Annotated in this window: 65 protein-coding genes and 3 tRNA genes (1 of these 68 running past the window's edge); 35 read left to right on the top strand and 33 right to left on the bottom strand. The window is 62.6% G+C overall.

Annotation, left to right across the window (positions count from 1 at the left end; translation table 11 throughout):
• Positions 1 to 23 precede the first annotated feature (23 nt).
• Both FFS35_RS06105 and FFS35_RS06100 read left to right on the top strand, forming a co-directional pair.
• Entirely contained in the window at positions 24 to 530 is a 507-nt protein-coding gene (locus FFS35_RS06105) for a DUF2141 domain-containing protein (RefSeq protein WP_249341485.1), read from the top strand.
• A 2-nt stretch (positions 531 to 532) separates the two neighbouring features.
• A complete protein-coding gene (locus FFS35_RS06100; RefSeq protein ID WP_137786225.1) occupies positions 533 to 3,127 on the top strand; it encodes an MMPL family transporter in 2,595 nt (864 codons plus the stop codon).
• 41 nt (positions 3,128 to 3,168) lie between these two features.
• Here the strand turns inward: FFS35_RS06100 and FFS35_RS06095 are convergent, their stop codons facing one another.
• Together FFS35_RS06095 and FFS35_RS06090 are read right to left on the bottom strand one after the other, a co-directional pair.
• Positions 3,169 to 4,470 carry an outer membrane protein transport protein gene (locus FFS35_RS06095; protein WP_137786224.1) on the bottom strand — a complete coding sequence of 434 codons (1,302 nt, stop codon included), beginning with the start codon at positions 4,468 to 4,470 and terminating at the stop codon, positions 3,169 to 3,171.
• Positions 4,471 to 4,516: 46 nt separating this feature from the next.
• Positions 4,517 to 4,897 (bottom strand): DUF2147 domain-containing protein, encoded by a 381-nt coding sequence (locus FFS35_RS06090; protein WP_137786256.1) that lies wholly within the window; start codon positions 4,895 to 4,897, stop codon positions 4,517 to 4,519.
• Between the two features lie 182 nt (positions 4,898 to 5,079).
• Between FFS35_RS06090 and FFS35_RS06085 the strand changes: the two genes are divergently transcribed.
• The 3 genes from FFS35_RS06085 to FFS35_RS06075 all read left to right on the top strand — a co-directional run bounded on the left by FFS35_RS06085 (position 5,080) and on the right by FFS35_RS06075 (position 8,323).
• Complete coding sequence (locus FFS35_RS06085) at positions 5,080 to 6,771, top strand: long-chain fatty acid--CoA ligase (protein WP_137786223.1); 1,692 nt, start codon at positions 5,080 to 5,082, stop codon at positions 6,769 to 6,771.
• Entirely contained in the window at positions 6,755 to 7,165 is a 411-nt protein-coding gene (locus FFS35_RS06080; protein ID WP_137786222.1) for a MerR family DNA-binding transcriptional regulator, read from the top strand. The genes FFS35_RS06085 and FFS35_RS06080 overlap by 17 nt, the downstream gene beginning before the upstream one ends.
• Before the next feature lie 93 nt (positions 7,166 to 7,258).
• Complete coding sequence (locus FFS35_RS06075; protein ID WP_137786221.1) at positions 7,259 to 8,323, top strand: hypothetical protein; 1,065 nt, start codon at positions 7,259 to 7,261, stop codon at positions 8,321 to 8,323.
• Positions 8,324 to 8,330: 7 nt separating this feature from the next.
• Here FFS35_RS06075 and FFS35_RS06070 read toward each other — a convergent pair.
• The 5 genes from FFS35_RS06070 to moaA form a co-directional block, all read right to left on the bottom strand.
• A tRNA-Gln gene (locus FFS35_RS06070) sits at positions 8,331 to 8,405 on the bottom strand.
• A gap of 94 nt (positions 8,406 to 8,499) precedes the next feature.
• Complete coding sequence (locus FFS35_RS06065) at positions 8,500 to 10,563, bottom strand: S9 family peptidase (RefSeq protein WP_137786220.1); 2,064 nt, start codon at positions 10,561 to 10,563, stop codon at positions 8,500 to 8,502.
• A 114-nt stretch (positions 10,564 to 10,677) separates the two neighbouring features.
• Positions 10,678 to 10,752, bottom strand: a tRNA-Asn gene (locus FFS35_RS06060).
• A 66-nt stretch (positions 10,753 to 10,818) separates the two neighbouring features.
• Positions 10,819 to 11,598: an NAD kinase gene (locus tag FFS35_RS06055; RefSeq protein WP_137786219.1), complete on the bottom strand. Its 780-nt coding sequence runs from the start codon at positions 11,596 to 11,598 to the stop codon at positions 10,819 to 10,821.
• A complete protein-coding gene (moaA, locus tag FFS35_RS06050; protein ID WP_137786218.1) occupies positions 11,595 to 12,608 on the bottom strand; it encodes a GTP 3',8-cyclase MoaA in 1,014 nt (337 codons plus the stop codon). The genes FFS35_RS06055 and moaA overlap by 4 nt, the downstream gene beginning before the upstream one ends.
• Before the next feature lie 194 nt (positions 12,609 to 12,802).
• On the opposite strand from moaA, the gene FFS35_RS06045 reads away from it, so the two are divergent.
• Complete coding sequence (locus FFS35_RS06045; protein ID WP_171007528.1) at positions 12,803 to 14,368, top strand: EAL domain-containing protein; 1,566 nt, start codon at positions 12,803 to 12,805, stop codon at positions 14,366 to 14,368.
• On the opposite strand, the gene mfd is transcribed toward FFS35_RS06045, so the two are convergent.
• Positions 14,319 to 17,774 (bottom strand): transcription-repair coupling factor, encoded by a 3,456-nt coding sequence (gene mfd / locus FFS35_RS06040; protein WP_137786255.1) that lies wholly within the window; start codon positions 17,772 to 17,774, stop codon positions 14,319 to 14,321. The two genes, FFS35_RS06045 and mfd, sit on opposite strands and share 50 nt — an antisense overlap.
• Before the next feature lie 82 nt (positions 17,775 to 17,856).
• Entirely contained in the window at positions 17,857 to 18,123 is a 267-nt protein-coding gene (locus tag FFS35_RS06035; protein ID WP_137786216.1) for a succinate dehydrogenase assembly factor 2, read from the bottom strand.
• 71 nt (positions 18,124 to 18,194) lie between these two features.
• On the opposite strand from FFS35_RS06035, the gene recG reads away from it, so the two are divergent.
• Entirely contained in the window at positions 18,195 to 20,246 is a 2,052-nt protein-coding gene (recG, locus tag FFS35_RS06030) for an ATP-dependent DNA helicase RecG (RefSeq protein WP_137786215.1), read from the top strand.
• Between the two features lie 4 nt (positions 20,247 to 20,250).
• Here the strand turns inward: recG and FFS35_RS06025 are convergent, their stop codons facing one another.
• Positions 20,251 to 21,573 (bottom strand): dicarboxylate/amino acid:cation symporter, encoded by a 1,323-nt coding sequence (locus tag FFS35_RS06025; RefSeq protein WP_137786214.1) that lies wholly within the window; start codon positions 21,571 to 21,573, stop codon positions 20,251 to 20,253.
• Between the two features lie 76 nt (positions 21,574 to 21,649).
• On the opposite strand from FFS35_RS06025, the gene FFS35_RS06020 reads away from it, so the two are divergent.
• Positions 21,650 to 22,915, top strand: a complete 1,266-nt coding sequence (locus FFS35_RS06020; RefSeq protein WP_137786254.1) for a Xaa-Pro peptidase family protein — start codon at positions 21,650 to 21,652, stop codon at positions 22,913 to 22,915.
• 33 nt (positions 22,916 to 22,948) lie between these two features.
• Entirely contained in the window at positions 22,949 to 24,325 is a 1,377-nt protein-coding gene (gene rmuC, locus FFS35_RS06015) for a DNA recombination protein RmuC (RefSeq protein ID WP_137786213.1), read from the top strand.
• Positions 24,326 to 24,343: 18 nt separating this feature from the next.
• On the opposite strand, the gene FFS35_RS06010 is transcribed toward rmuC, so the two are convergent.
• From FFS35_RS06010 to FFS35_RS19915, 3 genes are all read right to left on the bottom strand, one after another.
• Entirely contained in the window at positions 24,344 to 25,006 is a 663-nt protein-coding gene (locus FFS35_RS06010; RefSeq protein ID WP_137786212.1) for a hypothetical protein, read from the bottom strand.
• Between the two features lie 91 nt (positions 25,007 to 25,097).
• Entirely contained in the window at positions 25,098 to 25,988 is an 891-nt protein-coding gene (locus tag FFS35_RS06005; protein ID WP_137786211.1) for a hypothetical protein, read from the bottom strand.
• Between the two features lie 85 nt (positions 25,989 to 26,073).
• A complete protein-coding gene (locus FFS35_RS19915; RefSeq protein ID WP_171007527.1) occupies positions 26,074 to 26,232 on the bottom strand; it encodes a hypothetical protein in 159 nt (52 codons plus the stop codon).
• A 144-nt stretch (positions 26,233 to 26,376) separates the two neighbouring features.
• On the opposite strand from FFS35_RS19915, the gene FFS35_RS06000 reads away from it, so the two are divergent.
• Entirely contained in the window at positions 26,377 to 27,408 is a 1,032-nt protein-coding gene (locus FFS35_RS06000; protein WP_137786210.1) for a YadA-like family protein, read from the top strand.
• Between the two features lie 42 nt (positions 27,409 to 27,450).
• Here FFS35_RS06000 and rpoD read toward each other — a convergent pair whose 3' ends face one another.
• The 3 genes from rpoD to FFS35_RS05985 are packed head-to-tail and all read right to left on the bottom strand — an operon-like array spanning position 27,451 to position 31,869.
• A complete protein-coding gene (gene rpoD / locus FFS35_RS05995; protein WP_137786209.1) occupies positions 27,451 to 29,475 on the bottom strand; it encodes an RNA polymerase sigma factor RpoD in 2,025 nt (674 codons plus the stop codon).
• Positions 29,475 to 31,361 carry a DNA primase gene (gene dnaG, locus FFS35_RS05990; protein ID WP_137786208.1) on the bottom strand — a complete coding sequence of 629 codons (1,887 nt, stop codon included), beginning with the start codon at positions 31,359 to 31,361 and terminating at the stop codon, positions 29,475 to 29,477. Before dnaG ends, rpoD begins: the two co-directional genes overlap by 1 nt.
• Positions 31,362 to 31,416: 55 nt before the next feature.
• Positions 31,417 to 31,869, bottom strand: a complete 453-nt coding sequence (locus FFS35_RS05985; RefSeq protein ID WP_137786207.1) for a GatB/YqeY domain-containing protein — start codon at positions 31,867 to 31,869, stop codon at positions 31,417 to 31,419.
• A 120-nt stretch (positions 31,870 to 31,989) separates the two neighbouring features.
• Between FFS35_RS05985 and carA the strand changes: the two genes are divergently transcribed.
• From carA to FFS35_RS05960, 5 genes are all read left to right on the top strand, one after another.
• Positions 31,990 to 33,162, top strand: coding sequence for a glutamine-hydrolyzing carbamoyl-phosphate synthase small subunit (carA, locus tag FFS35_RS05980; protein WP_137786206.1), 1,173 nt, complete (start codon positions 31,990 to 31,992; stop codon positions 33,160 to 33,162).
• Complete coding sequence (locus tag FFS35_RS05975; protein ID WP_137786205.1) at positions 33,159 to 33,527, top strand: hypothetical protein; 369 nt, start codon at positions 33,159 to 33,161, stop codon at positions 33,525 to 33,527. The genes carA and FFS35_RS05975 overlap by 4 nt, the downstream gene beginning before the upstream one ends.
• The gene (gene carB / locus FFS35_RS05970) at positions 33,527 to 36,859 is read left to right on the top strand and encodes a carbamoyl-phosphate synthase large subunit (RefSeq protein ID WP_137786204.1); all 3,333 of its coding nucleotides are present in this window, start codon (positions 33,527 to 33,529) and stop codon (positions 36,857 to 36,859) included. The genes FFS35_RS05975 and carB overlap by 1 nt, the downstream gene beginning before the upstream one ends.
• 78 nt (positions 36,860 to 36,937) lie before the next feature.
• Entirely contained in the window at positions 36,938 to 37,414 is a 477-nt protein-coding gene (gene greA / locus FFS35_RS05965) for a transcription elongation factor GreA (RefSeq protein WP_137786203.1), read from the top strand.
• Complete coding sequence (locus FFS35_RS05960) at positions 37,411 to 38,205, top strand: APH(3') family aminoglycoside O-phosphotransferase (protein ID WP_137786202.1); 795 nt, start codon at positions 37,411 to 37,413, stop codon at positions 38,203 to 38,205. Before greA ends, FFS35_RS05960 begins: the two co-directional genes overlap by 4 nt.
• 4 nt (positions 38,206 to 38,209) lie before the next feature.
• On the opposite strand, the gene FFS35_RS05955 is transcribed toward FFS35_RS05960, so the two are convergent.
• The 4 genes from FFS35_RS05955 to FFS35_RS05935 form a co-directional block, all read right to left on the bottom strand.
• Complete coding sequence (locus tag FFS35_RS05955; protein ID WP_137786201.1) at positions 38,210 to 38,437, bottom strand: DUF4170 domain-containing protein; 228 nt, start codon at positions 38,435 to 38,437, stop codon at positions 38,210 to 38,212.
• Between the two features lie 40 nt (positions 38,438 to 38,477).
• On the bottom strand, positions 38,478 to 38,954 hold the full coding sequence (locus FFS35_RS05950) for a hypothetical protein (protein WP_137786200.1): 477 nt from the start codon (positions 38,952 to 38,954) through the stop codon (positions 38,478 to 38,480).
• 345 nt (positions 38,955 to 39,299) lie between these two features.
• A complete protein-coding gene (locus tag FFS35_RS05940; RefSeq protein WP_137786198.1) occupies positions 39,300 to 39,644 on the bottom strand; it encodes a phage holin family protein in 345 nt (114 codons plus the stop codon).
• Between the two features lie 3 nt (positions 39,645 to 39,647).
• The gene (locus FFS35_RS05935) at positions 39,648 to 40,127 is read right to left on the bottom strand and encodes a hypothetical protein (RefSeq protein WP_137786197.1); all 480 of its coding nucleotides are present in this window, start codon (positions 40,125 to 40,127) and stop codon (positions 39,648 to 39,650) included.
• A gap of 135 nt (positions 40,128 to 40,262) precedes the next feature.
• Between FFS35_RS05935 and eno the strand changes: the two genes are divergently transcribed.
• On the top strand, positions 40,263 to 41,543 hold the full coding sequence (gene eno / locus FFS35_RS05930; protein WP_137786196.1) for a phosphopyruvate hydratase: 1,281 nt from the start codon (positions 40,263 to 40,265) through the stop codon (positions 41,541 to 41,543).
• Between the two features lie 54 nt (positions 41,544 to 41,597).
• Positions 41,598 to 41,912 (top strand): septum formation initiator family protein, encoded by a 315-nt coding sequence (locus FFS35_RS05925; protein WP_137786253.1) that lies wholly within the window; start codon positions 41,598 to 41,600, stop codon positions 41,910 to 41,912.
• Between the two features lie 8 nt (positions 41,913 to 41,920).
• Here FFS35_RS05925 and FFS35_RS05920 read toward each other — a convergent pair whose 3' ends face one another.
• The gene (locus FFS35_RS05920) at positions 41,921 to 43,318 is read right to left on the bottom strand and encodes an MFS transporter (RefSeq protein WP_137786195.1); all 1,398 of its coding nucleotides are present in this window, start codon (positions 43,316 to 43,318) and stop codon (positions 41,921 to 41,923) included.
• Between the two features lie 74 nt (positions 43,319 to 43,392).
• Between FFS35_RS05920 and FFS35_RS05915 the strand changes: the two genes are divergently transcribed.
• Complete coding sequence (locus FFS35_RS05915) at positions 43,393 to 45,495, top strand: prolyl oligopeptidase family serine peptidase (RefSeq protein ID WP_137786194.1); 2,103 nt, start codon at positions 43,393 to 43,395, stop codon at positions 45,493 to 45,495.
• A gap of 47 nt (positions 45,496 to 45,542) precedes the next feature.
• Positions 45,543 to 45,887 (top strand): WYL domain-containing protein, encoded by a 345-nt coding sequence (locus FFS35_RS05910; RefSeq protein WP_249341476.1) that lies wholly within the window; start codon positions 45,543 to 45,545, stop codon positions 45,885 to 45,887.
• A gap of 56 nt (positions 45,888 to 45,943) precedes the next feature.
• On the opposite strand, the gene FFS35_RS05905 is transcribed toward FFS35_RS05910, so the two are convergent.
• Together FFS35_RS05905 and FFS35_RS05900 are read right to left on the bottom strand one after the other, a co-directional pair.
• Positions 45,944 to 46,474, bottom strand: a complete 531-nt coding sequence (locus FFS35_RS05905) for a glycine zipper 2TM domain-containing protein (protein WP_137786193.1) — start codon at positions 46,472 to 46,474, stop codon at positions 45,944 to 45,946.
• 89 nt (positions 46,475 to 46,563) lie between these two features.
• Positions 46,564 to 48,879 carry a UvrD-helicase domain-containing protein gene (locus FFS35_RS05900; RefSeq protein WP_137786251.1) on the bottom strand — a complete coding sequence of 772 codons (2,316 nt, stop codon included), beginning with the start codon at positions 48,877 to 48,879 and terminating at the stop codon, positions 46,564 to 46,566.
• A gap of 137 nt (positions 48,880 to 49,016) precedes the next feature.
• Here FFS35_RS05900 and FFS35_RS05895 point away from each other — a divergent pair, with 137 nt between their 5' ends.
• Positions 49,017 to 49,418: a GFA family protein gene (locus FFS35_RS05895; protein ID WP_137786192.1), complete on the top strand. Its 402-nt coding sequence runs from the start codon at positions 49,017 to 49,019 to the stop codon at positions 49,416 to 49,418.
• A gap of 34 nt (positions 49,419 to 49,452) precedes the next feature.
• Here the strand turns inward: FFS35_RS05895 and FFS35_RS05890 are convergent, their stop codons facing one another.
• Positions 49,453 to 52,155 (bottom strand): DUF3857 domain-containing protein, encoded by a 2,703-nt coding sequence (locus FFS35_RS05890; protein WP_249341475.1) that lies wholly within the window; start codon positions 52,153 to 52,155, stop codon positions 49,453 to 49,455.
• Between the two features lie 673 nt (positions 52,156 to 52,828).
• Between FFS35_RS05890 and FFS35_RS05885 the strand changes: the two genes are divergently transcribed.
• The 6 genes from FFS35_RS05885 to FFS35_RS05855 all read left to right on the top strand — a co-directional run bounded on the left by FFS35_RS05885 (position 52,829) and on the right by FFS35_RS05855 (position 65,353).
• Positions 52,829 to 55,234 carry a TonB-dependent receptor gene (locus tag FFS35_RS05885; RefSeq protein WP_137786190.1) on the top strand — a complete coding sequence of 802 codons (2,406 nt, stop codon included), beginning with the start codon at positions 52,829 to 52,831 and terminating at the stop codon, positions 55,232 to 55,234.
• 13 nt (positions 55,235 to 55,247) lie between these two features.
• Positions 55,248 to 56,648 carry an MFS transporter gene (locus FFS35_RS05880; protein ID WP_137786189.1) on the top strand — a complete coding sequence of 467 codons (1,401 nt, stop codon included), beginning with the start codon at positions 55,248 to 55,250 and terminating at the stop codon, positions 56,646 to 56,648.
• Positions 56,649 to 56,688: 40 nt separating this feature from the next.
• Entirely contained in the window at positions 56,689 to 57,630 is a 942-nt protein-coding gene (locus FFS35_RS05875) for a TauD/TfdA family dioxygenase (RefSeq protein WP_137786188.1), read from the top strand.
• Between the two features lie 200 nt (positions 57,631 to 57,830).
• On the top strand, positions 57,831 to 59,447 hold the full coding sequence (locus FFS35_RS05870) for an arylsulfatase (protein ID WP_249341482.1): 1,617 nt from the start codon (positions 57,831 to 57,833) through the stop codon (positions 59,445 to 59,447).
• A gap of 2,677 nt (positions 59,448 to 62,124) precedes the next feature.
• Positions 62,125 to 63,735: a toll/interleukin-1 receptor domain-containing protein gene (locus FFS35_RS05860; protein WP_137786185.1), complete on the top strand. Its 1,611-nt coding sequence runs from the start codon at positions 62,125 to 62,127 to the stop codon at positions 63,733 to 63,735.
• 1 nt (position 63,736) lies between these two features.
• On the top strand, positions 63,737 to 65,353 hold the full coding sequence (locus FFS35_RS05855; protein ID WP_137786184.1) for a hypothetical protein: 1,617 nt from the start codon (positions 63,737 to 63,739) through the stop codon (positions 65,351 to 65,353).
• On the opposite strand, the gene FFS35_RS05850 is transcribed toward FFS35_RS05855, so the two are convergent.
• Positions 65,346 to 66,008, bottom strand: coding sequence for a Crp/Fnr family transcriptional regulator (locus FFS35_RS05850; protein WP_137786183.1), 663 nt, complete (start codon positions 66,006 to 66,008; stop codon positions 65,346 to 65,348). The genes FFS35_RS05855 and FFS35_RS05850 overlap by 8 nt on opposite strands.
• Before the next feature lie 227 nt (positions 66,009 to 66,235).
• On the opposite strand from FFS35_RS05850, the gene FFS35_RS05845 reads away from it, so the two are divergent.
• The 3 genes from FFS35_RS05845 (at position 66,236) to FFS35_RS05835 (ending at position 68,560) form a co-directional block, all read left to right on the top strand.
• On the top strand, positions 66,236 to 66,823 hold the full coding sequence (locus tag FFS35_RS05845; protein ID WP_137786182.1) for a site-specific integrase: 588 nt from the start codon (positions 66,236 to 66,238) through the stop codon (positions 66,821 to 66,823).
• 103 nt (positions 66,824 to 66,926) lie between these two features.
• Positions 66,927 to 67,847, top strand: a complete 921-nt coding sequence (locus tag FFS35_RS05840) for a lysozyme inhibitor LprI family protein (RefSeq protein WP_137786181.1) — start codon at positions 66,927 to 66,929, stop codon at positions 67,845 to 67,847.
• Positions 67,848 to 67,885: 38 nt separating this feature from the next.
• Positions 67,886 to 68,560, top strand: coding sequence for a PEP-CTERM sorting domain-containing protein (locus FFS35_RS05835; protein ID WP_137786180.1), 675 nt, complete (start codon positions 67,886 to 67,888; stop codon positions 68,558 to 68,560).
• A 75-nt stretch (positions 68,561 to 68,635) separates the two neighbouring features.
• Here FFS35_RS05835 and FFS35_RS05830 read toward each other — a convergent pair whose 3' ends face one another.
• The 5 genes from FFS35_RS05830 to dnaK all read right to left on the bottom strand — a co-directional run bounded on the left by FFS35_RS05830 (position 68,636) and on the right by dnaK (position 73,697).
• Positions 68,636 to 69,892, bottom strand: coding sequence for a site-specific integrase (locus FFS35_RS05830; RefSeq protein WP_137786179.1), 1,257 nt, complete (start codon positions 69,890 to 69,892; stop codon positions 68,636 to 68,638).
• Positions 69,893 to 70,031: 139 nt separating this feature from the next.
• Positions 70,032 to 70,108: transfer RNA gene (locus FFS35_RS05825), tRNA-Arg, on the bottom strand.
• Between the two features lie 45 nt (positions 70,109 to 70,153).
• Positions 70,154 to 70,531, bottom strand: a complete 378-nt coding sequence (locus FFS35_RS05820; RefSeq protein WP_137786178.1) for a hypothetical protein — start codon at positions 70,529 to 70,531, stop codon at positions 70,154 to 70,156.
• Positions 70,532 to 70,548: 17 nt separating this feature from the next.
• Positions 70,549 to 71,661, bottom strand: coding sequence for a molecular chaperone DnaJ (gene dnaJ / locus FFS35_RS05815; protein WP_137786177.1), 1,113 nt, complete (start codon positions 71,659 to 71,661; stop codon positions 70,549 to 70,551).
• Positions 71,662 to 71,780: 119 nt separating this feature from the next.
• Complete coding sequence (dnaK, locus tag FFS35_RS05810) at positions 71,781 to 73,697, bottom strand: molecular chaperone DnaK (RefSeq protein ID WP_137786176.1); 1,917 nt, start codon at positions 73,695 to 73,697, stop codon at positions 71,781 to 71,783.
• A gap of 159 nt (positions 73,698 to 73,856) precedes the next feature.
• On the opposite strand from dnaK, the gene FFS35_RS05805 reads away from it, so the two are divergent.
• A complete protein-coding gene (locus FFS35_RS05805; protein ID WP_137786175.1) occupies positions 73,857 to 74,300 on the top strand; it encodes a copper chaperone PCu(A)C in 444 nt (147 codons plus the stop codon).
• Entirely contained in the window at positions 74,263 to 74,769 is a 507-nt protein-coding gene (locus tag FFS35_RS05800) for a vgr related protein (RefSeq protein ID WP_137786174.1), read from the top strand. The genes FFS35_RS05805 and FFS35_RS05800 overlap by 38 nt, the downstream gene beginning before the upstream one ends.
• On the opposite strand, the gene purB is transcribed toward FFS35_RS05800, so the two are convergent.
• Positions 74,766 to 76,076, bottom strand: coding sequence for an adenylosuccinate lyase (gene purB, locus FFS35_RS05795; protein WP_137786173.1), 1,311 nt, complete (start codon positions 76,074 to 76,076; stop codon positions 74,766 to 74,768). The genes FFS35_RS05800 and purB overlap by 4 nt on opposite strands.
• A gap of 169 nt (positions 76,077 to 76,245) precedes the next feature.
• Between purB and FFS35_RS05790 the strand changes: the two genes are divergently transcribed.
• The gene (locus FFS35_RS05790; protein ID WP_137786172.1) at positions 76,246 to 77,682 is read left to right on the top strand and encodes an NAD-dependent succinate-semialdehyde dehydrogenase; all 1,437 of its coding nucleotides are present in this window, start codon (positions 76,246 to 76,248) and stop codon (positions 77,680 to 77,682) included.
• 28 nt (positions 77,683 to 77,710) lie between these two features.
• Here the strand turns inward: FFS35_RS05790 and FFS35_RS05785 are convergent, their stop codons facing one another.
• Positions 77,711 to 78,862, bottom strand: a complete 1,152-nt coding sequence (locus FFS35_RS05785) for an acyl-CoA dehydrogenase family protein (RefSeq protein WP_137786171.1) — start codon at positions 78,860 to 78,862, stop codon at positions 77,711 to 77,713.
• The gene (locus tag FFS35_RS05780; protein ID WP_137786170.1) at positions 78,859 to 79,836 is read right to left on the bottom strand and encodes an acyl-CoA dehydrogenase family protein; all 978 of its coding nucleotides are present in this window, start codon (positions 79,834 to 79,836) and stop codon (positions 78,859 to 78,861) included. The genes FFS35_RS05785 and FFS35_RS05780 overlap by 4 nt, the downstream gene beginning before the upstream one ends.
• Before the next feature lie 79 nt (positions 79,837 to 79,915).
• On the opposite strand from FFS35_RS05780, the gene FFS35_RS05775 reads away from it, so the two are divergent.
• The 3 genes in view from FFS35_RS05775 to ileS are tightly spaced (at most 59 nt apart) and all read left to right on the top strand, a layout consistent with a single transcriptional unit that may run on beyond the window.
• Complete coding sequence (locus tag FFS35_RS05775; protein ID WP_249341473.1) at positions 79,916 to 80,701, top strand: metallophosphoesterase; 786 nt, start codon at positions 79,916 to 79,918, stop codon at positions 80,699 to 80,701.
• A 44-nt stretch (positions 80,702 to 80,745) separates the two neighbouring features.
• Entirely contained in the window at positions 80,746 to 81,672 is a 927-nt protein-coding gene (locus FFS35_RS05770) for a bifunctional riboflavin kinase/FAD synthetase (RefSeq protein ID WP_137786169.1), read from the top strand.
• A gap of 59 nt (positions 81,673 to 81,731) precedes the next feature.
• Positions 81,732 to 82,598, top strand: partial view of an isoleucine--tRNA ligase gene (ileS, locus tag FFS35_RS05765; RefSeq protein WP_137786168.1) — the start only. It continues 2,010 nt past the right edge of the window; the window shows 867 of its 2,877 coding nt (coding positions 1-867); the start codon lies at positions 81,732 to 81,734; the stop codon falls past the right edge of the window.

Genomic DNA, 82,598 nt, shown 5'->3' with positions numbered 1-82,598 from the left:
AAGACCGTCCTCACCGCACTCCGATGGAACGAGGCCGACACCGTCGGCGCCACAGCGTGACCGGCTGGTCAAAGGTCATCCTCGCCACCGCACTGATGACCATCGCACTGGCCCCGGCCGCGGCGTCGGCCCCGGAAGGCCATGGCACGTTGACCGTCGATATCGGCAACGTCCGCGTCGCCAGGGGCATCGTCCATGTCGATGTCTGCCCGGAGGCGACGTTTCTGAAGGAGGATTGCCCCTGGTCCGGCGATGCGGCCGCGCGCCTCGGCGAAACACGGGTAAGTGTACGCAATCTGCCGGCCGGTCGATACGCCGTGCAAGTGTTTCTCGACGAGAATGGCAATCGCAAGGTAGATCGCGGGCTGTTCGGCATTCCGAAGGAGGGGATCGGATTTTCGAACGATGCCAGGATAAGGTTCGGGCCGCCGAAATTCGCCGAGGCGGCGTTCACCTTTGACGGCACCAGCAAGGTGATCCGGCTCAACCTGCGGTATTTCACCGGGCCTTCCGGCCCGCCGTCGCGCTGAGCATGGCAAATCCCGTTGTGCGCGTTGTTTCGGCGAGCATTCGCCGGCCGTGGCTGACGATCATTGCCGGACTGCTCCTGTCCGCGCTGGCGCTGATGATCGTGGTGGACCGGTTCGCGATGACGACCGATACGGCGGCGCTTATATCCCCTGACGTGCCCTGGCGGCAGCAGGAACGCGCGATGGAAGCCGCGTTTCCGCAACTCCGCGACGCGATGCTCGTGATGATCGACGGCGCGACGCCTGAACTTGCCGAAGACGCCACGAAACGGCTCGCGACGCGACTGGCGGGCGACAACAAGCATTTCCGGCGGGTGTCGCGCCCCGACGGCGGCGATTTTTTTGCGCGCGAAGGCCTGCTGTTCGGTTCCGAGCAGGAGGTGCGCGAGGCGACGACGGCACTGATCGAGGCGCAGCCGATGCTGGGCCCGCTCGCCGCCGATCCGAGCTTGCGGGGAGTGGCTGGCGCGGTATCTGCGATGGCCGACGGGATCGCCACCGGGCAGGTTGCAGCAGAGCGGATCGACAGGCCGGTCCGTGCGCTGGCCGATGCGGTTGATGGTGCCCTGAATGGCAGGCCACAGCCTTTTTCGTGGCAGAAGCTGTTCGCTGCCGAAAAGGCTGGGCTTGCGCCGCCGACGCGCAGACTGATCCTCGCGCAGCCATTGCTCGATCACGCCGCGCTGATGCCCGGCGCGGCGGCGAGCGATGCCGTGAGGCAGGCGGCCGCCACACTTGGGCTGGATGCCGCGCACGGCGTGCGCGTGCAGCTTACCGGCGAGGTTCCGCTTGCTGACGAGGAGTTCGCCACGCTCCAGGAGAATATCGGGTTCGTCGGGTTCGTGATGCTCGCCGCGATGCTGATGACGCTATGGCTGGCGACCCGATCGGCACGGCTGGTCGCGGCGATCATGACGACGATCGTTCTTGGCCTCGTCGTCACCATGGCGATAGGGCTGCTTGCGGTGGGGCGGTTCAACCTGATCTCCGTGGCTTTCATCCCGCTGTTCGTGGGCCTGGGGGTGGATTTCGGCATCCAGATTTGCGTGCGCTACAATGCCGAGCGGGATGCGGGCGCCGTGCCTGAGACAGCGCTGCGCCAGTCCGCGATCGCCTTGGGCGCGCCGCTGACGCTCGCGGCGGGCTCGATCTTTCTGGGTTTCGGCGCGTTCCTGCCGACGGACTATATCGGGATCGCCGAGCTTGGCATCATCGCCGGCCTGGGCATGGTGGTGGCGCTGATACTGAGCGTTACGCTGCTGCCGGCGCTGGTGATTGCCTTCCGGCCCGGCAAGCCGCGCGGCGATATGGGCTTCGCCGCGCTGGCACCGGTCGATCGGTTGCTGGAGCGCAGGCGGCGGACAGTGCTGTGGGCGTTCGTGGTTGCGCTCGCCGCCAGCATCGCACTGCTCCCGTGGGTGACGTTCGATTTCAACCCACTTCATCTGCGCGACACACAAGCACCGGCGATGCGAGCGCTGGCCGACCTGACGCGAGACCCCGATCGGACACCCAATGTGATCGACGTGCTGGCGGCCGATACAGCCGACGCGGCGGCATTGTCAGCCAGGCTTGCCCGGCTACCGCAGGTTTCCCACGTCGTTTCGGTGGATAGCTTCGTGCCGAGCGATCAACCGGCCAAGCTGGCGCTGATCCAGGACGCCGCGCTGCTGCTCGACGTAACGGTCAATCCGCTCGATATCGCCAGCCCGCCGGGCGATGCCGATTCCATCACCGCGCTGTCCGAAGCGGCGGCGAAGTTGCGTACAGCCGCGAATGGGAAAGTCGGGCCGGAGATGTTGCGGCTGGCCGCAGCGTTCGATCGGCTCGCCCACAGCACGCCCGCCAGGCGCGGGGCGGTCAATGCATTGCTGACCCAGCCACTTGTCGTGATGCTCGATCAAATACGCCTCTCGCTACAGGCGACGGCCGTAACGCGCAGTGACCTGCCGGGCGCGATCGTCCGGGACTGGGTTTCCCCCGATGGCAGGCTGCGGCTTCAGGTGTTTCCGTCCGGCGACAGCAATGACAATCAGGTCATCCGTCGCTTTCGCACCGCCGTAGCGGGGATTACTCCGGCCATTTCCGGTCTGCCTGTCGCGACGCAGGCGGCGGCAAGCACGGTCGCGACGGCGTTCGTTCAGGCTGGCGTGATTGCATTCCTGCTGGTCAGCGCGCTGCTGCTGATCGTGCTGCGCAACGTGCGGGAAGTGGCGTTCACATTGGCGCCGGTTGTCTTGTCGATCTTTCTGACGCTCGGCACGTGCGTCCTCATCGGTCAGCCGATCAACTTCGCCAATATCATCGCCTTCCCGTTGTTGTTCGGGGTCGGCGTCGCTTTTCACATCTATTTCGTGATGGCGTGGCGCGCTGGCGCGATCAATCTGCTGCAATCGAGCCTGGCGCGCGCCGTGCTGTTCAGCGCCCTGGCGACGGGAACAGCGTTTGGCAGCCTGTGGCTATCGCATCATCCGGGCACCGCCAGCATGGGTGAGATACTGATGATCTCGTTGATCTGGACGCTGGTTTGCGCGCTGATCTTCGAACCGGCGCTGCTCGGGCCTGCCACAAACCGGATGGAGCAGCATCGGGCGTGATGGGTAAAACGGCCCGGATGTCGCCATCCGGGCCGAGACGATTACAGGGTCAGGCGGCCGCCCAGCGACAACACTATCGCGTGCGCCTTCTGCAATTCGCCGTTGACGAGCACCGGCGTCTGCGCCGGCGTACCGGCATAAGCGGCGGTTATCCGGTCGATCGAGGCGTTGGCGAAATCGACATAGTTCGCCGCGGCGTCCACCGAGAAGCGCCTGCTCACGTTGAAGCTTGCACCAGCGCCATAATTCCACCGATTGGAATCCGGCACGCGCGCGTCGCGCTCGCCATCCTGCGTCGGCGTGATCGCTCGTTGTACACCGGCGCGAACCGTAAGGCGTGGCGAGACGGCGTAATCGACACCGCCCGCAAGGCTCCAGCTATCACGATAGTTTTCCGGGATTGCCGCATTGATCGGCGCGCCAAGCTGGATCGTATCGAATTTGCTCCAGGTATAGCGTACCGCCTGGGCGTTCAGCGTCAGCTTGCTCGTTGCGCGGAACCGACCGCCGACGATGATCTGCGCCGGCGTGTAGAAGGTCGCGTGAACCCCGGACAGGGAAGCATTCGACGTCGCGAGCGGGCCAAGCAGCCCGGATATGACCAGATCACCTTTCAGATCGTGCTTGATCGCAGATTTGTACGCGACGCCGACTGTAGCGAAATCGTTGTGCATCTGCATGCCCGCGGTCCATCCGAGATCCCATCCGTTGCCGGAAAGGGTCTGCTCACCATCTGGAAGCGCGGCGGACAGATTGGGCAGTTTGTTGCTGAGGGACGCGTCGGTATATTCGACATTCACGCCGCCGCCGACACGCAGCCAGTCCGTCAGCGCAATCGCCAGCGAGGGCTGGATATCGACGGTGCGCAGCCGCGTACGATCCGCCGAATAGCGTGCCCAGCTGGCATCGCTATAATCGGTCGTGAAGCTGTATGGCGACGTTACCGCGAGGCCAAAGGCGATGCCGCGTCCCAGGGGGGCGACAAACGCTCCGGACGGCAGCACGCCATTGTTGATCGGATTACGCGAAACCGCGCTGCCGCCCACCGGCGCGGGCGTCTGCGCCGGCCGCACGATCACGGTGCCACGATCCACGACTTCGCCACGCGGCAGGATCGCCGACGCATTGAGCGTCACTTCCACACTGTCCGAATCGGCGATCGCGGCCGGATTCCACCACAAGGATGCGGCGCCCGTATCGGCTACCTCGCCGGAGAAGGCGCGGCCCGCGCCGCGCGCCGATTGCTCCTGAAGATAGAAAGCCTGCGCATGGGCCTGCCCAACGAATGCGAATGCGGAAACAAATGCGCCGGCGACGACCGAAGCCTTCATACTGGGGGACATGGTTACTCCTTTACTCTTACTCTAACTACATACGAAATCGGGATAATCAGTTCACACGCGTCCAGGTTTGCGTCTTGCACAGCGGCACGAAAACGCAGCCGCGGACCGAAAGTGAGTCACGGCCAAGCGGCGTGATCTTCGCGCCATACGTACGGCCGTCATCGGCGTTGTAGATCTTGCCGCCGCTCCACGCACCGCCAGACTGGGTAAAACCGTTCAGGATCATCAGTCCCTTGAGCGGGCGATCACGCAATTTGGCGTCGCTGTTATTGGCATCTTTCAGCGCGGGGTCGGTACGCAATTTGTCAGAACTTATGAGGCGGCCGCAGATGGATGCGCCGCATCGCTGGATTTCGACGATGCCGTTTCTGGTTTCGGTGCGCCACCGCCCGATTGCGGTGTCAGCGGATGCGCCATCTTTAGCCATCGCCGCCAGGGCCAGCAGGGTTATACCTATCAAAATTCGTTCCTCTCCCACGACAGTGTGAGTGTCGACTGACCTTTCGGTCTCTTGTCTCACCTATAGGGAAGGCCGCATAAGCAACAGCGTGTCGAGCGACAACAGGATTTCGCCAGGCCGTGATAGAAGGCGTCAAGGAGAGAGAGCGAATGGTGGGAACGCAGGCGATTGCCAGGGGAGCCAGGCTGAACACCGTGCCGCGCCCGATCACCGATCTGTTCGATGCCACCGTCGCCGCGCATCCCGATTGGCCTGCGATCGACTTCATGGGCAGCGTCACCACCTATGCGGAGCTTGCCGCGCAGGTGCGCCTTGCGGCGGGCGGATTGCAGGAACTAGGTGTCGGCCAGGGGACGCGGGTCGCCTTGTGCATGCCCAACATGCCGCATTATCCGATCCTGTTTCTCGCCACGCTCCGGCTCGGTGGTGTCGTCGTCAACGTGAATCCGCTGTATGTGGAGCGCGAACTGCGGCATCTGCTGGAGGATTCCGGGGCGGACGTCATCGCCACCTGCGATCTGACCGAGGTTCACGCCCGCGTTTCGACGGTCGCTGCCGAACTCGGCGTGCGTCACGTGATTACATGCCCGATCGCCGATGGACTTCCGGTGCTGAAGCGCATCGCCTATCGCCTGTTCAAGCAAGGAGACATCGCGCCGGCGCGGCATGATGCGCGGCATATCACCTATCGTGAGATGATCGCGAAGCGGCGAGAGCCGGCGCCGGTAGCCGTATCGCCCCAGTCCGTAGCGGTTCTTCAATATACGGGGGGCACCACGGGATTGCCCAAAGCGGCGATGCTGACCCACGCCAATCTTGTCGCCAATGCTGACGCGATGGTAGTTCACGTCGGTGGTGAAAGCCCGACCCAGGATCGCGTGCTGGGCGTGTTGCCGCTGTTTCACGTCTTCGCGTTGACAACCGTGCTCAGTTTTTCGATCCGCGTCGGCGCGCAGATGATCCTGATGCCGCGCTTCCGGCTGCAGGATGCGCTGAAGACGATCGCCCGGACACGGCCGACCTTCTTCCCTGCCGTGCCGACGATATTCGGCGCGATCGCCGGCGTGGCCGCGACGCGGACGATCGACCTTTCCGGTATTCGTGCGTGTATATCGGGAGGCGCGCCCTTGCCCGCGGAGGTTCATGACGCCTTCACCAGCACCACCGGGGCGCGTCTGGTAGAAGGATATGGTCTGTCGGAAGCGTCGCCGATCATAACCTGCAACCCGATCGATGCCGCGACGAAGCCGGGCTCCGCGGGTATTCCATTCCCCGGCACGACGATCGAAATTCACGATCTGGACGATCCGGCGGCAATCTGCCCTGAGGGCGAACGCGGCGAGATTTGCGCACGTGGGCCACAGGTGATGAAGGGGTATTGGGGCCGCGATGAAGAGACTCGCGCCGTTTTCGTCGATGGCGCGCTGCGCACCGGCGATGTCGGGTATCTTGATGCCGACGGCTATCTCTTCATCGTGGATCGCATCAAGGATGTCATCATCAGCAGCGGGTACAATGTCTATCCTCGCGTGATCGAGGACGCGCTGTATGAGCATCCTGCCGTAGCCGAAGCGGTGGTGATCGGCGTGCCCGATCGCTATCGCGGCCAATCGCCCAAAGGCTTCGTCACGCTCAAACCCGGAACAAGCGCTACGGCCGAGGATTTGCGCGCGTTCCTTGCCGACAAGGTAAGCAAAATAGAGCTTCCGCATGATATCGAGATCCGGGACAATCTGCCCAAAACGTTGATCGGCAAGCTCTCGAAGAAGGAGCTGGTCGCGGAAAGCAGGGAAGCGAACAAGCATGCCGGGGGAGAGCGAGCAAATGTCGGATCCGCATGACGATCTTCGCGGCATACAGGATGTAGCGACGAGCCTGGGCATCACGCCGCGCGCTATGCGCCTTTATGAGGATCGCGGACTGATCGAGCCGTGTCGCGTGGGCAATGCGCGCATCTACACCCGACGTGAGACGGCGCGAATGAAGCTGATTCTGCGCGGCAAACGGCTGGGTTTCACATTGCGCGATATCAAGGAATTCCTCGATCTGTACGATGCCGACCCGCAGCATATCGAACAGATGGCGACGCTCGCGGAACGCTGCCGTGCGCGAATCGACGCGCTCCTGGCGCAGCGGGATGCGCTGACAATGACACTGCTAGAATTGGAGACGATCGAAAAGCAGGCGCTCGCGGCGATTGCCGAGCGGCAGTCGGGGCAGAGCGCGGTCGGCTGATCACGCTGGTGCCGGCCACCACAAGCGGGCGCTAGAGATAGCGTTAACCAGGACGGTTTAGACTCCGATGCGGCGTTTATCGGAGCACGAGCCTTGGCAACACAATATTCGTCGTCTTTCGAGGCGGTTCCATCAGCTGCGCTGTCCGATCCTGCGCATGCGATACTGGGGCCTCGCCGCGATGCGTTCTTCTTCTGGGGTGCGCCATTGGTGGCGTTCCTCCTGATCCAGGCGTGGTTGCGCGGTTCGGACCGATTGGCGCCTCAGGCTGCGACCGGCCCCATGGTGATCGGCCTGTTCGGCGTCATTTCAGTGCTTACCTGGGCGCATCTGATCGCGGTGGTGCCGCGCGCCTATCTGAACCGCGAGGTATTCGATGCCTATCGCACACGGCTGACGCTGGTTCCGCTCGTATTGATCACATCGCTTCTGCTGTCGCCCACCGCGCTCGTCATTGCGGCGGTTATCGCTGTTTTCTGGGACGTCCATCATTCGGCGATGCAAAACTTCGGTTTCGCGCGAATCTATGACCTGAAAGCCGGAAACTCGCCGCAGCAGCTCCGCGCGACCGATCTCAGGCTCAACTGGGCACTCTACGTCGGCCCAATCGCGGCCGGGGCGGCGCTGGCTACCCATCTGAGCCACTTCCAGCGCCTTGACGGGACGATGCTTCACGCGCTGACCGCCTTGCCCGGCGTGCTGGCAGCCGAAAACCACGGCATCCGGCTCGCCGCCATATCGCTTTACACGATCGTGCTCGGCTGGACTGCCGTCGACTATTACCGCGCCTCGCAACGTGGATACCGTCCACCCGCGCATAAACTGGCGACGATGATAGTCACCGGCGCGGTTTCGATACTTGCATGGGGCTTCCCTCCGCCGCTGGTGGCGCTGGCGACGGTGAATCTCTATCATGCCATCCAGTATTTCGCGCTCGTGTGGGCGAAGGAGGGCGGCCGAATGACCGACAAGCTCGGGCGCGGCAGCCGCAAGCGGGCGGCGCTGCTATTCTTCGCTGGCAGCGGTATATTCGGACTTGGCTACGCTGCGGCGGCCTCGGGACATTTGAAGTGGTACGTCGCGCCCTTCATCGCCTGCTCGCTGCTTCACTTCTGGTACGACGGCTTCGTCTGGTCGGTGCGCAAGCGCCAGGTGTGACGCGCGCTGGCTGGGGCGGCAGGATTCGAACCTGCGAATGGCGGCATCAAAAGCCGCTGCCTTACCGCTTGGCGACGCCCCAGCATCGTTGCGGACGCGCCCATTAGCGCGGGTTGATCCCGACCGCAATCGCATTGCCGGGCGCGACCGTCATTGGCTGCGCCCGGCAATGCGATCTACTTGCCCTTCGCGGCGCTCGCCTTGTTCCGATAGCGATCGAACCATGCAACAATCGCCGAGGCCTTCGCCGCGCTTTGCGACGGCCGCCCGGCGAGCCCGCCGTGGCTGGCGCCCGGCACCTTCACCAGCGCCGTTGGCACGCCCTGTATCTGCAGCGCGGCATAATATTGCTCGCTCTCGCTCACGGGCGTTCGATAATCCTCAGCGCCGACCACGACGAGGGTGGGTGTCTTTACGTTGCCGACAAGGCTGAGCGGCGAGCGTTTCCAATATGCCATGGGATCCTCCCACGGCAGCTTGCTGAACCAGTAACGCGATGTGAACAGCGTGGCGTCCATCGTCAGCGCCTCGCTCGTCCAGTTGATGACGGGCTTCTGCGTGGCGGCCGCCTTGAACCGATCAGTCTTGCCGACGATCCACGCGGTCAGCACGCCTCCGCCCGATCCGCCCGTGACGAACAGATTGTCAGGGTCAGCAGTGCCAGCCGCGATCGCTGCATCGACGGAAGCCATCAGATCGTCGTAATCCTGGCTCGGATAATTCTTGTCGATGAGGTTCGCGAATTCCGCGCCATAGGAAGTGGAGCCGCGCGGGTTGGTCCACAGCACGGCGTAGCCGGCAGCGGCATAAAGCTGCACGTCACTCGAGAAGCTTGGCCCATAAGCGCTGTTCGGGCCGCCGTGGATCTCCAGGATCAGCGGCGCTCGTTGCCCAGCCTGCAGACCTGGTGGGGTCGCAATCCAGGCGTCTATGGCGCGGCCGTCGGGCGCGGTCACGGCGATCTTGCGCACCGGCGCCATCGCCTTTGCTTCCAGCAGGTTGGCATTGAGATTGGTCAGTCGCCGTGCTTTTCCGCCGGACCATACCCACACATCCGCCGGCGCGTTCGCCTCGCCGCCGGTAAAGGCGACGAGGCCGCCGCGCGAAACCGAAAAGTCGCCGCCGGTATAAGGCCGGTCGATCCCGCCGCCGGCGATATTGTCGGCGATGGGCGAGAGGCGCCCGTCGAGCGCGACGCGGGCGATCTTGCGGTGGCCGTGGTCATCGTAGCTGACATAGATCGTCTTGTCGTCCGCTGCCCATACGGCGTCCTCGATCGCGCGATCGAGCGTCCCGGTGATCGAGCGCGGGGCGCCTGCCAGGCGATCGCCGACATAGAGTTGCGTATTTTCATAGCTGCGACGATGATCGTCAAAGCCGAGCCATGCGATGCGCGAGCCATCGTGAGAGAAGATCGGTGCGTTGTCCGGCCCGTCCCGGCTGGTCAGGGTGCGAAGTTCGCCGCTTGCAGTATCGACCGCGATCACCTCGCTGTTCATCACCTGCCGCTCCGCATCCGGGGAACGGATCGCGGAGAACAGGATAGTGCGGCCATCAGGGCTCCAGGAGAGCGGGCCGTTATCATCAAACTTGCCAAATGTGAGTTGTCGGGCACCACCGCCATCGGCTGAAACGACGAAGACATGATCGTGGCCGGGTTTGATATAGCCGCCGCCGTCCGCGCGATATGTGATGCGATCGATCACTTCCAGCGGCTCGGCCCATTTCGCACCCTCCGGCTTCGCGGGTGACTTTCCCAAGGTGGTCGGCTCGCCCGCGACAGTCGCGATATAGGCGAGGCGGCGACCGTCGGGCGACCAGGCGAGCGCGTTCGGATCGTCCGGCAGCGTGGTCACCCGCGTCGCGGCGCCATTGCCTACCCATCGCACGAACAATTGCGGGTTCGCGCCATCCGCTGCGACATAGGCGATACGCGTGCCGTCAGGCGACCAGCGTGGGCTGGAGCCGCTCGCGGCGAACGGCGTCTGCCGGCCGCTGGCCACGTCGATCAGCCACAGGGATGACTGCATGCGATCGGTCATGATGTCGGCCGAGCGACGTACATAGACGATCGCGCGGCCATCCGGGCTGATCTGGGGATCGGCGGCGATCGACAGCTGGAACAGATCACTACCGGTAAAGCTGCGCGTGGTGGCGTCACCTGGGCTCGCGTTTGGCAGTGTTTCCGCTGATGCAGGCAGGGCTGCGGTGGCCAGCAGCAGGACAGCCATTAAGCGCATCGTGATTCTCCCCCATGCTTTTGATGGGAAAGGGATGCTGCGCCCCGCGCGCGCTGGCAAGCGCCCATATCAGCAGGGCGGATCGATATCAGCAATGTGGCGGATTCCGCACGGTGGCTCCCTGAGTAGGATTCGAACCTACGGCCGCTCGATTAACAGTCGAGAGCTCTACCGCTGAGCTATCAGGGAATGCCGTGCGGGAGGCGCGTCTATAGCCGCCCAAATTTTTGATGCAACCCCGTTTCGCGATCAACCTTATGCAATGAACTGCTCCATTGTAATCCGGTCGTCCAGCGCGTGTTCGGGATCGAAAAGCAGGGTGAGCTCACGCGCCCGATCCATCGCTATGTCGACTTGCGCGACATCGCGAATTTCGCGCTGGTCGGCCACGGCCGAGACGGGGCGCTTGCCGGGATCCAGGATACGCAGCGACACGCGCGCGCGATCGGGCAGGATCGCCCCGCGCCAGCGGCGGGGGCGAAAGGCGCTGATCGGGGTCAACGCCAGCATGTTCGAACCCAGCGGCAGTATCGGCCCGTGCGCGGAGAGGTTGTAGGCGGTGGAGCCGGCCGGCGTTGCGACGAGAATACCGTCGCAGGCCAGTTCCTCCAGCACGATGCGATCGTTAACCGTCACTTCGATCTTCGCCGTCTGGCGCGTTTCGCGCAGTAACGACACCTCGTTGATCGCGGGCAGCGTATGGATGCGGCCGTCGATCGTTGTTGCGGTCATCAGCAGCGGCGTAACCTTGAAGGCGCGCGCGCGGATCAGCCGCTCGTCAAGGCCATGTTGTCGCCACTCGTTCATCATGAAACCGACCGTGCCGAGATTCATTCCAAAAACCGGGGGAGGGGGGCGTCGCGCCTCCAGCAGACCATGTAGTGTCTGGAGCAGGAAACCGTCGCCCCCTAGCGCGAGCACCAGATCAGCCTCGTCGACCGGGCACCAATCCCATGCGTCGAAAAGTTCTGCGCGCGCAGCCTGCGCCTGGGCGGTGGGCGACGCGACAAGCGCGCGCCGGGGATAATCGGTCATCCGCCAGTGACGCTCATGTGGCGGGATACCGCCGGCGCCGCGCCATGTGCGATCTGGAAGTCGTGGCGGGACGGCTTGGAGATCAGCGCGTCGTCGATTGCGGTATCGAGCGCGGCAACCCCGCCGTCACGAAAGGCGCGCTTTAGATCGACGCGATCTTCGTGGCCCAAGCAGGAATATAGCTTCCCGTCGGTCGTCAGGCGCACACGATTGCAGCCGTCGCAAAAATTAGCCGTAAGCGGAGAAATCAGGCCCAGCCTGGAACGGCTGCTGCCGACGCGCCAGTATCTTGCGGGCCCGCCTGATCCCGCATGATCGCGCACCAGCTCGTGGCTGGCGGAAAGCCGCTCGAACACGGCGGTGAGGGGGAGGAAACGGTCAGTACGATCCTCGTCGATCGCGCCAAGCGGCATCGTTTCGATCAGGGTCAGATCCAGACCCTGTGCAACGCACCAATCGAGCATCGGGCCGATCTCATCCTCGTTGAGCCCCTTGAGTGCGACCATGTTGATCTTCACCCGAAGCCCCGCCGTGCGCGCCGCATCGATGCCGCGCATCACCTGCGCCACGTCGCCATGCCGCGTGATGAAGCGGAACCGCTCCGGATCCCGGCTGTCGAGGCTGATATTGATGCGGCGCATGCCGGCGTCGAACAACGCGTCGGCATGCTCGGCCAGGCGGGTGCCATTGCTCGTCATCACCAGTTCGTCGAGGCTTGTCCCGACATGCCGGCCCAGCCGACGCACCAAATCGACGACATCACGCCTCACCAGCGGTTCGCCACCCGACAGGCGGACTTTGCGCACGCCGCGAGCGATAAACCGCTCGGTAATCACCGCGATTTCTTCCAGTGTCATCACCTGGTCGCGCGGCAGGAAGGTCATCCGCTCCGACATGCAATAGCGGCAACGAAGATCGCAATGATCGGTGACCGAAATCCGCAGATAGCTGATCGAGCGGCCAAAACCGTCCATGAGCGTGCGGGACGCGCCAGATTCTGAAGACGTCATCGTACGCAAGAGCTAGGGGCTAAGGTCCATCGCGGCAAGCCTGCGGCAATTATTGTGTTGGTTCGATCGCGAATTGATTGGCGCGGACGCCCCGGGCGGCTAACAAAACTTTAATGATCGGGTCGCAACCATTTTCGAAGCCGACAACCACGGTTGCCATCGCCCCCGATGCCGCCCGCGATGCACTGGAGCCAATGATCGCGCCTGCCGGGTGGATTACCTCTGACGTGGCGCCGCTCGTGCGGCTTGTCGATGCGCGGAACGGGCTGGCGGCGCTGGCGGCGCTGGCGCCTGTGGCGTTTGAGCAGCAGGCCGCGCTGCTCGCGATCGTCGATAGCGAACGATCGATCGCGGCGGCGTATGATGCTGGAGCGACCCACGCCGTCGTCGGTGATCAGCCAACTGCCTTGCTCGCGATGCTGCGCTTTGCTGCACGGCATGCGAGACGGGTACGTCGGCAGGCTTTCATGCGTCGGGGCGGTGAGACCACACCAGGCGAAATCGCGCGCTTCCTTGCCACGCATGGCGAAGGTGGCGACCCCCTCGCGATGCTGGCGATAAGCCTGACGCGGTTCGACATCGTCAATGCCGCGTTCGGCCGTTCCATCGGAGATTCATTACTCGCGGCGGCATTTGCGCGGATCGTGGACGCCGTGCAGTTCGTCGCGGCTGGCAACCGCCAGATCGCGCGCGGCGACGGTGCCGCGTTTGAGATAGCGCTTGCGACCGAGGAGGAAACCGTCACGAAGGTGGTCAGCGCGATCGAGACGTCGCTCGCGCGGCCTTTCGATACGGGCGATGCGATGGTCAACCTGGGCGCCCGGATCGGCGTGGCGCGCGGTGTTGCCGCGGCGGAGTTGCAGGCGCGCGCGCGTGATGCGCTGGACGCCGCCCGCGCCAGTGACAGTGCGACCGTGCACCAATCGACGCGAAGTTATGCGGCGCCGCTCGTGCGCCTGGCGGCCGATCTGCATCGCGCCATCGACCGGGACGAGATTGCGATCCTGTTCCAGCCGCAGGTGATGCTCGCGTCCGGCGATATCACCGGCGTCGAGGCGCTGGCTCGGTGGGATCACCCCACGCTTGGCACCCTCGGCGCGGAAACGCTGTTCGCCGCCGCCGATCGCGCCGATCTGGGCGCAGCGTTGTCCGAACACATATTGGTGCGCTCGCTTTATGCCGCCTCGCGCTGGCCGGACGTGCTCAAGCGGTTGCGGCTCGCGGTGAACGTGACGGCGGCGGACGTGGCGCGGCCGGATTTCGTTCAGCGCTTCATCGGTCATGTCGAGGAGAGCGGGATCGCGCGCGCGCGAATGACCGCCGAGATCACGGAAACGGGCCTGATCGGCGATCTGGAGGTGGCCGCCGTGGCGCTCGGGGCGCTGCGCGAACAGGGATTGCGCGTCGCGATCGACGATTTCGGCACGGGTTATTCGAGCCTCGCCTATCTCAAGGCGCTCCCGCTCGATTACCTGAAGATCGACCGCAGCCTCACGCGCGATATCGCCGGATCGGCACGTGACCGGATCATCGTGCGCGGGGTGATCGCGATGGCGCATGCGCTGGGGCTCGCAACGATCGCCGAGGGCGTGGAAACGGCCACCGAGCGCGACATGCTCGCCGGCGAGGGCTGTGATCTCTATCAGGGCTATCTGTGCGCCGGGCCGCTCGATTCCGACGGGCTGGCGGCGCTGGTGGCAGGCTGGTCGCTCAACCCGCGGCCTTCGCCAACCCCTTCGACAATTGCAGCGCACCGTTAAGCCGCGCATCCGCATCCGGCCATGACCGTGTAAGTGCGAATTTCGAATCCGGCCTGAGCTTCGCGATGGCGCCGAGCCGCTGAACATAGGCGAGCAACCCTTCGACGTTCGGCGGCCGATCATCGTGGAAAGTCACGAGCGCGCCCTTCGGCCCGATATCCATTTTCGCCACGCACGCCTTCTTGGCGTTCATCTTGATCTCGATCACGCGGATCAGGTTCTCGGTAGCTTCAGGAAGCTTGCCGAACCGGTCGATCATCTCAGCGGCGAAGGATTCCAGCGCCTGCTTGTCATCCAGCTCGTTGAGCCGACGGTAAAGCCCCATGCGCAGATCGAGGTCCGGCACATATTCCTCGGGGATAAGGATCGGCGCGTCGACTGTGATCTGAGGAGAGAAATCGCGCCGCCGCTGGGCAAGGCCGCCCGCCTTGGCCTCCAGGATCGCCTCCTCCAGCATCGACTGGTACAGTTCGTAGCCGACTTCCCTGATGTGGCCGGACTGTTCGTCGCCAAGCAGGTTGCCCGCGCCGCGGATGTCGAGATCGTGGCTGGCGAGCTGGAAGCCGGCCCCCAGGGAATCGAGATCGGAAAGCACCTTCAGCCGCTTTTCGGCGGTATCGGTCATCTGCCGCTCCGGCGGCGTGACGAGATAGGCATAGGCACGCGTCTTCGAGCGGCCGACACGCCCGCGAAGCTGATATAGCTGCGCGAGGCCGAACCGATCGGCGCGGTTGACGATCATCGTGTTGGCGGACGGGATATCGATCCCGCTCTCGATGATCGAGGTGGAGACAAGCACCTCGAACTTCTTGTCGTAGAAGGCGCTCATCCGCTCTTCCACCTCGCTGGGGGCCATCTGGCCGTGTGCGATGACGTAACGGATTTCCGGCACCTCGCTGCGCAGATATTCCTCGATATCCGGCAGATCGGCAATGCGCGGGGTGACAAGGAAGCTTTGCCCACCGCGATAATGCTCGCGCAGGAGCGCCTCTCGCAGCACAACCGGATCCCATGGCATCACATAGGTGCGCACCGCGAGCCGATCGACGGGCGGGGTCTGGATCACCGAAAGTTCGCGCAGGCCCGACATTGCCATCTGTAAGGTGCGCGGGATCGGCGTGGCGGTGAGGGTGAGGACGTGGACGTCCGCCTTCAGCGCCTTCAGCCGTTCCTTGTGGGTGACGCCGAAGCGCTGCTCTTCGTCAACGATGACAAGGCCGAGCCGCTTGAATTCCACGCTCTTCGCCAGGATTGCGTGTGTGCCCACCACGATATCGATATCGCCCGAGGCGATGCGCTCGCGCGTGGCCTTCGCCTCGCCGGCCGTGACGAGGCGGGAGAGGCGACCGATGTTCAGCGGAAAACCTTCAAAGCGAGCGACGAAATTCTGGAAATGCTGCCGCGCGAGCAGGGTGGTGGGGCAGACCACCGCCACCTGCATCCCGGCCATCGCCGCGACGAACGCAGCGCGCAACGCCACCTCCGTCTTGCCGAAGCCGACATCGCCGACGACCAGCCGGTCCATCGGCTTGCCGGCGGAAAGATCGCCGAGCACATCCTCGATCGCGCGATCCTGATCGTCGGTTTCCTCATACGGGAAGCGATCGACGAAGGTGGGATAGCCATTGGAGTCCGGCTCAGCGACCTCGCCCGAGCGCAACGCACGCTCGGCGGCAACCGCGATCAGCTCTCCCGCGATCTCGCGGATGCGCTCCTTCATCTTGGATTTGCGGCGCTGCCACGCTTCGCCGCCTAGCCTGTCGAGCGCCGCGCCCTCTTCACTGGAGCCATAGCGCGATAGCACCTCTAGATTCTCGACCGGCACGTAGAGCTTGTCGCCGCCCGCGTAAGTGAGCGCGACGCAATCATGCGGGGCCTTGCCGACCGGGATCGATGTCAGCCCCTCATACCGCCCGATGCCGTGATCGACGTGCACCACCAGATCGCCGGGCGTGAGCGTCGCCAGTTCGGCAAGAAATGCATCGGCGGACTTGCGGCGCCTGTGCCGTCGGATCAGCCGGTCTCCCAGCATGTCCTGCTCGGTCAGTACCGCGACGCCCGGCGCGGTGAAGCCGTGATCGAGCGGCAGGACGATCAGCGCGACCTGCGTCTCGCCGATGCCCAGCGCCTGCTGCCATGTATCGACCGGCTTTGCGCCGCTCAGGCCGTGATCCTTCAGCAGGCTGGCCAGCCGCTCGCGTGCGCCACCGGAGTAGCTTGCCAGCACCGGCGTGCGGCCTTCCCTGCGCAACTTGGCGAGGTGCGCGACTACCGCCTCATAGACGTTGACGCCGGACGCGCGCTCCGCACCGAAATCGCGCGCACCATCGACGCCGAAGTCGACCACCCCAGCTGATTCTGGCTCGTGGAAAGGGGTGGCGGTATGGACGGTGGCAGCCTGGAGCGCCGCGCGCCATTCGGCGTCGTCCAGGTACAGCGTCCGAGCTGGCAGCGCGCGATAGCTGCCGGGCTGGGCCGCCTCGGCGCGCTTGCGATTCTCGTAATAGTCGGCGATCGCCTCCAGCCGTCCCTCGGCGGCGGCGATTACGCCGTTGTCGCGCACCACGAGCGCATCGTCGCCGATGTGATCGAAGAAAGTTGCGAGCTTTTCCTCGAACAGCGGCAGCCAATGTTCCATCCCTGCCAGCCGCCGTCCCTCGCTCACGGCCTGGTACAGCGGATCACCGGTGGCGGTGGCGCCGAAGGTTTCGCGATAGCGGCTGCGGAAGCGCCTTACGCTATCCTCGTCGAGCAGCGCCTCCGAGGCTGGAAGCAGCGTGAAGCCGTCGACCCGCCCGGTGGTGCGCTGGTCGTCGGGATCGAAGGTGCGGACGCTCTCGATCTCGTCCCCGAAAAAATCGAGCCGCAGCGCCTGCGATTCGCCGCTTGGGAAGAGATCGACGATGCCGCCGCGAATCGCATATTCGCCGGCGTCATGCACCGTGTCGGTGCGGACATATCCATTGGCTTGAAGCAGTGCGGCGAGCCGATCCAGGCCGATCCGCTCGCCCGGCTTCAGGTTTGCGACAAGCTGGCGGATGCGGAACGGGGTAAGCGTGCGCTGCGTGGCGGCGTTCGCCGTAGTAAGCACGAGCTGCGGGCCGCGTCGCTTCTGCTGCAGGCGATGCACCGCCCCGATCCGTTCCGCCATCACGCGCAGCGTGGGGGAGGCGCGATCATAAGGCAGGCAGTCCCACGCCGGAAAGTCGATGATCTCCAGTTCCGGCGCGAAGAAATGGGCGGTCGCCGCGATCGCCCGCATCGCCGCCTCGTCAGGCGCGATGAACACCGCGCGCCGGGTGGCCGCGCGCGCCAGGTCCGCCAGCAACGAGGGCAGGAAGCCCGCCGGCACGCCCGCCAGGGTGATTGGCTTTGTGGCGGCAAGTATCTGGTTGAGTTCGGGCATGTTCTTCTTTTTCAGGTCGTCACCACGGCGGAAACCGGGGCCTTGCGCGTATGACATGCGAGCGTGCTGGCATGTCGCCTGCCTATTTCGGCACCTGCACATAATTCAGGCCGCGCATCGCCTGCATCATCGCGCCGTCCCATTCGGGCGGGCATGGGATGGAGCCGATCGCCCAACCCATTATATCGACGTCCTGCTCCTCGAGCAGCGCCTCGAACCAGTCAAGCTCCTCAGCGCTCCAATCGAGGTGGTGCGCGTCGAAGAAGCCGCCGATCATCAGGTCGGCCTCGCGCACGCCGCGATGCCAGGCGCGGAACTTCAGGCGTTTCAGGCGTATTGCGTGGTCCATCGGTCCTCAACGTCAATTGCCCGGCGGGCGCTGGCGGCGCGCGTCGGGTGCGGGTAATGCGCCATGTAGTCATGAGACCCGATATCCTCAATCCGCTGTTCGCCGAGATCACCGCGCTGAAGGGCGTCGGGCCGGCGCTGGCGAAACCGCTCGACCGGCTGGGAATCGCGCGCGTGATCGATCTGCTGTTCCACCTGCCGAGCGGCTGGATCGATCGCTGGCCGCGCGAGACGCTGGCGGCGAGCGATGCGGGGCGGATAATCGCGATCACGCTTACCCCGAAGGATATACGAAGCAGTGGCGGGGCGCGTGCGCCGACGCGGGTGAGTGCGGTGGATGTTGCGGGGAACCACGTCAGCCTCGTCTATTTCGGCGGATCGTCGGGTTGGGTGCGCAAGCTCTATCCGATTGGCGACGCGGTGCGCATCTCTGGTAAGCTCGAAAGCTATGGTCAGGAACTACAGATCGTTCATCCTGACATCGAGGGGGACGACGGGTTTCGCGAGCGTGAACCGATCTATCCGCTGTCCGAGGGGATAACCTCGCGCCGGCTCGGCGGGCTGATCCAGCAGGCGCTCGAGCGCGCGCCCGATCTCCCGGAATGGATCGAGCCGAGCCTCAAGGCAAAGCGCAACTGGGTGGGCTGGCGCGAGGCGATAACACGAATTCATGCCGATCCCTCGGATGCGGTGGCCCGCGCGCGACTGGCCTATGACGAGGTGTTCGCCAATCAGCTCGCGCTCACGTTGGTGCGTGCGGACACGCGACGGCGGCGCGGACGGGCGCTGCGTGGCGACGGGCGGCTGCGCGACATGCTGAAGCTGCCCTATGCGTTGACCGGCGCACAATCCAGGACCGGGCGGGAGATTGAGGGCGATCTGGCGCAGGAGGCGCCGATGTTGCGGCTGCTGCAAGGCGACGTCGGCTCTGGTAAAACGCTGGTGGCGACGATGGCGCTGCTGATCGCGGTTGAGGCAGGCGCGCAGGGAGCGATGCTCGCGCCGACGGAGATACTGGCGCGCCAGCATTACGAAACGCTGCGGCGCACGCTTTATGGTATGCCGGTGGAGGTGGCGGTGCTCACCGGCCGTGACAAAGGCCGTGTGCGGGAAGCAACGCTGATGGGGCTGGCGGACGGCTCGATCGATATTCTCGTCGGCACCCATGCGATCTTTCAGGAGGCGGTCGGTTATCGCGATCTCGGTCTGGTGGTTGTGGACGAGCAGCATCGCTTCGGCGTGGCGGAACGGATGGCGCTAACGGCGAAGGGGCGGACGACGCCGCACGTGCTGGCGATGACCGCTACCCCGATCCCGCGCACGCTGACGCTCGCGCAATATGGCGAGATGGATCAGAGTCATCTCGACGAAATGCCGCCCGGCCGCGAGCCGATCGAGACGCGCGTCATCAGCGAGGAGCGGCTCGGCGAGGTGGTCGAGGCGCTCGGCCGGCATCTCGCTGAGGGTAAGCAGGCTTATTGGGTCTGCCCGCTGGTAGAGGAAAGCGAGAAGAGCGATCTTGCTGCGGCAGAAGCTCGCGCGGCTGCACTGGCGGGGCGCTTCGGCGACCGCGTGGGATTGATCCACGGACGGATGAAGGGGCCGGAGAAAGACGCGGTAATGGCAGCCTTCGCCGCCGGTCGGCACGGCGTACTGGTGGCGACGACGGTGATCGAGGTGGGCGTGGACGTGCCCAACGCCACGCTGATCGTGATCGAGCATGCCGACCGCTTCGGGCTGGCGCAGCTTCACCAGCTTCGCGGACGTGTCGGGCGTGGTGGGGGGCATTCGGTATGCCTGCTGCTGCGAGGTCGTGCACTGTCCGAAACCTCGCGTGCACGGCTGGCGCTTATGCGCGACACCAATGACGGCTTCCGTATCGCGGAGGAGGATCTGCGGCTGCGCGGGGGGGGCGAACTGCTCGGCACACGCCAATCCGGCGAGGCCGTGTTCCGCATCGCGACCGCCGAGCAGCTCGGTGAGTTGCTGCCGCCCGCGACCGACGATGCCAGGCTGCTGATCGATCGCGACGGTGGCCTTTCGGGTGAGCGCGGGCAGGCGGCCCGAACCGCGCTCTATCTGTTTGAGCGGGAGGCAGGCGTGGCACTGTTACGGTCCGGCTGACCGATCAGATCTCGCGGAAGCTTTCCACCTCGCGCGCCGGGCCATGCCCGCTGGGCGCGTGGGGCGGTTCGATCGAGACAGGCTCGGCGCGGTCGAATCCACCCTCCCATTTCGCGATTACCGCGCTGGCGACGGCGTTGCCCACCACGTTCGTGGCGCTGCGACCCATGTCCAGAAAGTGATCCACCGCAAGGATCAACAGCAGGCCCGCCTCGGGGATATTGAACATCGGCATCGTCGCCGCGATCACCACGAGGCTGGCGCGCGGGACACCGGCGATGCCCTTCGATGTCACCATCAGCACCAGCAGCATCGTGATCTGGGTCGCCAGTGGCAGATGAATGCCATAGGCCTGTGCCACGAACAAAGTCGCGAACCCCATGTAGATCATCGAGCCGTCGAGGTTGAACGAATAGCCCAGCGGGAGCACGAAACTGGCGACGCGCGGCGGCACGCCGAAGCGATCCAGTGCCTCCAGCATGCGCGGATAAGCAGCTTCCGACGAGGCGGTGGAGAAGGCCACCAGCAAAGGCTCGCGCACATAGCGGACCAGCTCGATAATGCGGCGCCCGATAAACAGCGCGCCGATCGCCAGGAGCACCAGCCACAGGATGAACATCGACAGATAGAAGGTGCCCATGAAATAGGCGAGTTGGCCGATCACCTTTGGCCCGCGCTCCGTGAGCGTGCCGGCGACCGCCGCGAATACCGCGAACGGGGCGAAGCGCATCACATAATCGGTGATCTGCAACATCACATGGACGAGCGCGTCAATCGCTCGCACCAGCGGAGCGGCTTTCTCTCCAACGGCGGTGATCGCCACGCCGACGAAGATGGAGAAGATCACGATCTGCAGGATTTCGTTCTTCGCCATCGCATCCACCATCGAGCTGGGGAAGATGTGGGCGATGAAGTCCTTGAGGTTGAAAGCGGCGGTCTCCACCCCGCTGGCGGCGCTCGCTGCGGGGAGCGCAAGATGAACGCCAACACCGGGCTGGAACAGGTTGACGAGCGCCAGCCCCAGCCCCAGCGACAATAGGCTGGCCGATATGAACCAGGCCAGGCTCCGCGCGCCGATCCGGCCGAGTGCCTTGGTGTCCCCCATCTGCGCGATGCCGGAAACAAGCGTGGCAAAAACGAGCGGCGCGATTATCATCTTGATCAGGCGCAGAAACACCGTGGTGACGATCGAGAAATAACCGGCCAGCGATTCCAGCCGCGCCTGCGATGCGCTGCTTCCGTCCGCCAGCGACATGTTCAGCGCCAGTCCGCAGACGAGTCCAAGGACCAGCGCGATCATGATATAGGTGGTGAGCCGCTTGCTCATGAAAACTCCCGGAGAAACCGGTGCGAACGCAAAGGGGATTGCGGTCGCGCGGTCAAGCACCGTATCGGTTCGCACCATGCTGATCGATCGCTATCTGCCGACGCGCCGGAACCTGCTCGGTGCCGCCGCGCTGTTGCCGCTCGCTAATCTCGCCGGCGTGGTCCGCGCCGCGGAGCCGGATCTGGCAGAGTTGAAGAACATCACCCTCGCTTTGAAGCCGATCGACATCACCGAGCGGGCCGCCCGGCTCCGTCGCGCCCAGGCGCTGATGCGGGAGCATGGCATCGGTGCGATCGTGATCGAGCCGGGATCGAGCATGATATACTTCACCGGCGTCGTCTGGTGGCGCAGCGAGCGTCTGACTGCCGCGATCATCCCGGTTGAGGGCGAGCCGTGCATCGTGACGCCCTTCTTCGAGGAGCCTTCCGTACGCGAAACGCTCGCGGTCCCGGCGGAGGTGCGCGTGTGGCAGGAGGATCAGAACCCGCTGGCGGTGGCCGCCGGCTTCCTGCGCGATCGCAAGCTCGCCGGGCGAGCGATCGGCATCGAGGAGACTACGCGCTTCTTCGCCTCCGATGGGTTGGCGAGAGTGCTGCCCGAAGCAAAGCTGGTTTCCGCAAATCCGATCGTGCGCGGATGCCGCATGATAAAGACACCAGCGGAACTGGCCTTGATGCAGGCCGCTACCGACGTCACCATTGCAGCCTATCGCTGGGTTCATCCGCGCATCGAGAACGGCATGACGGGCGAGCAGGTCGGCGCGCTGATGACCGCGGCGACACGGCGCCTTGGCGGCAATACGGAATTCTCGATGGCGCTGATCGGCGAGGCGTCGGCCTATCCGCATGGCAGCCGCGAAGTTCATCGTGTTTCCGCTGGGCAGATGATCCTGATGGATTGCGGGTGTACGGTGCAAGGCTATCAGTCCGACGTGTCGCGTACCTGGGTTCACGGCGGCGCGAGTGCCGCGCAGCGCAGATTGTGGGGGCAGGTTGCCGAGGGGCAACACATCGCGCTCGCCGCGGCGAAGATCGGCGCGGCGGCGGGGTCGGTCGATGACGCGGTGCGCGCGGCCTACACGAAGTGGGGATATGGGCCCGGCTACAAGCTGCCCGGCCTCTCTCATCGAACCGGCCACGGCATCGGCCTGGATGGCCACGAACCGGTGAACCTGGTCCACGGCGAAATGACGCCGCTCGCCGCCGGCATGTGTTTCTCGAACGAGCCGGGCATATACATTCCCGGGCAATATGGCGTGCGGCTGGAGGATTGCTTCCACATGACACCGGATGGCCCGCGCTGGTTCAGCACGCCGCCGCGCTCGATCGACGCACCGGTATAGACACGGCACTGTCGTTCCGATTATGTTCCGGTGATGGTTGAAGCTGCTGCTGTTGCTCTGGCGGGCATTGTTTTAGGGCTCGCACTGGGCTGGATGATCGGCCGGCGCGATGTCGCGGGCCTTCGAGCCGAGCGGGATCAGCGCGCCGAGGAGTTCAAGCAGGCGATCGTCGATCTGGCGGGCGCGTCCGAGCGCGCAAAGGCGGCGGATGCACTGCGCACCGAACTCGATGCGATCCGAACCGAGCGCGACCATGCCCGCACCGAGCTGGCCCGCCGCGAAACCGAGGCGGCGGCGTTCGAGGCGCGGATCACCGAATTCAAGGCGGCCAAGGACGATATGGCGGGGCGCTTCCGCGAGGTTGCGGGCAATCTGCTTGGCGAGGCGCAGAAGGCATTTCTCGAACGCGCCGACGAACGTTTCCGTCAGTCCGAGGAGACGGCGGGGCAGGGGCTGAAGGCGTTGCTTCAGCCCGTCACGGAGCGGCTCCAGCGTTATGAGGAGGGCGTCGCCAAAGTCGAAGCGGAGCGGCGCGATGCGTTCGGATCGCTTTATGGCCAGATCGAGGCGATGCGTATCGGTCAGGAATCGGTACGATCAGAGGCGCAGAAGCTGGTCAATGCGCTACGAGCCGCGCCCAAGGCGCGCGGGCGCTGGGGCGAGCAGCAGTTGCGTAACGTTCTGGAAACGTGCGGACTTTCCGAACACGCCGATTTCGCCATGGAAGTCAGCGTCACCGGCGACGATGGCGAGCGACTGCGTCCCGATGCCGTGGTGCGTGTGCCCGGCGGCAAATCGCTCGTGATCGACGCCAAGGTGTCGCTCAACGCCTATCAGGATGCCTTCGCGGCGGTCGATGAGAAAGACCGGCAGATTGGCCTCACCGCGCACGCCAATGCGATGCGAGCGCACGTCAATACGCTGGGTGCGAAGGCTTATTGGAACCAGTTTCCCGATGCGCCGGATTACGTCATCATGTTCGTCCCCGGCGAACATTTCCTCTCCGCCGCTCTGGAACACGACCCCACCTTGTGGGATGCGGCGTTCGAGAAGCGCGTGTTGCTGGCGACGCCAACCAATCTGATCGCGATCGCGCGCACGGTATCCGCCGTGTGGCGGCAGGAAAAGCTGGCGGGCGAGGCGCGGCAGATCGGAGCACTCGGCAAGGAATTGTACGACCGGCTGGCCAAGGCAGTTGGCGATCTTCGGGTGGTGGGTAGTGGGCTCAACACTGCGGTCAAGAACTACAACACGTTCGTCAACAGCTTTGAATCCCGCGCGCTGGTTAGCGCGCGTAAGTTGCGCGATCTCAATATCGAACCGGGTGCGCGCGAGATCGAGGCGATCGTTCCGGTCGAACTGCTTGCCGGCCATGTCGAGGAAGACGCGGATCGACTCGCGGTTGAATAAGCGCGGGTGGCGTTTGCCTTAGTGCGCGCGACGTGCCGAGGCGCGAGCATCCAGCAGCTGCCACAGCCCGCGGTGCTGAGCGAGTAATTGCTGCGCGCCGAACGTAACCGCGCGTCGCATCGCCATGCCGCCGCCCAGATCGTCGAGCAACGCCCGTGTTTCGCGGTCGGTGGGCAACGGACTGCGCTCGGGCAAGATGCCGACGCGCTCGCCCGCAATGACGAGAATACTGCGTATCGAGATCCAGTCGAGCAGGAAGGCCGTCGCGGCGCCGATCGCGCAACCGACGCGATTCGATTCGGCGAGCATCGTCAGCGCATGGCGCTGCGCGACGATCGCCGCTTCGGTTTGTGCCTGACCTGGCGTGGAGGGCTGCGGCCCGACCGCCGCGGTCAACGCCGCCAGCATAGCGCGTTCCGCATCGAACATGGACGCGCTGGACATCAGCCATTCACGCATCTGGCCCGAAGAGCCAGGTGCGACGCTCGCTTGCTCGATAATGCTGGGAGCCATCCCGTGCAGCGCGCAAACCGCATGCACGGCATCCGCAAGATCACGCAGCGGCGTTGCCGGATGCGCGAGCGCGATCGGCCAGCTCGCGCTGGCTGTCCCGTCCGCATCGATCAATGCGGTGACGGCATCGCCCAACCGGGGGGCTGCGGAAATCAACACTGTTTGCACGGTCGTCCCTTACACGGCACGTCTCATCGCTGGGTAAAGCGATCAACGATCATCAGCGGCCGTTCTTAGCGGAACGATGTAAAGACGGGGTTTATGCGCAGGTGCGCACGATCGTCACGGCCAGCTCCTCGATACGGGCAGAGATCGCTGTTCCAGCGAGACCGATCGTGACGGGGAGGGGCGAGGCACCGTGGACCAGCAATTCCGCATCCACCCTTCTTGGACCCTCGCCGCTGGCCACAGCCTCGATTGCCTCACCGGCCTCAACGCGGCTGGCGACCGTGAGCAGCGATACGAAACGCGCGTTTGCAAGCGCTTCGGGCGAAATGCCGGTCAGTTGCGACAGCGCCGGCGTGGGCGCGACAATATAGCCGCGAGGGCTGAGGCGAACGCAGACAGCCCCCGCCGCTGCGTTCGACAGGGTCGACGCGAGCAGCATCGCGCGTGCGACCAGCAGTTCCTGCTCGGTCGTCTGATCTATCGCGCGCAAAAGGCAACCGTTCGGGAAGGGAGACAGCTCGCATCGGAAGCGTCGCGTGCGAAAGGCGTCGGGGATGATCTCGATCGTCTCGGCGATACCGCCGTGAGCGACACGCAATATCGCATCCTCTATCATCTGACCCGCGGCTACCGCCAGCCCGGTTGCGCGCGTGCCGGGCCGTGTGGCCTCGCCGAACCGCGCCCTTGCCGCACGACTGGCGATAGAAACGCGCCCATTTCGATCAAAAATTATATTGATCGCTTCGTCGCCGTCGAGGAGCGCGGCCAGAGCAGTGTTGTCGTCGGAAGTTGTCGCTGCCAGCGGGGCGCACAGCGCCTCGATCACGTCGATCGAGGTTAGCACAAAACGTGGGCGGCCGCGATGCAGGACATAGACGGGCTCGCGCGCCGCGCGCTCCTGCCAAAGGCCGAAGTGGCGAACAAGCTGCGATGCGGTGACGCACTGCTGCTCACCCCGGCGGATCGGTTCGATATCGCTCATAGGGGCGAGTTGATCGCCGATGCGACCCGCCGGCAAGCGAGCATCTCCGTTTCGGATTGGTCGGGATCGGCAGATTGCGTCGCTTTCAGCCGAAACGGAGGCAATTGGTGAAAACCTTCCTGTGCTGTGGTGCGCGCAACGCCGAACGTTGTTCGTGTTTCACGCAGCAACGTCGGTTGGCGCGATCGACCGTAATGTAATCGCGGCCGCCTAGAAGAATGATGCCGGCGATCGAGATGTCCACCTTCATCTCCGGCAAGAAGGCGCTTCCGGGCACGGTCCCTCGTCCGACGCCTTCCACTTCGTCACATCGCCCTGTCCAGGGGCGTGCGTGTCATCCCGGCGGCGGCTTCGTCCACCGCCGCCGGGGCTTTTCCGGGAGATTGAGATGCCTCGTTCGTTGATTCTGCTGCTGGGATTCTCTTCCGCCATGGTGCCCGTGCCGGCGACCGCGCAGACCCTGCTCGACGTGATCGGCTCGCTCGCGTCGCTCGATACTCGCGTTACCCTGCAGGCTGGATCGATCACCGTGATCGATGGCCGGGTGACGACCAATACGCAGGCGATCACGCAACTGGAGGTGGATCGCGCGAATTTGCTCGATCGGCTCGCGGCAATCGATGCTGCGGCGGGCACGGTCGCGAGCAGTTTGCAGGCGCAGCAACAGCTATTGGCCGGCCTGACCGGTCAGTTGCAGGCATCGGCCGGTGTCGCCGACGCGCTCAGCCTGAACCTCCAGGCCCAGGGATCTGCTGTGGGCGCGCTCGACACGCGATTGAATGCTGCCGTCGATCTCGTGACCCAGCAGGGCGCGCGGATCGAGATCGTCAATCAGGTCGCGCTGGCAGCGCAGGACGCGGTGGTGACGCTGCGCGGCGATGTGGATGCGGGCCGGGCAGGACTGGTCCGTCAGGCCGATCGCGACGCACCCGTCACGATCGCTTCGCAGAGTGGCGGTACATCGGTATCTTTCGCGGGTTTGTCGGGCGATCGCCGGCTGACGGGCGTCGCAGATGGTGTTGCTGCGAACGATGCTGCAACCGTGGGGCAACTCAACGCTTCAAGCGCGACGACGCTGGCGACAGCGAACGATTATACCGATCGTGCGGTAGCCGAGACGCTTGACCGCGCCACCGTGGCCAGCCGTCAGATGATCGCGGCGAACAATGCCGAGTTGCGGCGGGACATGAGTGCGCTCGCTGCCGGTTCGAATGCCTTGTCGGCATTGCCGCAGGCGTTCATTCCAGGACGGGGGATGGTCGGCGCAGCCATCGGTGGCAGCCGCGGGCAAACCGCATTCGCGATGGGCCTGTCGAAAGCCTTCGTCGGCGAAAACGCGCCGGTGATCCGCGCGGGCGCTGCCGTTGACACACGGCGCGGCGATCTCAGTTACAACGCCTCGGTCGGCATTCACTTCTAAGCCGAAAAAGGAAGGGCGGCTCGCTGGCCGCCCCTCGCGCGATTACTGATCCAGGAACGAGCGCATCTTGCGGCTGCGGCTGGGGTGCTTGAGCTTGCGCAGCGCCTTCGCCTCGATCTGCCGGATGCGTTCGCGCGTCACGCTAAACTGCTGGCCGACCTCTTCCAGCGTGTGATCCGTGTTCATCCCGATGCCGAAACGCATGCGCAACACACGCTCCTCACGCGGGGTCAGGCTGGCAAGCACCCGGGTGACGGTTTCCTTCAGGTTCGCCTGGATAGCGGCATCTACCGGGATGACGGCGTTCTTGTCCTCGATGAAATCTCCGAGATGCGAATCCTCCTCGTCACCGATCGGCGTTTCAAGGGAGATCGGCTCCTTGGCGATCTTCATCACCTTGCGCACTTTTTCCAGCGGCATGGAAAGGCGCTCCGCCATTTCCTCCGGCGTCGGCTCGCGGCCCTGCTCATGGAGGAACTGGCGGCTGGTGCGCACCAGCTTGTTGATCGTCTCGATCATGTGAACCGGGATGCGGATCGTGCGCGCCTGATCGGCGATCGATCGGGTGATCGCCTGCCTGATCCACCAGGTGGCATAGGTGCTGAACTTGTAGCCGCGACGATACTCGAACTTGTCCACGGCCTTCATCAGGCCGATGTTGCCCTCCTGAATAAGATCAAGGAATTGCAGCCCGCGATTGGTGTATTTCTTCGCGATCGAGATGACCAGGCGCAGGTTGGCCTCGACCATCTCCTTCTTGGCGATCCGCGCCTCGCGCTCGCCCTTCTGCACCATATTGACGATGCGGCGAAACTCGCCGAGCGCCATGCCGGTCTGCTGCGAGATTTCCGCGATCTCGGCCCGGATGCGCTCGACCGTTCCCGCCTCGTTGGTGGCGAAGGCGGTCCATTTCTTATCGAGACCGTTCACCGTCTGGAGAAACGTGTCGTCGAGTTCATGGCCCATGTAGCGATCAAGGAAATCCTTGCGGTTGACCTTGTGGCGCTCGGCAAGGCGCAGCATCTGCCCGCCCAGCGCCGTCAGGCGCCGGTTGAAGCTGTAGAGCTGATCGACAAGATATTCGATCTTCGCATTGTGAAACTGAACGCTCTCCACCTCGGCGGTCAGATCCTCGCGCAGCTTCTGGTATTTCCGCTCCTCAGCGGCCGAAAGTTCGCCGCCGGCGCCCATCGCGTCCAGCCGCTGCTCCTGCATGCGCGAAAATTTCTTGTAGATCGCGGTGATATTGGCAAATTTCTCAAGCGCCTGCGGCTTAAGCGTTTCCTCCATCTGCGCGAGCGACAGGGTGTTGTCCTCGTCCTCGTCATCGGCCGGGCGACGCGCGCGGCGCTCGGTCATGTCATCGTCATCGTCAGCGGCGACTTCTTCCTCGGGCTCTTCTTCTTCCTTGAAGCTGGCGCCCGCGGTCTTCTCACTGATCTCCCCGCTGTCGTCCTCCTCGGCGCCCTCGACCTGTTCCGCCGAAGGCCCCTTCGATAGCATCGCATCGAGATCGAGGATCTCGCGTAGCTGCATCGTGCCTTCGTTGAGCGCGGTGGACCAGTCGATGATCGCGTTAAACGTGATCGGCGATTCGCACAGACCGAGGATCATGGTGTCGCGGCCGGCCTCGATCCGCTTGGCGATCGCGATTTCGCCCTCGCGGCTGAGAAGCTCGACCGCGCCCATCTCGCGCAGGTACATGCGGACGGGATCGTCGGTGCGATCGACCGTCTCCTTCTTCTTTTCGATGACCGGCGCATTTTCCTGGTCGGAGTCGACGGCATCGACCTCCTCCTCGGCTTCCTGCTCCTCGCCGTCCTCGCCCTGCTCTTCATTCTCGACGATGTTCACGCCCATTTCGTTGAGCGCGGACATGATGTCCTCAAGCTGATCCGAGGACATCTGGTCCTGCGGCAGCGCCTCATTGAGCTGGTCATAGGTGATGTATCCGCGCTTTTTTGCGCGGGCGATCAGCTTCTTGACGTTCGCATCGTTCAAATCGATCAGCGGGGCATCGGCCACGTCCGTCGTGTCGTCACCACCGCTACCGTTCACCTTCGCCATCAATTATCCTCGGCACCAAGAGCGCGGGCGTCTTCGTTCGACTGAACGAGATTTGCAAGCCGAAGCTCCAACGCCTGCTTTTCCTTCACTAACGCCACCTGCCGCTGAAACGCATCGTCGGTAAAGCGCGCCTGCATCGCGGAAGTTGCATCCGCAAGCGCCGCATTCACCTCGGGACCGGCAACCAGAATCGCGATTGCCTCGTCGAGGTCGGCGCGCGCCTGGCTTTCATCCCCTGTTCGCTGCGTAAAGCTGTATGGCATCGTATCGGCCCGAAGCAGGTCAGAAGCGACCGTATCGAAACCGGACTTTGCTAATATGGTCACAAGGCGCCGGGTATCAAGCGCGCGATCCTCAAGAGCGAGATCGACAACCGCCTCGAACAGCCGGCCGAGTGCGCCATCGACCATGCGCATGCCGCCAAGCACTTCCATATGGCGCGCGATCTCGGCGGGATGGCGGATCAGCCCCGCGAGAACTGCCTTGGCGAGCAACCGGTCGATACCGCCAGCGGCGCGCACCGCCTTCGCATCCTCGGTGATCGGCGGCGACGGTGGGGTCCAGCGCTGTCCGGGCCGACGATCCGCGCGTTGCATGAAGCCGCTACGCGATGTGAAATTTGGCCGCGCGCGCGAGAAGGCATCGTCGAAGCGATTGCGGAATTCGCTTTGATATTCGCTGCGCACCGATGGATCGGCGATCGATTGCGCGAGCTCGTTGAGGCGGCGGCGCAGGCCGGCGCGCTGTTCCGGAGTGGCGAGCGGCTCGGCGGCGAATTCGTGCTTCCACAGGCGATCGGCCAACGGCTCAGCCTCACGCACGAGAGTCTCGAACGCCGCAGGCCCCTTCGCCTTGACGAGATCGTCCGGGTCCTGACCATCCGGCAGGTTGAGGAAGGCGAGGCTGCGACCCGGCGCCAGCATTGGAAGCGCGCGATGCGCGGCGCGGATCGCCGCCTTCTGCCCGGCGTTGTCGCCATCGAAGCACAGGACCGGCACATCGACCATCCGCCACAGTCGATCAAGCTGATGCTCGGTCAACGCGGTGCCGAGGGGAGCAACGACTTCCGCGATACCCGCCTGCGCCAGCGCGATCACGTCCATATACCCCTCGACCACGAACACTCGGCCGGCTTTGCGCGCCGCGGGCGCGGCGCGATCGAGATTATAGAGCGTGCGCCCCTTGTCGAAGAGCGGCGTATCGGGGGAATTCAGATATTTCGGCTCGCCATCGCCGATCACACGGCCGCCGAACGCAATGACCCGGCTGCGCTGATCGCGGATCGGGATCATCAGCCGGCCGCGAAAGCGATCATACGGCTCTTTGCCCTCGACGCTGATGAGCAGCCCCGCATCGATCAGCGCGGTATCGCCATATTCCTTGAGCGCCGTGCGCAGCTTGCCGCGCGCGTCCGGCGCGAAACCGATGCCGAAATCCCGCAACGTTTCCGCTGCAAGCCCGCGCCGCTCGGCCAGCGCGCGCGCCTCGCCGCCGCCGATGCCTGCGAACTGGCTGACGAACCATGTCTGAGCCTCGGCCATCGCGTCATGCAGGCCGTTCTGCCGTTCGGCTTGCTTGGCGGCACGGGAATCGGGGGCCGGAAGATCCAGCCCGGCGCTGGCGGCGAGTTCCCTCACCGCGTCCATGAATGGCAGCCCGCGCTGGTCGGTCATCCAGCGAATAGCATCGCCGTGCGCCGAGCAGCCGAAGCAGTGATAGAAGCCTTTGTCGTCGTTAACGTAGAAGCTGGGTGTCTTCTCGTTGTGGAACGGGCAACAGCCTTTGTGCTCGCGGCCCGCCTTGGTGAGCTTGACCGTCTTGCCGATTAACGCGGACAGCGATGTTCGCGCGCGTAGCTCGTCAAGAAAGGCGGGGGAGAGACTCACACGCGCATTATAACCTATGCGCAGGAAGCCCCACCCACCGCAAACATTAAATTTTTCAGCTAAGTGCGGCCTTCACCAGTCCGCTTGCCTTGGACATGTCCAGCACGCTGGCGTGACGCGCTTTCAGTTCGGCCATCACACGTCCCATGTCCTTCATGCCGGCCGCGCCAAGATCTGCCTTGATCGCCTCGATCGCGGCCGATGTCTCGGCCGCGCTCATCTGCTGCGGAAGGAAGCGCTCGATCACCGCGACCTCGCGCTCCTCTGCGGCCGCCAGTTCTTCCCGGTCGCCCTTGCGATACATCTCGATCGATTCGCGGCGTTGCTTCACCATTTTCTGAAGCACTTCCACGACGAGTGCGTCGTCATCCGCCGGCGCGCCGCCGGTGCGCGCCTCGATATCGCGGTTTTTGATTGCCGCCTGGATCAGGCTGATCGCGGCGCGGGATTCCTTGTCGCCGGCCTTCATGGCGGCGATCTGGGCTTGCTTGATATCGTCTCGAATCATGAACGGTGAATAGCGCCCCGCGCTGCGTGAGGCGAGGGCGGTTGACGCGAGGGGGGCAAGGGCTTAGCGGGCGGGGCTTAGCGACATCGTAGATTTTAACGAACGGAGTGCCCGCCGATCATGGCCGACGCCAAGCCCTTTGACGTGCCCGAAGGCGCCACTGGCGTCCTCGTTCTGGCTTCCGGTGACGTCGCTTGGGGCCGAGGCTTTGGCGCGGAAGGCGAAGTGGTGGGGGAAGTGTGCTTTCACACCGCCATGACCGGCTATCAGGAGATCATGACCGATCCGTCGTTCGCCGGCCAGATCATCAACTTCACCTTCCCGCACATCGGCAATGTCGGCGCGAATCCTGATGATGTGGAGGCGGACGAGCCGCATGCGCTGGGCATGATCGTGCGCCAGGACGTGACCGCCCCATCCAGCTTCCGCAGCGTCGAGCGGCTGGACGGCTGGATGAAGCGGCACGCGCGCGTCGGCCTTTCCGGCATCGACACGCGCGCGCTGACCCGTCGCATCCGCACTGGCGGGGCACCCAACGGCGTGATCGCGCACTCCGCCAGCGGCAAGTTCGACGTACCGCTGTTGCTGGAAATGGCACGCGGCTGGCCGGGGCTGGAGGGCATGGACCTCGCCAAGGCAGTGACGACGCAAGCGCATTATGGCTGGGGCGACAATCGCGATGGAGGCGTGTGGCGCCTCGGCTTCGGCTATGCCGGGATCGACGGCAACGCGCGTCCGCATGTCGTCGCGGTGGATTACGGCAGCAAGCACAATATCTTCCGCAATCTGGTGGCCGCGGGAGCGAAGGTTTCGGTCGTGCCCGCCACCGCGAGTTTCGACGAGATCATGTCGCTCGGCCCGGACGGAATCTTCTTGTCGAACGGCCCCGGCGATCCGGCAGCGACGGGCGACTATGCCGTGCCGGTAATCCAGAAGCTGCTGGAGACAGGCAAGCCGCTGTTCGGCATCTGCCTGGGCCACCAGCTTCTCGGGCTGGCGGTGGGCGCGAAGACCACCAAGATGTTCCAGGGCCATCGCGGCGCGAACCATCCGGTGAAGCGGCTCAGCGACGGCGCGGTCGAGATCACCAGCATGAACCACGGCTTCGCGGTCGAGCGCGAGACGCTGCCCGCGAACGCGCGCGAGACGCATGTGTCGCTGTTCGACGGCAGCAATGCGGGGCTGGAACTGACCGACCGGCCCGCGTTCAGCGTGCAGTACCACCCGGAGGCCAGCCCTGGGCCGCAGGATAGTTTCTATCTGTTCGAGCGGTTTGTGGGGATGATGGGGTGACCACTCACAACTACAGCCGATACGTTGACGATGTGCTGCTCGCGGTAGCCGACAAGCAAATCGGTCCGAACTTGTTGCCGGTCAACGTGGACGAGTTGCACCATGAGTTGTTCTCAGATCGGCCAACGGAATGGGTTCAAGCTATTATCGGAGACTTGGAGGGCCGTGGCTACGGAAAGGACCGGGACATCCAAAATTCGAGAGTATTTTTGATAAATGGTAAAGGCCTCGCTCGAGTTGCCGAAATTCGAGAAGAGCGAAGGCCAAGAAATATTTTAGATTATTTGCGCGGCTTCTCTCGAAGTGATTGGATTGCCCTCGCAGCATTCGTTGTTTCCGTAATTGCATTGATCAAAGGCAAGTGATGCCAAAACGCACCGACATCTCCTCCATCCTCGTCATTGGCGCGGGGCCGATCGTCATCGGTCAGGCGTGCGAGTTCGATTATTCGGGCACGCAGGCGATCAAGGCGCTCAAGGAGGAGGGCTATCGCATCGTCCTGGTCAATTCGAACCCGGCGACGATCATGACCGATCCCGAGCTGGCCGACGCGACCTATGTCGAGCCGATCACGCCGGAGGTGGTCGCGAAGATCATCGAGAAGGAGCGGCCCGATGCGGTGCTCCCCACGATGGGCGGGCAGACCGCGCTCAACACCGCGCTCGCGCTGTTCCGCGACGGCACGCTGGAGAAGTTCGGCGTCACGATGATCGGCGCCGATGCCGAGGCGATCGACAAGGCCGAGGATCGGCTCAAGTTCCGCGACGCGATGGACAAGATCGGGCTGGAATCCGCGCGCAGCCACATCGCGCACAACGAGGCGGAAGCGCTGGCGGGGCTGGACAAGGTGGGCCTGCCGGCGATCATTCGCCCGTCGTTCACGCTGGGCGGCACCGGCGGCGGCGTGGCCTATAACCGCGAGGAATTCATCGAGATCGTCCGCAAGGGCCTCGATGCATCGCCCACCACCGAGGTGCTGATCGAGGAATCGCTGCTCGGCTGGAAGGAATATGAGATGGAGGTGGTCCGCGATCGGGCGGACAATTGCATCATCATCTGCTCGATCGAGAATGTCGATCCGATGGGCGTCCATACGGGCGATTCGATCACCGTCGCGCCGGCGCTGACGCTGACCGACAAGGAATATCAGATCATGCGCAACGCGAGCATCGCGGTGCTGCGTGAAATCGGCGTGGAAACAGGGGGTTCCAACGTACAGTTCGCAGTCAATCCGAAGGATGGCCGGCTGATCGTGATCGAGATGAACCCGCGCGTCAGCCGCTCCTCGGCGCTCGCATCCAAGGCCACCGGCTTCCCGATCGCGAAGGTCGCGGCCAAGCTTGCGGTGGGCTATACGCTCGACGAGATCGAGAACGACATTACCGGCGCGACGCCGGCGTCGTTCGAGCCGACGATCGATTATGTCGTCACCAAGATCCCGCGCTTCGCGTTCGAGAAGTTCAAGGGCGCGGAGGCCGTGCTGGGCACGGCGATGAAATCGGTCGGCGAGGTGATGGCGATCGGCCGCAACATTCACGAATCGATGCAGAAGGCACTGCGCGGGCTCGAGACGGGGTTGTCCGGCTTCAATCAGGTCGATCGTCTCGTTGGCGCGCCACGCGCGGAGATCGAGGCGGCGCTGGCCAGCCCTACGCCGGATCGGCTCCTGGTCGCGGCGCAGGCGCTGCGCGAGGGCTTCACCGTCGCCGAGGTGAACGCCATCGCCAAATACGATCCGTGGTTCCTGGAGCGGATCGCGGAGATCGTCGCGGCAGAGGATCAGGTTTGCCGCGAAGGTCTGCCGATCGAGGCTGGCGGGATGCGGCGGCTGAAGGCGATGGGTTTCTCGGACAAGAGGCTGGCGTGGCTGGCGCTGCAATCAGCGAACCTGCGCGGAATGGAGCGCGGCATCGCGCGCGGCTCCGGGCTGATTCACGAGGCGGTGGTCGCGATGACCGGGGGCGTGACCGAGGAAGAGGTTCGCGCGCTGCGCCACCGGCTGGGCGTGCGCCCGGTGTTCAAGCGAATCGACACCTGTGCCGCCGAGTTCGACGCCAAGACGCCATATATGTATTCGACCTACGAGGCCCCGAGCTTCTGCGAGCCGGAGAATGAGGCGCTGCCCTCAGAGCGACGCAAGATCGTCATCCTGGGGGGCGGCCCCAATCGCATCGGGCAGGGGATCGAATTCGATTATTGCTGCTGCCACGCGTGCTTCGCGCTGGCAGATGCCGGGTTCGAGACGATCATGGTCAATTGCAACCCGGAAACGGTGTCGACCGATTATGACACGTCCGATCGCCTCTATTTCGAGCCGCTGACCGCAGAGGACGTGCTTGAGATATTGCATGTCGAGCAGACGGTGGGTGAGTTGGTTGGCGTGATCGTGCAGTTCGGCGGGCAGACCCCGCTCAATCTGGCGCGAGCGCTGGAAAAGGCGGGTATCCCGATCCTCGGCACTTCGCCCGACGCAATCGATCTGGCGGAGGACCGCGAGCGCTTCGCGGCGCTGGTGAGCCGCTTGAAGCTGCTCCAGCCTTCAAACGGCATTGCGCGCAGCCGCGAGGAAGCGCTGATCGTCGCCGAGCGGATCGGTTATCCCGTGCTGATGCGCCCGAGCTATGTGCTCGGCGGGCGTGCGATGGAGATTGTCGATGGCCCGATGCAGCTCGAAGATTACATTCAGACCGCCGTGCAAGTGTCTGGCGATGCCCCGGTTCTGATCGATCAGTATCTCCGCGACGCGATCGAGGTTGACGTCGATGCGATCTGCGATGGCGACGATGTCGTGGTTGCTGGCGTGCTTCAGCATATCGAGGAGGCCGGGGTTCATTCCGGCGACAGCGCATGCTCGATCCCGCCTTATTCGCTGTCGAGCGAGATCGTCGCCGAAATCGAGCGGCAGACCGAGGCGCTGGCGCGCGGGCTCGAGGTGCGTGGGCTGATGAACATCCAGTTCGCGGTAAAGGATGGCAACGTCTATCTGATCGAGGTCAACCCACGCGCCAGCCGCACGGTGCCGTTCGTCGCCAAGGCTATCGGCGCGCCGATCGCGAAGATCGCCAGCCGCGTGATGGCCGGAGAGAAACTACGTGATCTGCCAAAGATTGACCGCAGGATTGACTATTTCGCGGTGAAGGAGGCGGTCTTCCCGTTCAACCGTTTTCCAGGCATCGATCCGGTTCTGTCGCCCGAGATGAAGTCCACAGGTGAAGTAATGGGGATCGCACGCGATTTTACCACGGCTTTCGCCAAGTCGCAGCTTGGTGCGGGGATGGTGCTGCCGACATCCGGTGCGGTATTCGTCAGTGTAAAGGATGGTGACAAGGCGCATATCGTGCCGGCTGTGCGCGATCTGGTCGGTGCGGGTTTCTCGATCGTTGCGACTGGCGGAACGGCGGACCATCTCGAAGCTGCCGGTTTGCCAGTGGAACGCGTCAACAAGGTGGCGCAGGGGCGCCCGCATATCGTTGACCGTATCAAGGATGGCGGCATCGATCTGATCTTCAACACCACCGAGGGATGGCAGAGCCTGAAAGACTCTCAGCCGATCCGCGCCGCAGCGCTAGGGCAGAAAATTCCGTATTTCACCACCGCCCCGGCATCGGTAGAAACCGCGAAGGCAATTGCGACTTCCGCGCTGCGCGACCTTGAAGTCAGGCCATTGCAGTCTTATTATTCGCAGGCGCACAATTGATCCCAGACATTGCAGGATAGTGCGAGGCAGCGGGTACGACAGCCGCTGCCCAAGGGGTTTTACGGAAGGGGTTGCGTGATGGCGACGGTCGAGAAGATGCCGATGCTTCAGGAGGGCTACGAGAAGCTCAATGCTGATCTGAAGCGCCTGAAAGCTGAGCGTCCGCAGATTGTTGACGCGATCGAGGAGGCTCGGGCGCACGGCGATCTTTCGGAAAACGCGGAATATCATGCCGCGAAGGAGCGTCAGGGCCAGATCGAGGCGTCAATCGCCGACATCGAGGATAAGTTGAGCCGGGCGCAAATCATCGACCCGAAAGAACTTTCAGGTGACAAGGTGGTGTTCGGGGCGACCGTCACGCTGATCGGTGAGGATGACAAGCCGATCCGCTATCAGATCGTCGGCCAGACCGAGGCAGATGCCAAGACCGGAAGGATCAGTTACAATTCGCCGCTCGGCCGCGCGCTGATCGGTCGCAACGTCGACGACGAGGTCGAGGTCTCGGTGCCGGCCGGCGACCGCTATTACGTCGTCTCCAAGGTCGAGTTCATCTGAACCCACACCGCGCCCTTCTTCCGGCCACGCTGGCCGATCTGATCGGCCAGCGCGAATGGAAACGTCACGTAGGCGGTGAGTCAGGCGCGGACGTTTTTTGCCTGGGCGGATCTGAGGGCGACGATCTCTATCTGAAATACGGGACGGATGACGTCGCCGATGCCATAGTCGATGAGGCCGTGCGCCTGCGCTGGCTATCCAAACGTCTGCCGTGCCCCGATACGATCGCGCTAGTGACGCAGGGTAACGAAGCTTGGCTTCTCACGACGGCGCTGTCCGGCAAAACCGGCGATGCGTGGCTTGAACAAAACCCCGCTATGTTGCCGTGCGTCATCAACGCATTCGCGCGATTTCTGCGCCAGCTACATGGCTTACCTGTTGAGGATTGCCCGTTCGATGCGGGTAGCGCCGTGCGACTGGCGGCGGCGCGGCGTGCCGTGGCGGCCGGCCTGGTCGATATCGGTGATTTCGGCGACGATCACGCCGGGTTGAGCGCAACGGAAATGCTTGAAAAGACCGAGGCGCTGGCCGTATTTGACGCCAGCCTTGCGGTGACGCACGGCGATTTCTCGCTCGGTAATCTGTTGCTTGATGAACATGGCGAGGTAATCGGCGCGATTGATCTAGGTCGGCTTGGAGTTGCAGATCGTTATCAGGATATCGCGATCTTCTGGCAGAATTTGGCCGACTATGGCTCGCGGGCGCAGGCCCAATTCCTTGCCGCGATTGGCGTAACCGATGTTGACGAGCAGCGGTTGAAATTTCACCGCTGTCTCGACGAATTGTTCTGAGCGATCACACCGCCGGCTTCAGTGAATCAGGCTCGAGTAGGCGGTGAAGGTGGACAATCACGTACTTCATCTCAGCATCGTCGACCGTTCGCTGCGCGGCAGCACGCCACGCCTTCTCTGCGCTGGCATAGTCGGGAAAAACCCCGACTATGTCGATCGATGATAGATCCTTGAAGTCCAGGGTGCGCGGGTCCGCGACACGCCCGCCGAAAACGAGATGTAGCTTGCTCATGCGCGCGCCCTAGCCCCGAGAAGGCGTAAAAGGGAAGGGGTCAATGCGCCCCGGACCCTCCTTTACCCGCTTTTGTAGCAGCGGTTCCGGCCGACGTAGCCGCCTTCAACAGACCATCTAGAAGCGATTTGGCCTGACCGCGCGCGGCGTCTCGGTTGATCCCTAGCGAATTCAACTCCGCCGTGCCCGCCTCTTTCGCGGCGGCGACGGCTGCCGCTGCGGTGCTGCCCACCCGCTTACCTATCGGAGCGAGCAGTTCCTTTTCGCGCTTGCCACGCGGTATCACGGCGGCAGCGATTGCGCCTAGCGCCAGGCCGCCGACGATAACCCCGATCGGGTTGGTTTCGATTGCGTCAGCGGTACGTAACGCCGCTCCGCGCGCGCGGTCGCGTGAGACCTCTAGAGCCTCGCTCGCCCGGGCCCGGGCGGTTTCGAGAGTCGATGAGGCCTTTTCGCGCGCTGCATCGACACCTTCACGTAATTTGCCATTGGAAGTTTCGGTGGAAGCGTCTGTCATTTTACTAGCCTTTCCGCGCGGGGCACCCATTTGCATAATCTAACGCTGACCGCACGCTTCGGTTTCTTTCGGAGACTGGCACGAAAGAAGTTTAGCGCGCCTCCAATGTGTCGGTGACCAAGGGCTGCTGCAAGAAGCGCGACACCGCCGGCGATCTTGCCGGGATGCCGCCTAGCGGCGCTAACGCTTGCTTCAACGGCCCGAGCGCCGGTCTCGCTGATTTGCCCGATGGCCTCCCTCGCGACGTTTTTTGGCGCGAGGCGAACCTGTAAAGCCCCAAGCGTAGCATTCATCCGGGCGCGAGCTTCTGCGGCGCGCGCCTCAGCGCGATAAAGTTCGCTAATATCAGTCATTTCTGATTCCTCGCTTGAGGCGGCCCCGGCCGATGAGCGCAAGTGTTGCAGCGATCAGCAAGGTGACGCCGCAAACAACGAGCGTCGCGATGCCCGGGCCGGTATAAGGAGTAAGCGTCAAGATTACCCCGACCAATATTGCGATCAACGCGGCCAGCGCGAAAACAAGCGCGCCGCCGAACATAATCGCCGCGTCGCGAAATCGGGTCACACTTGTCGCGACGCGCGCTTTTACAAGCCCTATTTCCGCGCTCGCCACTTCGCGCGCGTCGCCCGCAAGTTGGTTGACAAGCGTTGCAATGCCATCATCGATGGAAAAGCGATCCCCCTCCGTCACGGTTCAGGACCGCTCGCGGTGATCCAGCCCCGCGGTAAGTAGCCGCGCTACGACGAAACCAACGGCCGCTGCAGCGCCAATAGCGACGGCCGGGCTTTTGCGCACGAGATCACGCGCATCGGTGATAAGATCATCAACGCTCTTGTCATCGAGCTGTGACGAGAACCCCTGTACTTTTTCCGACGCGTTGCGAGCATACTGGCCATAATGTTCGCCCAGCTTTTCGTCGACCTGTCCCGCGGCGTCACTGAGCAATTGCGAAAGTTGGCTGAGTACCGTGGAAGCACGGGCCTTTCCATCTTGGGCCAATTCACGCGCTCTGTCGCCAGCCTGTTCGCGCAGCTTGCCAGTATTGTCTGAAAGCGCTTGCTTAACGTCAGAAAAGCGGCTGCCGTCCCCGTTCTTGAGCGGCTCAGCGGTCTGCGCCGCCGCATCGGCCTTCACGTCGCTATCGGTCATGGGCTGGAACGGGGTATCGGACATCGTCGAAATCCTTCGTTGATCGCGAATAAAACCCCGTCCCATATGCGGAGGTTCCATCGCCAATTGCGGCCAGGCGGCCTCACGGTTAGAGGCTGCGCGACCCGCCACCTACCACCATCTTAGAAGGATCGTTTCGTGACAGCAATCATCGACGTCCATGGCCGCCAGATACTCGATAGTCGGGGCAATCCCACGGTGGAGGTGGATATCTTGCTGGAGGACGGCAGCTTTGGCCGCGCCGCCGTCCCGTCGGGCGCTTCGACCGGGGCGCATGAAGCGGTGGAGAAGCGCGATGGCGACAACACTCGCTGGCTGGGCAAGGGCGTCGACCAAGCTGTCGATAACGTCAACGGCGAGATTGCCGAAGTGTTAGTCGGACTGGACGCCGAGGACCAGATGGAACTGGACCAGGCGATGATCGAGCTGGACGGCACGGAGAACAAAGGGCGGCTTGGCGCCAACGCGATCCTCGGGGTCAGTCTGGCCGCGGCCAAAGCCGCCGCCGATGCGAGTGGCCTGCCGCTCTATCGCTATGTCGGCGGCGCGGCGGCGCATCTCTTGCCGGTGCCGATGATGAATATCATCAACGGTGGCGAACATGCTGACAACCCGATAGACTTCCAGGAATTCATGATCATGCCGGTCGGCGTGGATAGCTTTGCCGAGGCGGCGCGCTGCGGGGCCGAGATTTTCCACACGCTGAAAAAGGGCCTCCATGAAAAGGGTCTCGCAACGTCTGTGGGCGACGAGGGCGGTTTTGCGCCAAATCTGGCGAGCACAACTGACGCGCTGGATTTCATCATGACCTCGATCGAGCGCGCTGGTTACAAGCCGGGCGACGACGTGATGCTGGCGCTAGATTGTGCGGCGACCGAGTTCTTCAAGGACGGAAAATACGTAATTTCAGGCGAAAACAAGATCCTGGAACCTGGCGCGATGGCAGAATATCTGGCGGATCTCGTTGCGCGCTATCCAATTCTCTCGATTGAAGACGGCATGGCGGAGGACGATTTCGAGGGCTGGAAAGCGCTGACGGACGCGGTTGGCGGCAGCGTGCAGCTTGTCGGTGACGATCTGTTTGTCACTAACCCGAAGCGCTTGCACGACGGCATCGCGCGCGGGCTTGCCAATTCTCTGCTGGTAAAGGTTAATCAGATCGGCACGCTGACGGAGACCTTGGAGGCAATCCGCGTGGCCGAGCGCGCCGGCTATACCGCCGTGATGAGCCATCGCTCTGGAGAGACCGAAGACGCGACGATCGCCGATCTCGCCGTCGCCACGAACTGCGGTCAGATCAAGACGGGTAGCTTGGCGAGATCCGACCGGCTGGCGAAATACAACCAGCTGATCCGCATCGAGGAGGAATTGGGCCACGTTGCGCGCTATGCGGGTCGCGATGTTCTGAGAAATCGCTGAAATCGCCGGAATACCGCTTGATTGACGGTCGGCTTCGCGCGACAACGCTCGTTAATGCGCCGCCGACCGTCAACCTTTCTCATAACCCTGAAACGCGCGGCCCTTCCGGCCGCCGCGCTAACGGTCATGGCGTTCTTCGGTATTTATGCTGTGGCAGGGCCTAACGGCGTTTTGGCGCTGGGCGATTACAAGCGGCAACTGTTGAAGCGCGAGCGTGATTACGCGATGCTCGATCAGCGCAGGACGATGCTGCGCAACCGCGTTGCGCTGTTGGATCCGCGGCATGCCAATCCAGATATGGTGGACGAGCTAGTGCGTCGGGAGCTGAATGTCGCGCATCCCGACGAGGTGATCGTCCCGCTGCCCTGAGCCGCGTACTAGTAACGCGTATGCCGCAGCGTTGGAATCTCGTCTTGCGTTTCAGCGATTGAAGGGTTGCGGATCGACGGGCGTAGCCGCGCGATGCTGCATAGCCCGGCAATCAGCGCGAGGCCGGCCGAGATCATCGGCGGCACGCCACCGGCACCGATATTATAAGCGAGCAGTGCAGCAACCAACGTTGCTCCGGTTGTTTGCCCGGTGAGGCGTACGGTTGATACCAGCCCCCCGGCAGCTGCCGCGCGCTCCCGTGGGGCGGACCCGATGATAAGCCGCGCGTTCGGTGGCAGATAAAGCCCGAAGCCGGAACCGCACAGCGCCATGCGCCAAGCTATATCAAAATACGTGGGGTTAGCTGGCATCAACGCGATCAAAGTCAATGCAATGATAGATATGGCCATACCGATGCCACCCAATATCCCTGCCGGTATGCGATCCGAAAGATAGCCAGCGAGCGGGGCGACGATCATGTTGGTCATCGGCCAAGGTGCGATTGCCGCCCCAATTGCAGCGGCAGAAAATCCCAGCGCCTGCATCCGAAATGGCGTTGAAATCAGCAAGGTCATCGAGGCTGTGAACGCCACGAAGCCGCCCAGCGCGCTGAGCCCGATAACCGGCCGCGCAAGCAGATCGATCGGCAGGATCGGATGCGTCTCGCCACGCTCGCGCCGAACGAAATAGACGCCTACGGTGATGCCAGCCAACACGATGGCGGCGGAAATTACGGGGCTGTCGCCGTGAACGCCGCTCTCAAGGCCGCCGATGATAAGCCCGAACATCGCCGCGCACATTATCGCGCCGGGCACATCGAAGGTGGTATTGCGCGGCTTCGGTGCCGGGATCGCGCCACCCAGCAATAGACTCACAACCGCAAAGGGTATTGCGCTTGCAAACACCCACGGCCATGGCGCAACCGCCAGCACCAGTCCGCCGAGCGTTGGCGCAGCAGCGGCTGAGCTGGTGACCACGACCGAATTGATGGCCAGCCCGCGCCCGAGCTGGTTGGCCGGATATATCTGCCGGATCAACGCGGACGCGACGCTCAGAACCGCGGCCGCTCCGGTAGCCTGCACCGCACGCACAATCAGCAGAAAAGGCAGGCTCTTTGCAAAGAAGCACAGCAGCGTCGCAACCGTGAAAATAAGCTGCCCCGCCTGATAGGTACGCTTCAGGCCGACGCGTTCGCCCAGCCCCGAAAAGGGTAGCATCAGCATTACCAGCATTACTTGATAGACGGTGACGATCGAAACGACCGAACTATGCTCCACGCCCAGATCGCGCGCGATTGTGGGCAACGCTACATTGGCGACACCGCCATCGATGATGACCAGCGCCGACCCGAAAGACATTGCTGCGATCGCGGCATAACGCCGTGGGATGGGAAGGCCGTCCTGCATCTGCCTATCCGATAGCGAGGATTGCGATCATCGCAATCGGGCGGCATGAAAGTATTTCTTGGAGGATAGTTCCGATGATGCGGCATCTCGCGCTGGTTTTCTGGCTGCCGGCTCTTGTCGCGGGAACCGCGCTAGCCCAGACGGCTTCGATGGCCGACAAAGACCCCTATATCTGGCTTGAAGAAAAGGACGGCGCAAAGCAGCTCGCCTGGGTAAAGCAGGAAAATGCGCGTACGCTGGCCCGGCTGGAAAGCGATCCGCGCTACCGCACTTATTATGACGAGGCATTTGCGATCGCGGCGGCCACGGATCGCATTCCGATGCCGGAGCAGACGAATGGCCGTATCCTGAATTTCTGGCGTGACGTCGATCACCCGCAGGGCGTTTGGCGCTGGACGACTCATTCGAATTACTTAGGCGCCAGCCCGAAATGGACGACGTTGCTGGATCTCGATGCATTGTCGAAGGCCGAGGGCAAAAAATGGGTGTGGAAGGGGGCGACATGTCTGCAGCCCGACGAGCGGCTGTGCCTCGTCCAGCTTTCGGAAGGTGGCGAGGATGCCGTGGAACTGCGTGAGTTCGATCTCGCGACAGGCAAATTCGTTGAGGGTGGCTTCCGCCTGCCGAAGTCCAAGCAGGGTGCGAGCTGGGTGGACAGGGATTCTCTGCTCGTCTCGCGTGATTGGGGGGAAGGGACGCTGACAGCATCCAGCTACCCATTCGTCGTGAAGCTGGTGAAGCGGGGTCAGGCGCTGGACCAGGCTAGGGAGGTGTTTCGTGGCGAGCCGGGCGATCAGCTTGGAACGTATGCCCGCACGCTTGCCGACGCGTCGGGTAATCGTCTTATAGTTATTGAAAGGCGCAACACCTTTTTCGGAGGCGAGAAATTTTTCTGGACTCCCGCAGGTTCGCACAAGCTTTGTGTGCCGGCACGTACGTTCGCGACTGGGCTGGTCGGGGGTCGAGTGATCTTCGAGACGAGCGACACGTGGGCCGACATTCCGGCCGACGCGGTTGCGTGGGCGCCGCTTGCCGAGATGAGCGGTGGCAAGATCACTCCCCGCATATTGTTCGCGCCGACCGCGCGACAAGCCGTGCAGGGCGTTGCGACGACGAAGGATCATGTTCTCGTCAGCTATACCGATAATGTACGTGGTCGGCTTGCGAGCTTTTCCGCTACCGGCGACGGTTGGCGCGAACGCACGTTGCCGGTTCCTGAGAATATGAGCGTGGCGATCGCCAGTTCTACCGAACGGAGCAATGAGGCGTACGTAGCGATCAACGGTTTCGCTACGCCGACCGCGCTAGCCGCAGTGGATGCGACCACAACGACAGCGCCGTTGACGGTCAAGTCGTTGCCAGCGCGGTTCGATGCGACGGGTGTGAAAGTCGAACAGTTCGAAGCGACCTCTACCGACGGGACGAAGGTGCCTTATTTCGTTGTGCTGCCACGGGGCGCTAAGCTGGATGGCACGCTGCCGACGTTGATGACCGCGTACGGCGGGTTCGAGCTGGCTCGTTTGCCAACCTATCTGGGGGCGACGGGCAAGATCTGGACCGAGCGTGGCGGTGCTTTCGTGCTCGCCAATATCCGCGGCGGGGGGGAGTTCGGCCCAAAGTGGCACGATGCTGGGCGGAAGACGAAGCGTCAGGTGATCTATGACGATTTTGCTGCGGTCGCGCGCGATCTGTTTTCCCGCCGGGTTACCTCTGCGAAGAAACTCGGCATCTATGGTGGTTCGAACGGCGGTCTTCTGATGGGCGTGGAACTCACCCAGCATCCAGAACTGTGGAATGCGGTCACGATCCAGGTGCCGCTGCTCGATATGGTGCGATATGAGAGGATAGCGGCCGGAGCATCGTGGGTGGACGAATATGGCTCTGTAAGCGTGCCTGAGGAGTGCGCGTTCCTGGAAAAGATTTCTCCCTATCGAAATTTGAAGCGCGAGGTCGTCTATCCCGAGCCATATATTTGGACGACAACGAAGGACGATCGGGTCGGCCCGCAGCACGCGCGAAAATTTGCTGCGCGGATGAAGGAATACGGCCTCCCCTATCTTTTTTATGAGGATACGGCTGGCGGCCATTCCGGAGACGCGGATATTGCGCAGGGTGCGCGCCTTCAGGCGCTTCAGATGGTCTATTTTAGCCAGCGTTTGATCGGCACGGCACAGTAGATTATAAAGTTGTTGCTGCAATGCAGCAGAACAATTAACATGGCTCAATGAAGCTGAATACCGAGGAGGATCGCGTGGCCTCCGCTCCCCCGGCAAGCATGCCGGTCGTGTTTGAGGCGATCGTTAAGCGCCAGGCTCTTGCGGCGACATATAATCGTGGCGAGGTCACTCTGGCGCCGCATATCGTCTATACGAAACACGGCGAACTTTACGTCGACGCCACCACTCTCGATCGTGACGGAAAGCCGCCACGCGAGGAAAAGGTTGGCGCGTTTAAAATCGCCGGCCTCGGTGGATTACGCATCACCCCGCGGCGTTTCGAGCCGTCCGAACTGTTCGATCCTTCGGAAGTGCGATACGCCGGGGTTACGTTGCTCGCTATCGAGCGTTGACGCGGCAGATCTTGCCCGGATCCGGTCGCCATCGCCGCGTCCGGGCATAGTCTGCATCAGCGGCAATGCAGCGACGAGTTTTTCTGATCTATCGATTTGCCGGCGAGTGCCCCCGCCGCGCCGCCCAGTAATGTGCCGACAATCCGGCTGCGGCCGCCGTCGATCACATTGCCCAGAATGCCGCCCAGCGCGCCCCCGACCACCAGGCCGGTGGTGCCGTCGCTGCGCTTGCAGTAATAGCGGCCGTCGTTGCCGGAATAGACGCGCTCGTCCGCGCTCATCGCGCGTTCCTGATACTGTGCGCCGCCGCGATAGTCGCGTGCCGGATCATAGCCGCGCTCGTCGCGCCAGCCATCGTCACCATAGCCGCGCGGCGGGGGCGGGGGCGGGGGCGGATAGCCGCCGGGATTGCGGCGCGACAGCTGAAGGTAGCGATCATATTCCTGGCGGAACACATCCAGCTCGCGACTGAAGCGATCCTGCGCCGCGCGGAACCGCGCCTCATCGGCGGAGGATTGCGCCAGCGCGGGCATCGCGCCGGAGATACTCGCGGCGATCAGCGCGGCGCCAAGAAAACGACCAAGCATTCCAAAACCCTCCCTTGCCCATGATGGGCGACGAATAGCTATCGCCCCCATCCCGTACCGTGGATGAACGATGCAGACGCGGCCCGAACTCAACCGCTGCTGGTGGTGACGAAGCTGTCCATCACGCGCTTGCGCCCGGCATGATCGAAATCGATCTCGAGCTTGTTGCCCTCGATCTCGACGATCGCTCCGCCACCGAATTTCTGGTGAAAGACGCGCATCCCGACCACGAGATCGCTGCGCCCCTTGTTGCCGAGGCTGACCGAGGGGCTGCGGCTCTCGACCACCCGCGTCGGTTCGCGGGTGAAGGTGCGGCTCTGCCACTCACCGCCCGGCTTGCTGCCGAGACTGCCCGCCGCACGCTGCCAGCCGGGCCCGCGCCCGGTGCCGCGCGCCACTTCGGCGAAAGGATCGGCACGTTCCGACCAATTGGCACGCCACAGGCTGGCGCCGCCGGACATGGTGGTTTCCTCCTCGACATGATCGCCGGGCAGCTCGCCCACGAATCGCGACGGGATCGATGAGGTCCACTGGCCGTAGATGCGACGGTTCGCGGCATGAAGGATCGTGGCACGACGCCGTGCGCGCGTGATCGCGACATAAGCGAGGCGGCGCTCCTCCTCCAGACTGCGCAGGCCGCCCTCGTCCAGCGATCGCTGCGAGGGAAACACGCCTTCCTCCCAGCCGACCAGGAACACCGTGTCGAATTCCAGCCCCTTGGCGGCATGGATGGTCATGATCGTGACCTTGGCATCCTCGCGCGTGGCCTCATTGTCCATGACAAGGCTGACATGCTCAAGGAATGCGCCGAGGCTCTCATATTCCTCCATCGCGCGGACGAGTTCGGTGAGGTTCTCCAGCCGCCCGGCCGCCTCGGTCGATTTCTCCGCCTGCCACATCGCGGTATAGCCGCTCTCGTCCAGTATCTGCCGGGCGAGATCGGGGTGTGACAATTCGCTCGCGAGCTGCCGCCAGCGCGCGATATCGCCGACGAAATTGCCCAGCGCGCGGCGCGCCTGCGGGGTCAGCTCGTCGGTATCGAGGATCCGCGCGGCGGCGATGCTCAGCGGCAGCCCCTCCGCACGGGCAAGCTGATGCAAGCGCGCCACCGCCTTGTCGCCCAGGCCGCGCTTGGGCGTGTTGACGATCCGCTCGAACGCGAGATCGTCCGCCGGCTGGTTGACGATGCGCAGATAGGCCAGCGCATCGCGGATTTCGGCGCGCTCGTAGAAACGGAAACCGCCGACGATGCGATAGGGCATGCCGATCGCGATGAAGCGATCCTCGAATTCGCGGGTCTGGTGCTGCGCGCGCACCAGGATGGCGATATCGTCAAGGCTGCCGCCGCCGCGCTGCGCCGCCTCGATCTCGTCGCCGACGCGGCGCGCCTCCTCCGGCCCATCCCACACGCCGATGACGCGGACCTTGTCGCCCGCGTCGATCTCGGTCCACAAGGTCTTGCCGAGCCGCCCGCTGTTGTTGGCGATCACGCCGCCGGCCGCGCCCAGGATATGCGGTGTGGAGCGATAATTCTGCTCCAGCCGGATGATCTTCGCGCCGGGAAAGTCGCGCTCGAATCGCAGGATGTTTTCCACCTGCGCGCCGCGCCACGAATAGATCGACTGATCGTCATCACCGACGCAGCACAGATTCCGCCGCTCCTGCGCGAGCAGCCGCAACCAGAGATACTGGACGCTGTTGGTATCCTGATATTCGTCCACCATGATGTAGCGGAAACGCTGCTGATAGTGCGCCAGCACCTCGCGATCGGTCTTGAGGATCGTGAGCACATGCAGCAGCAGATCGCCGAAATCGCAGGCGTTCACGGCCTTCAATCGCGCCTGATACTGCTGATACAGCTCACCGCCGCGCCCGTTGCCGTATCGCTCGCTCTCGCCGGCATCGATGTCGGCCGGGGTGAGGCCCTTGTTCTTCCACTCGTCGATCAGCCCGGCGAGGCTGCGCGCGGGGAAGCGCTTTTCGTCGATATCGGCGGCGACGATCAGTTGCTTGAGCAGCCGGAGCTGGTCATCGGTATCGAGGATCGTGAAGTTCGACTGCAGCCCGACCAGCTCGGCATGGCGGCGCAGCATCTTCGCGCCGATCGCGTGGAACGTGCCCAGCCACGGCATCCCCTCCACCGCATCGCCGACGAGCCGCCCGACGCGCTCCTTCATTTCCCGCGCCGCCTTGTTGGTGAAGGTGACGGCGAGGATTTCGGACGGATAGGCCCGGCGCGTCCACAATAGATGCGCGAGCCGCGCGGTGAGCGCGGCGGTCTTGCCCGTGCCGGCGCCGGCGAGGACGAGCACCGGGCCGTCGGTGGTCAGCACCGCTTCACGCTGCGGCGCGTTGAGGCCAGCGAGATAGGGCGCGTCGGCGGGGGTGGATACAGGAACACTCACCACCGAACAGGTAGGGAACGGCGCGCCCGCGGGCAAGCGCGGCGTGGCATCCGGCGGCGGCCGAGCCGATCTGCGCGCCACTTGCGCCCGCTGGCGGTTCGTGAGAACAAAATAAAAACATCGGCAGGAGCGATTCGATGGCGATCTCGGGAAAGTGCCATTGCGGCGCGGTAACGTGGCGAGCGGACGGGGAGGCGGAGCATCATGCCCTGTGCCATTGCGAGGACTGTCGCCGCTGGTCCGGCGCGCCGCTGGCCGGATGGATCGCGTTCGATGAGAGCAAGGTGACGATCAGCGGGGAAACCGCGGCATATCACTCGTCGGAAAGCGTGACGCGGGAATTCTGCGGGAAATGCGGCACCGGGCTTTTCTATCGCAACCCCGTGATGCTGCCGGGAATAATCGATATCCAGTCCGGCACGATGGACCATCCCGAACAGTCGCCGCCCGGCGCGCATATCATGGTCAGCCATCGGCTTGGCTGGGTGAGGGACATGGCCGACCTGCCCGAGTTCGCCACCTATCCGGGAATGGACTGACGGGCGCCCGGCAAGCGCCGCTCGCGATCGCCCGTCAGGATGGCGTGATTCCATAGCGCGCATATTGCTTGTCGATACGCGGCAGGAGGCGTCGCGCGATCGCGAGTTCCCTTGCGGCCTCCGGCTCCCGATGGAGCTTCGCCAACACGATGGCGCGCATGAAGCGACTCTCCGGCTGATCGGGCGAGGCGGCCAGTGCGGCGTCGAGATCGGTCAGCGCTTCCTGATATTTCCCCAGGCGAAACCAGACCAGCGCGCGGCTGTCGAGCGCGCCCGTCGTGTCGTTGGCGAGTTCGATGGCGGCGGTGCAATCCTTCAACGCGGTGTCGAGCATCACTTGCCGCGTGCCCTTTACCCAGCACCGCGCGTTCATCAGCGACGGCGACCCCGGCTTGTCCGCGATCAGGCTGTCGTAAAGGGCGAGCGATTCGGCCGCGCTGCCATATTCACCCAGCAATTGCGCCCGCAGCTCGCGATAGCTGTTGCGCAGATTGCCGCCCAGCGCGATGCGTTGATCGATCAAGGCCAGCGCGCCGACGAGATCGCCGCGTTCGGCCTTGATCTCGCTGACCCGCCCCGTCGCATCCATCGACGAGGGATCGAGCGCGCGCGCCGATTCCGCATCCGCGAGCGCGGCGGCCATATCGCCGAGATCATAGAATGTGTTCGAACGTTGGAGATACAGCTCGACCGATGGCGCGATCGTGATCGCGCGAGTGAGATCGGCTACCGCACCGCGCCGATCCGCGATGGCGATACGGAGCGACGCTCGGCTAATGTAACCGGAGGCCTCATCGGAATCGGCTTGCGCGATCGCTTTGGCGAAGATCGCCTCGACTGCCGCGATCTGCGTCGCGCCGGCAGGATCGCCCGACGAAAGGTCCCAGCGACGCCGCGTGTCGGCGGGCGCGACGATCCGGGGCGCCCGCGCCTTCGCGGTTGCAAGGGCGTCGCGCTCAGCGGGAATCTGCCCCGCCGCAATTTCTTCACCGACCGCATCGATCCGTTCGTCGAGCGTCAAAACGCCGTCTGCCAGGTGCGTCTCGCGCGTGATATCGTGTCCCGCGATATGGCCTTTGAAACCGGGCTCTCCCTCCAGCGTGAACCCGCGGCCCTTTTCCGGCAGGCGAAGCCGGAGCCGGTAGCGCATCCCCGCAGGCGGGCCGCCCGCTACCGGAACGGACGCCCAGTTCGCCTTGCTACGATCCGGATCGAAGCTGAACTGCGCCAGCAACCGGGCGACCGCGCGCTTGCGTCGCCGGTCGTCGGTGATCCAGGACGTGGTCGTCACACCGCGCCCCTTCACCGTTACCGTGCCGGTGACGGGATCCGGGGTGATCGACGTATCAGAGAACTGCCCTTCGCCGACCAGGTTTTGCAGGACCCGGTCAACGGCACCGCGTTGATCCTTCGCGCCCAACTGGCTCTTTGCCAACGTCAGCAGGAGCGCTGGCTGCCCCCGAACGATCGCTGTCGCTTCGAACGCACTTGGAATATCGACGCTGGCGGTCTCGTCAGCGTCTATGGTCAAGTCGATGACCGGGCGCGCGTTGGCGTGATTTTCGATCCTGATGGGTGCCGCGCCCTCGGTGCGCACCGGCAACACATATCCAAGGGCCGGCGTGTCGTGAATGTCGGCGAGCCGCGAGCCCGAACCCGTGCCGTCCAGCCACAGGGTTTGACCATCGATGGTCGCCTTGACGAAAACGTGGTTGAACGCCGCTGCGCTGGGCAATCGCTCCGGCACGAAATCGCCGGTTCCTCCAGCCGAGGCAAGAACCGGCTCGGCCTCGATTCCCATTGCGCGCAGCAACGCCAGCAGCAGCGCCGTCTTGGCCTTGCAGTCCCCGTAACGGACTTCCCATGTGCGCGCGGGCTTCTGCGGGACATAATTCCCGCCGTCCATGCCGACCGCCAGATAGCGGATCTTGTCCTGCACGAGTTCCAGCGCGCGCTGGGCCCGCCCGACCCTGGAGGGATCGGCCTTCATGATCGCTTCCACCTCGCCCGCCAGCGCGGAACCGGGGGCGATTGCCGTGCTGTCGGCGCCATAAAGTGGCGCGAACGTCCTCGAGACATCCGCCCAATCCGAGAATGTCGACAGTTCCAGCAGCGGTGGATGGCGATAGCGACCGGGGGCATTCTCCGGCATCTCGACCTGCTTGGGCACGGGCAGGGTCAACTGCAACAGCGTGTCGCCGCCATTACGCACCGGCGCGACCTTCACGCCTTCGGCGAGCAGCTTCCACTTTGGTGGGGCCGCCGTGGGCCACGAAACCCGCTCGCGGGCGAAGCCGACACGAGCGGGCAGGGCGGGCAGCGACACGACATTCTGGACGTGCCCGCCCAGCGCGGCGTCCTTCAGCGTAGTCGAGGCGCGGAGGCGCAAGATATCGCCGACCTGCAACCCTTCGACCGCGAGCGTTGCCGTGAGAATGCCGGTGAGTTCCTGCTGCTCCAGCAATTGCTCGCGGCGCAGCACGACAAATTTCTGTCCCTTCGCCAACACGTCGATCCGCTGGCCCGTGCGCCAGATGGAAAGCTCATGAACGATGAGGTCGCCCTTGTCCGGGGACCATGGCAACGTCAGCGATGTTGCCTGCGCCAGCATTTCTGGAGACGCGATCCGCGTCGCGACATCGAGGTAAGACCAGAGCTGGCCGTTTTCGATGCGTTGCTGCGTATCGTAGATCACGACCGGCGCCGCATCGGAATCGATCTTTGCGGTATCGGGCATGGTCGCAGCGACGACCCAGGCCGGGGCAGGCTGATAAAGAGGCGTGTCGCTGGCCACGCACGGCGTCACGGCCGCGCAAGCGAACGAAGCTGTCAAACCGATCGCAAAAAGCCGCATTTCCCCCGCCCGCCTGCCAACCCCACGTGATCGATAAATGCTAAAGGATTGAGACGCACGTGGAAATGCCGTTAAGCACGATATCATCGGGCGAAAACCGCTATCCCCGTTGGCTGCCGATCTGACCGACAAGCCGGGTTGCTGTCTTTTGTGCGCCAGCCACGATCGGCGGGACCGTACAAAGGGCAGGCTGACCTTTCGCGCCTAGCCGCGCTTTGACCTCTGCAAGTCGAACTATACTGGCGAATCCATATCAACTCGATAGGAATATCATGGTTGCCGGCGAAGCTGTGATCCGGCGCGATTCTGCGATCTGAGGAGCCCCGCGATGATGTGTTGCTGTTGTCTCCATGAACCGACCCGGGCGACCTGTCGCCGCTAGGGCCCTGACCGCCCGATACCGATCGTAACCGGTCCGCGCGTCGTTTGACACAACGGACTGGCTTGCCCTGTCGCCCCGTTTCGAGGCGGTCGGCGGCAAGGGAGGGGTGCGCCCGGCGCCTGGCGATCCACGACCTCACTCCGTTTCTTCCATAACATAAGGGGAAGGGCAGCGATGACGCATGCCTGTGTACGTTTGACGTTTCTTGCCGGGGCCGCGCCGCTGGCATTGCTGGCACCGCCAGCCGCCGCGCAAGTCGCCGCGCCGGTCGCGCTGGCCAGCGCCACGCCGGCCGCTTCGCCCGAGGCCGCGCCCGTCGATGCCGCCGACGACGCATCGCTCGACGTCGTCGTCACCGCGCGCCGGCGCGAGGAGCGCGCGCAGGACGTGCCGATTGCGCTTAGCGTCGTCGGTAATGAGCAACTCGCCGCGCGCGGGGATTTCCGGCTCGACCAGGTCCAGCAGCTGGTGCCCTCGCTGCAAGTGTTCAGCTTCAACCCGCGCAACACCAACATCAACATTCGCGGTCTCGGCTCGAATGTCGCGCTCACCAACGACGGACTCGAGAACGGCGTAGGCATCTATATCGACAACGTCTATTACGGGCGCGTCGGGCAGAGCCAGTTCGACCTGGTCGATCTCGACCGGGTGGAAGTGCTGCGCGGGCCGCAGGGCACGCTGTTTGGCAAGAACACCACGGCGGGCGCGATCAACATCAGCTCGAAGCTACCCAGGTTCGACTGGGGCTTCGAGGGGCAGGCCGATCTCGGCAATTACGATTTCAAGCAGCTTCGCGGGTCGCTGACCGGGCCGATCAAGGACGGCCTTGCCGCGTTCCGGCTGAGCGGCGCCTATACCGATCGCAGCGGTTTCCTGTACGACACGACGACCAAGCGCGACGTCCACGATTATCGCAATATCACGCTGCGCGGGCGGTTGCTGCTGACGCCGGCGAGCGGGCTCAGCATCCGGCTGATCGGCGACTGGGGCAAGCAGGACCAGAATTGCTGCATCAACGTGCTGGTCGGCAGTTTCAACAATTACGACAATGGCGCGGCCATCGCCAACAACTTCGCCAGCCGCATCGCGCGGGCCGGCTACACACCGCTGCCGTTCGCACCCTTTTCGCGGCGGACCGACGCCAATTCGCCGTTTCAGGCGAACATGAATACCTGGGGGGTGTCGGGTGAGGTCAATTACGATCTCGGCAGGGCGACGATCACCTCGATCACGGCATTGCGCAACTGGAACTGGTTTCCGCTAAACGACGGCGATTACACGGCGCTGGCGGTCAATCTGCAAGGCCATATCAACAATTTCCAGCGCCAGTTCAGCCAGGAACTGCGCATCGCCTCGAACGGCACCAACACGGTCGATTACGTCGCCGGGCTCTATTACTTCTTCCAGAAGGTGCGTGGTGTCTCGACCGCGCAGTTCGGGCCGGATGCGGCAAGCTATCTGTTCCCGGCTGACCTTGCGGGCGGGGTCGCGAACATCGCCACCAACGGGTTGCTGTCGCAAGGACGATCCGACCCGCACACGCGCAGCTTCGCCGCCTTCGGGCAGACGGTGTGGCACATCACGCCGGCGCTGACCCTGACGACCGGACTGCGCTTCACGCATGAGGACAAATGGGGCGGGTACAGCAACCAGATCCTGTTCGCGCTGCCAACCACCGGGCTCAATGCGACGCAGACCGCGCGCGTCGCCGCGATCCGCGCGAGCCTGGCTCCGGCCACGTCGTTCAACGTCTCGACCAGGAATGACAGCCTGTCGGGGCTCGCCACGCTGGGCTGGAAGCCGGGCAAGGACGTGTTGCTCTACGCGACCTATTCGCGTGGCAGCAAATCGCAGGGGCTCAACCTCACGACCATCCCCGCAGGCGTGTCGCCGATCGTCGCGCCGGAGCGGGTCGACAATTTCGAGCTGGGCGTGAAGTCGCAATTCTTCGATCGCGCGGTGACGCTCAACCTCGCGGCCTATTCCACCACCGTCGCGAACTATCAGACGACGATCGTGCAACAGCTGATCGGCACCAATACCTATATCAACTATATCGCCAACATTCCCAAAGTGCGCTCGCGCGGGTTCGAAGGCGATGTCGCGTGGCAGGTGGCGCCGCACCTCGGCCTCACCGGATCGCTCGCTTATACCGATGCGATCTATACCGATTATCCCAACGGCCCCGCGCCGGTCGAGAATCTCAATCGCGGCGCGGTGCAGAACATGACGGGCCAGCCGCTCGCTGGCGTACCGAAATGGTCGGCGGCGCTGGGCGGCGACGGATCCGTGCCGTTGCGCGACGGGGTCGAGGGCTATGCCCATGCAGACTGGTCGTACCGCTCGTCTTACTACACCGTCGCTAGCAACAGCCGATACGGGCTGGTGCCGTCTTACGGCGTGGTCAATGCGCGCCTCGGCGTGCGCTTCGATCACGGCAGATACGACGTGTCGATATGGGCGCGGAACCTGTTCGATCGTGATTACTACCAGACCCTGAGCGTGCTCAATTACGGCCTCGTCACCGCCACGCTGGGCGACCCGCGCACCTTTGGCGGCACCTTCCGGGTCAAGTTCTGAGGAGCGAGCGGCAATGGCCAGCATTCCCTATTCCGCGCCCGTTGCGCCGGCGGCTCCAGCGACACCGAGGCAGGAGCGAACCGGCCAGCGCGACGGCTGGCGGCTGCTCGCCTTCGGCTCGCTCGCCGTCCCGGTCGCGGGGGCGGGCCTGCCGCTCGTGCTGTTCGTGCCGCAACTCTACGCGACGCATTACGGCCTGTCGCTCGGCATCATCGGGCTGGTGTTCTTCGTCGGACGCTTCTGGGACGTTGCGAGCGACCCGATCGTCGGCGCGTTGAGCGATCGCACGCGCAGCCGCTTCGGCCGCAGGCGCCCGTGGATCGCGGTGGGTGGCCTGCTGTTCGGGCTGGGATCGGCGCTGCTGTTCTTCCCGCCGGGAACGGTGTCACCGCTCTATCTCGGACTGGTGCTGTTCCTGTTTTACTCGGGCTGGACGATGATCGAGATCCCCTTTTCCGCCTGGGCAGGGGAGCTGTCCGGCGAGTATCACGAACGCACCCGCGTCGTGACCTACCAGTCGACGATGCGCGCGATCGGGCTGGTGCTGACGTTGATCCTGCCGACGCTGCTCGAGCAATTCCGCCCCGCCGATGTCGCGTTGAAGCTGCATGTCGCGGGCGGCTTTATTCTGGTGACGCTGGTGCCGACGCTATTGCTGACGCTGTTCGCGTTCCCAGAGCCGCCACGCCCGGCGCAGCGCCTGCCGCGCGCGCGCTTCTGGGCGACCGCCACGCTCATCTTCCGCGACCGGCTGCTGCTGCGCGTGCTCGCGTCGGACACGGTGGTGACGGCCGGCCAGTCGATCCGTGCCGGCCTGATCGTGTTCTTCGCGGTCAATTATATGGGCCTGCCCGCATGGGCCAGCGGACTGTATTTGCTGCAATTTGTGTTCGGCGTGGCGGCGGGGCCGATCTGGTTGGCGATTGGCCGGCGGTACGGGAAACGCCAGACCGCGATTGTGGGCGAACTGGCACAAGCAGCGATCAATGTTGGCCTTATCGCGGTGTTCCCGGGCATGTTGTGGCTGCTGATCGCGCTCGCCGCCGCTCAGGGGCTGACACAGGGTTCGGGCAATCTGATGCTGCGCGCGATGGTCGCCGATGTCGCCGATGCGCATGAACTGGATACCGGGCACAACCGCACCGGCCTGTTCTTCTCGGTGTTCAGCCTGACCCAGAAGGTCGGGCCGGCGATCGGCATCGGCCTCGCGCTGCCGCTGGTCGCGTGGCTCGGGTTCCAGCCCAAGGGGCACAGCGCGCCGCAAGCGCTGGAGGCGCTGAAATACGTGTTCGCGCTCGGCCCGGCGCTCGCGCACGTCATCGCCGCGTCGATCATCTGGCGCTTCCCGCTCGACGAGGCCGCCCATGCCGACATCCGCCGCGCGCTCGACACGCGTGCCGCCAGTTCCCCCTGAATTCCTCCCCCCCGACACGCGAAGCAGAAGGAGAAGTATCATGACTGCCCTGATCCATCATTTTGACAACGTCCAGGATGCCGACAGCCCGCTCGAAATCGTCCCCGTCGCCGGTCGCATCGGTGCCGAAATCCGCGGCGTGAAGCTCGGCGGCGACCTGGAGCCGGAAACGATCGCCGCGATCCGCGCCGCTTTGGTTCGGCACAAGGTGATCTTCTTTCGCAACCAGACGCAGCTTACCGATGAAAGCCACGAGGAATTCGCCGGCCTGCTCGGCCACCCGCTGGCGCACCCGACCGTGCCGGTCGCGGAAGGATCGCGCTTCCTGCTCGAACTGGATTCGAAGGAAGGCGAGGCGGCGTCGGCCTGGCACACCGACATCACCTTCCTGCCGGCCTTCCCCGAAGCTTCGATCCTGCGCGCGCTGGTGATTCCGCCAACCGGCGGCGACACGCTATGGGCCAATGGTGCGGCCGCCTATGCCGATCTCCCCGTCCCGCTCAAGGCGCTGGCCGAGCGGCTGCGCGCGATACATACCAACGCCTATGACTATGCCGCCGCCCGCCCCGAGGCGTCGAGCGAGCAGATCCGGCGGCACCGCGAAGTGTTCGCGTCCACCGTGTACGAGACTGAGCATCCGGTGGTCCACGTCCATCCCGAAACGGGTGAGAGGGTGCTGCTGCTGGGCAATTTCGTAAAGTCGTTCGTCGGGCTGAACCGCGACGACTCCGCGCGCATCTTCACCTTGCTGCAGGATCATATCACCAAGGCGGAGAACACCGTGCGCTGGCGCTGGGCACCGGGCGATGTGGCGATCTGGGACAATCGCGCGACGCAGCACCGCGCCATCGCCGATTTCGGCAAACAGCGCCGCCAGCTTCGTCGCGCGACCATCGCGGGGCAAGTGCCGGTCGGCGTGGACGGATCGAACAGCCGCGCGCTCAAACCCGAGCCGCAGCCGGACCTGACCGCCGCCGAATAGCCTCAAGCACCGTCACCCCGGCCGCGTGCCGGGGTCCAGCGGGCGGCTTGGCCCGACGCGCGATATCGGGCGCCAAGCAGGCGGCGCGATGGACCATTGGCGAGACCGGGTGACGGAATATGCACGACAGTCGGAGCAATGCAGTGAACAAGTACCATTTCCTCCTCCTCGGCGCGGCCTTGCTCACGCCGCTCGCCCCGCTGCTCGCGACCCCAGCGACCGCGCCCGCCAAGGCCGAGACACCCGCGGCGGCGCGCAAGCCAAATATCCTCATCATCGTCGCGGACGATCTCGGCTATTCCGATATCGGTGCGTTCGGTGGGGAAATCGCCACGCCCAACCTCGATGCGCTTGCCGCGCGCGGGTTGAAGCTGACCGGCTTTCATGCAGCGCCGACCTGTTCTCCGACCCGCTCGATGCTGCTGTCCGGCACCGACAATCACCTCGCTGGCCTAGGCAACATGGCCGAACTGACCGCCCCCAACCAGCGCGGTCAGCGCGGCTATGAGGGGTATCTGCCCGCCGACATCGTAACGCTGGCCGATCGGCTGCACGATCTGGATTATGCCACGCTGATGGCGGGTAAATGGCATCTCGGCGTCCGGGCGGAGGACAGCCCCGCGCGGCACGGCTTCGACCAGAGCTTCGACCTCGCGCAGGGCGGCGGCAACCATTACGGGGTCGACATATCCAAAAAGCCCGGCGATCTTGGCACGACCTATTGGGAGAATGGGAAGCAACTGGCCGCGCTCCCCGCCAACTTCTATTCGTCCGACACTTATGCGTCCAAGCTTATCGAGTTCCTCGACAAGGCGGACAAGGCCAAGCCGTTCTTCGCCTATCTGACCTTCACCGCGCCGCACTGGCCGTTGCAGGCACCGGATGAGGATATCGCGCGCTACAAGGGCAAATACGACGCCGGCTTCGAGGTGTTGCGCGACCAGCGGCTCGCGAGACAGAAGGCGCTCGGGCTGATTCCCCAAAGCGTCGTCGCGCATGACGTGGTGTTCGCCAAGGGAGCGAAGCGCTGGGCCGATCTCTCGCCCGAGGAACGCCGCGCGCAAAGCCGCGCGATGGAGGTCTATGCCGCGATGGTCGATCGGATGGACCAGAACGTCGGCCACGTGATCGCGCATCTCAAGGCGACCGGGCAATATGACAATACGATCATCCTTTTCACCGCCGACAATGGCGCGGAGGGGCTGGACGTGGCCCGCGCCGAAATCCCCGGCCTGTCGCAGCGCGTCAAGGCGGCGGACAACCGGGTGGAGAATTACGGCAGGCCGACGTCCTATATCGGCTATGGGCCTGGCTGGGCACAGGCGGCGACCGCGCCGTCGTGGCTCTACAAGGGTTACACGACCGAGGGCGGTACGCGCGTCGCGGCGTTCATAAACTGGCCCGGCGGCCGAAATGGCGTTTCCGGCGTCTATGGCACGGTGATGGATGTGGTGCCGACGCTGGTGGAGGCGGCGGGCGGGCAGTGGCGCGGGTCGAGTTATGCCGGGCGCACGGTCCAGCCGGTGCGCGGGCTGAGCTGGACACCGTATCTGACCGGTGCGACCGAGCGGGTGCATGCAGCCGACGAACAGGTCGGCAGCGAATTGTTCGGCCGCCGCGCTATCCGGCAGGGCGACTGGAAGGCGGTCGATCTCGGCAACGGGTGGCGGCTGTTCAACCTCGCCGACGATCCGGGTGAGACACGGGATCTCGCCAAGGCCGAGCCGAAGCGTCTTGCCGCCTTGACGGCGGCGTGGGACGGCTATGGCAAGCAGGTCGGCGTGATCCTGCCCTCGATCCCGCCGACTTACCCGTGATCCGCGCGCTGGCGATGGCGGCCGGCGCGGCCAGAAGCTCGCGGTGGACAGGGCGGTAATGTCAGCGGCGTTCGTGCGTGGAGTATCTCACGGGCGAGCACCCGCAACCAGTGGCGATGTTCGGCCGCTGAGCCGCACGCCCCCATGCACGGGATTTGCAGGAGCGTCATCGATTCGATCGCGAGTATCGATGGTCGAAAACGGCGGAGATTGTGGCGCACCCAAGAGGATTCGAACCTCTGGCCTCTGCCTTCGGAGAGCAAAACAGTATGAAATTATATGTAATAAATCAATCGGTTATAGGCATAGAATTTTTTTGTTTTGCTTTTGTTAAAAATGGAGAGCCTCGTCTGGAGGCTTTCTCGGCTGCAGATAGAGTCGCCCGAGTCGCTTGAGGTGGTCGGAAATGCGGCAATTCCATCGTTCGGGCCGGCATCGCTGCATCGCTTTCTGGTCTTCATTGCCGTCGCGTGAAATGAGGCTATGACGCCGCGGGTTGTCTGTGAGGGAAGGGGAGTCCGTGAGACTCGATTTGAATCAACCATACACCGCGGATGACGTGGCGAGGCTGTTATCGTCCAAGGACGATAGCTGCGCTAGGCAGCTTCGCGTCACTAAGGATGGGATGGCCTATCTTTCGGACATAGTCGGCAACCAAGAAATTGCGGACTTGGCTTTTAGGCTTGAAACGTGGAATGCGGGCAATGGCTACACGGGCCGAGGTGCCGCCGCAGACGCCGGTTTCGTCGCACGGATTGAGATAGTGCTTCGAACCAACTGGCCCAGCCCCTCAAGCACGTACATAGATTATTTCTGATCTAAATTAAATGATTTAGCGACGGGTGGGCCGGTGCGCTCGTTGGCCGCGCATGATCACGTTCCGATCTATTGCGCGGCCTCTCTTGCGCCTTTGTCATCGCCATGAACGATAAAACCTCTGCGGGAGGGATGTCGATTAGGCTCCATCGTTGGGACTCGCCTTCCCTCGTGGCGGCGGCCTCAAACTCGATCTGCCTGCACGGCCTGATTCAATAGCGCGAGCGACTCGACCTTCCCCTTCGCCAGGTATCGACACGCTTCTGCCGCTTTGTCGCGACCATCATACCCCCAGAAGCTGCCTATCGAGACAGATCCCCGATCCACGCGAGTTGCCGTTGAATAACGGGGCGGGCATCTGGGCGATGTGCAAAAACCTTGTCCAAGGTCGCTGCGATGGAGGCCTAGGGGCTCATTACGGTGGCAACTCCGAAGCGCTTGATCTGCCGATTCGGGTCGAACTCTCCCACCTCAGCAGAGCGACGGCGGAGGCGGGCGCTCGGGGCTGTCGATTGCTGTGCCATACTTCGCTTCTGGACCTTTCAGATAGAGCGAGCCCCGATCGGACCCATGTGCGTGACCCTTTCGTGGTCTGAGGTTTAGGGAGAATCGCCTAAAGCCCGGAATTGCCTCGCAATTATCGGTGCACGGTGATTGGGGAATGCTCCGCCACCTGTGTCTAGGGTCGTCGCGTGCACATGTACCGCGTAGAACCTCGCGAAGGACCTTTACATAAGTGAACGATTTTGATAATAATGGAGGTCGCTATTTGCAAAAATTTTAAATAAAAGTGGAGTTCAACACCTAGTCATCACGTACCACGTTAATAACCTATGCGCATTTCCTTATTTCAATCGGCATGCGCTTCAAGCCAAAAATTATAAATAGCTTCAATGGTTCTTGCTTTGGCAAGAGCCATATTTTGCTATGCCTGTATAGATTCAACTCAAGAAAAATGTAGTGAATAAAAAAGAAGTTTTTAGACTAAGGTCATCGACTAATGATTGGGTTCTGACGAAATCGTGGACGAATGCGTTTGCCGTTACATTAACGATGAAGCAAGCGATAAAAGCAGATGATGATAGCTATCAATATCTGTCTCCCGAAAGGGCATGTCAAAATCTCAATCACTTTCTACGCAAGCTTGAACGGCGCCTTTATGGGAGGGCTCTTATAAGGCGCGGGCAGCGGCTTCAGGTGCTTTCCGTTCGAGAGGGTGGTTCAGAGAAGCGGGCGCACTACCACCTGCTCCTAGAGGCGCCTGCGGATGTAAGTACACAGCTGCTTGCCCAACTCGTTCGCGACCTCTGGTTGGAAACGCACTGGGGGTATGGCCAGACTCAGGTTGACCCTTGTGACGCAAGTGGATGGCTGGACTATATAAGTAAGTCGAAAGACAAGCCGTTCTACGATTTGGCATTCGAATGGCAGTCAAGTTGGCTAAGCAGCCAATAGGCCTAAATAAATAGTATCAACCGAAAGATTAAGTGAAAGAAGGTATAAACCCATCGCTTGTCTTAGTTTCATAGATCGTAAATTGGCTGCTTGTTGGTTGCCTTTAATGCGTAGCTGTATCTAAATACCGAGAAAGAAATTCTATACTAATAAAGAAACTTTTGTACAGAAGATGATTCTGTAAATGTACCAAGAATCTTCATGGGATATTGACTTACTTTGTTGCATCGAAATCACTCAGTCGAGATGCCTCTAATCAATCAGATCCAGCGACGATGTTCGACCTTGATGGGAAGTGCCGTAATAAAATTTCTTGATTCAAAGTTCTCCAGACGTCGTCGTCGAACCATTTGCCGACAGCAATCCGGCTTTTAATCTGAGATGGCGACAGTCGCCAAGCTTGGCTATGCGTGTTTTCGTCGGGCTGACATTGACTCATAACGGGGCGACGAAGCTGCATATGCTTGGGAATGGGGCAACTGCGTTTGAGACTAACAATAATAAGAAATATCAATCTTTTATAAGCTACAGCCGCTCAGATGCTGCTTTCGCAAACAGGCTGCATCACGATCTTGAAACCTACAAGATTCCAAAATCAGCCCGTCTATCGGGAGGTATTTCTCGTCTCTCTCCGATTTTCTTAGACCGAAGCGATCTCGCTGCGGGTGGCTCGCTGTCGAGGCACATCGAAGAGGCCTTGGCCAACTCGCAGGCGTTGATCGTTGTGGCGTCACCCGCCGCGAAAGCCAGCAAATGGGTTGCGAAGGAAATTGAGATTTTTCGATCCCTTCACCCCCGAAGGCCGATTTTGGTGGCGTTAGTGCAAGGGACTTCTGAGAGCGCCTTTCCCACCGCCCTTAAGGCTCCGGGCTACGAGCCTATAGCGGCTGATTTCCGAGAGGGCGGGGATGGTCGGCGCCTCGCGTTATTGAAGCTGGTTGCCGGTTTGGCCTGCATACCGCTAGATTCGCTAATCCAGCGCGACGCGAAGCGAAAGTTGCGGCGTGTGATGTGGGTCACAGTTTTCGCATTTTCACTCGTGTTACTGGCTACCAGCTTGATGATTATGGCGGTGCGCGCTCAGCATCAAGCGGAGCGTCAACGTGAAAAAGCGGAGAGTTTGGTCGAGTACAACCTGAAAGACCTCCGCGAAAACTTATACGGTACAGGCCAACTTTCCATTATGGACGAGGTCAATAGAAGAACTCTTGCCTACTTTCAGGAGCAAGATCAATCTGAATTGACCGATACAGAAAAAGATCTTCGTACTCGGATATTGCAGTATTTTGTTCAAGATGAAGAAGATAAAGGAAACTTGCGTAAGGCGCTAGATATTGCCGAGTTCTCTCTTAGAGAATCGAAAAGAAATTTTGATTATGACAAGAAAAACGCTCGCCATATATATGTTCTCGCTCAAAGTAATTATGCCGTTGGGCATGTAAATTTTCTCCAACGGCGGTACTCGGCGGCGGGGGCTTATTGGGAGGAATATGCGAGACTCGCGCAGGTGCTCGTTGCGATCGACCCTGGATCAGAAAAATGGTGGCTAGAAGAAGCTGCTAGTAAAATTCTCTTATGTCGACTTTCTGTCGTAGATCGATCATATAAGATTGGTGAAAGATTTTGCGACGTAAAAGTTACTAGTTATGAAGAAGATATTTACAATAGGCATCCTGGAGACGCCCACAACTTTTCATATCTTTCAGAGGATTTTGTATGGATCGGGCTACATTACATTCAATCGGGGCGGTACGATAAAGCATACGAGGTTTTGATGAAAGCTTCTGTGCTAGCCGATCGCGTGTATTCTGATCACGACGTCGTCTCTCTAAGAGCGAAATGGCATTCAGAGCAATCAATGTCAGAATATTTTTTTGCCATTGGGAATAGATCGCGAGCGATCGGTCATGCAAGGATCGCCCTTGAAAATATAAACAAGATGATTGCGATCGAACCGAGAAATATTCAGTGGAAGAAGTACAAGAAAGAGACTGATAGTTTACTGTCTGAAATGTGAGGTGACGAAAGACGTGGGTAGATTGTGTCCCCTTTCTTACATTTCTTCTCTCGCAAAGGCGGGTGCGTTAGAGCGCGCATGGCATTTGTTCGAAGAGAGTGGATATCTCGATCTGCAGTGCGATTCTGCCGCTCTTGCAGTAAAGGGAAGATTGCTTGCGGAGAGGGCTTTTCGAAGTTCCGGCGAAACGCAACGGGTAGTCTTTGGAGAGGCCGCGCACGCTTTTGACTGCGCTGATCGGATTCAAGGTGCGCCTTGGCTACGAAATAACGTCGCTACTTACTCATTGCTGTCAGGTGACATCGAAGGGGCGCAGAAATGCGCGCGTGAGGTGCTGGATCGCCTGAGCAATCAGGATAATTTTGCAGAAACAGCGTATCACGTCGCTGCCACTCGCGCCGAGTCTTCTCTTATTGTCGGCGATCTTGATTGTGCTGAGCGCGCTATGCGTGACGCGGCGAATTATTCCTGCGAGAATTTTGAAGACCGAGCAGGTACGTTGAAGCGCCTTTCCCGAATTTGCTTGGCGCTCGGCGCGAAGCAGGAGTGGCTAGAGCCATTTCGCCCCCCTTCGAGCGTGCACTTCGTCGGTCACATGGGCTTTCTCTCCGGAAAAGATGCGGAGCATGCTTTAGCCGGCGATGTTGAGGCCTTTCTCACGAGGCAGCGAGTCGGCTTTGCCTATGGTGCGCTTGCTGCGGGGGCGGACCTCATCTTCGCAGAGCGTGCTCTCGATTTCGGTGCGAAGCTTCATGTGATTCTTCCGACGGCGGTAGATATCTTTGGCCGACAATCGGTTGAGGTTTTTGGCCAGGATTGGTTGCGACGTTTCGAGAGTGCGCTCGCGCGCGCTGCATCTGTGGTGACGTTGACCCGCGTAGCTGGATTGCACGACGCATCCGCGACCCAACTGGCGGGTGAGGTCGGCATGGGGAGCGCCATTCTAAATGCCAAGCTGCTTGCTGGCCGTGCTTCGCAGTATGTTGTTTTTGATGAAAAGGGCGGGGGCGCGCATACCGCAAATCTGGCGCTACGCTGGCCGAAGGAGAATTGGGACCAGCATGTCTACGTCGCGAAGCGCGATGGTAGGAAAACTTATGCGAGAGACCCGATCGCTGTCCTCCCAGACAGGGAATGTCTCGCGACTTTGAATATCAAGCTGGATGCTAACGGTTTCAGTGCCGAAGACGAAATTTTTCTCGTAGAAGAGATCGAGAATATCATCATTAAATGCGTTGAGCTGCATCCCCCGCTTCACTACATATCGCATGATGGAGGTTGGAAACTTTCTTATATTACTCCTGCGGAGGCTGTGATTGCTGGATCAGAGATTAAGTCTCTAGCGGAAATTGCTGGTGTGTTTTTTTCGATCAGAGGTGATTATGGGGTAGTTCAATGGAATATAGATAACATCTCAGGCGCGATGAATTCTTACAAGCTTGGGAAATCCATTTCTTCTCTAGGGTACGAAAGATTTGGAAGTCCGGATACTTTCGTCGTTGATCAATCCTTTGTTGCGGCGCTGGCCGTTGACCAAACGATTCATTTTTCTGTGGAACCAATTGATTATCAGGATCCAGATGAAGAGTCGTTGTTTGCTTTGACTTCTATTAGATGATCATCTCTTCCAAGCGGTGACGGGAAACAACTTTAAGTCCCTCCGCCGTCCATTCGATAATACCCTTCTTCTCGAGGTTCGATAGTGTGCGAGAGGCCGTGCCTCTTGAGAGATTTAGCTGCAAGGCTAATCGGCTGACAACCGGCGAGGGACGAATCACCCCATCCTCGCTGGCGTCGCAAAGTCGCAAAATCTCAGCGCAGATGCGGCCAGTGCCGGAGAGGAGCAGGCCGTCAACTACGAGCGATTTCAGCTTGGAATATTGGCGGAATGTGTGGTGCAGAACGGCATGGGCTACACAGGGGTGGCATTCCATAAATCCGTTTAAACTGGCAGGAGAGAGTGCAGCGGTGCGCGTCTCGGTCTGGCCGATCACCTCCGTGGCGGTGTCTTGGTTGCCATCAATGAAGTCACCGAAAAGATCGCCTTTCGAGAATTGGTCGATCTTGAGCGATTGCCCTGAGCGACCATAGGCCATTTCATGAGCCGAGCCCTGCAGTAGCACTAGGGCGTCTTTCTCATCCGCCGACGATGAATACAGAACGGCACGTCGCCGATGGCGCGCCTTCCGGGATTTGAGCAAGATGCTCTCTGCCACCGGTGCATCGCATCGGAAGCTCGCCCGTATCGTCGCGCAATCCTCACCGTTCGTCATACCTGCACCCTATCCACCAAGACCAAATTTAAAAGCGGCAAGTGTAACATGCGGCGCACTTTTTGGATGGCGGGCACCCTATAGCTGCCGCTCATTATAGAAACATTAAAGCATAACGAGTGCCAATAACCCATTGAAATGCGCCGCCCATTTCTCCGGTTGTGGCGAGCCCTAAAACAAAATAATTATGTAATAACAGATTCTTATGGAAATATAACGAGTTTACGATGCTGACCAAGCAGGCAAAGGTACTAACGAAGGCTCAGCAAGCGACATTGGCTACATTCGTGGAGCAAACGCGATCGCCTGAACGAAATCGGGTCGTCGTCCTTCTGTCGCTGCGGGCCGGTTTGAGGGCGAAGGAAATTGCGGCCCTCACATGGGGCATGGTCACGGATGCTGAAGGTGGGCTGGCCGACGTGATTAGCCTCACGAATACGGCGGCCAAGGGCAATAATGGTGGTGGGACAATCCCGATATCGCGCGAACTCCGGCAAGCGCTCAAGAATTGGCGTGAAATTACGAATGCACCAGAATGCCAAGATAGAATTATTATAACCGAACGGGCGACAGTCACCTCCGCGCAAGTCATCGTTAATTTGTTCGCCGACTGGTATAGGCGACTGGGATTTGACGGATGTTCGAGCCATTCAGGTCGACGAACATTCATAACTAACGCTGCCAGAAATATAGGAAAATTTGGTGGAAGCCTTCGTGATGTTCAATCGCTCGCCAGGCATAGGTCACTAGCAATGACTCAGCGATACATCGAGCAGAACAGCGATGCTATGCGCAAAGTTATTGACTCACTATAGTATTAGTTTCGAAGAACGAAACAACTAATGCCGGGATTAGTAATAAGAATTCACGAGAAAGACGATTCTCGGACCTACTTTGGATCGAAAGAGGAGCGGTGATGTGAAGAAGGTAAGGGCAGGGGGAGCGCTTATTGCGGCTGCGATGCTCGCCAGCTGCGGTCGTGAGCCAGTAGATTGCACCTCAGAAGCGGCACAGGCTTCGGTCGTCGGGCTCGTCAAGGAGCAATTCGAGAAGAATTCAGTCGAGAATCTTAAAAATAAAGATGGGGAAGAGGGAGCCCCACAAGTCGGTCTGTCAAAAATTCGCGCCGTGATCAGTGCGCTTGTCGTAAATCTTGAAGATATAAGGACCTCGAAGGAGGATCCAAATTCGACCAAGAAGTTCTGCACCGCCTCGCTCGTAGTCGGTTTTACGCCTAGGCTTATCTCAGATGCGGACAAAGCCAGAGATGCCTCCGGATTTTCATCAGTTTCTGAGCTGGCCAGCGTTAACAACGTCGAGCACGTAGGAAACAAATTCAAGAGCGTCATTGATTTTAATGTTCAGCCGACGGACGATGGTAAGAAAGTTTTTGCCGAAGTGGAGACCGGCAAGGAAATGTTTAACTTTGTATCAAGCGTAATATCTTACGGATTAGCGCTTACCTCGATAGAAAATGCTAAGCGTCAGGAGGATGAGCAGACCCGTGCTCAGGCAGAGGCCCAGAGTAGCGCGTTAGCTGAACAGCACAACGCTAGTCTTGAAGCGGCAAAGGCGGAAAATCAGCTTGCCGTGCAAACTATCGCGGCTGCTTGGAAGGGAATCGGGTCAGAGACGAGGGTCCGAATACTGCCAGCGCAGAAAGCTTGGATTCGCAAGAAAGACGCGGACTGCGGCGTCGAGTCGGCTTCCGCGGCCGTCGATCCAGTCGAGCGTGAAACGGCTAGGCTCGTTTGCGACACTAGAACGACTCGGGATCGCATCAACTGGCTGGGCCAATTCCGCGACGGCGCTGCTGCCACCACCGACATTCCGCAATAAATTCAAAGCACAACACCACTTTCTGGAAGGAGAATATGATGAAGAAATTTTTGTCCAATCTCTTAATCGGCGCTGCGTTGTTGGCGGGCGTTTCCTCGCCGGCGGAGGCAACCGAGATAGTTCGAGATGGAACGTTTCAGAATGGCATCGGCGTTGGCTCGAATCCTTCGCCTTGGTCCGATTGGACAAATGCGGGAATTGTACGCGCAAGTGCGCCGGATGGGTTGCCCGGAAATTACGCAGCTATTCCTGTCGGCGGCGATCTATTTCAACGCTTCTCGCCGCTAACGAATGGAGACTATCAACTCACATTCTTCGCCAAAAATGAATCTGCTACTTTGGCTGCTTTGGTTGTAGCCGTGCAGCAAGCGGGAGGAACCGCGTATTCCACGATTCACTCCTTAGGTCTTGGAAAAGAATTGTACCTTCCAATTCAAGACGGTTTTGGAAAATATCAGATCGACTTCACCGTCAATGATCCTTCATTCAGCATAAACGAGCTATATTTTTCAAACTCATATAACTTTCCCGAGCCACTTTTGTTCGATTCCGTGAACAAGCCCGGGACCGTGGTTGACATAGCCAATGTAAGCCTTCAGCGACTTACCGGAGCTGTGCCGGAACCGTCGATCTGGTTTATGTTGATTGCGGGTTTCTTCTTTGTTGGGTATTCGCTTCGCCGTCATCCGAGAAGAGCTGTATCATACTCATGATCTCCGTTGCTTGGAAGTTTGCGGAGAACGTAAACTTCCAAGCAGAAGGAAGTAGATAAATATTTAGCGAATATGCTAGAATGGAAATTCAATATCACCCTTAACGATTATGCTGGATGCTTTTGATCCCGTGATTTCTTTGGCTACTTTGCTGCTCACAACTTGTCCGTAGAACTTCTCTAGCATTTCTATCGATGTCCCCATCTGCTTTGCGAGCAAAAATGGGCTCGTTTCCCGCGAGAGGCGGTAGGTTGCGTAGTAATGCCTTAGGGAGTAAATTGTTCTCCTCCTTCCGTCTTTTTCGGCGGGTATCTCGCAAAACTTCAGCAAAGATTTAAATGAATTTCCATAATCGTTTATTGATTTTCCATCGCGATGGCAGAAAATAAATTCATCAGGATTTGGAGACGATTTATTCTCGTCTTCTAGATCATGAGAAATTTCTCGGCACCTTAGAGCGTAAATCTTTTTCAAACTCACCTCGACGCCGGGTTGAAACACAAACTCTCTAGGGCCTGTTTTTCCAGAGGCATAGCCGATATAATACTTTTGGATATTCCCATCTTCGTCGCTCTTTGAAACAGAGGATATATCTCTCCATCTTAAGTTACGAAGTTCTCCAATCCTTAATCCGGTATACGCCAGTATCAAGAAACAGTGCCGAGCCATAAAACGGTCCCGCCAGGTTGCCAAACCATGGGACTCATTCACCCATCCCGTAGAACAATCTCTAATTTTTTTCCACTCTTGGACAGAAAATGTCGGACGGCGTTGGTCTTTTGATTTCGGAGTATTCGTCTTAGGGATCGACGTTATGTATCCCTTGTCAAGGGCGTGCTTAAAAATTGGAATAATACTGGTGCATTCCCGTTTCAGCGTGGCTGGTGAGGGGAGCTTTCTATCGAAGTTCGTCTCTCTCCAAGCCCAGTAACTTGAAAAGTCGCTGCTATTTATCGCGTCCATCCGCTTTGAGCCGAAATACTTGAGGGCATAGCTCTCAATTCGCTCGATGGTGGAGGCCCATGACCCGTTGTTTCGGGTTGTGCCGGTTGATGCGACTTGGGCTTTCCATTCTTGGTAGACCTGCTTGAACGTGCGGCTCTGTAGCGAGCCACCCGCCTTCACCTGCATGTAGAGCTCTTCGTATAGGTCGAGGGCGAACCGCTCTGCCTCGCGTTTATCCGCGGTCTTGGTCGTGACGATTTTATAGCCCGTGGCATTGGGGACGCTGATGCGCGCCTGCCACTTAGGTTTTTTGAGATTTGGTCGCTTGTAGAGGATGATGCGTCCGTCTCCACGAACGTCGATTCGCTCCTCAACTTCATTCGCCATTCGAGGCCCTCCATCCTCAAATTTAATATAGTCGGGCCGATTCGCTTCCAACTGGAATTTGTTAACGTTTTGTTGAGGGCGAAAATCACCGATTCTCGCAATCGGCGACCTTGTACGTCATTGAATTTATTATGGAAAATGGCGCACCCAAGAGGATTCGAACCTCTGGCCTCTGCCTTCGGAGGGCAGCGCTCTATCCAGCTGAGCTATGGGTGCGTGGTGTGGCGCGCCTAGCAGCGCCCGCGAAGGAATGCCAGAGGGTTATCGTTTCTTCGGTATCCTCACCGGCTGAAATTCACCCAGGCCGCAACTTGCGCCACGCATTACCGGCGAGGTGTACAGCACGGTGATGATGTCGGTGGAGCACAGCTGGCTCAGCGACGTCTGATAGGCGAAGCGCCGTTCCGAGCCGAGCCCGGGGCAGGATTGCGGCAGGGTGACGCGGTAATAGCGATCGCCGGAAAGGCGGAAATCGATCACGCGATCGTTGCGGACCAGGCTCTCCCGAAGCTGGGTGATCGGCACGCAGCTCTGCGGCTTGCCGTCCGCCACCGCGTCGGGCACCGCATTGCGATCGCGCGCCGCCCCGGGCGAGGCGAGCGCGGCGAAGGCGATGGCGGCCGGCAACAGAATACGCATGATCGTTCTCCTTCGGATCAATCCCCCGCAAAGGCATTCTTGAGCCGCGCAAAAAAGCCCTGCGTTTCCGGGCATTCGTCGCCGGTTTCGGTTTCGCGGAACATTTCCAGCAGCTCGCGCTGGCGGGTGGAAAGGCGGGTCGGGGTTTCCACGTCGATCTGGATCACGAGATCGCCATGCCCGCGCCCCTGCAACACCGGCATGCCGGCACCGCGCTGCCGAAGCTGCTTGCCGGACTGGATGCCAACCGGAATCTTCAACTCGTGAGTCTGCCCGTCGAGGCCGGGGATGGAAAGCGTGCCGCCCAGCGCCGCGGTGGTAAAGCTGATCGGCGCGCGCGCGAACAGCGTCGTGCCCTCGCGCTCGAAGATCGCGTGACGCTTGAGATGAAGGAAGATGTAGAGATCGCCGGCCGCCGCGCCGCGCGGACCGGCTTCGCCCTCGCCGGTCATGCGCACGCGGGTGCCTTCGTCCACGCCGGCCGGGATGGTGACGCTCAGCGTCTTGGTACGCTCGACCCGCCCGTCACCACGGCAATCGCGGCACGGATCGTCGATCACCTGCCCCGATCCGCTGCAAACCGGACAGGCGCGCTCGACCACGAAGAAGCCCTGCTGCGCCCGCACCTTGCCGTGTCCGGCGCAGGTGGAGCAGGTATGCGCGTGGGTGCCGGGTTTCGCGCCCGTGCCATGACAGCTTTCGCATGAGGCGGTGACGTCGATCGTGATCTCGGCCGTCTTGCCGTGATAGGCTTCCTCGAGCGTGATCTCCATGTCGTAGCGCAGATCCGCGCCACGGCGCGGCTGGTTGCGGCCGCCGCGCGCGCCGCCCATGAACTCGCCGAACACGCTCTCGAAGATATCGGAGAAGCCGCCGAAATCCTGCGCCCCGCCGCCGCCGCCGTTCTGGAAAGCGGCATGGCCGAACCGATCATAAGCCGCGCGCTTCTGCGGATCCTTCAGACAATCATAGGCTTCGCTGACCGCCTTGAACTTCGCCTCGTGATCCTTGCACCCGTCATTCTTGTCAGGGTGATATTTCATCGCCAGCTTCCGATAGGCCGACTTGATCGTCGCAGCATCGGCGCTGCGATCGATCTCAAGCAATTCGTAGAAATCAACTTCGGTCATTTACGGCCCCCGCCGCGTAATCCGCCGATCGTCGCCCCGGGCGGTACCGGGGCCTCGGGCTGGTAAAGCTGCCCGGGATACCGGCGCGAGCCGGCATGACGATCGCGGATCACGTCTACTTACGCCTTGTTGTCGTCCACTTCCGAGAATTCGGCGTCGACCACTTCCTCGCCACCGGCATGCGCGCCGGCAGTCTCGGCACCCGCGCCAGCCGGTGAGGCTTCCGCCTGCTGCTGCTTTTCGTAGATCGCCTGGCCGAGCTTCATCGCCACCTGCGCAAGCGCCTGGCTCTTCTCGTTCATCGCGTCCACGTCACCACTTTCGACCGCAGACTTGGCCGCATCGATACCGGCCTGGATCTCGGACTTCAGCGCCTCGTCGACCTTGTCGCCATTGTCGGCAAGCTGACGTTCGGTGGTGTGGATCAGGCTTTCGGCGTTGTTCTTCGCCTCGGCCGCCGCCTTGCGCTTCTTGTCCTCCTCGGCGAACTGCTCGGCGTCGCGCACCATCTGATCGATGTCGGCGTCGCTGAGGCCGCCCGAAGCCTGGATGCGGATCTGCTGCTCCTTGCCGGTGCCCTTGTCCTTCGCGGAGACGTTGACGATGCCGTTCGCGTCGATATCGAACGTCACCTCGATCTGCGGCACGCCGCGCGGGGCGGGGGGGATGCCCACCAGATCGAACTGGCCGAGCAGCTTGTTGTCCGCCGCCATCTCGCGCTCACCCTGGAACACGCGGATCGTGACGGCGCCCTGATTGTCGTCGGCCGTGGAATAGGTCTGCGACTTCTTCGTCGGGATCGTCGTGTTGCGATCGATCATCCGGGTGAACACGCCGCCCAGCGTTTCGATACCCAGCGACAGCGGGGTGACATCGAGCAGCAGCACGTCCTTCACGTCGCCCTGCAGCACGCCGGCCTGAATGGCGGCGCCCATCGCGACGACCTCATCCGGGTTCACGCCGGTGTGGGGCTCCTTGCCGAAGAACTGCTTCACGACCTCGCGGACGCGGGGCATGCGGGTCATCCCGCCGACGAGCACGACGTCCGCGATCTCGTCCGCCTTCATGCCGGCATCGGCCAGCGCTTTGCGGCACGGCTCAAGCGTGCGCTTGATGAGATCCTCGACCAGCCGCTCCAGATCGGCGCGGGTGATCGTGCGGACGAGATGCTTCGGGCCGTTCTGGTCGGCGGTGATGAACGGCAGGTTCACCTCGGTCGACTGCGCCGACGACAGCTCGATCTTCGCCTTTTCGGCCGCTTCCTTCAGACGCTGGAGCGCGAGCTTGTCCTTCGTGAGGTCGATGCCCTCGTCCTTCTTGAAGCCCTCGGCCAGGTATTCGACGATCTTGCTGTCGAAATCCTCACCACCCAGGAAGGTATCGCCATTGGTCGCCTTCACCTCGAACACGCCATCGCCGATCTCGAGGATCGAGACGTCAAACGTGCCGCCGCCAAGATCGTAGACCGCGATCGTCTTGCCGTCCTGCTTCTCCAGCCCGTAGGCGAGCGCCGCCGCGGTCGGCTCGTTGATGATGCGGAGCACCTCGAGGCCGGCGATCTGGCCGGCGTCCTTGGTCGCCTGGCGCTGCGCGTCGTTGAAATAAGCCGGCACGGTAATGACCGCCTGCGTCACCGTCTCGCCCAGATAGCTCTCGGCGGTCTCCTTCATCTTCTGCAGCGTGAAGGCGCTGATCTGCGAAGGGCTGTAATCCTTGCCGCCGGCCTGCACCCACGCGTCGCCGTTAGAACCCTTCACGATGTGATAGGGAACCAGCTCGGTATCCTTCTTGGTGACCGGATCGTCAAAGCGGCGGCCGATCAGGCGCTTCACCGCGAAGATGGTGTTGTCGCCGTTGGTGACTGCCTGGCGCTTCGCCGGCTGCCCGACCAGACGCTCGCCATCCTTGGCGAAGGCGACGATCGATGGCGTGGTGCGCGCACCTTCCGCATTCTCGATCACCTTGGGCTTGCCGCCCTCCATGACCGAAACGCACGAATTGGTGGTGCCGAGGTCGATACCGATAACTTTTGCCATGAGTGCTCTTCTAGCCCCTACATTTACCTACGTCCGCGTCCCGTGAAGCGGCGACGCGCAAACGGTGTTGACCGCCGCGATATAGGTGGCGTGCGCCTTGCCGCAAGAAGGGGAGATCGCTAGCTCTGACAAGCTGTTCCGTATAAGGAGTTACCGCTCGTGCGCACCTTCGCCACTTTCCTGCTCGCCGCGGCCGCGCTCGGCGGGTGTTCGCAGCAGAAGCAGCTTTCCGTCAGCAACGCCTGGGTGCGGCTTCCGGCGGTGACCGGCCGGCCGGCGGCGGCCTATTTCACGATCCACGGCGGCGCGGCGGACGCCACGCTCATCAACATCTCCACCGATGTCGCGGTCCGCACCGAGATGCACGAGATGAAAGCGGGCGCCAACGGCGCGATGACGATGGACGCGATTCAACAGGTGCGCGTACCCGCGCGCCAGACCGTGCGGTTCGCGCCGGGAGGGCAGCATGCGATGCTGTTCGACGTGAACCCGAGCGTGAAGCCGGGCGGGCAGATCGCCTTCACGTTCACCTTCGCCGACGGTCTGCGGATCCAGCAGCAGGCCGATGTCGTCGGCGCCGGCGATCCACCGCCCAAGGGATGAGCGCACGATAGTGAGCGACCGGGCCCTCACCGCCGGGGAGATCGCGCTCGCCCGGTCGATGTTCGGCGATGCGATCGATTATGGCGCGGTGCGAATCGCGCGGCGGCGCTGGGCGTTCTTCCAGCCGCGCGACGTGGTGATGGCGCCGCGCGGCACGATCCACTTCCATCCGCGCGGGGCAAGCTATCGCGACGATTTCGCCTGTGCGCCGACCGATCTGCAAGGGCTGTTCGTCCACGAGATGTGCCACGTATGGCAGCATCAGCGCGGCGTGTGCCTGCCGATCGCGCGGCACCCGTTCTGCCGCTACCACTACAGCTTCGTGCCCGGCTGGCCGCTGAAGCGTTACGGGATCGAGCAGCAGGCGGAAATCATCCGCCATGCCTTCCTCCTGCGCGCCGGCATCACCGTGCCGGGCGCGCCGGCGCTCGAGCGTTACGAGACGCTGCTCGGCCCGTTCCGATGCTAGCCGAACACGCGACCGAAGATCGTATCGACATGCTTCAGGTGATAGCCGAGATCGAAACGCGCGTCGATTTCCTGCGGCGAAATCGCGGCCGTCACCTCGGGATCGTTCTTGAGCAGCTCGGCGAGTGACAGGGCGCCGTCGGATTCCCACACCTTCATCGCGTTGCGCTGCACGAGCCGGTACGAATCCTCCCGGCTCACCCCCGCCTGCGTCAGCGCCAGCAGAACGCGCTGCGAATGCACGAGGCCGCCCATGCGATCGAGGTTCTTCTGCATCCGCTCCGGATAGACGAGCAGCTTGTCGATCACCCCGGTCAGCCGCGACAGCGCGAAATCGAGCGTGATCGTGGCATCCGGGCCGATATAGCGCTCGACGGACGAGTGGCTGATGTCGCGCTCATGCCACAGCGCGACATTCTCCAGCGCGGGCGTGACATAGCCGCGCACCATCCGGGCGAGGCCGGTGAGGTTTTCGGTCAGCACCGGGTTGCGCTTGTGCGGCATCGCCGACGAGCCCTTCTGGCCGGGCGAGAAATATTCCTCCGCCTCCAGCACCTCGGTGCGCTGGAGATGCCGCACCTCCACCGCAAGCCGCTCGATCGACGAGGCGATCACCCCCAGCGTCGCGAAGAACATCGCGTGGCGATCGCGCGGTATCACCTGCGTGGAGACCGGCTCGACCGACAGGCCCAGCTTGGCTGCGACATGCGCCTCCACCGCCGGATCGATATTGGCGAACGTGCCCACCGCGCCCGATATCGCACACGTCGCGATATCGGCGCGGGCGAAGGCGAGGCGATCGCGGTTGCGGCTGAACTCGGCATAGGCTTCGGCCAGCTTCAGCCCGAACGTCACCGGCTCCGCGTGGATGCCGTGGCTGCGGCCGATCGTGGGCGTCAGCTTGTGCTCATGGGCGCGGCGCTTGAGCACGTCGAGCAGCGCGTCGAGATCGGCGAGCAGGATATCGGCCGCGCGGGTGAGCTGCACCGACAGGCAGGTATCGAGCACGTCCGAGCTGGTCATGCCCTGATGCATGAACCGCGCCTCGTCGCCGACATGCTCGGCCACCCAGGTGAGGAAGGCGATCACATCATGCTTGGTCACCGCCTCGATCGCATCGATCGCGGGAACGTCGATCGCCGGATTGGTATCCCACCAGCGCCACAGGGCGGCGGCGGCCTCCTTCGGCACCACGCCGAGATCGGCAAGCGCGTCGGTGGCGTGCGCCTCGATCTCGAACCAGATGCGAAAGCGCGTTTCGGCGGACCAGAGCGCGGTCATCTCCGGGCGGGAATAGCGCGGGATCATGTTTCTTCCTCGAAGTTCGTGGCGGGTGCCGGAGTCGGCGGTTTCGCCGCCGCGTAGCAGCGCGGGCCAGTCAGGCCAACCGCCGGCTCTTTTTGGCCGGAGGGGTGGACAGCGGGCGGAGGCGATCGCATCTCCCGAGCGAAATCCAGCTTCAAGCAAGGTGAGCAAGATGAGCCAGAACGATCGCCCCGCACGCGGGCTTTATATTGCCGGCGAATGGCGCACGGGCGGCGGTCGCGAGGAACAGGAGGTGCTCAATCCGGCGACCGGCGCGGTGATCGGCACCGTTCCGCATGCATCGGCGGCAGACCTGCAAGAGGCGCTGGAGGTGGCCGAGCGCGGCTTTCACGCATGGCGCAAGACGCCGGGCGAGCAGCGCGCGGCTGTCCTTTCGCGCACGGCGGCGCTGATCCGCGAACGCGCCGACGAGCTCGCCGCCATTGCCACCGAGGAACAGGGCAAGCCGATCGTCGAAGCGCGCGGCGAGGCGCTGGGCGCGGCGGGCATCCTCGAATTCCATGCTGGCGAGGCGACGCGCATCTACGGCCGCGTGCTGCCACGCCCGGCGGGATCACGCAGCCTTGTTCTGAAGCAGCCGGTCGGCCCGGTCGCGGCGTTCTGCGCGTGGAATTTTCCGCTGCTCAATGTCGTGCGCAAGCTTTCGCCGGCGATCGCATCAGGCTGTTCGGTGATCCTGAAGCCGAGCGAGGAAACCCCCGCGAGCGCAGCGGCGATCCTGCGGTGTTTCCAGGATGCCGGATTGCCCGGCGATGTGGCGCAGATCGTATTCGGCGTGCCGGATACGGTGTCGCGCACATTGCTCGCCTCGCCGGTCACGCGCAAGCTCAGCTTCACCGGCTCGGTGCCGGTCGGCAAGCATCTGATGCGGCTGGCGGCGGACAGCGTGATGAAGATGACGATGGAGCTGGGCGGCCACGCGCCGGTGCTGGTGTTCGACGATTGCGATCTGGAGAAGACGCTGGACATGGTTGTCGCGCACAAGTTCCGCAATGCGGGGCAGGTCTGCGTGGCACCGACGCGTTTCTATGTGCAGGACGGCATCTATGACCGGTTCGCCGCCGGGTTTGCCGATCGCACGCGCGCCCTGGCCGTCGGCGACGGCAGCGCCGCGGGAACGAAGATGGGGCCGCTGGCCAATCCACGGCGCCCCGAAGCGATCGAGGCGCTGGTCGAGAACGCGCGCGAGATCGGCGCGCGCGTGCTGGTGGGCGGCGGGCGCGGGGAGGGCGACGGCTTTTTCTATCGCCCCACCGTCATCGCGGACGTTCCGCTGGAAGCGAAGGCGATGAACGACGAGCCGTTCGGCCCGCTCGCGCTGCTGCGCCGCTTCGGGACGCTGGACGAGGCGATCGAGCAGGCGAACCGGCTGCCCTTCGGGCTGGCTTCCTATTGCTTCACCGAGAACGGGCGCCGTCAGGCGATCCTGGGCGACGCGGTGGAATCGGGCATGGTGTGCATCAACAACGTGCGCGCCTCATGGCCGGACGCGCCGTTCGGCGGCGTGAAAGACTCGGGGTTCGGCTCCGAGGACGGGCCGGAGGGCATCGAGGCGCACATGATCACGAAGTCCGTGCACGTCAGCTGAGCGCCGGCGCGGCGTGGGGCCGGGGGTGTCAGCGCACCCCCAGCCCGCGCGCGATGATGCCGCGCAATATCTCGCGCGTGCCGCCGCGCAGCGAGAAGCTGGGCGCGTTGAGCATCGTATGCGCCAGCACCGCGACGAAATCGCAGGTCGAGGCGCGATCCGGCTCGGCATCGACCAGGCTGCGTGCGATTTCCGGCATGTCCTGCTCGAACGTCGCGCCGAGATCCTTCACGATCGCGGCGTGCACGGCGGGGTTCTCGCCCGCCTCCAGCAACGCCGCCACCCCGCGCGACAGCCGCCGCAGCACCACCAGATGCGCGGTGAGCCGCCCCAGCGCCAGCCGCGCGGCATCGCCGGGCGCGTCGCGCAGCACCGCGATCAGTTCGAGCAGCAATTGCATCGACGACAGGAAACGCTCCGGCCCGCTGCGCTCGAACGCCAGCTCGCTCATCACCTGGTTCCAGCCGTCGCCTTCCCTGCCGATGAGCGCGGACGCGGGGATGAACGCGTCTTCGAAGTGCACCTCGTTGAAATGGTGCTGCCCGGCGAGATCGATGATCGGGCGGATCGTCATGCCGTCCGTGGCATGCATATCGACCAGCAACTGGCTGGTGCCGGCCTGCCGGTCGGTGGAGGCGCCGCTCGTGCGGCAGAACAGGATCATATAGTCGGCATGATGCGCGCCGGTGGTCCACAATTTCGTACCGGTCACGCGCCAGCCGCCGTCCACCGGCGTAGCGCGGGTGCGCGTCGCCGCAAGATCGGAACCGGAATCCGGCTCGCTCATCCCGATGCAGAACACGGTTTCGCCCGCCGCGATGCCGGGCAGTATCGTCGCCTTCTGCTCCTCGGTGCCGAACTTGAGCAGGCTTGGCCCGCTCTGCCGGTCCGCGATCCAGTGCGCCGCTACCGGTGCGCCGGCGGCGAGCGTCTCCTCCACCACGACATAGCGCTCGAACGCGCTGCGCTCATGCCCGCCATACCGTTTCGGCCAGGTCATGCCGAGCCATCCCCGCGCTCCCATCGCGCGGCTGAAATCGCGATCGAAGCCGTTCCAGCTTTCGGCGCGGGACACTGGCGGGCGCGTCGCGAGCTGCGCCGCCAGGAACGCGCGGACCTCACCACGCAATTCCTCTGCCGCGGGTGATGGCGGCGGGGAGGGGAAGCGGAACCCGGTCATGCTGCGGCCACCATCGGCCAATAGCCTTCGGGGCCGGCGGATAACGCACGGTAGCCGACGATCTTCGCCCAGTAGGCCGCGCCGCCGAATTCGTCGCGCCACCCCCACAGGCTGGTGGTGAAAAGGTGCAGACGATGCTCCGCGGTGAAGCCGATCGCGCCGTGAAGCTGATGCGCGATGCCGTTCGCCCGGCCAACCGCCTCGCCGATCCGGACACGTGCGACCGCGATCGCGAAGCCAGCCGCCTGCGGATCGTCGAGCAGCGCGTCAGCGGCGAGATCCGCAGCCGCCGACGCCGCCGCGACTTCGCCCGCCAGCTTCGCCAGTTCCTGCTGGATCGCCTGGAATTTCGCCAGCGGACGACCGAACTGCACACGATCGGATACATGGGCGACCGTCATCTCGAGCACCCGTTCGAGCGCCCCGGCGCATTGCAGGGCGCGAACCAGTGCGCCGCGCTCGATCAGCCCGCCCGCGATCGTGGCGGAATGGCCAGGGTACGGTAGGCGCAGCGAGTCGCGCGGCAGGCCGGCGATGTTCGCACTCTCGCGCTCGGTCACGACACCCGTATCGATCCGGCCGATCCCCGCCGATGTCTCCACCACGAACGTCCGGCAATATCGCCCCCATGCGACCCGCGCGTCGCCGCCCTGCGGCACCAGCGCGGCGGGGCCGTCCGCCAACGGCAGGCCCGCCTCCGCCAGTGTCGCGTTGGCGAGCATGGTTTCGCCGAGCGGCAGCGGCACGGCATGGCGACCGAACAGCCGGATCAGTTCCAGCGCATCGCGCGGATCGAGCCCGAACCCGCCGGCGCTTTCCGGAACCAGCGCCAGGGGCACGCCCTGATCCTCCAGCGCGCGCCACAGCTCATCGGGCCATTCGCCGGACCGGGCGGCATGCATCGTCCGTTCGTCAAGCCGCGCGTCGAGCAGCCGCTCGATCGACTCGGTCAGGATCGTGGCAATCTCGCTCACGCGCTCTCCATCGCAATCTTTGCTATCGTTGCAAACCGCTCTAAGCCGTTTCGATTAGGGCGCAACAGGCGAGTAAAGCGTGACGACCAGGCTGTTCCACGTCAGCGACATCCACTTCGGCGCGGAGGATCCGGCGGCGCTCGACTGGTTTGCCGAGCGCGTCGCCGAAGAGAAACCCGATGCCGTCATCATGACCGGCGACCTCACGATGCGCGCGCGCCGATGGGAGTTCGACGCGGGCGGGCGGTGGTTGCGCGCGCTCGGCGTGCCGGTGACGCTGGAGGTCGGCAACCACGATCTGCCTTATTACTGGGATCCGCTCCGGCGATTGTTCACGCCTTATCGCCGCTATGGCGCGGCCGAGAAGCTTATCGAGCGTCCGCTCGAGATCGACGGCATATCGATCATCCCGCTCAAGACCACCGCGCGCGCGCAGCTTCGCTGGAACTGGTCGAAGGGGCGGGTGAGCCGGAATTCGCTCTCGAACGCGCTGGCGCTGATCGCCGATGCGCCGAAAGGCAATCTGATCTTCGTCGCCGGGCATCATCCGCTGATCGAGGGGCCGACGACCGGATCGGGCCGCACGCGCGGCGGCGCGCGGGCGCTCGCCGCATTTGCGGAGGCGGGCGCACATGCGGTGCTTTCCGGGCATGTGCACGATCCGTTCGACATCCCTTACGACCGTGATGGCTGGCGCGTGCGCCTGATCGGGGCGGGGACGCTGTCGAAGCGGTTGCGCCAGACGCCGCCCAGCTTCAACGAGATCCGCGTTCAGGGCAATCGCTTCGAAACGCTGGTGCGAACGCTTTCGTCCCGCCTGCCGACTTCGATCAGCGCCGCGACCGATGCCGGCGCGACACGCTGACGCCACCATTGCGATCGGCACTGCCGCCCCCTAAGGCGCACCGCATGGAGCGGCTGGACGGCGGCTCGGCGATCCCGCCGCACCTCGCGGGGGGCATCGTCGCGCTCGGAAATTTTGACGGTTTCCACCTGGGACACCAGGCGGTGGTTGGTCGCGCGGTCGAGCAGGCGCGCGCGGAGGGGCGGCCCGCGCTGGTCGCCACGTTCGATCCGCATCCGGTGCGCCACTTCCTCCCCGCCACGCCGCCGTTCCGCCTCTCCACGCTCGATCAGCGCGAGCGGCTGTTCGCGGATGCCGGCGTGGACGGGATGATCGTCCTCCAGTTCGACGGCGAGCTGGCCGCGCTTTCCGCCGAGGCTTTCGTCCGCAATCGGCTCGCCGGGCTGCTGCGGGTGGGCGGCGTCGTGACCGGCGAGGATTTCACCTTCGGCCACAACAAGAGCGGCAATACAGCCGCGCTCGCCGCTTTCGGCGCGCGTTACGGCTTCACCGCTGCGACAGTCGACGCGGTGATGCTCGATGGCGCGCCCGTATCCTCCAGCCGCATCCGCGATGCGCTGCGTTCCGGCAATCCGCGCGAGGCTGCGCGGCTGCTCACCCGGCCATGGGCGATCGAGGGGCAGGTGCAGCACGGCGACAAGCTGGGGCGCGAGATCGGCTATCCCACCGCCAATATCGACATGGGCAAATATCTGCGCCCCGCCTACGGCATCTACGCCGTGCGCGGGCGGCTCGCGGATGGCCGCGTGCTCGACGGCGCAGCGAATCTCGGCATCCGGCCGAGCTTCGATCCGCCCAAGGAACTGCTGGAGCCATATTTCTTCGACTTCGGCGAAGACCTTTACGGCCAGCGGATCGAGGTGGAACTGATCGACTATCTGCGCCCCGAGGCGAAGTTCGACACACTCGAAGCACTGGTGGCGCAGATGGGCGCGGATTGCGATCGCGCGCGGGCGATCCTTGCCGCGTAACGGGCAACGCACATTCGGCATGACGCGGCCATATTCCCGCGCTAATGCCGCGCGCACTCATGGCTGACGCATCCGACACCACCAAGCGCGACTGGCGCGACACCGTCTTCCTGCCGAAGACAGATTTCCCGATGAAGGCCGGGCTGCCGCAGAAGGAGCCTGCGATCCTGGAACGCTGGCAGAAGCTGGGCCTGTACCAGCGGCTGCGCGAGGCGCGGAACGGCCGGGAGAAGTTCATCCTTCACGATGGCCCGCCCTATGCCAACGGCGACATGCACATCGGCCATGCGCTGAACCACATCCTGAAGGACATGGTTGTCCGCACCCAGACGCTGCTGGGGAAGGACGCGCCCTATGTGCCCGGCTGGGATTGCCACGGCCTGCCGATCGAATGGAAGGTCGAGGAGGAATATCGCAAGAAGAAGCTGAACAAGGACGAGGTGCCGCCGCGCGAATTCCGCGCCGAATGCCGCGCCTATGCCCAGCATTGGGTCAACACCCAGCGCGAGCAATTGAAGCGGCTCGGCATCAACGGCGACTGGGACAAGCCCTATCTCACGATGGACTATGCCGCTGAGGCGACGATCGTCGGCGAGCTGATGAAGTTCGCCGAGAGCGGCCAGCTCTATCGCGGGGCGAAGCCGGTGATGTGGTCGCCCGTCGAAAAGACCGCTCTGGCCGAGGCCGAGGTGGAATATGAGGACATCACCTCCACCCAGATCGACGTTGCGTTCGAGATCGTCGAGGCGCCGAACGCGCCGGAACTGGTCGGCGCGCATGCGGTGATCTGGACGACGACGCCGTGGACGATCCCGGTCAATCAGGCGTTGGCTTATGGGCCGGAGGTTGAGTATGTTGTTATAAATCTTCGCTATTTCTTCTCGGATGACCCGGGCAAGACGGTGCTTGAAGGATGTAAGCGAGAA

It is taken from the genome of Sphingomonas sp. 3P27F8, from assembly GCF_005502745.1.
GTDB lineage: Bacteria > Pseudomonadota > Alphaproteobacteria > Sphingomonadales > Sphingomonadaceae > Sphingomonas.
The sequence above is the reverse complement of the archived record's forward strand: the minus strand, read 5'-3'. Positions and strand labels throughout refer to the sequence as shown.

Coding starts and splice junctions, on each gene's coding strand:
- dnaK (WP_137786176.1), bottom strand. CDS start 73,697: ATGGCAAAAGTTATCGGTATCGACCTCGGCACCACCAATTCGTGCGTT.
- carA (WP_137786206.1), top strand. CDS start 31,990: ATGGCCGACGCCAAGCCCTTTGACGTGCCCGAAGGCGCCACTGGCGTC.
- recG (WP_137786215.1), top strand. CDS start 18,195: ATGAGACCCGATATCCTCAATCCGCTGTTCGCCGAGATCACCGCGCTG.
- FFS35_RS05835 (WP_137786180.1), top strand. CDS start 67,886: ATGAAGAAATTTTTGTCCAATCTCTTAATCGGCGCTGCGTTGTTGGCG.
- FFS35_RS06090 (WP_137786256.1), bottom strand. CDS start 4,897: ATGGCTAAAGATGGCGCATCCGCTGACACCGCAATCGGGCGGTGGCGC.
- FFS35_RS05935 (WP_137786197.1), bottom strand. CDS start 40,127: ATGTCCGATACCCCGTTCCAGCCCATGACCGATAGCGACGTGAAGGCC.
- FFS35_RS06085 (WP_137786223.1), top strand. CDS start 5,080: ATGGTGGGAACGCAGGCGATTGCCAGGGGAGCCAGGCTGAACACCGTG.
- FFS35_RS06020 (WP_137786254.1), top strand. CDS start 21,650: ATGCTGATCGATCGCTATCTGCCGACGCGCCGGAACCTGCTCGGTGCC.
- FFS35_RS05955 (WP_137786201.1), bottom strand. CDS start 38,437: ATGAGCAAGCTACATCTCGTTTTCGGCGGGCGTGTCGCGGACCCGCGC.
- FFS35_RS06055 (WP_137786219.1), bottom strand. CDS start 11,598: ATGACCGATTATCCCCGGCGCGCGCTTGTCGCGTCGCCCACCGCCCAG.
- FFS35_RS05950 (WP_137786200.1), bottom strand. CDS start 38,954: ATGACAGACGCTTCCACCGAAACTTCCAATGGCAAATTACGTGAAGGT.
- FFS35_RS05985 (WP_137786207.1), bottom strand. CDS start 31,869: ATGATTCGAGACGATATCAAGCAAGCCCAGATCGCCGCCATGAAGGCC.
- FFS35_RS06080 (WP_137786222.1), top strand. CDS start 6,755: ATGTCGGATCCGCATGACGATCTTCGCGGCATACAGGATGTAGCGACG.
- rmuC (WP_137786213.1), top strand. CDS start 22,949: ATGGTTGAAGCTGCTGCTGTTGCTCTGGCGGGCATTGTTTTAGGGCTC.
- FFS35_RS05800 (WP_137786174.1), top strand. CDS start 74,263: ATGTCGTCGGCGCCGGCGATCCACCGCCCAAGGGATGAGCGCACGATA.
- FFS35_RS05920 (WP_137786195.1), bottom strand. CDS start 43,318: ATGCAGGACGGCCTTCCCATCCCACGGCGTTATGCCGCGATCGCAGCA.
- FFS35_RS05860 (WP_137786185.1), top strand. CDS start 62,125: ATGCGTGTTTTCGTCGGGCTGACATTGACTCATAACGGGGCGACGAAG.
- FFS35_RS05820 (WP_137786178.1), bottom strand. CDS start 70,531: ATGCGTATTCTGTTGCCGGCCGCCATCGCCTTCGCCGCGCTCGCCTCG.
- FFS35_RS05915 (WP_137786194.1), top strand. CDS start 43,393: ATGATGCGGCATCTCGCGCTGGTTTTCTGGCTGCCGGCTCTTGTCGCG.
- FFS35_RS05770 (WP_137786169.1), top strand. CDS start 80,746: ATGGAGCGGCTGGACGGCGGCTCGGCGATCCCGCCGCACCTCGCGGGG.
- FFS35_RS05905 (WP_137786193.1), bottom strand. CDS start 46,474: ATGCTTGGTCGTTTTCTTGGCGCCGCGCTGATCGCCGCGAGTATCTCC.
- FFS35_RS05910 (WP_249341476.1), top strand. CDS start 45,543: ATGAAGCTGAATACCGAGGAGGATCGCGTGGCCTCCGCTCCCCCGGCA.
- FFS35_RS06100 (WP_137786225.1), top strand. CDS start 533: ATGGCAAATCCCGTTGTGCGCGTTGTTTCGGCGAGCATTCGCCGGCCG.
- FFS35_RS05925 (WP_137786253.1), top strand. CDS start 41,598: ATGCGCCGCCGACCGTCAACCTTTCTCATAACCCTGAAACGCGCGGCC.
- FFS35_RS05845 (WP_137786182.1), top strand. CDS start 66,236: ATGCTGACCAAGCAGGCAAAGGTACTAACGAAGGCTCAGCAAGCGACA.
- FFS35_RS06065 (WP_137786220.1), bottom strand. CDS start 10,563: ATGCGCTTAATGGCTGTCCTGCTGCTGGCCACCGCAGCCCTGCCTGCA.
- FFS35_RS05790 (WP_137786172.1), top strand. CDS start 76,246: ATGAGCCAGAACGATCGCCCCGCACGCGGGCTTTATATTGCCGGCGAA.
- carB (WP_137786204.1), top strand. CDS start 33,527: ATGCCAAAACGCACCGACATCTCCTCCATCCTCGTCATTGGCGCGGGG.
- FFS35_RS05895 (WP_137786192.1), top strand. CDS start 49,017: ATGGCGATCTCGGGAAAGTGCCATTGCGGCGCGGTAACGTGGCGAGCG.
- moaA (WP_137786218.1), bottom strand. CDS start 12,608: ATGACGTCTTCAGAATCTGGCGCGTCCCGCACGCTCATGGACGGTTTT.
- dnaJ (WP_137786177.1), bottom strand. CDS start 71,661: ATGACCGAAGTTGATTTCTACGAATTGCTTGAGATCGATCGCAGCGCC.
- FFS35_RS06000 (WP_137786210.1), top strand. CDS start 26,377: ATGCCTCGTTCGTTGATTCTGCTGCTGGGATTCTCTTCCGCCATGGTG.
- FFS35_RS05890 (WP_249341475.1), bottom strand. CDS start 52,155: ATGCCCGATACCGCAAAGATCGATTCCGATGCGGCGCCGGTCGTGATC.
- FFS35_RS06005 (WP_137786211.1), bottom strand. CDS start 25,988: ATGAGCGATATCGAACCGATCCGCCGGGGTGAGCAGCAGTGCGTCACC.
- FFS35_RS06105 (WP_249341485.1), top strand. CDS start 24: ATGGAACGAGGCCGACACCGTCGGCGCCACAGCGTGACCGGCTGGTCA.
- FFS35_RS05880 (WP_137786189.1), top strand. CDS start 55,248: ATGGCCAGCATTCCCTATTCCGCGCCCGTTGCGCCGGCGGCTCCAGCG.
- FFS35_RS06025 (WP_137786214.1), bottom strand. CDS start 21,573: ATGAGCAAGCGGCTCACCACCTATATCATGATCGCGCTGGTCCTTGGA.
- FFS35_RS06095 (WP_137786224.1), bottom strand. CDS start 4,470: ATGTCCCCCAGTATGAAGGCTTCGGTCGTCGCCGGCGCATTTGTTTCC.
- FFS35_RS05875 (WP_137786188.1), top strand. CDS start 56,689: ATGACTGCCCTGATCCATCATTTTGACAACGTCCAGGATGCCGACAGC.
- greA (WP_137786203.1), top strand. CDS start 36,938: ATGGCGACGGTCGAGAAGATGCCGATGCTTCAGGAGGGCTACGAGAAG.
- rpoD (WP_137786209.1), bottom strand. CDS start 29,475: ATGGCGAAGGTGAACGGTAGCGGTGGTGACGACACGACGGACGTGGCC.
- FFS35_RS05850 (WP_137786183.1), bottom strand. CDS start 66,008: ATGACGAACGGTGAGGATTGCGCGACGATACGGGCGAGCTTCCGATGC.
- mfd (WP_137786255.1), bottom strand. CDS start 17,774: ATGCCCGAACTCAACCAGATACTTGCCGCCACAAAGCCAATCACCCTG.
- FFS35_RS05885 (WP_137786190.1), top strand. CDS start 52,829: ATGACGCATGCCTGTGTACGTTTGACGTTTCTTGCCGGGGCCGCGCCG.
- purB (WP_137786173.1), bottom strand. CDS start 76,076: ATGATCCCGCGCTATTCCCGCCCGGAGATGACCGCGCTCTGGTCCGCC.
- FFS35_RS05785 (WP_137786171.1), bottom strand. CDS start 78,862: ATGACCGGGTTCCGCTTCCCCTCCCCGCCGCCATCACCCGCGGCAGAG.
- FFS35_RS06035 (WP_137786216.1), bottom strand. CDS start 18,123: ATGGACCACGCAATACGCCTGAAACGCCTGAAGTTCCGCGCCTGGCAT.
- FFS35_RS05830 (WP_137786179.1), bottom strand. CDS start 69,892: ATGGCGAATGAAGTTGAGGAGCGAATCGACGTTCGTGGAGACGGACGC.
- FFS35_RS06045 (WP_171007528.1), top strand. CDS start 12,803: ATGATCGCGCCTGCCGGGTGGATTACCTCTGACGTGGCGCCGCTCGTG.